The 115,343-nt window shown below is 67.9% G+C and carries 88 protein-coding genes and 2 tRNA genes (1 of these 90 only partly in view); 56 read left to right on the top strand and 34 right to left on the bottom strand.

Annotated elements, in window-relative coordinates; translation table 11 throughout:
* The 6 genes in view from J2W14_RS06535 to hemL are tightly spaced (at most 20 nt apart) and all read left to right on the top strand, a layout consistent with a single transcriptional unit that may run on beyond the window.
* A protein-coding gene (locus J2W14_RS06535; protein ID WP_307460076.1) for a ferrochelatase crosses the window boundary here: on the top strand, positions 1 to 642 show its 3' portion. The gene continues 639 nt to the left of window position 1, outside the view; the window shows 642 of its 1,281 coding nt (coding positions 640-1,281); its start codon lies beyond the left edge, outside the window; it ends in the stop codon at positions 640 to 642.
* On the top strand, positions 639 to 1,637 hold the full coding sequence (hemC, locus tag J2W14_RS06530; RefSeq protein ID WP_307460073.1) for a hydroxymethylbilane synthase: 999 nt from the start codon (positions 639 to 641) through the stop codon (positions 1,635 to 1,637). Before J2W14_RS06535 ends, hemC begins: the two co-directional genes overlap by 4 nt.
* 20 nt (positions 1,638 to 1,657) lie before the next feature.
* Positions 1,658 to 2,617, top strand: coding sequence for a uroporphyrinogen-III synthase (locus J2W14_RS06525; RefSeq protein ID WP_307460070.1), 960 nt, complete (start codon positions 1,658 to 1,660; stop codon positions 2,615 to 2,617).
* Positions 2,614 to 3,594 carry a porphobilinogen synthase gene (gene hemB, locus J2W14_RS06520; protein WP_307460067.1) on the top strand — a complete coding sequence of 327 codons (981 nt, stop codon included), beginning with the start codon at positions 2,614 to 2,616 and terminating at the stop codon, positions 3,592 to 3,594. The genes J2W14_RS06525 and hemB overlap by 4 nt, the downstream gene beginning before the upstream one ends.
* On the top strand, positions 3,594 to 4,697 hold the full coding sequence (locus J2W14_RS06515) for an LLM class flavin-dependent oxidoreductase (RefSeq protein WP_307460064.1): 1,104 nt from the start codon (positions 3,594 to 3,596) through the stop codon (positions 4,695 to 4,697). The genes hemB and J2W14_RS06515 overlap by 1 nt, the downstream gene beginning before the upstream one ends.
* 18 nt (positions 4,698 to 4,715) lie before the next feature.
* The gene (gene hemL, locus J2W14_RS06510; protein ID WP_307460060.1) at positions 4,716 to 6,047 is read left to right on the top strand and encodes a glutamate-1-semialdehyde 2,1-aminomutase; all 1,332 of its coding nucleotides are present in this window, start codon (positions 4,716 to 4,718) and stop codon (positions 6,045 to 6,047) included.
* 105 nt (positions 6,048 to 6,152) lie between these two features.
* On the opposite strand, the gene J2W14_RS06505 is transcribed toward hemL, so the two are convergent.
* The 4 genes from J2W14_RS06505 to J2W14_RS06490 form a co-directional block, all read right to left on the bottom strand.
* On the bottom strand, positions 6,153 to 6,890 hold the full coding sequence (locus J2W14_RS06505; RefSeq protein WP_307460057.1) for an amino acid ABC transporter ATP-binding protein: 738 nt from the start codon (positions 6,888 to 6,890) through the stop codon (positions 6,153 to 6,155).
* Positions 6,887 to 7,651 carry an amino acid ABC transporter permease gene (locus J2W14_RS06500; RefSeq protein WP_307460055.1) on the bottom strand — a complete coding sequence of 255 codons (765 nt, stop codon included), beginning with the start codon at positions 7,649 to 7,651 and terminating at the stop codon, positions 6,887 to 6,889. The genes J2W14_RS06505 and J2W14_RS06500 overlap by 4 nt, the downstream gene beginning before the upstream one ends.
* A 3-nt stretch (positions 7,652 to 7,654) precedes the next feature.
* On the bottom strand, positions 7,655 to 8,590 hold the full coding sequence (locus J2W14_RS06495; protein ID WP_307460606.1) for a substrate-binding periplasmic protein: 936 nt from the start codon (positions 8,588 to 8,590) through the stop codon (positions 7,655 to 7,657).
* A gap of 372 nt (positions 8,591 to 8,962) precedes the next feature.
* The gene (locus J2W14_RS06490; RefSeq protein ID WP_307460052.1) at positions 8,963 to 9,673 is read right to left on the bottom strand and encodes a 3'-5' exonuclease; all 711 of its coding nucleotides are present in this window, start codon (positions 9,671 to 9,673) and stop codon (positions 8,963 to 8,965) included.
* A 163-nt stretch (positions 9,674 to 9,836) separates the two neighbouring features.
* On the opposite strand from J2W14_RS06490, the gene J2W14_RS06485 reads away from it, so the two are divergent.
* From J2W14_RS06485 to J2W14_RS06475, 3 genes are all read left to right on the top strand, one after another.
* Positions 9,837 to 10,253 (top strand): MGMT family protein, encoded by a 417-nt coding sequence (locus tag J2W14_RS06485; RefSeq protein ID WP_307460049.1) that lies wholly within the window; start codon positions 9,837 to 9,839, stop codon positions 10,251 to 10,253.
* 149 nt (positions 10,254 to 10,402) lie between these two features.
* Positions 10,403 to 13,660 (top strand): ATP-dependent helicase, encoded by a 3,258-nt coding sequence (locus J2W14_RS06480; RefSeq protein WP_307460603.1) that lies wholly within the window; start codon positions 10,403 to 10,405, stop codon positions 13,658 to 13,660.
* A complete protein-coding gene (locus J2W14_RS06475; protein ID WP_307460046.1) occupies positions 13,657 to 17,316 on the top strand; it encodes an ATP-dependent helicase in 3,660 nt (1,219 codons plus the stop codon). Before J2W14_RS06480 ends, J2W14_RS06475 begins: the two co-directional genes overlap by 4 nt.
* Here the strand turns inward: J2W14_RS06475 and J2W14_RS06470 are convergent.
* Entirely contained in the window at positions 17,313 to 18,764 is a 1,452-nt protein-coding gene (locus tag J2W14_RS06470) for a phosphotransferase (RefSeq protein ID WP_370871206.1), read from the bottom strand. The two genes, J2W14_RS06475 and J2W14_RS06470, sit on opposite strands and share 4 nt — an antisense overlap.
* Before the next feature lie 189 nt (positions 18,765 to 18,953).
* Here J2W14_RS06470 and nudC point away from each other — a divergent pair, with 189 nt between their 5' ends.
* From nudC to J2W14_RS06455, 3 genes are all read left to right on the top strand, one after another.
* Positions 18,954 to 20,021, top strand: a complete 1,068-nt coding sequence (gene nudC / locus J2W14_RS06465) for an NAD(+) diphosphatase (RefSeq protein WP_307460043.1) — start codon at positions 18,954 to 18,956, stop codon at positions 20,019 to 20,021.
* A gap of 156 nt (positions 20,022 to 20,177) precedes the next feature.
* The gene (locus J2W14_RS06460) at positions 20,178 to 22,322 is read left to right on the top strand and encodes an ATP-dependent DNA helicase UvrD2 (protein ID WP_307460601.1); all 2,145 of its coding nucleotides are present in this window, start codon (positions 20,178 to 20,180) and stop codon (positions 22,320 to 22,322) included.
* A complete protein-coding gene (locus tag J2W14_RS06455; protein ID WP_307460041.1) occupies positions 22,322 to 22,954 on the top strand; it encodes a M48 metallopeptidase family protein in 633 nt (210 codons plus the stop codon). Before J2W14_RS06460 ends, J2W14_RS06455 begins: the two co-directional genes overlap by 1 nt.
* Before the next feature lie 138 nt (positions 22,955 to 23,092).
* Here J2W14_RS06455 and J2W14_RS06450 read toward each other — a convergent pair whose 3' ends face one another.
* The gene (locus tag J2W14_RS06450) at positions 23,093 to 24,616 is read right to left on the bottom strand and encodes a zinc-dependent metalloprotease (RefSeq protein ID WP_307460038.1); all 1,524 of its coding nucleotides are present in this window, start codon (positions 24,614 to 24,616) and stop codon (positions 23,093 to 23,095) included.
* Positions 24,617 to 24,852: 236 nt separating this feature from the next.
* Here J2W14_RS06450 and J2W14_RS06445 point away from each other — a divergent pair, with 236 nt between their 5' ends.
* The 4 genes from J2W14_RS06445 to J2W14_RS06430 all read left to right on the top strand — a co-directional run bounded on the left by J2W14_RS06445 (position 24,853) and on the right by J2W14_RS06430 (position 29,710).
* The gene (locus J2W14_RS06445; RefSeq protein ID WP_307460035.1) at positions 24,853 to 26,001 is read left to right on the top strand and encodes a YlbL family protein; all 1,149 of its coding nucleotides are present in this window, start codon (positions 24,853 to 24,855) and stop codon (positions 25,999 to 26,001) included.
* Positions 26,002 to 26,173: 172 nt separating this feature from the next.
* On the top strand, positions 26,174 to 29,194 hold the full coding sequence (locus J2W14_RS06440) for a UPF0182 family membrane protein (protein WP_307460033.1): 3,021 nt from the start codon (positions 26,174 to 26,176) through the stop codon (positions 29,192 to 29,194).
* A 187-nt stretch (positions 29,195 to 29,381) separates the two neighbouring features.
* Positions 29,382 to 29,455 (top strand) — tRNA-Met (locus J2W14_RS06435).
* Positions 29,456 to 29,636: 181 nt separating this feature from the next.
* Positions 29,637 to 29,710 (top strand) — tRNA-Met (locus tag J2W14_RS06430).
* A 155-nt stretch (positions 29,711 to 29,865) separates the two neighbouring features.
* On the opposite strand, the gene J2W14_RS06425 is transcribed toward J2W14_RS06430, so the two are convergent.
* From J2W14_RS06425 to J2W14_RS06415, 3 genes are all read right to left on the bottom strand, one after another.
* Positions 29,866 to 31,305 (bottom strand): cryptochrome/photolyase family protein, encoded by a 1,440-nt coding sequence (locus J2W14_RS06425; protein WP_307460031.1) that lies wholly within the window; start codon positions 31,303 to 31,305, stop codon positions 29,866 to 29,868.
* A gap of 221 nt (positions 31,306 to 31,526) precedes the next feature.
* The gene (locus J2W14_RS06420; RefSeq protein WP_307460029.1) at positions 31,527 to 32,312 is read right to left on the bottom strand and encodes a PspA/IM30 family protein; all 786 of its coding nucleotides are present in this window, start codon (positions 32,310 to 32,312) and stop codon (positions 31,527 to 31,529) included.
* Positions 32,313 to 32,462: 150 nt separating this feature from the next.
* Complete coding sequence (locus tag J2W14_RS06415; RefSeq protein ID WP_307460026.1) at positions 32,463 to 34,502, bottom strand: TPM domain-containing protein; 2,040 nt, start codon at positions 34,500 to 34,502, stop codon at positions 32,463 to 32,465.
* Between the two features lie 295 nt (positions 34,503 to 34,797).
* On the opposite strand from J2W14_RS06415, the gene J2W14_RS06410 reads away from it, so the two are divergent.
* The 5 genes from J2W14_RS06410 (at position 34,798) to J2W14_RS06390 (ending at position 39,908) form a co-directional block, all read left to right on the top strand.
* Positions 34,798 to 36,462 (top strand): S1C family serine protease, encoded by a 1,665-nt coding sequence (locus J2W14_RS06410; protein WP_307460023.1) that lies wholly within the window; start codon positions 34,798 to 34,800, stop codon positions 36,460 to 36,462.
* 245 nt (positions 36,463 to 36,707) lie between these two features.
* Positions 36,708 to 37,508 (top strand): electron transfer flavoprotein subunit beta/FixA family protein, encoded by an 801-nt coding sequence (locus J2W14_RS06405; RefSeq protein WP_307460598.1) that lies wholly within the window; start codon positions 36,708 to 36,710, stop codon positions 37,506 to 37,508.
* Positions 37,509 to 37,522: 14 nt separating this feature from the next.
* Positions 37,523 to 38,476, top strand: a complete 954-nt coding sequence (locus J2W14_RS06400; protein ID WP_307460021.1) for an electron transfer flavoprotein subunit alpha/FixB family protein — start codon at positions 37,523 to 37,525, stop codon at positions 38,474 to 38,476.
* A 4-nt stretch (positions 38,477 to 38,480) separates the two neighbouring features.
* The gene (locus tag J2W14_RS06395; protein WP_307460017.1) at positions 38,481 to 39,260 is read left to right on the top strand and encodes a PIG-L deacetylase family protein; all 780 of its coding nucleotides are present in this window, start codon (positions 38,481 to 38,483) and stop codon (positions 39,258 to 39,260) included.
* A gap of 72 nt (positions 39,261 to 39,332) precedes the next feature.
* On the top strand, positions 39,333 to 39,908 hold the full coding sequence (locus tag J2W14_RS06390; RefSeq protein ID WP_307460014.1) for a gluconokinase: 576 nt from the start codon (positions 39,333 to 39,335) through the stop codon (positions 39,906 to 39,908).
* A gap of 112 nt (positions 39,909 to 40,020) precedes the next feature.
* On the opposite strand, the gene J2W14_RS06385 is transcribed toward J2W14_RS06390, so the two are convergent.
* The 4 genes from J2W14_RS06385 to J2W14_RS06370 all read right to left on the bottom strand — a co-directional run bounded on the left by J2W14_RS06385 (position 40,021) and on the right by J2W14_RS06370 (position 43,194).
* Positions 40,021 to 40,911: an anti-sigma factor gene (locus J2W14_RS06385; RefSeq protein ID WP_307460011.1), complete on the bottom strand. Its 891-nt coding sequence runs from the start codon at positions 40,909 to 40,911 to the stop codon at positions 40,021 to 40,023.
* Position 40,912: 1 nt separating this feature from the next.
* A complete protein-coding gene (sigK, locus tag J2W14_RS06380) occupies positions 40,913 to 41,518 on the bottom strand; it encodes an ECF RNA polymerase sigma factor SigK (RefSeq protein WP_307460007.1) in 606 nt (201 codons plus the stop codon).
* Between the two features lie 230 nt (positions 41,519 to 41,748).
* Positions 41,749 to 42,216, bottom strand: coding sequence for a tRNA (cytidine(34)-2'-O)-methyltransferase (locus J2W14_RS06375; protein ID WP_307460005.1), 468 nt, complete (start codon positions 42,214 to 42,216; stop codon positions 41,749 to 41,751).
* 21 nt (positions 42,217 to 42,237) lie between these two features.
* Positions 42,238 to 43,194: a J domain-containing protein gene (locus tag J2W14_RS06370; RefSeq protein ID WP_307460002.1), complete on the bottom strand. Its 957-nt coding sequence runs from the start codon at positions 43,192 to 43,194 to the stop codon at positions 42,238 to 42,240.
* Between the two features lie 125 nt (positions 43,195 to 43,319).
* Here J2W14_RS06370 and J2W14_RS06365 point away from each other — a divergent pair, with 125 nt between their 5' ends.
* Both J2W14_RS06365 and J2W14_RS06360 read left to right on the top strand, forming a co-directional pair.
* Complete coding sequence (locus J2W14_RS06365) at positions 43,320 to 44,222, top strand: diacylglycerol/lipid kinase family protein (RefSeq protein WP_307459999.1); 903 nt, start codon at positions 43,320 to 43,322, stop codon at positions 44,220 to 44,222.
* Positions 44,223 to 44,350: 128 nt separating this feature from the next.
* A complete protein-coding gene (locus J2W14_RS06360) occupies positions 44,351 to 45,085 on the top strand; it encodes a hypothetical protein (RefSeq protein ID WP_307459996.1) in 735 nt (244 codons plus the stop codon).
* Positions 45,086 to 45,096: 11 nt separating this feature from the next.
* Here J2W14_RS06360 and J2W14_RS06355 read toward each other — a convergent pair whose 3' ends face one another.
* Positions 45,097 to 45,510: a hypothetical protein gene (locus tag J2W14_RS06355; RefSeq protein WP_307459994.1), complete on the bottom strand. Its 414-nt coding sequence runs from the start codon at positions 45,508 to 45,510 to the stop codon at positions 45,097 to 45,099.
* Between the two features lie 90 nt (positions 45,511 to 45,600).
* Here J2W14_RS06355 and J2W14_RS06350 point away from each other — a divergent pair, with 90 nt between their 5' ends.
* Positions 45,601 to 46,344 (top strand): transcriptional regulator, encoded by a 744-nt coding sequence (locus J2W14_RS06350; protein ID WP_307459992.1) that lies wholly within the window; start codon positions 45,601 to 45,603, stop codon positions 46,342 to 46,344.
* Here the strand turns inward: J2W14_RS06350 and J2W14_RS06345 are convergent.
* On the bottom strand, positions 46,341 to 47,237 hold the full coding sequence (locus J2W14_RS06345; RefSeq protein WP_307459991.1) for a DMT family transporter: 897 nt from the start codon (positions 47,235 to 47,237) through the stop codon (positions 46,341 to 46,343). The genes J2W14_RS06350 and J2W14_RS06345 overlap by 4 nt on opposite strands.
* A 50-nt stretch (positions 47,238 to 47,287) precedes the next feature.
* On the opposite strand from J2W14_RS06345, the gene J2W14_RS06340 reads away from it, so the two are divergent.
* Entirely contained in the window at positions 47,288 to 48,535 is a 1,248-nt protein-coding gene (locus J2W14_RS06340; RefSeq protein ID WP_307459987.1) for a cysteine desulfurase family protein, read from the top strand.
* Between the two features lie 29 nt (positions 48,536 to 48,564).
* Here J2W14_RS06340 and J2W14_RS06335 read toward each other — a convergent pair whose 3' ends face one another.
* Positions 48,565 to 49,809, bottom strand: coding sequence for an NAD(P)/FAD-dependent oxidoreductase (locus tag J2W14_RS06335; RefSeq protein ID WP_370871220.1), 1,245 nt, complete (start codon positions 49,807 to 49,809; stop codon positions 48,565 to 48,567).
* 279 nt (positions 49,810 to 50,088) lie between these two features.
* On the opposite strand from J2W14_RS06335, the gene mnmA reads away from it, so the two are divergent.
* The 7 genes from mnmA to J2W14_RS06300 all read left to right on the top strand — a co-directional run bounded on the left by mnmA (position 50,089) and on the right by J2W14_RS06300 (position 58,936).
* On the top strand, positions 50,089 to 51,258 hold the full coding sequence (gene mnmA, locus J2W14_RS06330; protein WP_370871219.1) for a tRNA 2-thiouridine(34) synthase MnmA: 1,170 nt from the start codon (positions 50,089 to 50,091) through the stop codon (positions 51,256 to 51,258).
* Between the two features lie 370 nt (positions 51,259 to 51,628).
* Positions 51,629 to 53,263, top strand: coding sequence for an ABC transporter substrate-binding protein (locus tag J2W14_RS06325; RefSeq protein WP_307459978.1), 1,635 nt, complete (start codon positions 51,629 to 51,631; stop codon positions 53,261 to 53,263).
* Positions 53,264 to 53,394: 131 nt separating this feature from the next.
* Complete coding sequence (locus J2W14_RS06320; RefSeq protein ID WP_307459975.1) at positions 53,395 to 54,486, top strand: ABC transporter permease; 1,092 nt, start codon at positions 53,395 to 53,397, stop codon at positions 54,484 to 54,486.
* Position 54,487: 1 nt separating this feature from the next.
* A complete protein-coding gene (locus J2W14_RS06315; RefSeq protein ID WP_307459973.1) occupies positions 54,488 to 55,513 on the top strand; it encodes an ABC transporter permease in 1,026 nt (341 codons plus the stop codon).
* Positions 55,510 to 57,237: an ABC transporter ATP-binding protein gene (locus J2W14_RS06310; protein ID WP_307459970.1), complete on the top strand. Its 1,728-nt coding sequence runs from the start codon at positions 55,510 to 55,512 to the stop codon at positions 57,235 to 57,237. The genes J2W14_RS06315 and J2W14_RS06310 overlap by 4 nt, the downstream gene beginning before the upstream one ends.
* Positions 57,238 to 57,413: 176 nt before the next feature.
* Complete coding sequence (locus J2W14_RS06305) at positions 57,414 to 57,896, top strand: chorismate mutase (protein ID WP_307459967.1); 483 nt, start codon at positions 57,414 to 57,416, stop codon at positions 57,894 to 57,896.
* A 2-nt stretch (positions 57,897 to 57,898) separates the two neighbouring features.
* Positions 57,899 to 58,936: a hypothetical protein gene (locus J2W14_RS06300; protein WP_307459964.1), complete on the top strand. Its 1,038-nt coding sequence runs from the start codon at positions 57,899 to 57,901 to the stop codon at positions 58,934 to 58,936.
* 77 nt (positions 58,937 to 59,013) lie between these two features.
* On the opposite strand, the gene J2W14_RS06295 is transcribed toward J2W14_RS06300, so the two are convergent.
* Positions 59,014 to 59,727, bottom strand: coding sequence for a DUF4166 domain-containing protein (locus J2W14_RS06295; RefSeq protein WP_307459962.1), 714 nt, complete (start codon positions 59,725 to 59,727; stop codon positions 59,014 to 59,016).
* A 242-nt stretch (positions 59,728 to 59,969) separates the two neighbouring features.
* Between J2W14_RS06295 and mtrA the strand changes: the two genes are divergently transcribed.
* The 7 genes from mtrA to secA all read left to right on the top strand — a co-directional run bounded on the left by mtrA (position 59,970) and on the right by secA (position 70,618).
* Positions 59,970 to 60,644, top strand: coding sequence for an MtrAB system response regulator MtrA (gene mtrA, locus J2W14_RS06290; RefSeq protein WP_024365603.1), 675 nt, complete (start codon positions 59,970 to 59,972; stop codon positions 60,642 to 60,644).
* Between the two features lie 340 nt (positions 60,645 to 60,984).
* Positions 60,985 to 62,787 (top strand): MtrAB system histidine kinase MtrB, encoded by a 1,803-nt coding sequence (mtrB, locus tag J2W14_RS06285; RefSeq protein WP_370871218.1) that lies wholly within the window; start codon positions 60,985 to 60,987, stop codon positions 62,785 to 62,787.
* On the top strand, positions 62,784 to 64,505 hold the full coding sequence (locus J2W14_RS06280) for an LpqB family beta-propeller domain-containing protein (protein WP_307459959.1): 1,722 nt from the start codon (positions 62,784 to 62,786) through the stop codon (positions 64,503 to 64,505). Before mtrB ends, J2W14_RS06280 begins: the two co-directional genes overlap by 4 nt.
* Positions 64,506 to 64,630: 125 nt before the next feature.
* Positions 64,631 to 65,623, top strand: coding sequence for a ComF family protein (locus J2W14_RS06275; RefSeq protein WP_307459955.1), 993 nt, complete (start codon positions 64,631 to 64,633; stop codon positions 65,621 to 65,623).
* A 162-nt stretch (positions 65,624 to 65,785) separates the two neighbouring features.
* Complete coding sequence (hpf, locus tag J2W14_RS06270) at positions 65,786 to 66,511, top strand: ribosome hibernation-promoting factor, HPF/YfiA family (protein ID WP_307459952.1); 726 nt, start codon at positions 65,786 to 65,788, stop codon at positions 66,509 to 66,511.
* 32 nt (positions 66,512 to 66,543) lie between these two features.
* Positions 66,544 to 67,812 carry a winged helix-turn-helix domain-containing protein gene (locus J2W14_RS06265; protein WP_307459949.1) on the top strand — a complete coding sequence of 423 codons (1,269 nt, stop codon included), beginning with the start codon at positions 66,544 to 66,546 and terminating at the stop codon, positions 67,810 to 67,812.
* 70 nt (positions 67,813 to 67,882) lie between these two features.
* Complete coding sequence (gene secA, locus J2W14_RS06260; protein WP_307459946.1) at positions 67,883 to 70,618, top strand: preprotein translocase subunit SecA; 2,736 nt, start codon at positions 67,883 to 67,885, stop codon at positions 70,616 to 70,618.
* 162 nt (positions 70,619 to 70,780) lie between these two features.
* Here the strand turns inward: secA and J2W14_RS06255 are convergent, their stop codons facing one another.
* Positions 70,781 to 71,284, bottom strand: coding sequence for an Rv3235 family protein (locus J2W14_RS06255; protein ID WP_307459941.1), 504 nt, complete (start codon positions 71,282 to 71,284; stop codon positions 70,781 to 70,783).
* A gap of 104 nt (positions 71,285 to 71,388) precedes the next feature.
* On the bottom strand, positions 71,389 to 72,198 hold the full coding sequence (locus J2W14_RS06250) for a LysM peptidoglycan-binding domain-containing protein (RefSeq protein WP_307459938.1): 810 nt from the start codon (positions 72,196 to 72,198) through the stop codon (positions 71,389 to 71,391).
* A gap of 132 nt (positions 72,199 to 72,330) precedes the next feature.
* Here J2W14_RS06250 and J2W14_RS06245 point away from each other — a divergent pair, with 132 nt between their 5' ends.
* Entirely contained in the window at positions 72,331 to 72,936 is a 606-nt protein-coding gene (locus J2W14_RS06245; protein ID WP_307459935.1) for a hypothetical protein, read from the top strand.
* Positions 72,937 to 73,004: 68 nt separating this feature from the next.
* Here the strand turns inward: J2W14_RS06245 and J2W14_RS06240 are convergent, their stop codons facing one another.
* Positions 73,005 to 73,220, bottom strand: a complete 216-nt coding sequence (locus J2W14_RS06240; protein ID WP_307459933.1) for a helix-turn-helix domain-containing protein — start codon at positions 73,218 to 73,220, stop codon at positions 73,005 to 73,007.
* Positions 73,221 to 73,368: 148 nt separating this feature from the next.
* Between J2W14_RS06240 and J2W14_RS06235 the strand changes: the two genes are divergently transcribed.
* The 4 genes from J2W14_RS06235 to J2W14_RS06220 are packed head-to-tail and all read left to right on the top strand — an operon-like array spanning position 73,369 to position 81,804.
* A complete protein-coding gene (locus tag J2W14_RS06235; protein WP_307459931.1) occupies positions 73,369 to 74,013 on the top strand; it encodes a hypothetical protein in 645 nt (214 codons plus the stop codon).
* On the top strand, positions 74,010 to 75,365 hold the full coding sequence (locus J2W14_RS06230) for an AAA family ATPase (protein WP_307459928.1): 1,356 nt from the start codon (positions 74,010 to 74,012) through the stop codon (positions 75,363 to 75,365). The genes J2W14_RS06235 and J2W14_RS06230 overlap by 4 nt, the downstream gene beginning before the upstream one ends.
* A gap of 59 nt (positions 75,366 to 75,424) precedes the next feature.
* On the top strand, positions 75,425 to 80,299 hold the full coding sequence (locus tag J2W14_RS06225) for an NAD-glutamate dehydrogenase (RefSeq protein ID WP_307459926.1): 4,875 nt from the start codon (positions 75,425 to 75,427) through the stop codon (positions 80,297 to 80,299).
* Positions 80,300 to 80,334: 35 nt separating this feature from the next.
* Complete coding sequence (locus J2W14_RS06220; protein ID WP_307459923.1) at positions 80,335 to 81,804, top strand: sensor histidine kinase; 1,470 nt, start codon at positions 80,335 to 80,337, stop codon at positions 81,802 to 81,804.
* Positions 81,805 to 81,947: 143 nt separating this feature from the next.
* Here the strand turns inward: J2W14_RS06220 and J2W14_RS06215 are convergent, their stop codons facing one another.
* Positions 81,948 to 82,196, bottom strand: a complete 249-nt coding sequence (locus J2W14_RS06215) for a WhiB family transcriptional regulator (RefSeq protein WP_003804966.1) — start codon at positions 82,194 to 82,196, stop codon at positions 81,948 to 81,950.
* A 241-nt stretch (positions 82,197 to 82,437) separates the two neighbouring features.
* Here J2W14_RS06215 and J2W14_RS06210 point away from each other — a divergent pair, with 241 nt between their 5' ends.
* Positions 82,438 to 82,929, top strand: a complete 492-nt coding sequence (locus tag J2W14_RS06210) for a hypothetical protein (RefSeq protein WP_370871205.1) — start codon at positions 82,438 to 82,440, stop codon at positions 82,927 to 82,929.
* Between the two features lie 67 nt (positions 82,930 to 82,996).
* Here the strand turns inward: J2W14_RS06210 and J2W14_RS06205 are convergent, their stop codons facing one another.
* Positions 82,997 to 86,929 (bottom strand): FtsK/SpoIIIE domain-containing protein, encoded by a 3,933-nt coding sequence (locus J2W14_RS06205; protein WP_307459921.1) that lies wholly within the window; start codon positions 86,927 to 86,929, stop codon positions 82,997 to 82,999.
* Between the two features lie 187 nt (positions 86,930 to 87,116).
* Between J2W14_RS06205 and glf the strand changes: the two genes are divergently transcribed.
* From glf to J2W14_RS06185, 4 genes are read left to right on the top strand one after another with little or no spacing between them, the layout of a single operon-like run.
* Positions 87,117 to 88,304 (top strand): UDP-galactopyranose mutase, encoded by a 1,188-nt coding sequence (gene glf / locus J2W14_RS06200; RefSeq protein ID WP_307459918.1) that lies wholly within the window; start codon positions 87,117 to 87,119, stop codon positions 88,302 to 88,304.
* On the top strand, positions 88,301 to 90,292 hold the full coding sequence (locus J2W14_RS06195) for a glycosyltransferase (protein WP_307459916.1): 1,992 nt from the start codon (positions 88,301 to 88,303) through the stop codon (positions 90,290 to 90,292). Before glf ends, J2W14_RS06195 begins: the two co-directional genes overlap by 4 nt.
* Entirely contained in the window at positions 90,293 to 91,162 is an 870-nt protein-coding gene (locus J2W14_RS06190; RefSeq protein WP_307459914.1) for an ABC transporter permease, read from the top strand.
* 1 nt (position 91,163) lies between these two features.
* Positions 91,164 to 91,922 (top strand): ABC transporter ATP-binding protein, encoded by a 759-nt coding sequence (locus J2W14_RS06185; RefSeq protein WP_307459912.1) that lies wholly within the window; start codon positions 91,164 to 91,166, stop codon positions 91,920 to 91,922.
* Between the two features lie 54 nt (positions 91,923 to 91,976).
* On the opposite strand, the gene J2W14_RS06180 is transcribed toward J2W14_RS06185, so the two are convergent.
* The 8 genes from J2W14_RS06180 to J2W14_RS06145 form a co-directional block, all read right to left on the bottom strand.
* Complete coding sequence (locus tag J2W14_RS06180; protein WP_307459909.1) at positions 91,977 to 93,968, bottom strand: DUF6541 family protein; 1,992 nt, start codon at positions 93,966 to 93,968, stop codon at positions 91,977 to 91,979.
* 7 nt (positions 93,969 to 93,975) lie between these two features.
* Entirely contained in the window at positions 93,976 to 94,839 is an 864-nt protein-coding gene (gene rfbA, locus J2W14_RS06175; protein ID WP_307459907.1) for a glucose-1-phosphate thymidylyltransferase RfbA, read from the bottom strand.
* A gap of 74 nt (positions 94,840 to 94,913) precedes the next feature.
* Positions 94,914 to 95,828 (bottom strand): glycosyltransferase, encoded by a 915-nt coding sequence (locus tag J2W14_RS06170; protein WP_307459904.1) that lies wholly within the window; start codon positions 95,826 to 95,828, stop codon positions 94,914 to 94,916.
* An 11-nt stretch (positions 95,829 to 95,839) separates the two neighbouring features.
* On the bottom strand, positions 95,840 to 96,727 hold the full coding sequence (locus tag J2W14_RS06165; protein ID WP_307459901.1) for a glycosyltransferase family 2 protein: 888 nt from the start codon (positions 96,725 to 96,727) through the stop codon (positions 95,840 to 95,842).
* 20 nt (positions 96,728 to 96,747) lie between these two features.
* Positions 96,748 to 97,128, bottom strand: coding sequence for a DUF2304 domain-containing protein (locus J2W14_RS06160; RefSeq protein ID WP_307459898.1), 381 nt, complete (start codon positions 97,126 to 97,128; stop codon positions 96,748 to 96,750).
* A complete protein-coding gene (locus J2W14_RS06155; RefSeq protein WP_307459894.1) occupies positions 97,128 to 97,880 on the bottom strand; it encodes a glycosyltransferase family 2 protein in 753 nt (250 codons plus the stop codon). Before J2W14_RS06155 ends, J2W14_RS06160 begins: the two co-directional genes overlap by 1 nt.
* Before the next feature lie 14 nt (positions 97,881 to 97,894).
* Positions 97,895 to 98,827, bottom strand: coding sequence for a glycosyltransferase (locus J2W14_RS06150; protein WP_307459892.1), 933 nt, complete (start codon positions 98,825 to 98,827; stop codon positions 97,895 to 97,897).
* Between the two features lie 10 nt (positions 98,828 to 98,837).
* Positions 98,838 to 100,079: a polysaccharide biosynthesis protein gene (locus tag J2W14_RS06145; RefSeq protein WP_307459890.1), complete on the bottom strand. Its 1,242-nt coding sequence runs from the start codon at positions 100,077 to 100,079 to the stop codon at positions 98,838 to 98,840.
* 96 nt (positions 100,080 to 100,175) lie between these two features.
* Here J2W14_RS06145 and J2W14_RS06140 point away from each other — a divergent pair, with 96 nt between their 5' ends.
* From J2W14_RS06140 to J2W14_RS06130, 3 genes are read left to right on the top strand one after another with little or no spacing between them, the layout of a single operon-like run.
* Positions 100,176 to 100,949 (top strand): glycosyltransferase, encoded by a 774-nt coding sequence (locus J2W14_RS06140; RefSeq protein ID WP_307459887.1) that lies wholly within the window; start codon positions 100,176 to 100,178, stop codon positions 100,947 to 100,949.
* 26 nt (positions 100,950 to 100,975) lie between these two features.
* Positions 100,976 to 101,974 (top strand): dTDP-glucose 4,6-dehydratase, encoded by a 999-nt coding sequence (gene rfbB / locus J2W14_RS06135; protein WP_307459884.1) that lies wholly within the window; start codon positions 100,976 to 100,978, stop codon positions 101,972 to 101,974.
* Between the two features lies 1 nt (position 101,975).
* The gene (locus tag J2W14_RS06130) at positions 101,976 to 103,400 is read left to right on the top strand and encodes a bifunctional dTDP-4-dehydrorhamnose 3,5-epimerase family protein/NAD(P)-dependent oxidoreductase (protein WP_307459882.1); all 1,425 of its coding nucleotides are present in this window, start codon (positions 101,976 to 101,978) and stop codon (positions 103,398 to 103,400) included.
* A gap of 86 nt (positions 103,401 to 103,486) precedes the next feature.
* Here the strand turns inward: J2W14_RS06130 and J2W14_RS06125 are convergent, their stop codons facing one another.
* The 3 genes from J2W14_RS06125 to J2W14_RS06115 all read right to left on the bottom strand — a co-directional run bounded on the left by J2W14_RS06125 (position 103,487) and on the right by J2W14_RS06115 (position 108,217).
* Positions 103,487 to 105,154: a DUF2142 domain-containing protein gene (locus J2W14_RS06125; protein ID WP_307459879.1), complete on the bottom strand. Its 1,668-nt coding sequence runs from the start codon at positions 105,152 to 105,154 to the stop codon at positions 103,487 to 103,489.
* Positions 105,151 to 106,212: a substrate-binding domain-containing protein gene (locus J2W14_RS06120; RefSeq protein WP_307459877.1), complete on the bottom strand. Its 1,062-nt coding sequence runs from the start codon at positions 106,210 to 106,212 to the stop codon at positions 105,151 to 105,153. Before J2W14_RS06120 ends, J2W14_RS06125 begins: the two co-directional genes overlap by 4 nt.
* 106 nt (positions 106,213 to 106,318) lie before the next feature.
* Positions 106,319 to 108,217 carry a DUF7657 domain-containing protein gene (locus tag J2W14_RS06115; RefSeq protein ID WP_442512634.1) on the bottom strand — a complete coding sequence of 633 codons (1,899 nt, stop codon included), beginning with the start codon at positions 108,215 to 108,217 and terminating at the stop codon, positions 106,319 to 106,321.
* Between the two features lie 405 nt (positions 108,218 to 108,622).
* Between J2W14_RS06115 and J2W14_RS06110 the strand changes: the two genes are divergently transcribed.
* Positions 108,623 to 109,057: a GtrA family protein gene (locus J2W14_RS06110; protein ID WP_307459872.1), complete on the top strand. Its 435-nt coding sequence runs from the start codon at positions 108,623 to 108,625 to the stop codon at positions 109,055 to 109,057.
* 269 nt (positions 109,058 to 109,326) lie between these two features.
* Here J2W14_RS06110 and J2W14_RS06105 read toward each other — a convergent pair whose 3' ends face one another.
* On the bottom strand, positions 109,327 to 111,975 hold the full coding sequence (locus J2W14_RS06105; RefSeq protein WP_307459870.1) for a GH25 family lysozyme: 2,649 nt from the start codon (positions 111,973 to 111,975) through the stop codon (positions 109,327 to 109,329).
* 290 nt (positions 111,976 to 112,265) lie between these two features.
* On the opposite strand from J2W14_RS06105, the gene J2W14_RS06100 reads away from it, so the two are divergent.
* Genes J2W14_RS06100 through J2W14_RS06090 form a run of 3 tightly spaced genes read left to right on the top strand, consistent with a single transcriptional unit; the run spans position 112,266 to position 115,281 of the window.
* The gene (locus J2W14_RS06100) at positions 112,266 to 113,489 is read left to right on the top strand and encodes a CpaF family protein (RefSeq protein ID WP_307459866.1); all 1,224 of its coding nucleotides are present in this window, start codon (positions 112,266 to 112,268) and stop codon (positions 113,487 to 113,489) included.
* Positions 113,489 to 114,343, top strand: coding sequence for a type II secretion system F family protein (locus J2W14_RS06095; RefSeq protein WP_307459863.1), 855 nt, complete (start codon positions 113,489 to 113,491; stop codon positions 114,341 to 114,343). The genes J2W14_RS06100 and J2W14_RS06095 overlap by 1 nt, the downstream gene beginning before the upstream one ends.
* Positions 114,340 to 115,281, top strand: coding sequence for a type II secretion system F family protein (locus J2W14_RS06090; RefSeq protein ID WP_307459861.1), 942 nt, complete (start codon positions 114,340 to 114,342; stop codon positions 115,279 to 115,281). The genes J2W14_RS06095 and J2W14_RS06090 overlap by 4 nt, the downstream gene beginning before the upstream one ends.
* Positions 115,282 to 115,343: the final 62 nt, after the last annotated feature.

The following is a 115,343-nucleotide window of genomic DNA, read 5'->3' as shown; positions in this document are numbered from 1 at the left end:
ACACACTCCATCCCCACCCGCGACGCCGAGGCAGCGGGCCGCTCCGATGCCGAACCGCGCCACTTCGAGGAAGACTCCGCCTACGTCGCCCAGCACCTGGCCTCCGGCACCGAGGTCATCCGCCGCGTGGAGGCCGCGACCGGCGACACCGCCCCCTGGTCCCTCGTCTACCAGTCCCGCTCCGGCGCCCCGCACGTGCCGTGGCTGGAACCGGACATCAACGACGCCATCGAGGAACTCGCCGGCCAGGGTGTCAAGGGCATCGTCATCGTCCCGCTCGGCTTCGTCAGCGACCACATGGAAGTCGTCTGGGACCTCGATACCGAGGCCCTGGAAACCTGCGCCAGGCTGGACCTGGCCGCAACGCGGGTCCCCACGCCCGGGACGCACCGCAAGTTCGTGGGCGGGCTCGTGGACCTGATCTGCGAGCGGACCGCCGCGAACAACATCGCCGAGCGCCCGCACCTGACCAACCTGGGCCCGTGGTACGACGTCTGCCGTCCGGGCTGCTGCGCCAACTTCCGCGGCGAAAAGCCGACCATCGCGGGCGCAGACACCACCACCGGCACCGGCCACGACCCCTACCCGGCCGCCGCTGCCGCCGGCACCCCCGCTCCGGCGGCGGATCGGGACGCACTGTGAGCGTCCGGATCGGAACCCGCGCCAGCAAACTGGCCCTCACCCAGACGCAGCAGACCGCGGACCAGCTGGCCGCCGTCGGCGGGTTCCCCGTCGAGCTGGTGCACATCCGCACCGACGGGGACGTCCTCACCGGGTCGCTGTCCCAGATGGGCGGCACCGGCGTCTTCGTCGCGGCCCTGCGCGATGCCCTGCTGCAGGACCGCTGCGACGTCGCGGTGCACTCGCTCAAGGATCTCCCCACCGGGGCAGCCCCCGGGCTGACGCTCGCGGCGACGCCGAAACGCGCCGACGTCCGGGATGTGCTCTGCGCCCGTGACGGGCTCAAGCTCGCGGACCTGCCCACCGGCGCCAGCGTCGGCACGGGTTCGCCTCGGCGCGCGGCCCAGCTGCGGGCCGCCCGCCCGGATCTGGACATCCGTGACATCCGCGGCAACGTGGATACCCGGCTCGGCCGCGTCCCCGGACTGCCCGGCAACAGCACCGACGCCGTGGTCGAAGGCAAAAGCTGCGATCTTGACGCCGTCGTGCTGGCCGCCGCCGGGCTGTCCCGGATCGGCCGGCTCGACGCCGTGAGCGAGTACCTCGAGACCGAGGTGATGCTGCCCGCCGCCGGACAGGGCTCCCTCGCAATCGAGTGCCGTTCCGCTGACGCGCCGCGCAAGGCGGGTTCCACCGAAGGCTCCCAGGGCGTGCTCGCGCAGGCCCTCGCCGCCCTCGACGACCCCGACACGCGGCTTGCCATCACCGCCGAACGGGCGCTCCTGGCCCGCCTCGAAGCCGGCTGTGCCGCGCCGGTGGGCGCCTACGCCTTCCGCAAGGGCAGCCTCCTCTACCTTGAGGCCGTGGTCTGCGCCGTGGACGGAACAGCCTCGGTCCGGGACAAAAAGGCCACCGACGGACTGACCGAGGTCGGGGCCACCCTGCTCGGGATTGAGCTCGCCGAAGTCCTGCTGGCCCGCGGCGCCGCTGACATCGCGGACCTGGCCGCCTCCTGAACGGCGGAAACCATCAGGTCATGGGACGGCACGGCGGCCGCAACGACACCGACGGGCAAGCGGTGATGAGGGTGCCCGAGGGCGCCCGGGTTCTCATCGCGCGCAGCCCGGACCGTGCCGGGGACCTGGTCGCGGCGTTGCGCAAGGTCGGCGCCGATCCGCTGCTGCTGCCGCTGATCGATTTCGAGCTCGCCCGTGATCAGCACTCCCTGGACGTCGCCTTCGATGCCCTCGGCGCCGGCGCCTACACGTGGCTTGTGGTCAGCAGCGTGACCACGGTCCAGGCGCTCGAGGCCAAGGCCGCCGAGCGGGGAACGACCCTCAGCCGCTGGCTGCCGGGCAGCCTCCTGGTGGCCACGATCGGTCCCGCGACCCGCCGTTTCCTCGAATCCCGGGGAGTTGCGGTCGATCTGGCGCCCTCCGGGCAGCAGTCCGGGGCCGGGCTCATCGATATCTGGCCCGAGCACCAGGGCAGCGTGCTCCTGCCGCAGGCCGACATCGCCGACCCCCGGCTCCGCCGCGGACTGGAGGCCCGGGGCGCCTTCGTGCAGGCCGTCACCGCGTACCGCACCGTGGACTACCCGGCCGACCCGCGCCGGAGCCTCGCCGCGTGCCAGCCCGCCACGCCCCTGGGGCACAATGCAGCCGCCGGCCCGGACGGGGACCATGCGGCCGCCGTACTCACCCCGGAGCAGGCGAAAGCCGAAATCGGCGCCGGCCGGCTCGCCGCCGTCGTCGCCGCGTCCCCCAGCGCGGCCCGGCGCATCCACGAGGACCTCGCCCCGCTGGGCGGCTGCCGCTTCGTCGCGATCGGACGGTCAACCGCCGCCGAGGCCGAGTCGCTCGGCCTCACGGTCGCCGCCGTTGCCGAGGCGCCCACCGCCTCCGGCCTGGTCGCCGCCGTCGTCCGGTCCCTGGCCGGCCGGGCGTCCCCACCACCTCAGCCAGCAGCAGAGCCCACCGCAAAGGACACCGTATGAGCTTCCCGACCCACCGACCCCGCCGGCTCCGCACCACTCCGGCCATGCGCCGGCTGACGGCCGAACACCGCCTCTCGGCTTCGGAACTCATCCTGCCCGCGTTCATCCGTGAAGGCCTGACCGAGCCGAACCCGATCGCCTCGATGCCCGGCGTGCAGCAGCACACCACGGACACCCTGAAGCGCGCCGCCAGTGAGGCCGTGGCGCTCGGCGTCGGCGGCATCATGCTCTTCGGCATCCCCGCCGTCCGCGACGCGGCCGGCACCGCCTCGCTGGACCCCGACGGCGTGCTGAACAAGGCCATCCGGGACGTCCGCGCTGAGGTCGGGGACGAGCTGGTCATCATGAGCGACGTCTGCCTGGACGAATTCACCGACCACGGGCACTGCGGTGTCCTCGCCGCCGACGGCTACGTGGACAACGATGCCACCCTCGAGATTTACGGCCGGATGGCCGTGGCCCAGGCGGAGGCCGGCGCCCACGTGCTCGGCCCGTCCGGGATGATGGACGGCCAGATCGGTGTGATCCGGCAGGCCCTGGAGGACGCCGGCCACACCAACACCGCGGTCGTCGCCTACGCCGCGAAATACGCCTCGGCGTTCTACGGGCCGTTCCGCGAAGCGGTTGATTCCCAGCTCAAGGGCGACCGCCGCACCTACCAGATGGACGCCGCGAACCGCCGCGAAGCGATCCTCGAAGTGGAGCTGGACCTCGCCGAGGGCGCCGACATGGTCATGGTGAAGCCCGCCATGAGCTACCTCGACATCCTCGCCGACGTCGCCGCCATGAGTTCCGTGCCGGTCGCCGCCTACCAGATATCCGGTGAGTACTCGATGATCGAGGCCGCCGCCGCCAACGGCTGGATCGACCGCCGGGCCGCGATCACCGAATCCGTGCTCGGCATCAAACGCGCCGGGGCCAACATGGTCCTGACGTACTGGGCGAACGAACTCGCCGGCTGGCTGAAGGAGTCCTGATGAGCACGGCGACCGGCCCGGCCTCCGCGTCCAACCCCACGGCGCCCGTGGGCCCGGGGCGCATCCTGCTGGGCCTGAACACCTTCGGCGACGTCGGGGTCTTTCCCGACGGGCACCCGGTCCCGCATGCCCAGGTGCTGCGCCAGCTGCTGGAACAGGCCGAACTCGCGGACGAAGTGGGCCTCCATGCCTTCGGCGTGGGGGAGCACCACCGCCGCGACTTCGCAGTGTCCGCCCCCGAGGTGTTCCTCGCCGCGGCAGCCGCCCGGACCAAAAGGATCCGGCTCGGTTCGGCCGTCACCGTCCTGAGCTCCGATGACCCCATCCGCGTCTTCCAGCGCTTCTCGACCGTGGACGCCATCTCCAACGGCCGGGCCGAGGTCATGCTGGGCCGCGGTTCCTTCGTCGAGTCCTTCCCGCTCTTCGGCCTCGACCTGGCCGACTACGAGGTCCTGTTCGAGGAGAAGCTCGAACTCTTCGACAAGGCCCGCGCCCAGAAGCCCATCCACTGGGAGGGCCGCACCCGCCCGGCCATCAACGGGCTCAGCGCCTACCCGCCGCTGGAACACCACCTGCTGCCCGCCTGGATCGGGGTGGGCGGGACGCCCGAATCGGTGCTGCGCTGCGCCGAATACGGCTACCCGATCATCTTCGCGATCATCGGCGGACAGCCGCGCTCCTTCGCCCCGCTGGCGAACCTCTACCGCGACGCGATGGCGAAATACGGCCACCCGATGCAGCAGATGGCCACGCACTCACCGGGCCACGTTGCCGAGACCGACGAGGAGGCGCGGGAGGAGTTCTTCCCGCACTGGCTCGCCCAGCGCAACCTGATCGGCGCCGAGCGCGGCTGGGGCCCGGGCAACCGGGCCGAGTTCGACGCCATGTGCACCCCCGAGGGCGCCCTCTACGTCGGCTCCCCGGACACCGTGGCCGCGAAGATCCTGCTGCTCAAGAAGAACTTGGCCGTGGACCGCTTCGACCTCAAGTACAGCAACGGCACCCTGCCGCACAAGGCGATGATGCGCTCAATCGAGCTGTTCGGCACCGAGGTGGCCCCCCGGGTGGCCGCCCGGCTGGCAGCGGCCTCCCCGCAAGACTGACCTGAAAGAATAGGAACCATGACTTCCAGCCACCCTCGCAACGAGGAACTTTTTGACCGCGCCCGCCAGCTGATGCCGGGCGGCGTCAACTCGCCGGTCCGGGCGTTCGGCTCGGTCGGCGGGACGCCGCGTTTTATGGTCTCCGCCAAGGGCCCGTACCTGACCGATGCCGACGGCGCCGAATACGTCGACCTGGTCTGCTCGTGGGGCCCGGCATTGCTGGGACATGCCCACCCGGCGGTCCTCGCCGCCGTGCACGCAGCGGTGGACCGCGGGCTGTCCTTCGGGGCATCCACCCCGGACGAGGCCAACCTCGCGGCGATCGTCCAGGAACGCGTCCCGGCCGCCGAGCGCGTCCGGATGGTCTCCACCGGCACCGAGGCGACCATGACCGCCGTCCGGCTGGCCCGCGGCTTCACCGGCAATGACCTCATCATCAAGTTTGCCGGCTGCTACCACGGCCACCTCGACGGGCTGCTCGCCGCGGCCGGCTCCGGCCTCGCCACCCTGGCGCTGCCGGGCTCCGCCGGCGTCACGGCCGCCACCGCCGCCGAGACCCTCGTGCTGCCCTACAACGACCTCGCCGCCGTCGAGGCCGCCTTCGCGAAGCACGGCGGCAACATCGCCGCCGTCATCACCGAGGCGGCCCCCGCCAACATGGGAGTTGTCACCCCGGGGGAGGGCTTCAACGCGGGACTGTCCCGCATCACCCGCGAACACGGCGCCCTACTGATCCTCGACGAGGTCCTCACCGGCTTCCGCACCGGGTATTCCGGCTACTGGGGACTCACCGGCGGCGCGGCCGACGCCGCCGAGCCGTGGACCCCGGACCTGCTCACCTTCGGGAAGGTCATCGGCGGCGGAATGCCGACGGCGGCCCTCGCCGGCCGCGCCGAGGTCATGGACTACCTCGCGCCGCTGGGCCCGGTGTACCAGGCCGGCACGCTGTCCGGTAACCCGGTGGCGATGGCCGCCGGCGTCGCGACCCTGACGCACGCCACCGCCGAGGTCTACTCCTTCGTGGACGCCCGCTCGCTGGAGCTCTCCGCGGCCCTGTCGGCGGCCCTGGACACGGCAGGGGTGGACCACTCGATCCAGCGTGCCGGGAACCTGTTCTCGGTGGCCTTCGGCACGTCCGCCCGGGGAGTGCACAATTACGACGACGCCCAGGGCCAGGAAGTGTTCCGCTACGCGCCGTTCTTCCACTCCATGCTCGACTCCGGGGTGTACCTGCCGCCGTCGGTCTTCGAAGCCTGGTTCCTGTCCGCAGCGCACGACGACGCCGCGATGAACCGGATCTTCGACGCGCTGCCCGCTGCCGCCAAGGCTGCGGCCGCCGCGCGGGCATAGTCCCGAAGGCTGCACGGCCACGGCCGGCCGTTCAGCCGTTGTCGTTAACACTTGAGGCACCCGCCGCGGCGGGTGCCTCAAGTGTTAACGCTGACGTTCTGCGCGCTAGAGGACGTCCGAAAGGAAGCCCTGGAGCCGTTCCGTCTGCGGGTTCGTGAAGAGCTGTTCCGGTGGACCGGACTCCACGACGACACCGGCGTCCATAAAGGTGACGGTGTCCGAGACGTTGCGGCAGAAGCCCATCTCGTGCGTCACCACAACCATGGTCATGCCGCCCTTGGCGAGGTCCGCCATCAGAGCCAGCACGCCCTTGACGAGCTCCGGGTCAAGTGCCGAGGTAGCCTCGTCGAAGAACATCACTTCCGGCTTCATGGCCAGCGCCCGCGCGATTGCCACGCGCTGCTGCTGCCCGCCGGAGAGGTTGGCCGGACGGGCATCCGCCTTGTGCTTGAGCCCGACGAGGTCGAGCTGTTCGAGGGCCTCGGCCCGTGCCTGCTCGGCCGGGAGTTTGCGCAGCTTGCGCAGTGCGAGGGAGACGTTGTCCACCACGGTCTTGTGCGGGAACAGGTTGAACTGCTGGAACACCATGCCGATGCGCTGGCGCAGTTCATCCGGATTGTCCTTGAGCACCGACCGCCCGTCCAGCAGGATGTCGCCCTGGTCGGGTTCGATCAGGCGGTTCATCACCCGCAGGAGCGTGGATTTTCCGGAACCGGACGGGCCGATCACCGACGCGGTGGTGCCCTTCTCGACATGGAGGTCGATGCCGCGGAGAACGTGATTGGATCCGAAGGACAGGTGCAGGTTCTTGCCGGTCAGCGAACCGGAGGCGAAGTCGCTCATGGCTGTGCTCCCTTCCCAATCAGGGCCGCGGCGTCGTCCGGCTGGGGCTTCTCCGGCCGGCCTGTGCGCAGGCGTTTGTCGATGTAATTGACCAAGTGCGTGAGGGGGACCGTCAGAACGAGGTACATCACGGCGGCAGCGATCAGCGGGGAAAGGTTGCCCGTGTTGGCTGCAGCGTCGTTGCCGATGCGGAAGATTTCCCGCTGGCTGGCGAGCAGGCCGAGCAGGTAGATCAGGGACGAATCCTTGATCAGCGAGATGAACTGGTTCACCAGGGCCGGAAGCACGCGGCGGACGCCCTGCGGGATCACGACAAGCTGCATCGAGGAGTTGTAGCTGAACCCCAGCGCCCTGGACGCCTCGAGCTGGCCCTTTTCCACGCTCTGGATGCCTGAGCGGAAGATCTCGCCGATGTAGGCCGACGCCATGAGCGTCAGCGCCAGGATGCCGAGCGGGAACGGGTTCGTGGAGCCGGTCAGTTCCCGGATCAGGGGTCCGAGCCCGATCCCGATGAGCAGGATGATCACGATCGCGGGTACGCCGCGGAAAATATCCGTGTAGATCCTGGACAGCAACCGGAGCGCGGTGCTCCGGGACGTGCCCATGATGGCCAGGATCATGCCCAGGATGCACCCGAGCACGCCCGAGGAAACCGCCAGGATCAGGGTGTTGGGCAGGCCGACCGTGAGCATGTTCGGTACGACAGCTGCCATCGCCTCCCAGTCAAAGAAGGTCTTTAGGAGTTGATCGAGTGCATCCATGGACTAGGACTTCGGGACGATGACAGCCTTGGAACCCGGGGACCACGTGGCCGGGGTTTCGCGGTCCGGGTACCATTCCTTGGTCAGCTTGGACCAGGTGCCATCGGCAATCACGGCGTCAAGACCCGAGTTGAGGGCATCAATGAGGGCCTGGTTGTCCGAGTTCACGGCGTACGCGGTGAAGTTCTGGGTGTTCACAATGGACTCGGCGATGACCGTGCCATCGCCTTCCTTGACCTGGCCGGTGGCCTGCTGGGACGGAGCGACCCAGGCGTCCACCTGGCCGTTCTTCAGGTTGGCGTAGGCCGTGTTGTAGTCCTCAAAGCGGACCGGCTCGATCTGCAGGGTGTTGGTGACGTAGTCATCCTGAACCGTGCCCTGGACGACCGCGATGCGGGTGTCCTTGGTCAGGTCCTTGAAGCCCTTGACCTTATCGTCCTCCTTGGCGACAACGGCCATGTAACCGAAGTCGTAGCCGTTGGTGAATCCGACGGTCTTGCGCCGCGCGTCCGTGGTGGAGATCGAGGAGGATCCGAGATCGAACTGCTTGTTCTGGACCTGGGAGAGCAGGGACGCGAAGCCGGTCGCCTTGAACTCGACCTCGAGGCCCAGCTTTGCCGCGATGGCGCGCAACAGTTCGTTGTCGTAGCCGGTGAACTTGCCGGACTCATCTATATAGATGTTGGGCGGGGCGTCAGAGAGCGTTCCGACGGTGAGGGTTCCCTCGCTCAGCAGGCCGAGCTGGGACTTGTCGATCTGGTCCAGGGGAGTGACGTCCGCGGTCGTGTACTTGTCCAGGGACGTCTGGTCGCTGCCGGCGAGGGCATCTGTGGGCGTTCCGCTCGGGGCGGCTGCTCCGCCGCCGCAGGCGGCGAGCGAGACGGCGAGGGCAACCGCTACGGGAACCGTCGTCAGCCACTTCATGGCTTTGTTTTTCATCACGCAATCACTTTCATCGGACGATAATTGGGGATCGGGGGCCGCACAACGCCCCCGGCTTCGGCGCCTCGGCGCAGGCAGGGGCAGGCAAAGCCTGCGAAATATAATTGTTTCACCCGACACGAAGGCTGGTTGAATCCGAATTAGTGCGCGGTGAGGGTCCTCTGCGCCGAATCTGCTTCACGCGGGAGGGCTATCGCCAGCGATCTGGGTGCCGCGGAGCGGGCGGGGCGGAATGATTGCCGGTGGCAGCCTTGCCCGCCGGAAGGGCCCGGGTGTGTGAGTTGTGTCGCAAACGCTGGAATTGCGGGCCCAGGGCGCCTATTTACGAGTGCGCCGTGCCGGAAGGTTTCGTTTTAAGAAGCCGCGGCGTTAGAAGTCCCCGCGGCTGGCGTCCTCGGGCGGCAGCACGGGCCAGTCGCCTTCGATCACGGCGGCGGGCTTGGTCTTGCGCAGGTAGCTCTGGAAATCGGAGGCCTGGGCGGAGGCCCACTCGATCTGGAGCTGGTGCAGGTGGCTGGCCGGCATCCGTAGCTTGGGGAACTTCCCGGCCATGGCGTCGAGCATGCGCACGGTGGCCAGGGCGTCGGCCGCCGAGGTGTGGGCGTTGTCCAGGTTCACCCCGTACTCCTCGCAGAGGGCGGTGAGGGTGCGCTTGCCCTTGCGGTACCGGTCCACCTGCTTGTTCATGATGTACGGATCCAGTACCGGGAAGCGGCTCAGCTGCGGAACACCGTAACGGGCCGACTCGGCGGCGAGCACGGTGAAGTCGTAGCTGGCGTTGAAGGCGATGACCGGCACGCCGGTGTCGAACAGCTCCTGGAGCGCCGCTGCGACCTCCCGCGTCACGTCCGCGGCAGGGCGGCCTTCGCTGCGGGCCCGCTCCGTCGTGACGCCGTGGATGTCGCTGGCCTCGGTGGGAATCTCGACCCCCGGATCGGCGAGCCATTCGTGTTCCTTGACGATCCCGCCGTCGGCGTCCACCACGGTGATGGAGGCGGTGACGATTCGCGCGGAGCGGGAGTTCCGCCCGGTGGTTTCGAGGTCGAAGGCTGCGCGGGGGAGGGTGTTCCAAGTGCTCATGCGTCAACGCTACCTGCTGCCACCGACAGAAATGCGCCACCACCCCGCGCCCCGGTCCGGCATCACCGCGGTCCCGCCCAGGAACGCCCGAACGCCCGACGGCGGCCCGCCCGGCGGCCCGCCCGGCGGCCCGTGACAGCGCCCCGGCCGCTAGGCTTGTGCCATGCGGATCGAGTATGTGGAGGCGGTGCTGGACGTCGTGGCACTGATCCCCGCCGGCGCCGCGGTGGCGTACGGTGACGTCGCCGAGCTCCTCGGATCCGGCGGCCCCCGGCAGATCGGCTCCGTCATGAGCCACCACGGCAGTTCCGTGCCCTGGTGGCGGGTCCTGAAGGCCAGCGGTGACGCGCCCCCGGGGCACGAACGGGAGGCCCTGACCCTGTACATCCTGGAAGGAACCCCGCTGCTGGGAAATTATGCGGACTACCTCCGCACCGGCGAGGGCCGCTGGCGCGTGGACCTGATGGCCGCCCGCTGGGCACCGAGCGACGGGGAATTCGACCGGATCGACGCCGTGGCCGAGCGGCTGGAACGGTCCTTGCGCAAACTGTCGGCCCCGGATGATGAAATGACTGTGTGAGCATCCCCAGCAAGAGCCCCCAGCCCCTCCAGCCCACACCAACAAACTCCGCACCAACACAGCCCGCACCAGTACAACCCGCGACCAGCGGGCCCGCCCGGGGCGGTCAGCGTCCCGCCAGGCCGCGCGCCTCCGGATCCGCACTCCGCCTGCTGCCACCGCGCACGCTGCACAACGCGGCTCCCGTGCTGACGGCGGACCAGCTCGCCGCCGTCGACATCCCGCACGGCTCCGGCCCGGTCCTCGTCCCCGGAGCGCCGGGGACCGGCAAATCGACCGTGCTCGTCGAAGCCGCCGTCCGGCGTGCGCTACGGGACGGCGTCGATCCCGAACGGATGCTCATCCTCGCCCCCGGACGCCTCGCCGCCGACACGCTCCGGGACCGCTTCACCGCACGGCTGGACCGCAGTTTGAGCACGACGCCGGCCCGCACCTGGGCGTCGTACGCCTTCGACGTGATCCGGCGCGCCAAGGCCGAAGGGATCCTGCCGCTGCCGCGCCCGCCGAAACTCCTGTCCGGCCCGGAACAGGACCTGATCATCAAGGAGCTCCTCGAGGGCCACGCGCAGCCCGGACTCGAGCTGCCCTGGCCGGAGGACCTGGGCGCTGCCCTGCAGACCCGCGGGTTCCGGCAGGAGGTCCGCCAGCTCTTTGACCGGATCATCGAATCCGGGCGGACCGCCGAAGACCTTGTGGGCCTTGCCCGGCGCTGCCACCGGCCGGACTGGGTGGCCGCGGCGGCGCTGTACGCGGAGTACCGCGACGTGCTGGACCTGCGGATGCCCGAATCCTTCGACCCGGCCGGCATCATCACCGCAGCCCGGCAGATCTTCCAGGACGAACCGGACTTCCTCGCCGCCGAACGCGACCGGCTGCAGCTGGTGCTGGTGGACGACATGCAGGAAGCCAACCCTGCCGTGTTCGAACTGCTCGCGGACATCGCCGCGGGCAAGGAGGTCCTCATCACCTCATCGCCGGACACCGTGGTCCAGGGGTTCCGCGGAGCCCGCCCGGACCTTGTGGCCGAGCTTCCCCGGCTGCTCGCCCCGGCCGGCGGCACCGTCCTCGAACGGCCGCTCTGGACCGCGCACCGCCACACCCCGGCGGTGGCGGACGCCTGGCTGTCCGTCGCCGGACGGATCTCCAGCCGCGCCGGCGGGCAGTCCGCGCGCCGGCTCGAACAGCCCCGGAACCCGGGCGCCTCCGCGGGCACCGTCGAGGCGCACCTGCTGCCGTCGCCGGTGCACGAACTGCGCTACGTGGCGCAACGGATCCTGGAGGCCCAGCTCAACGACGGCCGCGAGCTCGGTGACATCGCCGTGATCGTCCGCAACGGCGGCCAGCTCAGCCAGCTGCACCGCTACCTCGCAGGCCAGGGCATCCCGGTCCGGATCCCGGTGGCCGAATCCGCCGTCCGCGACGAGGTCGCCGTCCGGCCGCTGCTGGATGCCTATGCCGTGGCACTGGACCCGGCCGTACTGACCCCCGAGGCGGCCGTGGCGCTGCTGACCTCACGGATCGGCGGATCCACCGCGATCGAGCTGCGGCGCCTGCGCCAGTCCCTGCGCCGGGAGGAAATCCTGGGCGGCGGCGGCCGCACAAGTGACGTACTCCTCGTCGAGGCCTTGCTGGAGCCGGGCGCGCTGGCAACCCTGGGCATCGAAGGGCACTCCGCGCGCCGGATCGCCCGGATGATCCAGGCCGGCCGGGCCGCTGCCCAGGCTCCTGGCGGCAACGCCGAAACGGTGCTGTGGGCGCTGTGGAACTCCACCGGCCTGGCCGCGCGCTGGACCGAGGCGGCGCTGGCCGGCGGATCGGCCGGTGCCCGGGCGGACCGGGACCTCGATGCCATGATGGCCCTGTTCCACACCGCCGAGCGCTTTGTGGACCAGCTGCCCGGGTCCGGACCGGAGCAGTTCCTCGAGTACCTGCTCAGCCAGGAGCTCCCGATGGACACCCTCGCCGCGAGGGCCCAACTGGAGGACGCGGTGGAACTGATGACCCCGGCCAGCGCCGCCGGCCGGGAATGGCCCGTGGTCATCGTCCCCGGCCTGCAGGAGGGGGTGTGGCCCAACACCAGGCTCCGCGGCGAACTGCTCGGCAGCACGCTGTTCGCGGACGCCGTCGAGCACGGCGTGGCATACGCCCTGCAGCTCGATCCCCTCAGCCGGCTGCGCGAAATCCGCTATGATGAGCTGCGCAGCTTCTCCACCGCGGTGTCGCGGGCACAGCAGATGCTGATCTGCACCGCCGTGTCCTCGGAGGACGAACAGCCGTCCTCGTTCCTGGATTACGTGGCGCCGCTGGATCCGGACCAGGACCGGCGCGGCTTCACCCCGGTGGAGCGACCGCTCACCCTGCGCGCCCTCGTCGCCGAGCTGCGGCAGTACGCCCAGCTCGACGCCGGGACCCCGGAAGCCCAGGAGGCCAGCGCCGTTCTCGGCGCCCTGGCCGCCGCCGAGCCGCCCGTGCCCGGCGCGCACCCCGCGAGCTGGTGGGGCCTTGCGGCGCTGTCCACGGAGGAGCCCGTCGTCCCGCCAGGGGGCACCGTGTACGTTTCGCCGTCGAAGGTGGAGACCGTGCAGAAATCGCCGCTGGACTGGTTTGTCCAGGCCGCGGGCGGGGAGGCCGCCACCGACTTTGCGCGCAGCCTGGGCACCCTCGTCCACTCCATCGCGCAGGACCTGCCGGACGCCTCCGGCAGCGAATACGTGGCCGAACTCGTCCGCCGCTGGCCGGCGCTGGGGATGAAGGACAACTGGGAGGGAAAGCTGGACTTCCAGCGCGCGGAAACCATGGTCCGGAAGCTTGCCCAGTATGTGCTGGTGATGCGCAGCGAAGGCCGGTCCCTGGTCGGCGTCGAGCTGGACTTCGAAGTCAAACTCCCGGACGTTCTGGCGGCCGGAAGCACCGACAACGGCGCTGGAGCCGGCGCCGACGCCGACGCGGATCGCGACGCCTGGCCGGCCCGCCCGGCCGTGCTGCGCGGCCAGGTCGACCGCCTGGAGATCGACGCCGAGGGCAGGCTCGTCGTCGTGGACCTCAAAACCGGCAAGCGGCAGCCGGGGAAGGCCGACCTCGAGCGGCATCCGCAGCTGGGCGCCTACCAGGCCGCGGTGCTGGCCGGAGGCTTTGCCGGCCCCGACGACGGCCCGCCCCCCTTGCCCGGCGGCGCCGTCCTGGCCCAGCTCGGCACCAGCACCAAGAGCCCGGGCATCCAGGCCCAGGCTCCCCTGGACCCGGCGGAGAACTGGGCCCTGGGCATGGTCGGTGATGCCGCCCGGGTAATGTCCGGGAGCACCTTCGAAGCCCGACACGATCCGTCCAAGGGCGGCCACGGCGGTCACGGCTGCCGCTTGCCCGAAGTCTGCCCGCTGTGCCTGCGGGGAAAGCAGGTCACCGAATGACCCCCGAGACACCCATGGCCGCCGCGGCGCCCGCGGCTGCGCCCGCCGCGGTGCCCACACCGCTGCCCGCAGCCGCGCCCGCCGCGCTGCCCGCCGCCCTGCCCGTACCGCGGTTCACCCCCGAGGAGCTCTCGGTGCTGCTGGGCGAGAAGAACAGCCCCACCGCCGAGCAGTCGCACATCATTTCCTCGCCGCTCTCACCCCGGCTCGTCATTGCCGGCGCCGGCTCGGGCAAGACCGCCACCATGGCCGACCGTGTGGTGTGGCTGGTCGCCAACGGCTGGGTCCGGCCGGAGGAAGTGCTCGGCGTGACCTTCACGCGGAAGGCCGCCGGGGAACTGGCCACCCGCATCCGCGCGAAGCTGGCCGCGCTGCAGCGCATCGCCGCGTCCGACACGCAGAACCAGGTCTTCCCCGCCGGGCTGCTCAGCACCGACGCGCTCGAACCCAAGGTCTCCACGTACCACTCGTACGCCAGCGGCATCGTGTCCGACTACGGGCTCCGGCTCGGCGTCGAGCGTGACGTCGTGCTACTCGGCGGTGCCCAGTCCTTCCAGCTCGCCAGCGAGGTCGTGGAAGCCTTCGACGGCGAATACGAACACTTCCGTTCCGCCAAATCCACCCTGGTCAAGGCGGTCATCCAGCTCGCCGGCGAGTGCGCTGAACATCTCCAGGACCCGGCCGGGGTCCGCGGCTGGCTGCTCGATCGGGTGGCCGAGTTCGAGTCGCTGCCCTACCTCGCGACCGCCAAAAAGAACCCCAGCCAGGCCGTGGGCGAGCTCAGCGGGCTGCTGCGCACCCGGGCCAGCGTCGCGGAGATGGTGGGACGCTACACCGACGCCAAACGCGCCCGCGGCGCCCTCGACTTCGGCGACCTGGTGGCCCTCGCCGCCCGCGTCGCCAACGAGATCCCGGTCGCCGCCGAAACCGAACGCCAGCGCTACAAGGTGGTGCTGCTGGACGAGTTCCAGGACACCTCACACGCCCAGCTCGTGCTCTTTTCCCGGCTGTTCGGCGACGGCCACGCGGTCACCGCGGTGGGGGACCCCAACCAGTCCATCTACGGCTTCCGCGGCGCCTCCGCCGGCCAGCTCTTCCACTTCGTCCGCGAATTCCCGGTGCGGCTTCCCACCGAGGACTCTGACGACGGCGCTGCCGGCGGCAACACTGCCGGCCCAGCCGGCCCAGCCGACCCTGCCGACCCTGCCGACCCTGCCAACGCTGCCAACGCTGCCGAAACTGCGGCCACGGCGGGCCCTGCCGGCCCGGCGCGCTTTGCCGTCGCCCCGACGTCGTACCTCACCACGGCCTGGCGCAACGGCCGGAACATCCTCTCCGCCGCCAACGTCATTTCGGCTCCGCTCAGCAAAGCTGCCGCCCAGACCGGCCCGGCCGGCGAGCGGGACACCGCCGCCGGAGGTGTCGAGGTTCCGCCGCTGCAGCCCAGCCCGGCTGCGGTCCAGGGCCGCGTCGTGATGGGCCGCTTTGGCACCGACGAGGATGAGGCCGCGGCCATCGCGGGCGACGTGCTGAAGTTCCGGGTGACCGACTTCGATTTGTCGGCGGCGGAGCCCGAGCCGCCCGCCATGGCGGTGCTGTGCCGCCGGCGCGCCCAGATGGAATGCATCCGCCGGGAATTCGAGGTGCGCGGGATCCCGTACGAGATCGTCGGCCTCGGCGGCCTCCTGGACACCCCCGAGATCATCGACCTCGTCGCGACTCTCCGGGTGCTGGCCGATCCGGGCCGGTCCGATTCGCTGATGCGCCTGCTCGCCGGTGCCCGCTGGCGGATCGGGCCCGCGGACCTGATGGCACTGCGGGACTGGTCCAGTTTCCTTGCCCGGCGCCGCGGCCGCCCCGGTGCCCCGGACGACGACGCCGACGACGTCGCGGAGGCGGCGGTGATCGAGGGTGACCTCACGGACGCCGCCAGCCTGGTCGAAGCCCTCGACTGGCTGCCGCGCGAAGGCTGGACCTCCGCGCACGGCCGCCAGCTCAGCGCCGAGGCGCTGGAGCGGCTCCAGCGGCTCTCGGCGGAACTCCGGCAGCTGCGCGGCTACATGGGCGATGACCTCACCACCCTGCTCGGTGAGGTGGAGCGGGCCATGCTGCTGGACATTGAGGTGTCCGCGCGGCCCGGGATCAGCATTCATCAGGCCCGCCGCAACCTGGATGCGTTCCAGGATGCCGCGGCCGGGTTCCTGCACACCTCCCACCGGGTCGACGTGCTCGCCTTCCTGGCCTGGCTGGAGGCCGCGGCCGCTGAGGAGAACGGCCTGGACGCCGCCGCGCCGGAAGTGAACCACGAAGCGGTGCAGCTGCTGACCGTGCACGCCTCCAAGGGCCTGGAATGGGATGTCGTGTTCGTGCCCGGGCTCAATGCCGGGGCCTTCCCCAGCAGCCGGGACTCACGCTGGAGCAGCGGCAGCGCCGCACTGCCGTGGCCGCTGCGCGGGGACCGCGCCGACCTGCCGCAGTGGGACCTCGGACACCCGGACCAAAAAGGCTGGCTCGACGCCGAGAAGGAGTTCAAGTCCGCCGTGCAGGTTCACGGCGAGGCCGAGGAACGGAGGCTGGCCTACGTGGCCTACACCCGGGCGAAACACGTGCTCTGGGTCTCCAGCGCCGCCTGGGTGGGCTCGCGCGCCGGGATGGCGGAGATGTCGCCGTTCCTGACCGAACTCGAGGTGCTGGTTGCCGACGGGGCCGCCGCGATCCACCCGCAGTCCGTCAGTGAGGAATCATTGCCCGAGGAGAGCCCGCTGACCTCGGACCTGGAGGTCGCGGGCTGGCCGTACGACCCGCTCGAGGGGCCCATCGATCCGCGCACCGGCTCCCGGCTGCGCCTGGTTCCCGGCCGGCGGGCGGCCATGCAGTCCGCGGCGGCCCGGGTCCTGGCGTCCCTGGACTCCGGCGTGCTGCGGGATGCCGCCGCCGGGCCGGGCGCTCCCGGCCCGGACAAGCGGCGGCCCTTGCGCGGCCCCGCCGGCGGCTGGGCATCCGAGGCCGCGACCCTGCTGGAGCGCCGTTCCCGCCGGACTGCCGTCCACGACGTGCACCTGCCGGGCCACATCTCCGCGTCCACCCTGGTGGATCTGGAGGACGACGCCGGCTCGGTCGTCGCCCGGCTCCGTCGCCCGGTCCCGCGGGAACCGGGGATGTCGGCCCGCAAAGGCACAGCCTTCCACGCCTGGGTGGAGGAGTACTTCGGCGCCGCCGGCATGCTGGACCTCGGCGAAGCGGCCGGCTCCGACGAGCACATCGACGCAGCGTACGGCCTGGACAGCATGGTGGAAACGTTCCGCCGGTCCGAGTGGGCCAACCGCGCCCCGGCCCACGTTGAGGTGCCGGTGGAGACCCGGATCGGTGACGTTGTGGTCCGCGGCCGGATCGACGCCGTCTTCCGCGATGCCGACGGCGGGTGGGACCTGGTGGACTGGAAGACCGGCCGCCGGCCGTCCGCCGCGCAGCTCAAGACCAAAGCGGTCCAGCTGGCCGTGTACCGGCTGGCCTGGGCCCGACTCAAGGACCTCCCGCTGGACCAGGTCCGGGCGGCGTTCTACTACGTGGCGGACGACCAGGTGGTCCGGCCGCACGATCTGGGCTCGGCGGCACGGCTCGAACAGATCGTTGCCACGGCCCTGGGGACCGGTTAGCGGGACTTCGCCTCGACCACCGTGAGAGCGGTCGTCGAGGTGTCCTCCGCCGGGTTCGCCGGGGCCTCGGACGGATCCACGGTGTCTGGCCGGGCCTGCGCCTGCTCCTGGGCCGGGGCATCGGCCTTGACGACGGCGATCGACTGGGTTGAGGTGTCTTCCACGGAGGACTCGTCGGCGTCCGGCCCGTCGTCGGGAATCGCAGTGACGGAGACGCCACCGGACACCTTCTTGGGTGCCGGCTCGGAGGACCCGTCGGCACTGTTGTCGTCAACCGCGCCGGAATCCCCGGCCGCGCTCTCAGCCCCAGCCGCTCCGTCTTCTCCGCCGGCCGCGACGGGGATGGGCGTGACGTGCACGGCAGGCATCGCGGTGCTGGAAGGAACGGCGGGGAGGCCGGAGACCGAGTCCGGCGCCAGCAGGGTCACCTTGCTGACGGCCGGCACCGGGGCGCTGCCCGCAGCCGAGGTCTGAGGTGCCTGGTCGGATGCAGGGGTGGGCTGGGGGAGCGGTTCCACGCTGATCGGCTGCCCGCCGTGTTCGGCGACGTCCTCTGCGAGGGCGGTGAGCATTGCCTCGGCCTCGTCGATCATCTCCTGGTTCCCGGCAGCGATGCCCTTGACGAGGTACTGCGCCAGGGCGAATTCGGCGGAGAGCGCGGCACGCCGCAGCAGATGGGCGTCCGGCACGTCGCGCCGGGAGGAGGTGTAGTGCGCCAGTACGGCGTCCACGAAGTCCTGGTCGTTGGACGCGACCAGCCAGGCCATGTCGTCGGCCGGGTCCCCGATTCTCAGATCCGTCCATCCAGTCACAGCCGTCACGCGGTCGCCGTCGACCAGCAGGTTGTCTTCGTGCAGGTCCCCGTGGACCACGCACGGGTTGAAACGCCAGAGGGAGACGTCCTCGAGCGCGTGTTCCCAGCGGCGAAGCAGTAACGGCGGAATCTTGCCGGTGGTGGCGGCCTGGTCCAGTTCATTGAGGCGGCGCTGGCGGAACTCGTTGGGGGTGTAGCTCGGCAGATCGGCATTGCTGACCAGCGAGTGGGGCAAATCATGGATGGCGGCGAGGGCTGCGCCGATTTCGCGGGCCACGGCGGGGGACGCCGCGCCGAGTTCCTCAACCGACCGGGTCGAGCCTGCCAGATGCGAGTAGACGAACGTCGTCAGCGGTCCCTGCCGCACGGTGCCGGCAACGGTGGGCATCAGGAAGGGAAGTTCGGCCCGGATGCCCGGGAGGAAGGCGCGCAGCACCAGGAATTCTGTTTCCAGCCGGGCGCTGGCCTCGGCGTGGCGCGGCGAGCGGACCCGCCAGCGCTTGCCTTCGGAATCCAGCAGAAGTGCCGAGTCGAAGTCCGCCGGATCGTCGGGCGCAGAGCTGACGGCGGTCGGGGTCAGTCCGGGGACTGCCGCGGTTGCCACAGCTGCCAGTTCGATTGGTTTTCTTCTCACGCTTCCACGGTAGATTGAGCGGCGCCGAAGACGGCGATGCACCACGGCGAGTCTGAAAGATCGGGAATAAATTGCACACCGGTGCTTCATTCCGGCGCGGTGCTTTGCGGCCACCGGGGGGCACGTGCGGATGCCCACATACGCCCGGGAGAAATGTCATTTGTCAGCGGGAGTCAGTACGGTGGGTACATGAGTCTTGCGGAGTCACCGGCGTCCAATCACCAAGCCCAGGCGGGCACGTCAGTCTCCCCGCACACCGGCCCGGCCGCCAACCATCTTTTGGACACTGTCCTTCCCGTACGCCCGGCGCTGATTGACCGGGGCTCCGCCGCACGGCTCAAGCCCGGGATGCTCGAGGAACTGCTGACCTCCGGCGCCGCACGGGCCATGGTGCTGTCCGGCCGGCAGGGCCTCATCAACGGCAGCAGCCTGGTGCTGCTGGACGCCGCCGAACTCGCCCGGCACCTGCAGGACACGGCCTACGCCCCGGAACAGCTGATCTACCTGGGGTCAGCCCTGCCCGGCTCGGACCTGGCGCCGGGAACCGAACTGGTCCTCTTCCTCCTGCCGCAGCAGTTCGAGGTCCAGGCCGAGGAATTCGAAGCCCACATTGCCGGCATCCCCGAGGGCGCGCAGTGGGCGGGGTTCCGTGATGTCGCGGCCACGCTAAACCCCACGGACACCGCGATCTTCATCGAGGCCAGCGCCATCGCCAACTGGCACGCCACACACACCCACTGCCCGCGCTGCGGCACCGCCACCGCGCCGGAAGCCGGAGGCTGGGTCCGCCGCTGCCCCGCGGACGGCTCCGAGCACTACCCGCGCACCGATCCGGCCATCATCGTCACGGTGGTGGGCCCGGACGGCCGGCTGCTGCTCGGCGGCGGCGGCCCCCTGGATGCCCGGAACTATTCCACCCTCGCCGGGTTTGTCGAACCGGGGGAGTCGCTGGAACAGGCAGTGGTCCGGGAGATCGGCGAGGAAGTCGGCGTCCGGGTCACCGCCTGCCAGTACCTCGGTTCCCAGCCCTGGCCCTTCCCGGCGTCCCTGATGCTCGGCTTCACAGCCTCGACCGCGGACACCGAAGCCACGCCCGACGGCGTCGAGGTCACGCGGGCGCGCTGGTTCAGCCGGAGCGAACTGCAGGCGGCGGTACTCAGCGGCGAGATCGTCATCTCCAGCAGGCTGTCCATCGCCCGGGCCCTGATCGAGCACTGGTACGGCGGGATCATCCAGGACCGCGCGGACAACCCGTGAGGCGCTCGTGAGAACACGCAGCTGCCACCCCGCGCCTCGGATCGACCACCGCGGCGCATCCACCGCACACCTTCGAACGACTGAGCAGCAGACGTGAACACAGACATCTTCCAGTCCAGCGCCTTCCCGTCCGGCCCGTCCGGCCCATCCGAAGAGGTGGCGCCGGATACCGACGCCGCGGCGCCGGACAACCGCTCCCTGGAGGAGCGCATTCTCGGCGGCCTTGACGCCGAACAGCGCGAGGTTGCCAGCACCCTGCAGGGACCCATGTGCGTGCTCGCCGGCGCCGGCACCGGCAAGACCCGCGCCATCACGCACCGGATCGCCTACGGCGTGCACTCCGGCGTGTACAACCCGCAGCGCCTCCTGGCCGTCACCTTCACGTCGCGGGCAGCGGCCGAAATGCGCAGCCGCCTCCGCGACCTCGGCGTCGGCAACGTCCAGGCCCGCACCTTCCACGCCGCCGCCCTGCGCCAGCTCCAGTTCTTCTGGCCCCAGGCGGTCGGCGGCGTCCTGCCCAACCTGCTGGACCACAAGGCCCAGATGATTGCCGAGGCGGCCCGGCGGCTGCGCCTCAGCACCGACCGGGCCTCGATCCGGGATCTGGCCTCGGAAATCGAGTGGGCCAAGGTGTCGATGCTGACCCCGGCCAACTATCTGGAAAAAGCCCAGGGCCGCGGCGCCCCGGGCGGCTTTGACCTGACCGCCGTCGCCCGGGTCTTCCAGTCCTATGAGGACGTCAAGACGGACCGGAACGTGATCGACTTCGAGGACGTGCTGCTGATCACCGTGGGCATCCTGCAGGAGGACCCGAAGGTCGCCGCCACGGTCCGCGAGCAGTACCGCCACTTCGTCGTCGACGAGTACCAAGACGTTTCGCCGCTGCAACAGCGGCTGCTGGAACTGTGGCTCGGCGGCCGCGACGAGCTCTGCGTCGTCGGCGACGCCAGCCAGACCATCTACTCCTTCACGGGCGCCTCACCGAAGCACCTGCTCGGCTTCAAGGCCCAGTACCCCGAGGCCACCGTCGTTAAGCTGATCCGCGACTACCGCTCCACGCCGCAGGTAGTGAGGCTGGCCAACGAACTGCTGGCCGGCCGCCGCAGCGGCGGGCCCGTTGCCGACGCCGCCTGGGCGACGCCGCTGCAGCTGCTGGCGCAGCGCCCGGCCGGTCCGGTGCCGCAGTTCACCGAATGCTCCGACGACGAGGCCGAGGCCGCCACCGTGGCGGTCAAGGTCCGCGGGCTCCTTGACGCCGGCACGCCGGCCAGCCAGGTCGCCGTGCTGTTCCGCACCAACGGCCAGTCCGAGGCCTACGAGCAGGCCCTGGCCTCGGCGGGGATCGGCTACCAGCTGCGCGGCGGGGAACGGTTCTTTGCCCGCAAGGAAGTCCGGGACGCCATCCTGCAGCTGCGCGCCGCCACCCGGGCCGTCGCCGAAACCGCCAGCCCCGAGCCGCTGGGCCAGCTGGTCCGCGACATCGTCGCCTCACTGGGTTACACGGAGGCCGCCCCGCACAGCGGCGGCGCGCTCCGGGAACGCTGGGAATCCCTCGCGGCGCTGGTCGCGCTGGCCGACGAACTCGTGATCAGCCGCGGCGCGCAGTTCACCCTCGCGGACTTCGTCAACGAACTCCAGGAACGCTCCCTGGCCCAGCACGCCCCGACCGTCCAGGGCGTCACCCTGGCCTCGCTGCACGCCGCCAAGGGCCTCGAATGGGACGCCGTGTTCCTCGTCGGGCTCAGCGAGGGGCTGATGCCGATCTCCTTCGCCGACAGCCCCGAGTCCGTGGACGAGGAACGCCGTCTGCTGTACGTGGGGATCACCCGGGCCCGGGAACACCTGTTCCTGTCCTGGTCCACCGCACGGACCCCGGGCGGGCGCGCCAACCGGAAGCCCTCGCGCTTCCTGGACGGGCTGCGCCCCGACTCCGTGGCCAGCTCCTCGGTCCGCGGCAAAGGGGCGGCGCCGCGCCGCAAAGCCGCGGTGCCGGCCACATGCCGGGTCTGCGGGACCATGCTCTCGTCCGGGGCCGAACGCAAGGTGGGCCGCTGCAACCAGTGCCCGCCCAGCTACGAGGAGCAGACGTTCGACGCGCTCCGGCAGTGGCGCAAGGACATCGCGCTCGAAGCCGACGTCCCCGCCTTCGTGGTCTTTACCGACGCCACCCTGACCGCCATTGCCGAAGCCCGGCCCGGATCCCTCGAAGAGCTCGCCAAACTTCCCGGGGTGGGCCCGTCCAAACTGGAGAAATACGGCGAAGCAGTGCTGGCAGTGCTGGTCGAAAGCACCACTCTCTGATGGCCGGCAGCAGCCGCTCAGGTCCCGCAGCCATACCGCTGACCACTGCCGACGGCGCCCCGGTGGAGGTCCGGCGCTCCGCCCGGCGCCGCCGCACTGTGGCGGCGTTCTGGGAGAACGGCACCGCCGTCGTCGCCATTCCCGCCTCCTTCAGCCGCGCCCAGGAACACGAATGGGTGCACCGGATGCTCGAGAAGCTACGGCTTCAGGGCGAGCGGGGGACCCGGGGTGCCGGCCGGCGGCGTCCGCGCAGCGATGCCGCCCTCGCGGCGCACGCCGCCGAGCTGTCCGCGAAGTACTTCGGCGGCCGGGCCGTCCCGACCTCCGTGCGCTGGGTGGGCAACCAGAATTCCCGCTGGGGGTCCGCGACGCCGTCGGAGGGGACCATCCGGCTGTCGGACAAGCTGCAGCCCATGCCGCAGTGGGTCATCGACTACGTGCTGTTGCATGAACTGGCGCACCTGCTGGTGGCCGGCCACGACGCTGCGTTCTGGCGGCTGCTCGAGGCCTACCCGGACACCGCCCGGGCGAAGGCCTTCCTCGAAGGCGTTTCCTTCGCCACGTCCCGCGGCCTCACGCCGGGCGACGACGATGATGTGGACGCCGGCGGGACGGACCCCCTGACCGTCTAAAGACCCCGCCCAGGGCTGGCGCCGCCGCGGTTCCGGCCGGCGCTGTCCGGCCGGCGCCGCCGGAATCCCAGCGCCCGCGGCGCGGGCACGCAAAAACCCCGGCCGGAACCGCAGTTCCGGCCGGGGCCAGCTGCCTAACTAGGACTTGGGGTTATCGCCGTTGCCGGGGGCGTCTTCAGTCCCGGTCCCGCCGGTGTTCTCACCGGATTCCTCCACGGGCCCGCCGCTGGCTTCCCCTGCTGCGCTGGTGTCCTCCGCGGATTCGCCAGTTTCTTCCCCGCCGGTCTCTGCCCCGGCCTCCGGGGCTTCGTCCTGCTCGTCGAAGCCGCCGCTGAGCAGCTTCTGCAGGGCGTCGTCAACCTCGGAGTCGCTGGCCTCGGCCAGCTTCCGGCGTTCGCTGAACCCTTTCGGGTCTTCCAGGTCCTCGGCGGTGGGCAGCAGATCCGGGTGCTGCCAGATCGCATCGCGGCCGTCGACTCCGCGTTCGTCCTTCAGCGAGGCCCAGAGTGCTGCGGCCTCCCGGAGCCGGCGCGGCCGCAGTTCCAGTCCCACGAGGGAGGAGAACGCATGTTCGGCCGGTCCACCGGTGGCGCGGCGGCGCCGCACCGTCTCACGCAGCGCCGCTGCCGAGGGCAGCAGCTTCTCCGTGGCAGCCCAGCTCAGCTCGTCCACCCAGCCCTCCACGAGAGCGAGGGCGGTCTCCAGCTTCTCCAGCGCCTGATCCTGCGCGGGAGTGCGCTGCGGCATAAAGACACCCTGCGACAGGGCCTCCTGGATGCCCTCCGGGTTGCCCGGATCGAGTTCGCGGGCGAGCTCCTCGATCTTCGAGGTGTCGATGTGGATGCCGCGGGCGTAGGCCTCGATGGCGCCGAGGAGGTGCCCCCGCAACCAGGGGACCTGCACGAACAGCCGGGCGTGGGCCGCTTCGCGGACGGCCAGGAACAGCCGGATGTCGTTCTCCGGCAGGCTGAGGCCTTCGCCGAACTTCGCCACGTTTGAGGGCAGCAGCGCCATTTCGAGGTCCGCGAGCGGCACGCCGATGTCCGTGGAGCTGACCACCTCGGCCGACAGGGCGCCGATGGCCTGGCCCAGCTGCATGCCGAAGATCGCCCCGCCCATGTTCTGCAGCATGGAGGACGCGCCGCCCATCATGGACTTCATTTCCTCCGGCATCTGCTCGGTCATGGCCGTGGACAGCGCATTCGCGATGCTGTTGGCAACCGGCTCGGTCAGGCGCTTCCAGGTGCCGAGCGTTTCCTCGACCCACTCGGCCCGCGACCAGGCGCGGCCGATCAGGCCCGTGGACGGCAGGCCGGTGACCTGGTCAAGCCACAGTTCGGCAAGCCGCAGGGCTTCATCGACCTCGCGGGACTGCTGAGCCGTGACCGACGGGTCGGAGCCACTGGCGGCCACGCGCCGGGCGTTTTCGTGCGCCAGCTGCCAGTTCACGGGGCCTTCCGAGGGGGCGCTCATCATCGCCTGGACCTGGGAGAACATCTGGGCGAGGAGGTTCGGGTCGTCCGGGAGGCCGGCCGCCTTCGCCAGTTCCGCGGGGTCGATGTTCCCCATGCCCTGGCCACCCATCAGGTTCTTCAGCATTTCTGCCAGCGGATCCTTGGGTTCCTCGTCGCCATTGGACGGATTAAGTGGGTTGGAGGTCATGATCCCGCCGATCGTCGGTGTGGCTGCTTCTCACGTTCACGGTACCGCGCAGCCAGCGGGCTGTCTGCTGAAACCCGGCCACGTTCGCTGTAGGCAAAGAGCCCGGCCGGCAGCCGAGCGCGTAGTGTTAGAAGCTGGAATATTGGCAGGCAGCAGCCGCGGCTCAGGGCGCGGGCGCAGTGCGCTGATCAGGGGGTCCACAGGGTCCCCGGGCGCCGGCACGGAGAGGTCCTTCATTGACGATTACGCAGGGCGGGCAGCCCGGCAGCGAGCCGGCGGCCGGCCAGACCCGGGGCCGCAGGGCCTTGCTGCCCGGATCAGGTGCCGGCCGGCAGCGGGACAATCGCTCATCAGCCATGCTCGTCTCGGGACTGCTGGCGGTGGCGCTGGGCATCACGGCACTGAGCCTGCCTGTCCCGTACGTTGTGGAATCGCCGGGCCCCACTTTCAACACCCTCGGCAACGACAACGGCCAGCCGGTCATCAGCGTCACCGGCCGCGAGAGCTTTCCCGCCCAGGGCAACCTGGACCTGACCACGGTCTACGTCGACGGCGGCCCCAACGGTCCGGTGACGGTCTTCGAGGCGTTTTCCGCCTGGCTTGACGGCGCGAAAGGCGTCTATCCGGAGGAACTCGTCTTTCCCACCGGTGTGACCAAGGAACAGTCCCAGCAGGAAAGCGCCGTTGCGATGACCACCTCGCAGGAGAACGCCGTCGCCTCGGCACTCCGGGAACTGGGGATCGCGTTCGAGCAGAAGATGCAGATCGCGGGCGTCCCGGAGGGCTCCGCCTCCGCCGGGAAGCTCCAGGAAAACGACGTGGTGGTCTCCGTCAACGGCAAGCCGGCTACCGCGCTGAGCGTCGTCCAGGCTGAGCTGGCCGCCGGCAACGGCGCCCCGGTGGAGGTCGTCGTCGACCGCGACGGCAGTAACGTGGCCGCCAGCATCACACCCTCCAAAACCGAGGCCGGGCGGTTCATCCTCGGCGTTTTGCTGCAGTACCAGTTCAAGTTCCCCTTCGACGTCAAGATCTCCCTGGACAAGGTCGGCGGTCCCAGTGCAGGGATGATGTTCGCCCTGGGCATCGTGGACACCGTCACCCCCGGCGACCTGACCGGCGGCAAGCACATCGCAGGCACCGGAACCATCACCCCCGACGGCATTGTCGGGCCGATCGGCGGCATCAGCCAGAAGATGCACGGCGCACGCTCCGGAGGCGCCACCATGTTCCTGGCGCCGGCCGCCAACTGCGACGACGTCGTCGGTCATATTCCGGACGGTCTGCAGGTGGTTCGGGTCGAGAACCTGGCCGACGCGCGGAAAGCGGTGGAACTGGCCGCGTCCGGTGCCGACACATCCGGACTTCCGGTTTGCTCCAGCAACTAGACTGGCGGCGGAACTAAGATCCGCCGCCACTCGTGGCACTTATGACGGCTTCGCCGCCCTGTTGGGGCGGTGCCGGCGGTCGCTAGAATGCAGCCACTTCGTGTTCCTGCATCGAAGCGCCGCACAGAAAACTAAAAACCAGTAACTGACGACCAGCTATGAGGTACCGAGTTTGTCCCGTCCCGCCAGCACTGTCCCGCCCGGAAGACCCCAGCAACGACGAAGCGCACTGACGCCGACGTTGATTGTTGTGGCCTTGATTGTTGTGGGCTTCATCTTCTTCGCCAATGTCTGGACGGACGTCCTCTGGTACCAGCAGCTGGGCTTCTTCGAAGTCTTCCTGACCGAGAACCTGGCACGGATCGCCATCTTCCTGGCCGGCTTCGCCCTGATGTTCTCCGCCGTCTTCTTCGCCATCCGGATCGCCTACCACTCCCGCCCCGTGTACGCACCGGACGCGGACATCCGGGACAACCTGAACCGCTACCAGGTCCAGCTTGAACCGATCCGCCGCGTCGTCATGATCGGCCTGCCGGTCCTCTTCGGCCTGTTCGCCGGAAGCGCCGCAGCCAGCCAGTGGCAAAAGGTGCTCTTGTTCCTGAACCAGGAATCCTTTGGCCAGAACGACCCGCAGTTCGGGCTCGACATCAGTTTCTACCTGATGACCCTGCCATTCCTGGGCTTCGTCACCGGCTTCCTGATCAGCGTGACCATCATCGCCGGCATCGCGGGCATCCTCACGCACTACCTCTACGGCAGCATCCGGATCATGGAACGCGGGATCTTCACCAGCCGTGCGGCGCAGATCCACCTTGCCGTCTCCGGCGCAGCCTTCCTGCTGCTGATGGGCGCCAACTTCTGGCTCGACCGCTACGCTGCCGTGCAGAACAGCGGCGGCCGCTGGGCCGGTGCGCTGTACACGGACGTCAACGCCGTCATCCCCACCAAATCCATCCTGGCCGTGGCAGCGGTCCTCGTCGCCGTGCTGTTCATCGTCGCTGCCGTGATCGGCAAGTGGCGGCTGCCCGTCATCGGAACCGCCATGCTCGTCATCACTTCGATCCTGGCCGGCGGTGTCTACCCCTGGGTGATCCAGCAGTTCCAGGTCCGGCCCTCGGAGCAGACGCTCGAGAAGCAGTACATCGAACGCAACATCAACATGACCCGCTCGGCGTACGGCCTGGACAAGATCCAGGAGACCCGGTACAACGCCACCACCAACCCCACCACGGGCGCCCTGGCCCCCGACGCGCAGACCACGGCCAACATCCGGCTGCTGGACCCCAACCTGATCTCGGACGCGTTCTCCCAGCTCGAGCAGTACCGGCCCTACTACCAGTTCCCGAGCGCCCTGAACGTGGACCGCTACGAGATTGACGGGAAGATCCAGGACACCGTCATCGCGGTCCGCGAACTCAACCCGGACGGGCTGAGCGCCAACCAGCAGTCCTGGCTGAACCGCCACGTCGTCTACACCCACGGCTACGGCGTCGTCGCCGCCAAGGGCAACAAGTTCACCGTCGACGGCAAACCGGAGTTCCTGCAGGCCGGAATCCCGTCCACCGGCGTGCTCGGCGATGACTCGACCTACCAGCCGCGGATCTACTTCGGTGAAAACTCGGCAGACTACTCGGTCGTCGGCGCTCCCGAAGGCGCCCCGAACCGCGAGCAGGACCGGCCCGCCGCAAAGGAGGGCGACGGCGAAACCCAGTACACCTTCACCGGCGACGGCGGCCCGAACGTGGGCAGCTTCTTCAACAAGGTCCTCTACGCGATCAAGTTCCAGTCCTCGGACCTGCTGCTCTCTGACGGTGTGAACCCCGAGTCCCAGATCCTCTACGACCGCAATCCCCGGGAGCGCGTCGAGAAGGTTGCCCCGTACCTCACCGTAGACGGCAACGCCTACCCGGCCGTCGTCGACGGCAGGGTGAAGTGGATCGTGGACGGCTACACCACGAGCCCGTACTACCCGTACTCCCAGCAGGAACAGCTCTCCGAGGCCACCGCCGACTCGCAGACCACTGCGGGGCGGACGGCCTCCCTGCCGAACACCTCCGTCAACTACATCCGCAACTCGGTCAAGGCCACGGTGGACGCCTACGACGGCAAGGTGACGCTCTACGCCTGGGACGACCAGGACCCGGTGCTGAAGTCCTGGCAGAACATCTTCCCGTCCTCGCTGAAGCCGTTCTCGGAAATGTCCGGGGAACTCATGAGCCACGTCCGCTACCCGGAAGACCTGTTCAAAGTCCAGCGGGAACTCCTGGGCCGCTACCACGTCACCCAGCCGGACAACTTTTACACCAACAACGATGCCTGGAGCGTCCCGAACGATCCGACCGTGCAGGACGACGTCAAGCAGCCGCCGTACTACATGTCCCTGAAAATGCCTGACCAGGAAAGCCCGGCCTTCCAGCTGACGTCCTCGTTCATCCCGCAGGTGGTCAACGGAAACGCCCGCAACGTGCTCTACGGCTTCCTGGCCGCCGACTCCGACGCCGGCAAGGAGAAGGGAGTGAAGGCCGAGAGCTACGGCCAACTCAGGCTCCTGCAGATCCCGCCGGAGTCCAACATTCCCGGCCCCGGACAGGCGCAGAACAAGTTCAACTCGGACCCCACCGTCTCGCAGGCCCTGAACCTGCTGCGCCAGGGTGCATCGGCAGTGCTCAACGGCAACCTGCTGACGCTTCCGGTTGGCGGCGGCATGGCATACGTCCAGCCCGTCTACCTGCGGTCCACGGGCGAAACCTCCTACCCCACGCTGCAGCGCGTCCTCGTGGCGTTCGGTGACAAGATCGGCTTCGCGCCGACCTTGGATGAGGCGCTCAACCAGTTGTTCGGCGGTGAGTCGGGAGCCAGCGCCGGCGACTCGGCCAACAACGGGCAGACGCCCGCGACGCCCACGACGCCGGGGGAGACCCCGTCCGCTCCGGGCAGCACGGATGCCAAGGCGGAGCTGAAGGCGGCACTGGACGCGGCGAACGCCGCCATCAAGGCCGGCCAGGAGGCCCTCGCGAGGGGCGACTTCGCTGCCTACGGCGAGGAGCAGAAGAAGCTGACCGCGGCCCTGCAGCGGGCCATCGACGCCGAAGCCAAGATCGCGGCGGAAACCCCGGCTCCTGCACCGGCGGCGAGCCCGGCGCCGGATGCCACCACGCCGGCGGCCACCCCGGCCCCGACACCGAGCAGCTGACGCCCGGCCCGCCGGTGTACGGCCGGCTGATGCACGGCTGAAGGCCGGGTCCCCGCTCCCACCGGAGCGGGGACCCGGCCTTTCCGTTTCCCCGGCGGGTACTGCCCCAACCCCCGGGGGTGGAGACGCACATCACGCCGCCTCGATTTGGCCCCATGTTCACCGGCAGGTAGAGTTGATCTTGCGACGCGGGGTGGAGCAGTTCGGTAGCTCGCTGGGCTCATAACCCAGAGGTCACAGGTTCAAATCCTGTCCCCGCAACTGAAGAGTAGGTCCGGCACGCTGGGAACAGTGTGCCGGACCTACTGCTTTAAGCCGGCAACGGGTGTCCTGGGGTTAGCGTCCTGGGCGCGGGCACCGTGGTGGCTCGGGCGGCGGTCCTGGGAGTGATTCTGGTAGTGGTCCGGGCGGCGCCAAAAGTACGGTAGTGTTGATCTTGCGACGCGGGGTGGAGCAGTTCGGTAGCTCGCTGGGCTCATAACCCAGAGGTCACAGGTTCAAATCCTGTCCCCGCAACTGAAGAAGAAAAAGAAAGGCCCGGATCTGTTGATCCGGGCCTTTCTTGTTGCCCCGGTTCTCTGGTGCGCCGGGTCCTGGGGCCCGGGTTCCCAGCATCCCCAGCTAAGCGGTGTGGGCCGGCCGTGGGGATCTGTCAGTCCCCGGTGCCCGCGCTAACCGTCCTTGAGCCGCTGGTAGGTCTCCAGGGCCCGGGCACGGGACTCCGGCAGCCCGACGATCGGTTCCGGGTAGCCCGCGGCCAAACTATCGGCCTTCCAGGGTTCGTGGATCGTTTTGTCGTCCAGGCCGGACAGCTCCGGGAGGAACGCGCGCAGGTAGCGGGCGCCGGCGTCAAACTTCTTGCTCTGGGTGACCGGGTTGAAGATCCGGAAGTACGGCGAGGCGTCGGCGCCGGATCCGGCCACCCACTGCCAGTTCGCCGGGTTGCTTGCGGCGTCGGCGTCCACGAGGGTGTCCCAGAACCAGGCTTCGCCGAGCCTCCAGTCGGCCAGCAGGTTCTTGACCAGGAAACTCGCGGCGGCCATCCTGACGCGGTTGTGCATCCAGCCGGTCTGCCACAGCTGGCGCATCCCGGCGTCGACCAGGGGGTAGCCGGTGCGGCCCTGTTGCCAGGCTTCGAGTTCGGCGTCGGAGGGTGTCTGCCAGGCGAAGCGGTCAAACTCGGGCCGGTAGTTCCGGGTGGCCAGCTGCGGGTTCTCGTAAAGCAGCTGCCAGCAGAACTCCCGCCAGCCGAGTTCGGAGCGGAAGATCCCGACGTCGGCCGGCGCCGCGGGCCCGAAGTGTTCCCGCAGCGCATGCCAGATGCGGAAGGGGCTGATCTCACCGAACCGCAGATGCGCGGAGAGCCGGCTGGTTCCCTCAACCCCGGGGATGTCCCGGCCGGTGCCGTACTCCTCCGCCGGACCGTCGAGGAAGTCCTCCAGCCGCTGGTGGGCCCCGGCTTCCCCGGGCTGCCAGGTGCCGGCGAGGCCGGCGCTCCAGTCCGGCCGGCGGGGGAGCAGCCCCCAGCTGTCGAGCGGGTCGCCGGCGGGGACCCTGCCCCCGGCGTCCACGGCCGGGGCAGGGAGGCGCTCCGGGGCGTCCAGGGGGAGGCGGGGCTCCTGACCGTCGAGGCAGGCCCGCCAGAAGGGCGTGAAGACCTTGTACGGCCCGCCGGCCCCGGTCCGCACCGTCCACGGCTCAAACATCAGGTTCGCCTGGAAGCTGGCCGCTGTCAGGCCCTCGTCCGCGGCCCAGGCCTTGACGCCGGCATCCACCTCGCGTTCGGGGCCGCCGTAGCGGCGGTTCCAGAGCAGCGTCGAGGCGCCGGTCTCCCGGGCGAGGTCCCGGATGATGTCCGCGGCCGCGCCGCGGCGCAGCACCAGGCGCGAGCCCGTGGCTTCAAGTCCGCCGGCGAGATCCGCCAGCGAATGGTGCAGCCACCATTTCGTCGCCCCGCCGAGGGGCCGCACCCCGGGGGAGGCCTCGTCGAGGACATAGACCACGGTCAGCGGCTGTCCCAGCGAAGCCGCTTCGCTCAGGGCGGGGTTGTCGTCCAGCCGGAGGTCGTCGCGGAGCCAGACAAGGGTCGAAGACAGGGTTCCCGAAGACATGGGTCAACGGTACACGCGGAGCCCCGCCGCGGCGGCACCCCCTGCACCGCAGGTGCACCACAACCGCACTCCAGCCGCGCCGCGGCCGCACTACATTCGCACCAGCGGGCACCGTCCGATCAAAAACGGAGGCCGGGCCCAGCGACCGTCAGGGGACGGTCCGGGCCCGGCCTCTGCCGATCCGGTGCTAAATTCTCCGGCGGAACGTGCCGGAGGTGTGCCTACAGCTTGTCGAAGTCCGCCTCGTCGACGGTGGAACCGGCGGCGCGGTTTTCACCGGCGCCAATGGCGGCAGGGGAGCCGCCGGACTTCAGCGCGGCGAGCCGCGCCTCAATCTCGGTCTGCTCGCCGAGGTCCTCCAGCGAGTTGAACTGTGCGTCCAGGCTGGAAGCGGCGAGTTCCTGCTGGCCGCGGACCTTGGCTTCTTCGCGGCGGATCTTCTCTTCGAAGCGGCCCACCTCGGACGTGGGATCCATGAAGTCGATGCTCTTCATGGCGTCGTGCACCTGGGTCTGGGCCGCGGCGGTCTTGGAGCGGGCCACCAGCTCGTTGCGCTTGCTGGTGAGCTCGTTGAGCTTGCCCTTCATCTGCCCCAGGCCGTGCTTGAGCTTGTCCACGACCTCGGTCTGGGAAGCGATGCTCGGCTCGGCGGACTTCGCCTCGTTTTCCGCGGACATCTGGCGCTGCAGGGCCACCTTGGCGAGGTTGTCGAACTTCTCGGCGTCAACGGTGTCGCCCTTGGCCCGGTACTCGTCCGCCTTGCGGGACGCGGCGAGGGCCTTTTTGCCCCAGTCCTGGGCGTTCTTGATGTCCTCGTTGTAATCGTCCTGGAGCATCCGCAGGTTGCCGATGGTCTGGGCTACGGCCGACTCCGCCTCGGCGATGTTGTTGGTGTAGTCCCGGACCATCTGGTCCAGCATCTTCTGCGGGTCCTCGGCCTGGTCCAGCAGGGAGTTGATGTTGGCCTTCGCCAGCTGCGCCATGCGGCCGAAAATGGACTGCTTCATGGTGTTACCTTTCGTCCTGCTCAGTGGTTCCCACTGAATTTCGGTGAACAGTGAAATGTACCGCTTCTATCCGCCGGCGGGAACGTGCCCGCTGGCGCCTAGTCTGTGTGTGCCCGGCGTGGGGGCCGTGTTCTGGCCGGGGGCTCCTGCCTAGAAGTCGCCGCCGCCGCCGAAGTCGCCGCCCCAGCCTCCGCCGGAGTCACCGCCGCCGCCCCAGCCTCCGCCGGAATCGCCGCCGCCGCCCCAGCCTCCGCCGCCACCGCCGCCGTGCAGGATGGAGTTGATCAGGATGCCGCCGAGGATGGCGCCGCCCAGGCCGCCGCCTCCGCCGCCGCCAAACATGCCGCCGCGGCCGTAGCCCTGGTTGGCGTAGCCGCCGAAGTGGTCGACGTCGGACTGCGCCTGCTGCGCGGCCTGTGCCGCCAGCGAGTGCGCCTGCTGGGCGTACTGCAGGGCGGTGACCGGGTCGGTGCGCGAGATGGACAGGGCGTAGTCAAGGTTCCGCTGGGCTTCCGCCAGGCGCGTCCGGGCCTCGGTGCCCACACCGCCGCGGCGGGCGGTGATGTAGTCCGAGGTCGCGCTGATCTGCGCCTGCGCGGACATGATGCTCTGCTGCAGCGAGGCCTGCGCCCGGCGGGTCTGCTCCTGCTGGTCGCGGATGCCGGAAAGGGCTCCATCCAGCGACTGGTGCGCCGTCTCGACCCGCTCCAGGGTGGCGATCGGATCGATCTTGCCGCCCTGGATTTCGGCCTTGACCTGTGCCAGGGCGGCTTCCACCGCGGCGACCGGTCCGGCGAGTTCGGGGTGCGCCCCGGACTGGATCAGGGCCCGGGCCTGGGCCAGGTCCTGGGAGGTGTCCACGACGGCGGACTCCAGGCCGCTGCGGGCCTCGTCGAGGCTTCCGGCGACCTTCGTGATGGCGCCGATCAGCACGTTTGTCTGGTGCAGGCTTTCCTCCGCTGCGCGGACGGCGACGGCGGCCAGGCTGCCTTCGCCGGCGCTGAGCTTCTCCTGGGCCGTGACGGAAGCGTTCTGCACAAAGGCGAGGCGTTCCTTGGCCTGATTGATGTTGTCGCCCACCTGGACCAGGGCACTCTCGGCGTACTTGGCGCGCAGCTCGGCGAGGGACCGCTCGGCGCTGGCGATTTTGGCCTCCGCCTCACTCGCGCCGGCGCTGACCGCGGCCAGGGCCTGCGGGGCATTCTTCTCCAGCTCGCGCAGTGAATCGAAGTCGGCCTTCTGCTCCTGCAGGGAGGCCAGCGCCGCCTCGGAACGGCGGATGATCTCACCGAGCCAGGTCCGCTGCTGCTCTTCGGTGTCCGGGATGTGGTCATCGAGCTGCTGCTGCAGTTTGAAGGACTCCGACATGTGGCCCTTGGCGTCCTGCAGGGCCTTCGTGAAGTTCCCGACGGCGGCGTCACCGTATTGTGCCTGCGCGAAGCCAAGCTCCTGCTCGCTGGACTTGATGGCGTCGTCGGCCTCAATCAGGAGTGAGCCGCTCTTGCGGCGCAATTCCTCGACGGTGAGTCCGGCCAGCGGATCCAGCTCGGCGCCCTGCGTGCCGTATCCTGCCTGCGCCCCCGCGGCGGCTTTCTTCCGGCGGTTGCGGAGATACAGGTAGGCACCCGCTCCGCCCGCGGCAACGACGCCCACGCCCACGAGCACGGCGCTGCCGGCGCCGCCACCCTCGGACGGGACGGTGCCCTTGCCTCCGCCGGCGGCATCGCCGATGGCTGCGGCGCTGTCGATGGCGGCCTGGGCGTAGTCGCCATTGCGCAGGTTCGGGTCAACCGCACTGGTCACGATGGTGTCGCGCTGGGCGTCCGTGATCTTGCTGTTGGAGGGCTTGCTCAACAGGTACTGGCGCGTGTCCGTTGCAACCGTCAGCAGCATGGCATTCGCACCGAGGCTCGCCGTGCCGGCGACTTCCTTGGCCCACTCATACCGGTCGGTGGGGTTCTCGAACCTGTCCACATAGACGACGTGGTACGTCATCGCGTGGTCGGCGCCGAGCTGCTTGATGGCCTGTTCGACTTCGCCCCTCCGGTCGCCCAGGACCCCGGCGGAGTCAACGACCTTCGTGACAGGATCGAGCGTGACCGGACTTTCGGCGAGGGCCGGTGCGGCAGGAAGCGCCAGCAGTCCGACGACGCCAAGAACGGCGAGGAGACGTTTATAGGTAGACCGCATGTGCAACCCTTCAGCACTTCTGCGACCAGTTCGGGCCGAACCGGTCGTCACAGAATGCAGCAGCGCCCCCACGCAGATGTAAAGCCGCAGGTCGCTGTGGCGATTCCATTTGATTCTATGGTGCACCCATTAGGCAGTCCACCGGCGGGAATATGCCACCAGCGAAAAGCGCTGAACCCCCTGGAGCAACGCCGGACGCGGCGCTTTCGGTCTCCAGCAATCTCCCAGCAAACGTGCGCCCTAGTATCAGTGAGATCGTCCATAGTTAATAGAGACGAGGATGAAAGGAAGTCTTATGACTGAGAACCCAGCGCAGGGCGCGTCACCAGAGAACCGCGAGCCGGCCACGCCGAACGAGGGCGCTCCGGGGCACCCGCAGCCTGCCCCCGCGCCGGACTCAGGACACGAGAATCCGACGCTCCGGCTGGACCGGGCCGCGGATAACTCCCCGCAGCCGGTCTACCCGCAGCACCAGCCGTCCTACGGCCGTCCCCCCGCGCCGGAGACGCAACAGTTCGGTGCACCCCAGGAACACCCGCAGCAGGGCCACGCCCCGGGTCAGCCCGCGCAGCAGCCCGCTCCCGGGTACGGCCCGCCGGCCGGAAACTCCGCCTTCGGCCAGCACCAGCAAACGCGTGACCAGCACGGCAACCCGCAGTACGCCCCGGGGCCCTACGGCCAGCATCAGCAGGGCGGCTACGGGGGCAACCAGCCCGGGTCTCCGTACGCGTCCAACCCGGCCCACGCCCCGAAGCGCAAGGCTGCCTTCGGCGTCCCCACCCTCGTGGCCAGCATCCTCGCAGCAGGGCTGGTCGGCGGCGGCGTCGTCGCAGGCGCCACACAGCTGCTGGAGGACCCGGCCGTCATGTCCACGGGGTCCGGCAGCAGCAGCCAGGCCGGCCCTGTCATCGTGAACAACCGCGAAGACGTGAACGCCATCACCGCGGCCGCCGTAAAGGCGACCCCCAGTGTCGTGACCATCAAGGCCTCCAGCGGCAGCGAGGGCGGCACGGGCTCCGGCATCATCCTGGACGGCGAGGGCCATGTCCTCACCAACACCCACGTCGTCACCCTCGACGGCACGGCGGCGAACGCCGCGATCGAAGTCCGGATGAGCGACGGCAGGGTCTACAGCGCCGAGATCGTCGGCACGGATCCGCTGTCCGACCTCGCCGTGGTGAAGATCCAGAACGGCTCCGGGCTGGTCCCGGCAGTCCTGGGCGACTCCGGCAAGCTGAACGTCGGCGATACCGCCGTCGCGATCGGATCGCCCCTCGGCCTCACGGGAACCGTGACCGACGGCATCGTCTCGACCCTGAACCGCACCATCAGTGTTGCCTCCTCGGCCGCGCCCAAGGAAGGCGCCGACGACTCCCAGGGCGGCGACCAGGGCTTCCAGTTCGCCCCGCCGGACGGCGGACAGGGCCAGAGCACCGCCAACCAGGGAAGCATCTCGATCAACGTGATCCAGACCGATGCCGCCATCAACCCGGGCAACTCCGGCGGTGCCCTGGTCAACACCAAGGGTGAGATCATCGGCGTGAACGTCGCGATCGCCTCCGCCGGTGGCGACTCCGCCAGCAGCGGCAACATCGGCGTTGGCTTCAGCATCCCGATCAACCACGCCAAGCGTGTCGCCCAGGAGATCATCAGCACGGGCAAGGCAACCCACGGCCAGTTCGGCGTGAGCGTGAAGCAGAAGACCGCGAGTTCCTCGGCCTCCGGTTTCTCCATCGGGGCCGAGGTCGCCACGGTGGAGCCCGGCTCCGCCGCGGACAAGGCCGGTGTCAAGGTCGGCGACGTCGTGACGAAGTTCCAGGACCTCGCGATCAGCGACCCGAACCAGCTGACCGCCGCCGTGCGCGAGCAGCCCGCCGGGGCCTCGGTCAAGGTCACCGTCCTCCGCGACGGCAAGGAACAGCAGCTGGACGTGACCCTCGGCGCAGCCGCCGAGCAATAGGAGCAGAGCACAGCGTTACCACCCGCAGGCCGGGCGGCACCACCAGGTGCCGCCCGGCCTGCGGCGTGCCGCGCACCTGCCCGCACAGCGCGGCCCTGACACAGGCCTTAACCCAAGCCGTGCCCGTGCTCCCCGATGTGGTTAGCTAGGATCAACCCGGCACCCCGGGCGTTCCGTGGCCACGACCCCACCCGGCTGGCTGTCCACCCGCATGGAAGGCTGCTGTAAACACAGTGGAAGAGACATTGAAGATCATCGTGCTGGTCAAGCACGTCCCTGATGCCCAGTTCGACCGACACCTCACCGGCGAGGGCAACACGACGGACCGCTCCGAGAGCATCCTGTCCGAACTGGATGAGTACGCCCTCGAAGCCGCGCTCCAGCTGATCGAGGCCCGCGGCGGGGAAGCGGCCGGCAACAAGGTCATTGCCCTGAGCATGGGTCCCGCCGGTGCGGTCAACGCGGTGAAGAAGTCCCTGCAGATCGGCGCCACCGAGGGCGTCCACCTCAGCGACGAGGCGCTGGCCGGGTCCGACGCCGCGGCCACCTCGCTGGCACTGGCCGCCGCCATCCGCCACCTCGGTACGGACACGCCCGCAGACCTCGTCATCACCGGCATGGCCTCCACCGACGGCGAAACGTCCCTGGTCCCGGCCCAGCTCGCGGAGCGCCTCGACCTTCCGCAGGTCACCTTTGCGTCCTCGCTGGAGCTCGACGGCGGCAAGCTCACCGCCCGCCGCGACGGTGACTCGCACGCGGACACGGTCGAGGCCACCCTGCCCGCCCTTGTCTCGGTCACGGACCAGGTCAACGACCCGCGTTACCCGAACTTCAAGGGCATCATGGCGGCGAAGAAGAAGACCATCACCACGCTGAGCCTTGCGGACATCGGCGTTGACCCCGCGCAGGTCGGACGGTCCGGATCCTGGACCACCGTCGAATCCGCCGAGGTCCGCCCGGCGCGCACCGCCGGCACCATCATCACCGACGAGGGCGACGCCGGCATCAAGCTGGTCGAGTTCCTGGCCGCCCAGAAGCTGCTCTAAGGGGATTCCCAGACATGGCAAAAGTGCTTGTATTCATTGACAACCCCGGCCCGGCCCTGAAGAAGGCCAGCCTGGAGCTGCTCACCATTGCCCGGTCCCTGGGCGAGCCGGCAGTCGCCTTCAACGGCGAGCTGCACGACGACGTCGCGGCGACGCTGGGGGCCTACGGCGCCCAGACGCTGTACCGGCCCTCCGCGGCGGACCTCGATGACTACCTCGTCGGCCCGAAGGCCTCCTACCTGGCCGCCGCGGTGCTGACCGCCCATGCCACCGTCGTGCTGACCGAGAATTCCGCGGAGGCCAGGGAAATCGCGGCGAGACTGGGCATCAAGCTCGGTGCCGGCGTTATCACCGACGTCGTCGCCGTGGACCCGGACGGAACCGCGCACAAGTCAGTGCTGGCCGGCTCCTGGACCACCACGGCGAAGGCGACGACGCCGGTCGCGGTCCTGACCGTCAAAGCCAACAGCATCACCCCCGAACCCGCCGTCACCGGCACCGCGCCGGGAACCATCACCGTCGAGGTGCCGGAGACCGCCACCGCGGCCTCGGCCCGGATCACGGCCCGCAACGAGAAGGCCGCCAGCGGCCGCCCGGACCTCGCAGAGGCGCGGATTGTGGTGGCCGGCGGCCGCGGCGTCGACGGGAACTTCGGCCCGGTGGAAGAGCTGGCCGATGCCCTCGGTGCCGCCATCGGCGCCTCCCGCGCCGCAACGGACGCCGGCTGGATCGGCCACGACGCGCAGATCGGCCAGACCGGCAAGACCGTGTCCCCCCAGCTGTACATCTCGGCGGGCATCTCCGGGGCCGTGCAGCAGAAGGCCGGCATGCAGACCGCCAAGGTGATTGTGGCCGTGAACAAGGATGCCGAGTCGCCCGTCTTCGAGATCGCCGACTTCGGCATCATCGGGGACCTCTTCCAGGTCCTGCCGCAGGCAACCGCAGAAATCAAGAAACGCAAGGGCTGATTCCTTGAACACCTTCGCCGCACAGGCACGCAGCCCGTTCGATCCGGAACACCACCGGATCGAGCGGGTGCTTTGTTTCGCCGCGCACCCGGACGACATCGACTTCGGCGCCGCGGGCACGGTCGCGGCCTGGACCGCTGCAGGGGTGCAGGTCAGCTACTGCATCATGACCGACGGGGACGCCGGCGGTTTTGATCCGGCGCAACGGGAAGAAATCGTCCGGCTGCGGAACGAGGAACAGCAACGTGCCGCCGCGCTCGTCGGAGTGACCGACATCCACTACCTGCACGAGCGCGACGGCTACCTTGAGCCCTCGCACGCCGTGATCCGGGAGGTGGTGCGGCTGATCCGTCAGCTGCGCCCCGACGTCGTGCTCTCGATGCACCCGGAACGGAACTGGAACCGGATCCAGAAGAGCCACCCCGACCATCTGGCGGTGGGGGAGGCGGTGACCCGGGCGGTGTATCCGGCGCTGGAGAATCCGTTCGCTTATCCCGAGCTGGCCGAGGCGGGGCTGGACGCGTACAAACTGCCGTGGCTGTGGCTCTACGCCGGGCCGGAGGAACGCGAAAACCACGTCGTCGACGTCACCGAACACGTCGCGGCCAAGCTCGCCGCGATCCATATCCACGTCAGCCAGCACCCGGACATCGAGGCCATGGACCGCACAGTCCGCGGGCTGATGCTCCGGACCGCGGAACGGGGCAGCCTCCCGGCCGGGCGCAGCGCGGAGGCGTTCCACGTCGTCACGGTCAACGGGGCCGGGACCATCGCCGGGTTCTAGCCCTTGCCCCCGGGCCGCCCTCTCCCATAAGCTGGAGTTTAAATCATATTTATTTGAGGAAGACAGGCTTTAATGGCGAAGACTGCGCAACACCCCGTGCTTGTGATCATGGGCGTCTCCGGATCGGGAAAGTCAACCGTGGCGGGCCTCCTGGCCGGCCGGCTGGGCTGGGACTTCGCTGAAGGCGATGACCTGCACCCCGCGTCGAACGTGGCGAAAATGCAGGCCGGGCAGCCCCTGACCGACGCGGACCGCCAGCCCTGGCTGGAAAGCATCGCCGGCTGGATCCGGCAGCACACAGACTCCGGCATCCCCGGCGTCATCACCTGCTCGGCGCTCAAGAAGCGCTACCGGGATGTCCTGCGCGGTGACGGTGTGGTCTTCGTCTTCCTCGACGGGAGCAGGGACCGGATCTCGGACCGGCTGGCATCCCGGCACGGGCACTTTATGCCCCCGTCCCTGCTTGAGTCCCAGTTCGAGGCGCTCGAGGCCCCCACCGGGGACGAAAACTTCATCACGCTCAGCGTCAGTTCGGCACCTGCGGACGAAGCGCAGGAAATCATCGACCGGCTCGACCTCGACGCCGGATACCGCGGCGCCCGGGAGCCCTGCAGCGACGTTGCCGGTGGCGACGGTGGCAGGCCGTAGCCGAACCGGCATGTAGCCGAGACAGCACAAAGCCGGGCAGGCTGTGGACCCTTCAGGAGGTCCACAGCCTGCCCGGCTTCTTTGGTGCGTGGGTTGGGGCGTGGCCCCGGCCCTAGGCGCCCAGCGGGGCCTCGGCCACGGTCGGCGTGGTCGGCGACGCGGAGCCGCCGGTCGGTTCCACCGTGATGCCCAGGGCTGCCGCCGTGCTGATGCCCTTCACGACGGCCGGCTTGGACAGCGCCTCCGCGTCCATCAGGCCCTGGGACACCGGGGCCGAGCCGTCCTTGGGGATCAGCCACATCTGGTAGACCTTGCCGGGCGGCGGCGCCGGGACATCGTTCATCTTGACGACGATCGCGTCTTTCGACGTCGAGAGGGACACGGTAGCCGTGCCGCCGCCGGCGACGTTGACCGTCGCCTGCCGCACATCGCCGGCCTGCATGACCTGGTTCAGCGGATCGTTCTGGTTCGCCACGTAGGCGCCGACGCCGACACCGCCCAGGGCGATGATGGCTGCGGCCGCGACGCCGACGAGCCAGCCGCGCATTCCCTGCGGCCGGCGTCGTTCCTCCCGGCGCCTGCGGGCGTCGCCGAGTTCGTCGGTGACAGGGCGCCCGGAGGGCTCCCGGACGGGACGGGCGACGACCGGCGGGACCGCCGACGGCGCGTGGGACGGGTGGGCGCCCGGCGCTGCCGGGACATCCTGGCTGGGCAGGGACGCCATGATCCGGTCCAGCAGGCCCGCCGGAGGTTCTTCCTCGGCGGTGAAGCTGGTCGCAAGGGTCTCCCGGGCCTGGCGGACACGTTCGTTGAAGGCGGCGCGTTCGGCCTGCGGAGCCGAGAGAAGGTAACTCTCGATGGCCGCGCGTTCGGCGTCGTCCACGGCGTCCAGGGCATACACCTCGGCGAGGTCTGCCGCGCGTCCCGAGGCGAGGTCAGTGGCGATATCGGCTGCAAAACCGCCGGGGACACGTCCGCTGTTCTGTGCGTTGGTGTCGGTCATCTTAACTCACCCCCAGGCAGGTCTTCAGTCGGATCAGTCCGTCGCGGATGCGGGACTTGATGGTGGGGACCGCAGCGTTGAGCTTTTCTGCGACCTCCCGGTAGGTGAGGCCGCCGTAGTAGGCCAGCCGCACGGATTCCTGCTGTGTATCCGTCAGCGTCGCCAGGCAGCGGACCACAGCCTCGGCCTCCAGCCTGCTGCCGACCTCATCGGAGACCGAATCGTGGTCGATGTCCTGGCTGCTGGCGCCGTATTTCGCTTCCCGGTCGGTGGAGGACTGGGAGGAACGGACCTTGTCCACGGCCCTGCGGTGCGAGATGGTCATGAGCCAGGCGAGCGGGCTGCCGGCCTCGGGGTTGAACTTGGAGGCGTTCTGCCAGACCTGGAGGAAGACCTCCTGGGTGGTGTCCTCACTGAGTTCGACATCGATGAGTACCCGCCGGGCCATGCCGAAGACGCGCCGGGAGGTGAGTTCATAGAACTCGGCGAAGGCTGCCTGGTCGCCGGCGGCAATCTGCTCCAGCAGTGCGCCGAGGCGGCGGTTCACATCGGCCGGCGTGCCAGGGGGAGCGGCGGCCTCGGGAATCGGGGCGTTGGGAGTGTCCATCACCTTCAAGCATAAGGTGCCCGCCGCCGATCGCGGGTCAGGGCGGGCTGCTGCTGGGTCGTGGTCGCCGGCAACACGCCGGGATGGACATTTATCCACCTGCATGGTTGTCACCTGCGGCTCCTCGCTCCCTTCCCCGTGCGCTGCGCCCGTGGATGGAACTGGGCCTCAGCAGTGATTCGGGGCGGCCGGGCAACCGGATGGGCCGGGCGGGGGAAAAGTTGCGGTGCCTACAGCCTGGCGCCGGCAAATCCGTTCTGGCGCCACGCCTCGTAGACCGCGATCGAGGCCGCGTTCGCAAGGTTCAGCGAGCGCAGCGCGGGCAGCATCGGCAGCCGGACGCGGGACGTGACGTGGGGGTCGTGCTTGAGTTCCTCGGGCAGGCCCACCGATTCCCGGCCGAACAGCAGTACGTCCCCGGGCCGGTAACTGATGTCGGTGTAGGACGCCTCGCCATCGGAGGTGAACGCGAACACGCGCTCCGGAGCGAGGGCGGCCCAGGCGGCGCCGATGTCCGGGTGGACGGTCACGACGGCGAGGTCGTGGTAGTCGAGTCCGGCCCGGCGCAGCTTTGCGTCGGAGAAATCGAAGCCCAGGGGCTCGACCAGGTGCAGCTCGGCTCCGGTGATGGCGGCCAGCCGGATGGCATTGCCGGTATTGCCGGGGATTTCTGGGGCGTGGAAGAGGATGCGGAACACGGTCCCATCCTAGCGAGCCTGCTAGTGCATCCCGCGCAGCAGCCGGGCCAGCACCGGGACGATGACCGTATTGGGGGCCGGGCCGGAACTCAGGAACTGCTTGAGCCCGCGGGCGAGCCCGGCGGCATTGACCACCTGCACGGTCTCGTGCGCCCCCGAGCGGCGGTGCCGGTCGATCACCGGTTCGTGCAGGTTGCCGTCGGTGCTGTGGACCACGGTCCAGCCGGTGACGTTCAGTTCCGGGAAGATGTCCTGCATGCGGCGCACCACGTGGGCCAGCTGGGGCGGCGCGATGGACCGTCCGCCGTGGGTCAGGGCGCTGCCGTTCCAGGCATAGGCTCCCGGGGGCAGCAGCATCGAGCCGATGATTGCCATGCGGTAGCCGGAGAGCACGACATGGTCGATGTGGCTATTGTCCGCCGGGGACTGCAGCCCGTTGATGAGCCGTGCGGCCGGGACGGCGGGGAGGATCTGCCGGCTGATGAGCTGCACTGTCCGCATCTCCCGCTGGATCCGGGCCTCGGCCCCGAAGATGCCGCGCTTCCGGGGCAGCCCGTGGACCTGCTGGCTGGCGAGGCTCTCCGGGATCAGCGGCACCTCGCCCGTCCCGGCGTACTGCTCGAAGGGCGGGATGTAGACCGCGGCGTCGGAGGCCGTGTTCCGTGGCGTGTTCGGGCGCCGGACATTGGCCGAGGCGCGGCTGCCGGCCGCCGGGGCATCGAAGTGGGCCCCTTCGTCGGGGGCGGGCCCGGCGAAGGCACGGCCGCCGCTGCCGTAGGACCGGTCGTAGTCGGCCCGGCTCTTGGCATCGATCAGGGTCTCGTACGCGAGCGTGACGCGCCGGAAGGCGGCCGGGTCTCCGCCGTGGTCGGGGTGCGCGGTGCGGGCGGCCTTGCGGTAGGCCACTTTGATTTCCTTTTCCGTCGCCGTGACGGGGATCCGGAGGACCTGGTAATGCGAGCTGTTGCCCTGCGTCAAGCAAGAATCCTTTGCCTTAGTGGTGCCAGCCCATCCTGGACGTCCGGCGTGGCCAGTTTAACCGGCATGGGGAAGAACGAGCGTACCGGCACGGAAGGTTCCCGGCCACTGGCATAATTCAGCGCATGATGCTCGCCCTCGCCGTCAATCCGCGGGCCTCCTTTGGCCGCGGGCGGCACGCCGGCGACCAAGCCGCCGCGCACTTCCGGGCCGCCGGGGCGGAGGTCCTGGTCCTTTGCGAGGATTCCTATGACGCGCTGGCACGGGCCGTGGACAAGGCCCTGGCCGCCGGAGTCGACGCGCTGGTGGTGGTGGGCGGCGACGGAATGGTCCACCTCGGAGTCAATGCCCTCGCTGGATCGGGCCTGCCCTTTGGCACGGTCCCGCTCGGGATTGTCCCGACCGGCACCGGAAACGACCTGGCGCGGGCGCTCGGCGTGCCGGCGCACAACGTTCCCGGCGCCTGCACGGCGGTGCTCGCTGCCCTGGCCTCCGGCGGGCGGCTGATCGACGCCGGACGGGTGTCGTCGTCCGGGACGTCCCGCTGGTTTGCCGGTGTGGTGTCCGCGGGGTTCGACGCAGCCGTCAACGAACGGGCCAACGCCTGGCGGTGGCCCCGCGGCAAGGCCCGCTACCACCTTGCCATGCTCCGCGAACTCGCCTCGTTCCGGGCGATCACCTACACCGTGACGGCCGACGGCGAGCGCTGGCAGCAGGACGCGATGCTGATTTCGGTCGCCAACGGCCAATCGATCGGCGGCGGCATGAAGATCACGCCTGGCGCGCTGCTCGACGACGGCTACCTGGACCTCTTTATTGTCGGCCCGCTGTCCCGGCTGGGCCTGCTGACGGTTTTTCCGAGGGTCTTTTCCGGCGGCCACCTCGGGCATCCGGCCGTGCACATCCGGCGGGTCCGCACGGTGGAGCTGTCCGCGGACTCGGTGGTTGCCTATGCGGACGGCGAGCGGATCGGGCCCTTGCCTCTCACCATCGAGGTGGTTCCCGGGGCCGTGCGGGTTCTGGCCTAGCCCGCGGGCTGATGGCAGGGGGCCGTCGGCCGGGTCGCCCGGCGATGCTTTCGCGGCGGGAGTCTAGACTCGTGCGGGGGCCGGGCCGGAATGCGGAGCCGGCAGGGCGAATTGGGGCGGAGCTAGGCATGGGAACCAAGCGGGAAACCGGCGTCACGGCAATGAGTGGCGCGCGCCCCGGTTCCCGTCGTGGCCTCCGCGGACAGCGGGGGAAACGCACGTTCCTGGCGCTCGCCGCCGCGGCCGCGCTGGCCGGCTGCAGCGTCGGCGTTCCGGACCAGTCCGCACCCAAGGCGGCGCCGGCGGCCCCGACCCTGGCCACGCCCACCATCACTCCCGGCCACGACGCCGCTGCGGTCGCGGCGCGGGACATGCCCTTCGCGGCCGGCGGCACGCTGGCGGCCGGCGTGCCCGTCCGGCTGTCCGACGGGCTGCGCGATGTGCCGCGGTGGTCGCCGGGCAAGGAGAACGTGGCCGGGGCCAGCGAGTACGTCAAGGAGGACGGCTGTGTGGTCTCGGCAAAGGTCCGGAACAACCAGGCAGCCCTCGCCGTGTCCGGAGACGACAGGGCCTCCACGGAAGCGCTCTTCCGGTACCTCGACGCCAGCATTCTTCCGGCCTACCTGAAACCGGAGACCCTGCGCTGGGGCGGAGAGCCCGGCAAACCGGCTCCGCGCGTGGACGTGCTTATGTATACAGGCGGAGAGCGGTCCGGCGCCCGGGCCACGGCAATCTACGCGAGGCTGTTCAGCACCTCGGGCTCGTCCGTGTACGTGTCCGCCTCGTGCCCCGACGCCGCGACTCTGGCCGCGGCGCGGACCGACGCCGAAGCGTGGATCGCCGTCGTTCCCCCGTCCGGCTGAGTCCGGCGCGTTCACTGCTGCTTTGGCTGGGCGAGCCGATTCAGGGCCAGCGCCCCGACCAGCAGGCCGAAATCTCGCAGTGCCACGTCGTAAAAGCCGCCCAGCACGATGAGGTTGATGATGATTCCGAGGAGCCAGGCCGCGACAAGCAGCGAGCCGAACCGCGGCTTCAGCGCCACTGCCAGGCCGGCGACGATCTCCACCACGCCGACGACGTACATGATGGTCTGCGCCGGGAGCGGCACAACATCCGTGACGACGGGCGCCAGGTACATGGTCCAGTCGGTGAGCAGGTTGGTGAACTTGTCCAGGCCGAAGATTACGGGGGCGACGGTAAAGACCGTCCGCAGCAGCCGGAATGCCTGCCGCTCGGGAGCCGAAGTCAGCGGGCCGGCCGGGGTGTTCAGGGCTGCAGAGGATTTCATGCGGAACTCCTTCTAAAAGTAGATACCTTGATTTTAGAAGTGCCGGGATGATTAAGCAATGAATCTTGTTTTTAGAGTTAGGCTGAATCCATGATCCGATCCCCCTGGAACCGCAGGATCGCGGCCGTCGCATCCCTGGGCGACGAGAGCCGCCGGAAGCTGTTCGACTTCGTCGCCTCGGCGGGGTGCGCCGTCAGCCGCGACGATGCGGCCGGTGCGCTCGGGCTGCCCAGGAGCACGGCCTCCTTCCAGCTGGACCGGCTGGTGCAGGACGGGCTCCTGGCCGTTGAGTTCCGGAAACTGGGCGGCAAGGGAGGGCCCGGTTCGGGCCGCCCGGCCAAGCTGTATCTGGCAGCTGTCCGGGAGGTCGCGGCCTCAGTGCCGGACCGGAACTACGATCTTGCCGCCGAGCTGCTCGTCTCGGCCATCGAGGAGTCCGCGGCCGGCGGCGGTACCGCGCGCGACGCGCTGCTGCGCACGGCCCGCGCCCGGGGGGAGGCCGCCGCCCGGACCGCGGGCGGGGGGCCGGCGGATCCCGGGGCACCAGCCGGGGGAGCCGCGTTCGCCGGGTTCCTCGCCGCTGAGGGTTACCGTCCCGAGGACGACGGCGCGGGAGGCCTGGTGCTGCTCAACTGTCCCTTCCACCGCATCGCCGAAGGCCATACCGAGGTGGTGTGCGCCATGAACGGTGCTTTCCTGGCCGGGGCCGCGGCCGGCTGCGGCATCGACCCGGACCGGGTCCAGGCTCTTGCCATCAAAGACCTCCGCGCGCAGGGAACGGCGCGGCCGGCGCAGTGCTGCGCCCGGATCAGGCCCCAGGAACCCGGAGCCTAGGCGGCAAGGCGCGGCGGGGCGGCCAAAGCGGGTTTCGGCTGCCCGTTCCGACCGGTCAGCAACACGCCCGCAATCACCAGGATGCCGCCGACGATCTGGACCAGCGTGAGCGGCGTCCCCAGGGTCACGGTGATGACCGCCGTGAACACAACGATCAGGTTGAGGTAGTTCCCGGCGGTCCCTGGCGGGGTGGTCTTGAGCGCGATATTCCAGAACAGGTAGGCGCCGAGCGACGGGAAGACGACGATGTATGCCAGCGACCAGGCCTCGGACGGCGTCTCCGGAAGCCGCACATTCAGGGCGAGGGCAAAGGGTGCCAGCGTGATTGTCGCCGTCGCCACCTGCACGGCGGTGGCCGTGATGGCGGGGACGCCCAGCCTGCGGGCGATGATCGTGTAGAGGCCCCAGACGATGATCGCGCCGATCATCATGAGTTCACCCAGATTGAGGGAAAAACTCAGGACACGCTGCAGCTCGCCGCGGGTCAGTACGAGCAGCACGCCAAGCAGGCCAAGGCAGATGCCGAGCCAGCCCAGCCGTGTCGTCCTCTCGCCGAGCAGCACGATGGCCAGCACAACGATCAGGGCAGGGTTGGCCGCGGTGATCAGCGCGGCGTTCACGGCGGACGTGTGGCCGAGCGCCCCGTACAGCAGGAGCGTGTAACCGCTCATGCCGAGCACGCTCAGGAGCAGCAGCACCGGCCAGCGGCGCAGGACCGCGCGCCAGTCGGGTTTCTCCACGAAGTGGGCCAGGAGCAGCAGCGGCACGGCCGCCAGGGTCCAGCGCCAGAACGTGAGGTCAAGGGCGGTCATCGAGGCGACGGCGGCCTGGCCGACAATGAAGTTCCCGGACCAGAACAGCGTGGCCAGGACCAGGTACAGGGACGCTTTCACCGCTCGAATCTACACCAGTGACGTGAGGTGCCCGCAGGTAGAATTGCCCTGTGCCCGTCTACCTTGATCATGCTGCCACCACCACACTTGCCCCGGAGGCCCTGGCTGCGCTGACCCGCGAACTGGCCCGGACCGGCAACCCGTCCTCACTGCACGGATCCGGCCGCCGCGCCCGGCGCGCCGTCGAGGATGCCCGCGAGGTGCTGGCGGCCGCGGCCGGGGCGCATCCCTCCGAAGTCATCTTCACCTCGGGCGGGACCGAAGCCGACAACCTTGCCGTCAAGGGCCTGTACTGGGCCCGGCGCGCCGCGGACCCGGCCCGCACCCGGATCCTGTGCTCCGCCGTCGAGCACCACGCCGTGCTGGACACTGTCGAATGGCTTGAGCGGCACGAGGGTGCCGAGGTCTGCTGGCTGCCAGTGGATGCCGATGGCGTCGTCGACCTGGCCGTGCTGGCGGCAGAGCTCTCCCGGGACCCGGCGTCGATCGCCCTGGTGACGGTGATGTGGGCCAACAACGAAGTCGGCACGCTCCAGCCCATCGCGGAGATTGTCGAACTGGCGCACCGGGCCGGCGTCCCCGTCCACTCCGACGCGGTCCAGGCGTTCGGCTCGGTGCCCGTGGATTTCCGTGCCAGCGGACTCGATGCCATGTCCATCTCCGGGCACAAGATCGGCGGCCCGGTCGGCGTCGGGGCCCTCCTGCTGGGCCGCGCCGTGAAACTGACCCCGGTCCAGCACGGCGGGGGACAGGAACGCGACGTCCGCTCCGGAACCCTCGACACCGCCTCGATCGCTGCGTTTGCCGCGGCCGCCGAAGCCGTCACGGCCACACTGCCGGAGGAAGCGGCGCGCATCGCCGCGCTCCGGGACCGGCTGATCGACGGCGTCCGGGCAGCGGTGCCCGACGCCGTGCTGCGCGGGGCCCCCGGCGCGGGACGGCTCCCGGGTAACGCCCACTTCACCTTTCCCGGCTGCGAAGGCGACTCGCTGCTGTTCCTGCTGGACCTGGCCGGGGTGGAATCCTCCACGGGATCGGCCTGCACCGCGGGGGTCCCGCGGCCGTCCCATGTGTTGCTGGCGATGGGACTGGACGAGGACACCGCCCGGGGCGCCCAGCGCTTCAGCCTGGGGCATTCCTCCACCGGGGCCGACGTCGATGCGCTGCTGGCAGCCCTGCCCGGCGCCTTCGCCCGCGCGCGCCAGGCCGGCATGGCCGGGCACGAGTCCAGCATCCAGACCGCCGGAACCGTCGCCCGCCACGCCGCCGGCGGTACAAACGCCGGCGGCACAATCTAGGCGGGCCAAACTAGGCGGGCCAATCGCCGTCAGGCCTCCGGCAGGAGCCGGTCCAGCGGGACTCCGGGGTCAGCGAGGGCCTCAGGGCGCACGGGGATTTTTGCTGAAATGAGCTGCTTGATGGTCTTTTGGGGTTTGGCGGACCGGGGCCAGTTCACGCTCATTCCCGCGACCACCCTGCCCTCGCGCTGCCAGAAGGCCAGGAACTCCTTCTCCTCGAGCGAACCGCGGATCGTGGGCGGGCCGGCGGTGAGTGTCGGGAACCCGGAGTACTCCATGCTGACGTCGAACTGGTCGGTGTAGAAATAGGGGACCGCGTCCAGCACGGCGTCCAGGCCGAGCATTGCCCTGCCCGCCACCTTGCCGCCGTTGAGGGCATTGGACCAGTGCTCGCTGCGGTGATGCTCGCCGGTGAAGGGATGCAGGGCGTTGGCGATGTCGCCGGCCGCAAAAATTCCGGGCGCGGAGGTCCGCAGCGCCGCGTCCGTGAGGATGCCGTTCCGCACCGCGATGCCCGCCGCCTCGGCCAGCGACACCTCGGGGACGACGCCCACGGCGATGATCACCAGATCCGCGGGCAGGACCTCCCCGGCATCCGTGACCACCCCGGTGACCCGCCCCGACTCTCCCGTGATCCCGGCGGCCGAGGCGGGGAGCCGGAACCGGACGCCGTTCGCCTCATGCAGCGACCGGAAGAAGCCGCCCAGCTCGGGCCCGATCGCCGCGCCCAGCGGCACGTCCTCCAGCCCCAGCAGGGTGACGGAGTTTCCGTAGGCGCTCGCCGCCGCGGCCAGTTCCATGCCGATCCAGCCCGAGCCGATCATCACCACGTTCCGGCCGCCGCCAGCCAGGCCGGAGCGCAGTCGAAGGCTGTCATCCAGGGTCCGGAACGTCCCGACCCCCGCCAGACCGCTGCCGGGCAGCGGAAGGCTCCGCGGACGTGCCCCGGTGGCCAGCAGCAGCGAGGCGTAGCCCAGCGTCCGGCCGTCCCCGAACGCCACGGTGCGGGCAGCCGGATCGATCCCTGTGACGGGGACGCCCAGCCGCAGTTCGACCCCGTTCTCCGCGAACCAGCCTTCCGGAACCACGGGCAGGGCGTCGTCTCCTGCCTTGCCCAGCAGGAATTCCTTGGACAGCGGCGGTCGCAGGTAGGGCTGGTGCCGCTCCTCTGCCAGCAGGATCACCGGCCCGCCATGCCCTTCGGCGCGGAGGGTCTTGGCCGCGGTGGCGCCGGCGAGTCCTCCGCCCACGATCACGATGTTGTCAGTGGCCATCATGTGCTCGGTTCCTGGGGCCGCCGGCACAACCGGGGCACCGCGTTCCTGGTAGGGAGTCTGCAACCGCAGTGAATCTACAACCGCGGTAAGTCTAAAACTACTGTCTTTGACTTTAGAAGCGGCGAGCCCGGGCCGTCAAGGCCTTTTGGGTGAGAATTCGGCGTGGCGATAGACTGGGGTGGCGGGCATTGTGTTATCCGCTGCGTCCAGCAGCGGCCGGTGCCGGCACCCACCCCCGACCCCCCAAAGAAAGTCAGTATGCGAGTTCTTGCAGCCATGAGCGGCGGCGTCGATTCCGCCGTAGCCGCAGCACGCGCCGTCGAGGCGGGACACGACGTCGTCGGCGTCCACCTCGCGCTGTCCCGGATGCCGGGTACCCTGCGCACCGGCAGCCGCGGCTGCTGCACCATCGAGGACTCCCGCGACGCCTGGCGGGCCTGCGACGTGCTCGGGATTCCCTACTACGTCTGGGATTTCTCGGAGCGCTTCAAGGAGGACGTGGTCCAGGACTTCATCGACGAATACGCCGCGGGACGCACCCCCAATCCCTGCATGCGCTGCAACGAACGGATCAAGTTCGCCGCGCTGCTGGAAAAGGCGATCGCCCTGGGGTTCGATGCCGTCTGCACCGGCCACTACGCCAAGGTGATCAACGACGCCGAGGGCAATCCCGAACTGCACCGGGCCGCGGACTGGGCCAAGGACCAGAGCTACGTCCTCGGCGTGCTCACGCACGAGCAGCTCAAGCACTCCATGTTCCCGCTCGCGGACACGCCGTCCAAGGCCGAGGTCCGCGCCGAAGCGGAACGCCGCGGCCTGTCCGTGGCCAACAAGCCGGACAGTCATGACATCTGCTTCATCCCGGACGGCGACACCGCCGGCTGGCTGGCCGAGAAGATCGAGATGACCACCGGCGACATCGTGGACGAGTCCGGCGCGAAGGTCGGCGAGCACCCCGGCGCCAACGCGTTCACGGTCGGCCAGCGCCGCGGGCTGAAGCTGGGCACCCCGGCCGCCGACGGCAAACCCCGCTTCGTCCTGGAAATCCGGCCGAAGGAGAACAAGGTTGTCGTGGGTCCGGAGGCACTCCTGGCCATCGACGAGATCCGCGGCATCAAGGTCTCCTGGGCCGGGCTGCCGATCGCCGAAGTGGCCACCGGCGAGGAATTCGACTGCTACGCCCAGGTCCGCGCCCACGGCGACCCCGTGCCGGCCACGGCGCGGATGGAACGCCTGCCTGCGGAGGGCGGCGTTCCGGCCGAAGGTCCGGACGGCGGCGCCACCGTAGGACGCACCGACGGCGGACACGGCAGCCTTCTGGTCACCCTGACGGAGCCGCTGCGCGGCGTGGCCCCCGGCCAGACCGTGGTGCTGTACCAGGGCAGCCGTGTGCTTGGCCAGGCCACCATCGACGCCGCACGTTCACTGCAGCGGGCCGCACTCTAGGCCACCCCGTAAGACCACCCGGTATCGGACGACCCCGCCCGGCGGGCGTCCCGGCGCGGCCGGAAAGCCGCACACCTCCCGGTGTGCGGCTTTTTGCATGGGTTTTCGCCTCCGCGTCTCCGCGCCAACGGCCAGCTGGGCACCCTGCCGAAACCAGCCGGGCACCCTGCCGATAATCAGCCGCGATTCCTGAAGATAATGATGAGTTCTGAGCGATCGTGTAAATTTTGTGTCTCATCTCACAAGATGTAACGATTCACCTGTTGGTCGTCTGGTTGAATCAGTCCATCAGGACAGTGTTCTGCCCCGAGTCGTAACCAACATCTATCCCGGGCAGCACACTAGTACTCATCGAACAGAAAGTTCACAGATGGCAATGAACAAAAAAGCCCTGCAGAGCGCCATCGCGCTCGCCGGGGTATCCGCCTTCGCACTCACCGCCTGCACCGGCCCCTCCGGCGGCGCTACGGCCACCGGCAGCGCCGCCGGCGGAGGCACCATTACGTACGGCACCACCGACAAGGTCGTTACCCTCGACCCGGCCGGCTCCTACGACGCCGGCTCCTTCATGGTGATGAACCAGATTTATCCGTTCCTGCTCAACTCGAAGCCGGGCACCGCCGACTCCACTCCCGACATTGCCGAGTCTGCCTCTTTCACCAGCCCCACCGAGTACACCGTCAAGCTCAAGCCCGGCCTGAAGTTCGCCAACGGCCACGCACTGACGTCCTCCGACGTGAAGTTCTCGATCGACCGCGTCGTCAGCATCGCCGATGACAACGGCCCGGCGTCCCTCCTGGGCAACCTCGATTCGGTCTCTGTCACGGACGACAGCACCGTGGTCTTCACGCTGAAGGCCGCCAACGACCAGGTCTTCCCGGGCGTCCTCGCCGCCAACTCGGGCCCGATCATCGACGAAGAGGTCTTCCCGGCCGACAAGCTGATGTCCGACGACGAAATCGTCAAGGCCAAGCCGTTCGCCGGCCCCTACACGATCGAAAGCTACAAGAAGAACGAACTTGTCAGCCTCAAGCCCAACCCGGACTACCAGGGCCTGCTCGGCAAGCCGGCCAACGGCGGCGCCACGATCAAGTACTACGCCGACTCGAACAACCTCAAGCTGGATGTCCAGCAGGGCAACATCGACGTCGCCGGCCGCAGCCTGACCGCGACCGACGCCGCCGACCTGGAAAAGGATTCCAAGGTCAAGGTCTACAAGGGCCCGGGCGGCGAGCTGCGCTACATTGTCTTCAACTTCGACACCATGCCGTTCGGCGCCAAGGCCGCCGACGCCGATCCTGCGAAGGCGCTGGCCGTCCGCCAGGCCATGGCCCATGTCGTCGACCGCGACGCGATCGCCAGCCAGGTCTACAAGGGCACCTACCTGCCGGCCTACTCGGTCGTTCCCGACGGCTTCGTCGGCGCCATCCAGCCGCTGAAGGAAATGTACGGCGACGGCAGCGGCAAGCCGAGCCTCGACAAGGCGAAGAAGGCCTTCGAGGACGCAGGCGTCACCGCTCCGGTCACCATCAAGCTCCAGTACAACCCGGACCACTACGGCAAGTCCTCGGGCGACGAGTACGCCATGATCAAGGAACAGCTCGAGAAGTCCGGCCTGTTCACGGTCGAACTGCAGTCCACCGAGTGGGTCACCTACTCCAAGGACCGCACGGCGGATGCCTACCCGGTCTACCAGCTCGGCTGGTTCCCGGACTACTCCGACGCCGACAACTACCTCACGCCGTTCTTCGTCCCCGGCAACTTCCTGGGAAACCACTACGAGAACCCCACCGTCACGGAGCTGATCAACAAGCAGCTGACCACCGTTGACAAGGCGGAGCGCGAAAAGGTCATCGGCGAGGCCCAGACGGCCGTCGCCGAGGACCTGTCCACGCTGCCGTTGCTGCAGGGCGCCCAGCTGATGGTCGCCGGCAAGGACGTCAAGGGTGTCGACCAGACCCTGGACGCTTCCTTCAAGACCCGTCTTGGTGTTATTTCCAAGTAGGTCACATTTCCCCATCCGGTTCTGACCAGCCAATGAGGCGGGGCGCCCACACGGCGCCCCGCCTTTGGTGCGGATACAGGACAACCGATTCCGGAGCTCACGAGGCTCGCGGAACACACATTTAGGTACCAATGACAACACTTATCGAGGCGCCGCCGACCGACGGCGAAGGCCTTCTGCCGATAAAGAAGAAAACGTCCGGTGGGGGACTGGGCCGCTACATCCTGATCAGGTTCTTCCTGATCTTCCCGACGATCCTCATCCTGGTCACCATGGTGTTTTTCCTGATGCGGACCACCGGTGACCCCATTACCGCCGCCCTGGGAGGCCGGCTTCCGCCGGACCAGCTCCAGGAGCGGATCGCCGCCGCCGGCTACGACCGGCCCATCTTTGTGCAGTACTTCGAGTACTTGGCCCGGCTCATCACCGGCAACTTCGGGACCACACTGTCCGACAACCGCCCGGTCGCGGAGATGCTCGCCACCTACGGCGCAGCCACCCTGGAGCTGACCATCAACGCCCTGCTGGTGGCCTTGGTCGTGGGCATCCCGCTGGGCCTGGTCGCCGCGCACCGGCGCGACAAAGGCCCCGACGCCGGGCTGCGGGTCTTCGCGATCCTCTGCTACGCCACGCCGGTCTTCTTCTCCGGGCTGCTCTTCAAACTCACGTTCTCCGTCTGGCTGGGCTGGCTCCCGGTAGCCGGCCGGGCCACGCCCGCCAACGAGCTGGCCCTGACCGCGCTCGAATCGCCGACGGGCATCTACTGGCTGGACGCCATCCGCAGCGGCAATATGGCCGCACTGGCTGACGTCATGGCCCACGCCGTCCTGCCCGCCCTGGCCCTTGGCCTGCTGACCGCCGGCATCTTCCTGCGCCTGGTCCGGACCAACGTGATCGGCACCCTCGGCAAGGACTACGTCGAGGCCGGCCGCTCACGCGGTGTCAGCGAATACCGTCTCGTCACCAAGCACGCCTACAAACCGGCCCTCATTCCCATCATCACCGTGATGGGTCTCCAGATCGCCGTGCTGCTGGGCGGCGCGGTCCTGACCGAAACCACCTTCGAATGGAAGGGCCTTGGCTTCCAGCTCGCGACCTACCTGACAGCCCGCGACTTCGTGGCTGTCCAGGGCATCGTGGTCCTCCTCGCCGTGATCGTGGCCGTGACCAACTTCTTCGTGGACATTCTCGCCGCGCTGATCGACCCCCGCGTGAGGTACTGATATGAGCACCACTGCCGTTATTGAACCCATCAAAGACCCGCGGGGACCGTGGTTCCGGCGCCTGCCGGTCATCTCGCACTTCAACAAGAGCGTCGGCCTGCAGCGGGGCATGCTCGTGGCGGGTCTCGTCCTGACCGCGGCCTTCCTGCTAACCGCTATTTTCGCGCCCCTGATCGCGCCCTTCGGCTTCTCCCAGATTTCCGACGCCGACGGCAGCTTCCCCGCGCAGCAGGCGCCCGGCGGGAAACATCTCTGGGGCACGACGGTCGGCAGCTACGACGTCTTCTCCCGCGTCGTCTGGGGCGCGCAGACCGCCGTCCTCGTGATCATTGTGGCCGTGCTCATCTCGATTTTCATCGGCGTGATCCTGGGCCTGGTCAGCGGCTACATCGGCGGCTGGCTGGACCGGACCCTCGTGGTGATTGCCGACGCGATCTACGCCTTCCCGCCGCTGCTCGTCGCCATCGTCATGGCGATCGCCATCAGCGGCGGCAGGTCCAGCCTCTGGGGCGGCATCCTCGCGGCGGCGATTTCCATCACCGTGGTCTTCATCCCGCAGTACTTCCGCGTCATCCGGGCCGAGACCATCCGGCTCAAGGCGGAACCGTTCGTGGAATCGGCCAAGGTCGTCGGCGCCTCGAACATCCGGATCATGCGCCTCCACGTGTTCAAGAACGCCACCCGCACGCTGCCCCTGATCTTCACGCTCAACGCCTCCGAGGCCATCCTGACCCTCGCCGGCCTTGGCTTCCTGGGCTTCGGCATTGAGCCGACGTCGGCCGCCGAGTGGGGCTTCGACCTCAAACAGGCCCTGGCGGACACCACGTCCGGCATCTGGTGGACGGGCGTTTTCCCGGGCCTCGCGATGGTGCTCACAGTCCTGGGCCTGACACTGGTCGGCGAGAGCATCAACGACCTCAACGACCCCCGCCTGCGGGGCCGCAAGAAGGCTGCCACCGGCAAGGGCGGTCCGGACTCCACCACCGGCGGCCAGGCTGCACTCGAAGCAGAAGCGAGGATTTCATGACCATCAACATCGACAAGCCCGGCACCGGCACCGGCACCGGCACCGGCACCGGCGCCGGCCCGGTCCTCGACATCGACCACCTGAAGGTCACCTTCGCCACCGATGCCGGCGACGTGTACGCCGTCAAGGACGTCAGCCTCCAGGTCAACCCCGGCGAGGTCGTGGCGATCGTGGGCGAATCGGGCTCCGGGAAGACCGTCACCGCGAAGACCATCCTTGGCCTGCTGCCGGAGACCGCGATCAGCTCCGGGGCGGTGCTGATCAACGGCAACAACGTCATCAGCGTCAGCCCGGCGCAGCTGCGCCAAATCCGGGGCCGGGACGTGGCCATGGTCTTCCAGGAACCGTCCACCGCCCTCAACCCCGTCTTCACGGTCGGCTGGCAGATTGCCGAAGGCATCCGCTCCCATGCCGGCCACGGGGGAGGCACCCGGGTCAGCGCCAAGGAAGCCAAGACCCGCGCCATTGAGGCGCTCCGCAAGGTAGGCATTCCGGACCCGGAGAACCGGGTCAACTACTATCCGCACCAGTTCTCCGGCGGACAGAAACAGCGCGTGGTCATCGCCGCCGCGCTGGCTTTGAACCCGGGGCTCATCGTCGCCGACGAGCCCACCACCGCGCTGGATGTCACCGTGCAGGCGGAAATCCTCGAGCTCCTGCGGGACCTCCGGGACCAGTACGGCACCTCGATCGTGCTCATCACCCACAACATGGGGGTGGTGGCGGACCTCGCCGACCGCGTCGTGGTGATGTACCAGGGCGACGTCGTGGAGGAGGCGCCCGCGCGGGTGCTCTTTGCCGAGCCGAAGCAGGACTACACCAAGAAGCTCCTGGCCGCGGTCCCGCACCTGGGCCGGAACTCCGCCTCCGAAGGCATGACCCAGCGGGCGCACCAGGGCGGCAAGGTGCTCGTCGAGGCCAAGAACCTGACCATCGAGTACCCCGGCCGGCTGGGAACCCCGGCCTTTAAGGCGGTGGACGGGGTCAACTTCACCCTGTCCGAGGGCGAGGTCTTCGGCCTCGTGGGGGAGTCCGGGTCCGGCAAGACAACGATCGGGCGGGCCATCGCGGGCCTGAACCGCACCACCGGCGGCAGCCTGAAGGTGCTGGGCTATGAAATGCTCAACCTCAAGGAGCGCACCTTCAAACCGCTGCGCAAGGAGATCGGGTTCGTGTTCCAGGACCCGGCCGCATCCTTCAACCCGCAGCTGACCATCGGGGACTGCATCGCCGAACCCCTGATCATCCACACCAAACCGACCCCGGCCCAGGCCCGGCAACGGACCCGGGAGCTGCTGGAAGCCGTGCAGCTGCCGGCCGCCTACGCCGACCGGTTCCCGCATGAGCTCTCCGGCGGCCAGCGGCAGCGTGCCTCCCTGGCGCGGGCGCTGATCCTGAACCCGAAGCTGCTGATCGCCGACGAGCCCACGTCGGCCCTGGACGTGTCGGTGCAGGCCGTGGTGCTGGAACTCTTCAAGGACATCCAGGCCGAATTCGGCTTCGCCGCCCTGTTCATCAGCCACGACCTCGCCGTGGTGGACATCCTCTCCCACTGGGTGGGTGTGCTTTACAGGGGCAAGATGGTGGAGCAGGGGCTCGGGAACCAGGTCATGGGCAATCCGCAGCACGAGTACACGAAGAAGCTGATCGCCTCCCTGCCGGTTCCGGACCCGGACGAGCAGGCACGGCGCCGGGAGGAATTCCGCGCCGTGCTGCAAGCCTAGGCCGCACCGGCAACGCACCAGGGGACATGCCCACCGTTCGCAGTGAACGGCGGGCATGTCCCTTCGCGCACCCGGGGAAGTGGCATCCGACGGCGCACCGGACGCCCGTGCAGCAGGCCGTGGCGCCGTCGCTTAACAGCAGAAGTGATTAGCGCCGGTGCCCCTAGACTGGGTCAATGACCGAGCAGAACCAGACTCATCCCGACGCCGACTCCTATGACCCCGGGGCCAGCTCGCTGGCCGGTCAGGTGGATCCTGCGGTGATGGCGGAGCTGTTGTCGATCCGCTCCAGCATCGACAACATCGATGCCACCCTCGTCTACCTTCTCGCCGAGCGTTTCAAGGCCACGCAGAAGGTCGGATTCCTCAAGGCAACCCACAAGCTGCCCGCCGGCGACCCCGGCCGGGAAACGGCGCAGATCGCGCGGCTGCGGCGGCTCGCTGCGGAGGCCCACCTGGATCCGGCGTTCGCCGAGAAATTCCTCAACTTCATCATCGGCGAGGTCATCCGGCACCACGAGGCCATTGCCGAGGACCACGAAGCCTCACTGGCCGCCGATAGCCTGGCCGCCGGGAACCAGGCCGCGGATTCCGGGCGCCCCGGGCCCGCCGGTCATGTCCCCGGGGCGGCCGGCCCGGCCGTCTCCGCCACGGCCTAGCCGTGGCCGCACCATTGGAGCCGGAACAGGTCACCGCCACCGCCCTTGGCCCCTGGCCCGGCGAAGACCCGGTCGAGGCCGCGCGGATCATCCGCGGCGAGCTCGGCAGCCCGCACCTGCCCTTCCTGGCCGAGCTCCCGGACCGGGGCGTCGGCTCCGACGCGCTCGGCCGGACGGCGTCCCTGCTGGTGGACCTGGCCGTGGACGTCCAGCCCTACGGCTGGCGGATCGTGGACCGGCCCGGGAAGGATTTCAAGCGGGCGCGTTCGGCCCTCTCCACCGACATCAACATCCTCGCCGACGTGATCGGCGCCGAGGACACCCCGGCGCAGGACATCAAGGTCCAGCTCCGCGGTCCGCTCAGCCTCGCCGCGGGCCTGCACCTGCACAACGGGGAACGTGCCCTCATCGACCATGGCGCCCGGCGGGACCTGGCGGCCTCACTGGCGGCCGGTGCCGGCGGCTACCTCAGCCGGGTCGCCGCGGCGGCCCCCGGGGCTCGGATCGTCGTCCAGATCGACGAGCCGGAAATCGCCTCGGTGCTGGCCGGCACCATTCCCACCTCCAGCGGATACCGGACCCTGCGCTCGGTGCCGGGCAGGGAGGCCACCGACGCCTGGCAGCTGGTCATCGACGCCCTGCGGGCAGCCGGCGCCGTCGAGGTTGTTGTCTGTGTCCCGGAAGTCGAGGCGCCCTTTGACCGGATCCTGGCCGCCGGGGCCGACGGGATTGCCGTGCCGCTGCGGGCCCTGACGTCCCGCCAGTGGGAACAGCTCGCCGGCGCGGTGGAGGCGGGCAAACGGCTGTGGGCCGGCGCCCTGGACGTCTCCAACCCCGCCGCAGCGCTGCCCCGCGTGGCCGACGTCGTGGAAACCGTCTGGCGGCCGTGGCGCCAGCTGGGACTGCCGGCCTCGACCCTGGGTGCCCTCCGGGTGACGCCTTCGGACGGGCTGGCCCGGTATTCGCCGTCGTCCGCGACGGCGGTGTTGACCCGGCTGACCCAGGTGGCCGACGGACTCAACCAGCTCGCGCTCGGCTAGCCCCGTGCGCGGTACCGCGACGGACTCAACCAGCTCGCGCTCGGCTAGCGCGGACGCGGCACCGGCACGCGGAACCGTCAGCTGCGGGCTTCCCAGCGATCCGGCCTCGCGTGCTCCGGAAGGTAGCCCGGGGCGGCCGCGCCGCCGGGATATGGCTCCAGCCGGTAGTCGAAGTGCCCGGCGTAGACCAGGACCAGCCCGAGCTGCGGCTGGATCACCTTCACCTGGATCCGGTGCTTTCCGGCCGTGCCCTCCTCGGGCGCCCACCACTGCTCGGCGTAGGCCTTGGCATCGAAGGCGCCGGGCAGGGGAATCCGCAGCGGACCGAGGAACAGCCGTGACGCCTCCGACACCCCGCGGAGCCGGCCTCCGGCGGTGACGCTGAGGTTAAGGTCCGTGACGAGGCGCCGGTACCGCCCGACGTAATCCACCAGCCCGTGCCGGCTGCCCGATTCATCGAAGCTTGTGGTGTCGTGGAACATGCGGGTGGTGCCCGGGAAAAAGATCTCGCGCCGGGCCGTGAGGCTGGAACGGCCGAACGGGTCCAGGTGGGCGTGGTTCTCGATCCGGAACCGGATGCCCTCCCCGTATTCCGGGAAAAAGGACTCCTCCCCGCTGGCGAGGCGGAGCAGGGGACGGAGCCACTTCTGCCGGCAGCCGACCACCTCAAACACGCCCTCGCCGATGCCGTAGTGGCCGGAGCCGGGGGTGAGCGAGAAGTACTCCTGCAGCTCCGGCTGCAGCCGGGCATAGTCGGTGCCGAGGGCGCGCTGGTAAATCGGGGTGCTCAAAGAATCCTCCTGGGGTTCCTGGCCGGTGATGTATACCTGTCCACAGCATGCGGGACGGAGCGGGGTTTGTCACAGCCGGCGGGACGGAGCGGGGTTTGTCACAGCCGGCAGGATGGAGCGGGGGTTGTCACAGCCGGCAGGACGACGCGCTGCAGCGTGGATCTGCGGCCCGGGTGGCTGCGGCGCCATGCCGGGGGGCCGCCGAATACGACAAAGCCATTTCAATAGGGGAATATATACATATGAAGGCACGCATTCTGGTAGTGGACGATGACGAGGCGCTGGCCGAGATGATCGGTATTGTGCTGCGCAATGACGGGTTTGAACCCGTCTTCTGCGCTGACGGGGGGCAGGCGCTGGAAGTTTTCCGCTCCGCCAAGCCGGACCTTGTGCTGCTTGACCTGATGCTCCCGGGCATTGACGGCATCGAAGTCTGCCGCCAGATCCGGGCCGAGTCCGACGTGCCGATCGTGATGCTCACCGCGAAGGCGGACACCTCGGACGTGGTCCGCGGACTCGAATCCGGGGCCGACGACTACGTTCCGAAGCCCTTCAAACCGGCCGAGCTCGTCGCCCGCGTCCGGGCCCGGCTCCGGCCCGGCGACCAGAAGGCGCCCGAGACGCTGCGCATCGCCGACGTCACCATCGACGTGGCGGGACACCTCGTCAGCCGCGGCACCGAGCGCATCTCGCTGACGCCCCTGGAATTCGACCTGCTGGTCGCGCTGGCACGCAAGCCCTGGCAGGTCTTCACCCGGGAACTGCTCCTGGAACAGGTCTGGGGCTACCGGCACGCCGCCGACACCCGGCTGGTCAATGTCCACGTCCAGCGGCTGAGGTCCAAGATCGAACGCGACCCGGAAGCCCCCGAAGTTGTATTGACGGTCCGTGGTGTCGGCTACAAAGCAGGTTCCTGAACCGCGGGACGGCCTCCCCGGAGCCGGTCCGGTGAGCGCCCCGCTGGACCGGGGCGCTCCGGAGAACGCCGCCCGCACCTCGGTTGACCTCCACGAACCGGGCGTCACGGCGCCTGCTTCCGCCGCCGCGGACGAAAGCAGGGCCCCGGCGGGCCCGTTCGAGCCGGCCGTCCCGACTGCGCCGGCCGACGTCGAACCCGACACCGCCGGAGCCGGCACCACCGGACCCGGCAGCACGCGCCCCCCTGCGGCACCTCCCGCCCCTCGCCTTGCAGTCCTTGCCGACGGCTGGCAGTCCATACGCTTCCGCACCCGGCTCTGGGTGAAGCGCGCCCGGATCGTGGGCGTGCGGGTGGCGCGGCTGGTCAGCATCGGCGCGTCGCGCCTGCTTCCGGGCATCCGCTACCTGCTGCGCTCCCTGCACCGCAAGTGGCGGCGGTCGCTGCAGTTCCGGACCGTGCTGACGACCCTCATGCTTGCGATCGCGTCGTTCGCCGTCGTCGGCGCCTACCTGTCCAACCAGATCGCCAACAACCTCTTCCAGGAACGGCTCGTCCAGGCCGAATCGGAGACGCGCTACAACGTCAAGCAGATCCAGGACACGTTCGACGGCGCCCAGGTCACCGACCAGTCCAGCGTCATCACGCTCGTCTATGACACCCTGAACGCCGTCGAGGGCCGCGGCTCCGTGATCCAGCGGCGGTACGTCTTTGAGGCGATGCCGGAACAGACCAAACCCCGCAACCGCTGGGTCGAATCGCGGGCGTCGGACCAGCTCACCATCAGCGTCATTCCGACCGAACTGCGCAAGGCCGTGCAGGATTCCGGCAAGGAGCAGTTCTGGGCCTCCACGGAGTTCCCGGTAGGCACCGAGGACCGGCCCGGAATTGCCGTCGGCAACAAGGTCACCTTCAATGGCACGGTCTACGAGCTCTACCTGATCTATGACCTCAATACGGCCCAAAAGACCCTCGACGAGATCCAGAACGTCCTCCTGGCCGGCGGCGCGGTGCTGGCGCTGCTCATCGGCGCCGTGGCCTGGTATGTGACCCGGAACGTCGTCAGCCCCGTCAGCCATGCGGCGCTGGTCTCCGAGAAGCTCGCAGCGGGGCAGCTGCAGGAACGCATGGTGGTCAAGGGCGAGGACGAGGTGGCCCGGCTCGGAGCCTCCTTCAACCACATGGCCGCCAGCCTCCAGGAGCAGATCACCCAGCTCGCCACGCTGTCCCAGATGCAGCAGCGGTTCGTCTCCGACGTCTCGCACGAACTGCGCACCCCGCTCACCACCGTGCGGATGGCCGCCGAAGTGCTCTACGACGCGCGCGGGGACTTCGACCCCGTCAACAAGCGCTCCGCGGAGTTGCTCTACAACCAGGTGGAGCGTTTCCAGTCCCTGCTGGCAGACCTGCTCGAGATCTCCCGCTTCGACGCCGGGGTGGCCACGCTCGACGCCGAACCGGGAGACATCGTGCAGCTCGTGTCGCATGTGATGGAAGGCGTGGCCCCGGTGGCCGCCGAGTACGGCTCCGAGGTCACCCTCAACGCGCCCGCGGGCAGCATCATCGTGGACATGGATGACCGCCGGATCGACCGGATCCTGCGCAACCTCGTCCTGAACGCCCTGGAGCACGGCGAGGGACGCCCGGTGAACATCTCCGTGGCCGCCAACGACAACGCCGTGGCCGTCGCCGTCCGCGACCACGGTATCGGCATGACCCCCGCGGAAGCGGCCCGCGTGTTCGACCGGTTCTGGCGTGCCGACCCGGCCAGGGCGCGCACGACGGGAGGCAGCGGCCTTGGCCTGTCCATCGCCGCCGAAGACACGAAACTTCACAACGGCTGGCTCCAGGCCTGGGGGAGGAAAGGCGGCGGCGCCAACTTCCGCCTCACCCTCGCGCTGCGCCAGGGCGAGAAAATCACGAAGTCCCCCCTCCAGCTGGAGCCGGTCGATGTCGGACTCCAGGGTGCAGGCAGCGACCGGACCATGCTGCTGCTGGACCACTCGCCGGCGCCGCGCACCGACAACGACACCGGGACCGACGCCGCCGGCGGGTCCGGCGCCGGGACGCGGGATGCCCGTGCGGCCGGTGCCGGAGCCGGCGTCCCCGGAACGGCCGAAACCGGAACGAAGGACGGGTCATGAACGCTTCCCCCCGGACAGCCACCCGTGCGGCCGCCGCCCTACTGGCGGTCCTGCTGTTCCTGCTGACCGCCTGCGCCCAGATCCCCCGCTCGGGTCCGGTGGGAAAAAGCACCGACGAGAGCGCCGGGAACCCCAAGAACGCCCCCGTCTTCTTCCCGTCCGCGCCGCGCGAGGGCGCCGCGCCGGAGGCGGTCATCGAGGACTTCTACCTCGCCGGCAGCGGCTACGAGGACGACTACGCGGTGGCACGCCAGTACCTGACCCAGGCAGCGTCGGTCACCTGGAAGCCGGACCAGCGGGCGCTCGTCTTCCGTGCCGCACGCGTCGTGCCGACCGGCGTCGAAAACGTCTTCAACTATGAACTGGATGTGTCCTACTCCGTCGACGCCGACGGGGTGGCGACCCAGCTGCCGGAGGGCACCAAAGAGAACATCCCCGCCACCCTGACCGAGGTGGACGGTGAATGGCGGATTGCGGAACTCCCGGACGGCACGGCGATCCCGGAAGAGACGTTTAAGGTCATCTACGGCGCCTATCCGATCTATTTCTATGACCCGACGTTCACGTACGCGGTGCCCGATGTCCGGTGGTTCATCAAGAAGAAGACCGTCAAGGCGATGACCAGCGCCCTGCTCGGCGGTCCGGCCCCGTACCTGAAGGGAGCCGTTGTCAGCGCTTTCCCCTCCGGCATCAAGCTGGCCCGCGAGTCCGTCCCGGTGGTCTCCGGCGCCGCCCAGGTGGACCTCACAGCGAAGGACCTTGTGGAGGCGTCCAACGAGGACCGGCTGCGGATGCAGACCCAGCTAGCACTGACCTTCCGCAGCCAGCCTGATGTCATCAATGTTGAGCTCCGGGCCAACCAGGATCTGGTGCGCGTGGAGGACAACGGGTCCGTGCTTCCGCCGATCCGGGACAAGAACGTCCCGGCCCGTCAGATCGCGGTCAGCGACAACGACCTGGTCCGCTATGAGAACAACCGGATCTCGCCGCTTCCGGACATCCAGCCTGTCTCGGCCCTGGGCCCGCGGGCCCCGGCGGAGTCTCCCGTCTCGCAGTCCGCGGCCTTCCTCAACGCCGGCCGCGGCACGCTGTACTCCGTGGTGCCCGGGCAGCCCGCCCGGGCGCTGACCACCCGCTCCACGCTGACCCGCCCGTCCTTCGACCGGTACGACTGGGTCTGGACGGCGGGGCCGGGGGCCAACGGCGCCACGGAAGTCATCGCGCACCGGCCCGTCGGCGTGCCGGAAGGCTCAGGCGTCCCTGCGGTGACGCTGTCCCCGGCCTGGCTAGCCGGACGGTCCGTCAAGGAGCTCCGGGTCTCCCGCGAGGGCACCCGCGCCCTCGTCCTCACGGAGCAGAACGGCAAGACCAAGGTCCAGGTCGCGGGCGTTGTCCGTGCCGCCGACGGCACGCCCAAAGACCTCACCGTGCCAATGACCCTGCTGGCGACCAACGATCCGGACCAGGGCGTGTGGGTGGATGACTCCACAGTTGCCGTGATGAAGGGCTCCCCGAGCGAATCCGTCACCCCTGAGCTGCTCTCCCTCACCTCGTCCCAGCCGCTGCAGCTTGCGCCGTGGCCGGGACTGACCGCGCTCAGCGCCGGGAACGGCGGGGAGGAGATCTACGCGCAGTCCACGGAAGGGATCTTCCAGCGGCTCGGCAACGGCTGGTCGCCGCAGCTCAAGGGCCCGGTCGACCCGTCCTATCCGGGGTAGGGGCCACGGACCTCCGGGCGCGGGGGCTCAATAAATGTAACGGGCGGCTAAATGTGGGGGCGACTTTTCCACATGCCGTGCCACGGCCCTGGCGCCCTATGCCGGGCGGGCGGAACCTAGTGTCTGTGAGGACCTCCGGAGAACTCCGTGACCGCGACCGCCGGGCCCGTGCCAGCACCGACCCTGATCTGGCGCCGGCGGCAACGGCCGCGGCGAGACATCGCGGGGACTACCGCCGGCCCCTGGCGCGGCTGGCGGACGCGGCGGCGGAGGCAGCGGCCGAGGTGCTGGCCCTTGCGGCGCCGGTGGACTGCGTGTGCTGTGGCGCCGAGGATCTGGCCCTGTGCGGCGGCTGCGAACGGCAGGTCCGGCTGTTGCTGGCCCGGCCGTTCCGGGCCGAGGCCCACGCACCTGCCCTGATGGATGTGGACGGCTCCGTGCTCCTTCCGGTCGTCGCCGCCGGCGCGTACCGGGCGGAGCTGGCGCAGGCCGTCCTGTCTTTCAAGAGCCACGGCCAGGGACAGCTCGCGGAGGTGTTGTCGCACGGACTGGCCCGTGCCGTCCGGGCCGCCGCCGGGGATGCCCCGGGGCTGCTGCTCGTCCCTGTGCCCACCAGCAGCGGCGCCTACCGGAAGCGGGGCTTCAGCCCGGTCCACGTGCTGCTGGGCAGGATGCGGCGGATCCGGGCGCCGGGATCCGGGCCCCGCATCGGGTTCACGACCCTCCATGCGCTCCGGAGGACCGGGCCGCGGGCCGCCACGACGACCGCGGCAGGGAAGACGCTGTCCGGGGCCGCGTACCGCCTCCCGGGAACCCGGGGAGCACCCGGGGGACAGAAGGGGCTGGGCCGCGGCGACCGCGCGCAGCGGGTGCGGGGATCCATGCGGGTCCGCCGCGGGCTGTTCGCTCCGGAGGTGAACGGCCGGCCGTGCATCATCGTTGACGACGTGCTCACCACCGGGGCCACGGTGGCCGAGGCGGCCCGGGCGCTGCGGGCGGCCGGCGCCGTGGTGAGGGGAGCCGTCGTCGTCGCTGCGACACGCCCGCCCGGCACACTCGACATCGGCGCCGCGGACCGTGCGGTGGCAGGGGAAGGGCCACGTCAAGGAAAAAAATAAACCAAAAAAGGATGAATAAGAGGGGGCTATGAACTAACGTCGGAGATGGGTACCAAGAATAGATGTACCTGTCGATAGCGGCTCGGAAAGGGGCTCGACTGTCAGTCAGATCAGCCCCAGGAAGTGCCGCCGTCGTGTCACCGAAGTCATTTGGAGGGCACCATGGAGTTCATGATCAGCGGACGTAATTTGACGGTCTCCGACCGGTTCCGCGAGTACGCCGACGAGAAGATCTCGAAGATCGCGTCGCTGGGGGACAAGGTCCAGAGGGTGGACGCGAAGGTTTCCAAGGAGACCAAGGCCCGGCAGACCGACGAGATGCTCACGGTTGAGCTGACCGTCCTGGGACGGGGTCCCGTGATTCGTGCCGAAGCCAGCGCCGCGGACAAGTTTGCCGCGTTCGACCTCGCCTACAACAAGCTTCTTGAACGCCTGCGCCGGGCGAAGGACCGCAAAAAGGTCCACCACGGCAGGCATACCCCCAAGTCCGTCACCGAGGCGACGGCAACGCTCGCGCCGGCGAGCACCAGCGAGCCCATCTACGTCGAGGCGAACCACTGGCAAGAGCCCAAGGAAGCTCCCGCCGAGAAATCACCCTATGAGGTCGAGAACGACATCCCGGCCGGAGATTCGCCGGTACTCATCCGCCGGAAGGTTTTCCCCGCTGCATCCCTGACGCTCGACGACGCGGTCGACAACATGGAACTCGTGGGTCACGACTTCTACCTCTTCGTGGACAAGGAGACCAAGGCGCCGTCGGTTGTATACCGCCGCGACGGGTGGACGTACGGGGTGATCTCCCTCGACCAGACCTGCGAGCCGGGCGAGGCTCCGCTGGAAGAAAAGATCCTTGCGTATCGTTCCGAGGATGAGCCGGCCAGCGCATAAGCTGGTGCTGACCATCCAACGAAGGGACTGACGTGCAGGAATCGCTGAGCCTCAAGCAGGCCCGGCGGATCGCACTGGCAGCCCAGGGATTGGACAAGGTACGGCCCGCCGGACCCGTGACTTCACGGGCGGTGGGCCGTACCTTTGCCCGTCTCCAGCTGGTCCAGATTGACTCCGTCAACGTGCTGTCCCGGAGCCATTACCTGCCGTTCTTTTCCCGGCTGGGCAACTACGACCGCACCATACTGGATCGCATGGCAGGGCAGCACCCGCGCCGCATGATGGAGTACTGGGCCCACGAGGCCAGCTTTATCCGGCCCGACCATTTCCAGGACCTGCTCCTGTGGCAGAGCCGCAGATGGGTGGGGGCGCACTCCATGGATCCCGAGCTGCGGAGCGGCGTCGCCGCCCGGGTGCTTGAAGCGCTCACCGCCGGCCGACCGATGACCGCCGCCGAGCTCACCGCCCGGCTGGGCCATGTGGAGGACCGCCAACAGGAGAACTGGGGCTGGAACTGGAACGTTGTGAAGCGGGTGCTGGAACACCTCTTCGAAGCGGGCCTGATTTCGTCAGCCTCCCGCACGGACTCCTTTGAACGGCGCTACACGCTCACCGCCAAGGTCCTGCCCGGACGGCCGGCCGCGGATCCCGGCGCCTCAACCGCCCCGGACGCCGGGCCGGAGCAGGGGGCCGCGCTGGTCCGCCTGATCGACGCCGCCGCCCGGGCCCACGGGATCGGCACGCTGCGGTGCTTCGCTGATTACTTCCGGACGCCCATGCGTGCGTCCGCCGTCGCCGTCGAACAGCTCGTCGACGCCGGCACGCTGCTCCCGGTCACCGTGTCCGGCTGGAACCGGCCCGTCTACCGGCACGTCGAGGCGAAGCTCCCGCGCACTGCGACCGGCCGGGCGCTGCTGAGCCCCTTCGACTCGCTGGTCTTCGAGCGGCAGCGACTGGAGGCCCTGTTCGGTTTCCACTACCGCCTCGAGATCTACACCCCGGAGCCGAAGCGCCGTTTCGGCTATTACGTGCTGCCGTTTCTGCTGCGCGACGGGATCGTGGCCCGTGTCGACCTCAAAGCCGACCGGAGCAACGGCCTCCTGCTGGCGAGGGCCGCCCACGCGGAGCCCGGCGCTCCCGCCGACACCGCCGTCGAACTCGCCGCGGAGCTGCAGCTCATGGCAGAGTGGTTGGAACTGGACCGGGTCGTTGTCTCCCCCAAAGGGGACCTGGCGCCCGCGCTCGCGGACGCCGTGTCCGGGGCAGGAAGCGGTGTATCCGCTCAGAGGGAACAGGCGTAACCGGCCCTGCGTCTCTCCCGTAGACTAAAAACGCCAGAATTCGGCAGCTTGAGACTGGGAGCAACTTCACGTGGCATCACTTATCGAAAAACTTCTCCGCACGGGTGACAAAAAAACCCTGAGGCAACTGCGGAACTATGCCGATTCCATTAATGCCCTTGAAAGCTCCTTCCAGACCTTCACCGACGCCGAACTGCGCGAGGAGACCGACCGTCTCCGCGCACGCCACGTCGACGGTGAGCAGCTCGACGACCTCCTGCCCGAGGCGTTCGCCGCCGTCCGCGAAGCCTCCTCCCGCACCCTTGGCATGCGGCACTTCGACGTCCAGCTGATGGGCGGGGCCGCCCTGCACCTGGGCAATATCGCCGAAATGAAGACCGGTGAAGGAAAGACCCTCGTCGCGACCGCTCCGGCCTACCTCAACGCCCTCGCCGGCCAGGGTGTGCACGTGATCACCGTGAACGACTACCTGGCCGAGTACCAGTCGGACCTCATGGGCCGCGTGTACCGGTTCCTCGGCCTGAGCAGCGGCTGCATCCTGTCCAACCAGGACCCTGCCCTGCGCCGCGAGCAGTACGCCGCGGATATCACCTACGGCACCAACAACGAATTCGGCTTCGACTACCTGCGCGACAACATGGCGTGGGACAAGTCCGAGCTCGTCCAGCGCGGCCACCACTTCGCCATCGTCGATGAGGTGGACTCCATCCTCATCGATGAGGCACGGACCCCGCTCATCATCTCCGGCCCCGCCCAGGGCGACACGAACCGCTGGTACAGCGAGTTCGCCAAGGTCGTCACGCGGCTCAAGCCGGAGGAGGACTACGAGGTCGACGAAAAGAAGCGCACCGTCGGTGTGCTGGAGGCCGGCATTGAAAAGGTCGAGGACTACCTCGGCATCCACAATCTCTACGAGTCCGCCAATACGCCCCTGATCGGTTTCCTGAACAACGCCATCAAGGCCAAGGAACTCTTCAAGCGGGACAAGGACTACGTCATCCTCGACGGCGAGGTGCTGATCGTTGATGAGCACACGGGCCGTATCCTCGCCGGCCGGCGCTACAACGAGGGCATGCACCAGGCGATTGAGGCGAAGGAAGGCGTCGAGATCAAGGCAGAGAACCAGACGCTCGCCACCGTCACGCTGCAGAACTACTTCCGTATGTACGAGAAGCTCGCCGGCATGACCGGTACCGCCGAGACCGAAGCCGCCGAGTTCATGAGCACCTACAAGCTCGGCGTCGTTGCGATCCCCACCAACCGCGACATGACGCGCATCGACCAGCCGGACCTCGTGTACAAGAACGAGGCCGTCAAGTTCGACGCCGTGGTCAAGGACATCGCCGAACGGCACGCCCTGGGCCAGCCGATCCTGGTCGGCACCACGAGCGTCGAAAAGAGCGAATACCTCTCCAGGCTGCTGGCCAAGGAAGGCGTCCGGCACGAGGTCCTGAACGCGAAGAACCACGCCCGTGAGGCCGCGATCGTGGCCCAGGCGGGCCGCAAGGGCGCCGTAACCGTGGCGACCAACATGGCAGGCCGCGGTACCGACATCATGCTCGGCGGCAACGCCGAGTTCACCGCCGTCGCCGAACTGGCCAAGCGCGGCCTGGACCCGGAAGAAAACTCCGAGGAATACGAAGCGGCCTGGCCCGCAGCCTTCGAAGCGGCCAAGCAGTCGGTCAAGGATGAGCACGAGGAGGTCCTCAGCCTCGGCGGGCTGTACGTGCTGGGCACCGAACGGCACGAATCCCGCCGCATCGACAACCAGTTGCGCGGCCGCTCCGGCCGCCAGGGCGACCCCGGTGAGTCCCGGTTCTACCTCTCCCTCACCGATGACCTGATGCGCCTGTTCAACTCGGGCGCGGCTGAACGGCTGATGAACAGCTCGGTGCCCGACGACGTCGCGCTTGAATCCAAGCTCGTCTCGCGCGCCATCGCCTCGGCCCAGGGCCAGGTCGAAGGCCGCAATGCCGAGCAGCGGAGGAACGTCCTGAAATACGACGACGTCCTAAACCGCCAGCGCGAGGCCATCTACGGAGACCGACGCCGCATCCTCGAGGGCGATGACCTCCACGAGAAGGTCCAGTTCTTCCTGGAAGACACGATCAACTCGTTCATCGAGGAAGCCACCGCGGAGGGCACCGGCGACGACTGGGACTTCAACCTGCTGTGGTCCAACCTCAAAACCCTCTATCCCGTGAGCGTCACCCCGCGCGACCTCATCGACGAGGCCGGCGGAAAGTCGCGGATCACCGTGGACTTCCTCCGGGAGGAGATCCTCTCCGATGCACGCCTGGTCTACCAGGCACGCGAGGTAGCCATCGGCCATGAGAGCATGCGCGAGCTTGAGCGCCGCGTTGTCCTGTCCGTGATCGGCCGCAAATGGCAGGAACACCTCTATGAGATGGACTACCTGAAGGAAGGCATCGGCCTGCGTGCGATGGCCCAGCGCGATCCCCTGGTGGAATACCAGCGCGAGGGCTTCATCATGTTCCAGTCCATGATGGAGGCCATCCGGGAGGAAAGCGTCGGCTTCCTGTTCAATCTTGAGGTCGAGGTAACCCCCGCCGAGGACGTCGTCGTGGCGGACGCCGCGGGCCAGCACACCGAGCACCACGAGCCGCAGATCCGGGCCGCCGGGCTGGAAGCTCCCGAAAAGCCGGCCCAGCTGCAGTACACGGCACCCGGTGAGGATGGTTCGGCCCAGACTCGTGTCGAGGCCAAGGCCTCCGGCCGCTCCGGCAACCCGGCCAAGGCCGCGCAGGACTCACCGCGCCGCGCCAACAAAAAGAAGCGGCGCTAACCGGACGCCGGCCGAGCCGCGGCAGTTAGCCCGAACGGCGCAGCAACGAAAGAGGACCGGAGCATGCTCCGGTCCTCTTTCGTTGCTGCTTCCTCCTCCTCCTTTCCTCGGTTCCGTGAGTCGGACCCCCAGCGGGTTTCCACGGACGGCTTACCCTGGCTGTCAGCCGATTTCCAGCACGGTGACCCGCCAGGCAAGCCTGCTTCGCTCCAGCCTCAACGCGACCGCCCGGACCCGCAGCTCCTCGACCACGACGGCACTGGCCTCATAGACGTCATCGGAGACCCGGCAGGCCCGGACCGAGCGGACCGAGGGATTGCGGTGCAGGCGTCCGGCGGTCGGTGACGCCCCGCACGGCACCCTCCGGGTCAGGGCGGCCCGGTGCTGCAGGGCCGCAAGGCAGCGTTCGTCGAGCCGCCGGGCGAGCTGCTGCGCCGGCCGGGTGCCGGCCAGCACCTCGATGGCGGCCTGTACCGTGCTGCGGCAGATCGCACAGATCTCGCGGTCCTCATCGGTGACGCGCAGCGGCGTCGCCGGAATGCCGGGACCGGACGCGGGGGTGGCCACCGGGGTGGCCGGGTCGGCGCCCCCGGGGACCAGGCGCAGGGGCGTGGCAGGGGATGCGGGGGCTCCCGCGGCGGCGCGGGGGCTGGGCAGGGCGCTCATGTCGGATTCCTTTGCTGTTGGCTGGCGGTTTGGACTGCCGTGCGGTTCTGGTGTTGCTGGTGGTTACGGTGGAGCCGCTGATGTTTCCCGCGGCGTCTGCGGATTCAGTGCCCGGGCGGAAGCTGGAGCACCTGGCCCGGCCTCAGGAGGTTGGGGTTCCCGCCGATGATGTCCCTGTTGGCCTGATAGATCAGGGGCCAGTCCAGGGCGATGTCGACGTCGGAGGCGAAGGGCCCCAGCCGGGCAGACGACAGGCTCCACAGCGAATCTCCGGCGCGGACCGTCACCTCCGCGGACTGGGCGCCGGGCTGCTGTTGCCGCAGCGGGCGTCCCGCCAGGGGGCCGGGTTCGACGACGGGGCTGAGTGGCCGCCATTGTGGCTGGGCCACGGCCGGAGCGTCCGGCTGCGGCCCGGGGGGTGCGATGGTGGCGGGCCGCGGAGTCCCGGTTGTGGCCGGGGCCGCCGGCGGCGTCCACGCGGCGGATGCTGCCGGCGCGGACCCTGGGGTTCCGGGGCCGGCCGGCAGGGGAGAGGCGGCGGCCAGCGGTGCGGTGACCAGCTGGAGTCCGACCGCGGCCAGGGCGAGACGGCGCATGAAGGCGGGCGTGAATTTTCCGGCAGCCGAGGCGGCGCGGGCGTTTCCGCAACGGTCGAGGAGTGCCGCCGCAACAGCAATGACACAGGACATCCCCCACCAGACGATGACGATCAGGCCGGCGGTGTTGGCCGCAACGCCAAGCTGGTCCTCAAACCCGAGGGGCAGCTGCCGGCCCGGGGATGACCGCCAGCGCTGGACGTTGCTTCCGCCGATTGCGGCAAGGATGACTCCGAGCAACAGGATGACGGCGGCCATGGCCGCGTCGGCGTGAAATGCGCGCCGGCGCCCGGCTGGTGGGAATTCTGCTGCGCTCATGGTCCGACCGCCTCACCTGAAATAACACCTGAACTGATGGCGTTTGATACCGTTTGATACTGTTTGATCTTGTTACGAACAGTTTGATCCCTCAGGAATGCATTTGTCCAGAGATAATTCAAAAAGACGTTGTTGACCCTTGCGGCCCGGCGCGTCTACGCTGACGCCATGCGCTGGGATGCCCTGTTCGATGACCTGGAGACGCAGCTGGCCGCCAGCGAGCGCCTGGATCTCGACGCGGAAATCGCGGAACGGACCCGGACGGAGTCGGCGGCGGTGGAACTCGCAGACCGGCTGCGCGGCTCGCTGGGGCTGCTGATCGTCGTCGAACTTGCGTCCGGATCGACGTTCCAAGGGACCCTGAGCCACGCTGGGAGCCAGGCGCTCCTGCTGGATGAACCGACGCACCAGGTGCTGGTTCCCTATGCATCGGCCGTCCGCTATCTCGGGCTCTCGCGGCTCGCCGTGCCCGAGCCGTCCAGGGTCCGGCAAAGACTGGGCCTGGCCAGCGCCTTGCGCGGACTGGCACGGGACCGCACCGGCCTCGCCGTCCTGATCTCCGGCGGCTCGACGGGTGAAACGACGCTCCACGGCGTAATTGACCGGGTCGGTCGCGACTACCTTGAGCTGGCGGTCACCGGCGAGGGCGAGGACCGGCGGGCGGCCAACGTCCGGCAGCTGGCGACCATCCCTTTTGCCGCGCTGGCCGGCATCAGGTCGGCCCGGGCCCCGGGCTAGGAAGCACAATGAAGGGGCCGGCGCCGCAGCGCACGCGGGACGCCCGGCTCAGTGAGTCGACGCCGGGCTCAGCGAGTCTTGGACTTGGCCTCTTCGATCATCCTGCTTGCCTCGGCGTACCGCTCCTCGATGTACTGCTCGAGCATCTTTTCCTCGACACGCCACTGGCCGCGGCCGCCCACCTGAATGGCCTTGAGCTGGCCGCTGCGCACGAGCGCGTAGGCAGCCGGGGCGTTGATCTGGAGCTGCTCTGCGACGTCGGCAAGGGTCAGGAATCGGGGCATAACTTCATTTTGCCACCAATGGCTTCGTCTGAGGCCGATATCCACAGTTTGCACTTCTTTGTCCCGGCACCTTCCCGTCACGGCGCGAAGGCGTAACAATGATGAGGCCCGGCCGGTGCCGGGCGGCGACTACGGGGGGAGCAGGCGCATGAGTGGGAGCGCGGTGGCCGGCGGGGCGCGGCTGAAGAAACCATCCTGGAAAGATCCCAGGCTGCTCATCGGTATCCTGCTCGTCCTGGCCTCCGTTGCAGGAGTCGTCTCCCTCGTCGGCGCCGCGGACCAGACAGCGGAGGCCTACACCGCACGCGAGGCGATCGCCGTGGGCGAAAAGCTGACCCCGGACAAATTGAACCGCGTCAAAGTCCGTCTGGGCGATGTGGAGCAGCAGTATCTGACGCCCGCGTCCGGCGTGCCCGACGGGCTCGTTGCCGTCCAGAGAATCGGCAAGGACCAACTGGTGCCGCGGGGGAGCTTCGGGCAGGTCGATGGCCTGGACCGGAAACCGGTCGCGGTCACCATCGATGAGGCGCTGCCGCCGCAGGCGGTTGCCGGGTCACGGGTGGATGTCTGGGTTGCGCTGCCCGACGACCGGAACGGGTTCATCCAGCCGACCCTGCTGTTGCCGGGCGCAGAAATCGCCCAGATCGCCCCGGGCAGCACCGCACTGGGGTCGGACCGGTCCACCGTCGTGATGGTGCTGGTGACGGACGGGCAGATGCCCAATCTGCTGGGCGCGCAGGCTAACAAGGCGAAGATCTCCGTGGTCTGGAACCCGGGAGGCACAGGCCGATGAGCATCCCGGTCGTCACTGTCGGGGATTCGCGGGAGGACCTGGTCGGCAGGCTGGAGCGGCTTCACGGGCCGGTGTCCGTCGTCCGGCGGTGCAGCGAACTGGCGGAACTGCTGGCGGCGTGCCAGGGCGGCCTGGCCCGGGCCGCCGTCGTGGCGCAGGGCAGCGAGGAGTTGACGGCGTCGCTGGTCGACCGGCTGTCCGCCGTCGGTGTGGCCGTCCTGGCCCTGACCGACAGTCCGGAGGAAAAGGCCCGGCTGCAGGGGATCGGCGTGGACACCGACATCACCGGAGTCGACGCCGCGGCCCTCGCCAGCCGCATCGCGGGGGCGGTGGCACGCCTGGCCGGCCCTGACCCGCGGCTTCGGCGCGCAGACGGCCCCGGCTCTACCGACGCCCCGACGCCCGGCCGTTCCGGCGCTGCTGCCGCGGAGGGGCCCGGCGCGACCCCCGGCCACTCCGGACGTGCTGCCGCCGCGGGGCCGGAAGGATCCGGCGCCGGGCAGATCATTGCGGTGTGGGGCCCGGCCGGATCGCCGGGCCGGACCATGCTCGCGGCCAACATGGCGGCCGAACTCGCCGCCGAGGGTAAATCGGTGTTGCTGGTGGATGCCGACAGCTACGGTGCCAGCGTCGCAGCCATGCTGGGACTCCTGGACGAAGCCGCAGGTCTCGCGCAGGCCTGCCGTCTGGCCGATCAGGGCCTCCTCGACGCCGAAGCGCTGCTCCGGATTGCGGCGCCCGTGGTGACCAGGGCGGGAACCTTCAGAGTGCTGACCGGGATCACCCGGGCGGACCGCTGGACTGAACTTCGCGCCGCGGCGCTGTCCCTCGTCCTGGCTCGTGCCCGGCAGGTCGTGGACGTCACCGTTGTCGATACGGGATTCTGCCTCGAAAGCGACGAAGAGCTGAGTTTCGACACGATGGCGCCGCGCCGGAACGCCGCGACGCTGAGGAGCCTTGAACTGGCGGACACCGTGTTCGCCGTCGGGGCGGCTGACTCGATCGGCGTCCCGCGGCTGGTCCGGGGTCTGGCCGAACTGGAAGCGGCCGTCCCGCAGGCGTCCCCGCGGGTGGTGCTGAACAAGGTCCGTCAGTCCGCGGTGGGGCGTTCCCCGGAGCGGCAACTGCGCGACGCCTGGGAGCGGTACGGCCCGACCGCGCCGCTGTCGGCGTTCCTCCCGGCAGATCCCGTCTCGAGTGATGCGGCCCTGCTTTCCGGATCGCTGCTGCTCGAAGCTGCGCCGGATTCCCCGCTCCGGAAGGGCATCGCCGGATTGGTTTGTGCACCCGTCCAGCAAAACAGCCGATCCTCTGTATTTTCCACCACAGCGAAGCGCCTGCTTAAGGGCTAGGCTCGCCATGAGGGCCGCAAGGAAGCGGCCATGAACTTTCTTGATGGAGGCGTTTGTCGATGTCGTCTGGGTCCAGCGTGGAGGATCAACCCGTTTCGATCGGTGCCGGAGAAGGCTACCTGCGGGACTACTACGAGCACATCGCCGGGGAAGACGCCCGGGCTTATCCCGCGGAGTTGCTCGCGGCACGGGCGCAGACGCACCGCCAAACGGCGGCACAGCGCTTCCCGGGCAACGCCAACATCACCATCTCCGACGAAGCCGACCGCAGTGTCGTCTACATCGTCACCGACGATATGCCCTTCCTCGTTGACTCGGTCAACGCCGAACTGGTCCGGCAGAACGCCCCCATCCACCTGGTGATGCACCCGCTGTTCGTCGTGACCCGCAATCGTGAGACCGGGGAGCTGGTTCGGGTCGCCCGGGTTCCCTCGCACCTGGGCATCTCCAGCGGCGACACGGCGGCGATGCCCAACCTGTCGCACCTGATCGCCCAGGGCGACAACGCCTCCCACATGGAGTCCTGGATCGCCGTCGAAATCGACCGCGTCGACGACGCGAAGCGCGCGGCGCTGACCGAGGGCATCGGCCGGGTGCTCAACGATGTGCGCGCCGCCGTCGAGGACTGGCCGAAGATGCGGAACCGGGCCATCCAGATCGCGGCGGACCTGGACAAGCTCGCCAATCCGGCGCAGATCGCCGAACTCCGCCAGGCCCAGGAACTGCTGCGCTGGCTGGACGACGGGAACTACACCTTCCTCGGCTACCGCGAATACGACCTCAAGAACGAATCCGGCGAGGATGTCCTGGAACCCCGGGAGGAGAGCGGACTGGGGCTGCTGCGCGCCAGCGCCGACACACCGCACCAGATCCAGCACCTCACGGAGACCGGCCGCAAGAAGGCACGCGAAAAGCGCGCACTCGTCATCACCAAGGCCAACTCACGCTCCACCGTTCACCGCTCGGCCTACCTGGACTACATCGGCGTCAAGAGCTTCGACGCAGCCGGCAATGTCAACGGCGAACGACGCTTCATCGGACTCTTCGCCACCACCGCGTACGCCGGATCCGTGCGTGACATCCCCGTGGTCCGGGAGAAGGTCGCCGCGGTCCTGCGGGATGCCGGCTTCCCGCCGGATTCACATTCTGGCAAGGACCTGCTGGGCATCCTCGAAACCTACCCCCGCGACGAGCTCTTCCAGATCGAGATCCCCGACCTGGCCGCCATTGCCACGAGCATCCAGCGGCTGCAGGAACGCCGCCGGACCCGGCTGTTCCTGCGGCCGGACATCTACGGCCGCTTTATGTCCGCCCTCGTCTACCTTCCGCGCGACCGGTACACGACCAACGTGCGGCTGCGCATCGAGCAGGAACTGCGCGAGACCTTCAACGCCGTGTCCATCGACTACGAGGCGCGGATGACCGAATCCGCCCTGGCGCGGCTCTTCTTCCGGATCCGGCTTCCGAAGAACGCCGATGTCGGCAACGTCAACACCGACGACCTCGAAAAGCGGTTGGTCCGCGCGGCCCGCTCGTGGAGCGAAGGCATCGCCGAGGTCCTGCACGCCCGTGCCGACGGCGCCGGCGGCATCAAGGAAAACCGCGCCAAGGAGCTTGCCGCCGTATGGGCCGAGGCCTTCCCGGCGAGCTACCGCGTCGACTACGAGGTGGAGGATGCCCTTGAGGACATCGCCCGCTTCGAGAAGTACGGTGCCGCCGCCGCCCGGGCCGGGGAAGCCGTCAAGGAACATCCCGGCGTCCACGTCTACCTCCCGGACGGCGCCGGCGCGACGCTGGAAGAGGACGCCCGCGTCAAGCTCTACATGCTCGAACCCAAGAGCCTGAGCCAGATCCTGCCCTACTTCCACAACCTGGGCCTGGAAGTCCTGGACGAGCGCCCGTTCGAGATCGAAACCGCCGACCACCGGGACTTCTTCCTCTACGACCTGGGCCTGAAGTACCCGGCCGGGGTGGACCCGCTCAAGACCGGCCAACTGCTCGCGGACTCCTTCGGTGCCGCGGTGTCCGGTGCGGTGGAATCGGACAGCTTCGACCGGCTCGTCCTGCGCGAGGGAATGCACTGGCGCCAGGTCGTTGTGCTGCGCGCCTATGCCAAGTACATGCGGCAAATGGGCAACACCAACTCCTACGGCTTCCTGTCCGACACCCTGCTGGCCAACCCGGACGTCAACCGCGGGCTCAGCGCCCTGTTCGAAGCCCGCTTCGATCCCTCGCTGGACGAGGAGGCACGCCGGACCAGGCAGGACGAGGTCCTCACCGGACTGAACGCCGCCATCGAACAGGTCGCGACCCTCGACGCCGACCGGGTGCTGCGGACCTTCAAGAACCTGATCCTGGCGACGCTGCGGACCAACTACTACCAGAACAAGCCGCACCTGAGCTTCAAGCTGAACCCGTCCGCCATGGAGGGCCTGCCGTTCCCGCGGCCCATGTTCGAGATCTGGGTCTACTCGCCCCGGGTCGAAGGCGTGCACCTGCGCTTCGGCAAGGTCGCCCGCGGCGGGCTGCGCTGGTCGGACCGGCGCGAGGATTTCCGCACCGAGATCCTCGGCCTGGTCAAGGCCCAGACGGTCAAGAACGCCGTGATTGTGCCCACCGGAGCCAAGGGCGGGTTCTACGCCAAGCAGCTCCCGGACCCGGCCGCGGACCGCACCGCGTGGATGGCGGAGGGCGTCGAAAGCTACAAGACCTTCATCCGCGGACTCCTGGACGTCACCGACAACCTCGTCACGACGCCGGAGGGCGAGCAGCTGGTGCCGCCGGCCGACGTCGTACGGCACGACGACGCCGACTCCTACCTCGTCGTCGCGGCTGACAAGGGAACGGCCTCCTTCTCCGACATCGCCAACGGCCTCGCCGCCGAATACGGTTTCTGGCTCGGCGATGCCTTCGCCTCCGGCGGCTCCGTCGGCTACGACCACAAGGCCATGGGCATCACCGCCCGCGGTGCCTGGGAATCCGTCAAGCGCCACTTCAGCGAGCTGGACCTGGACACGCAGTCCGAGCCGTTCACCGTCGTCGGCGTCGGCGACATGTCCGGTGACGTGTTCGGCAACGGCATGCTGCTGTCCAAGCACATCCGGCTGCTGGCGGCCTTTGACCACCGGCACATCTTCCTCGACCCCACCCCGGACGAGACCGTCTCCTTCGCCGAGCGCCAGCGGCTCTTCGAGCTGCCCCGCTCCTCCTGGGACGACTACAACAGGTCAATGATCAGCGAGGGCGGCGGGGTGTTTGCCCGCCAGGCCAAGTCCATCCCGGTCTCGGACCAGGTCAGGGCGGCGCTCGGACTGCCCGACGGGACCACCCAGCTCAGCCCGCCCGAACTGCTGCGCGCGATCCTGCTCGCCCCGGCCGACCTGCTGTACAACGGCGGAATCGGCACCTACGTCAAGGCCAGCACCGAAACCAACGCCGAGGTCGGCGACAAGGCCAATGACTCCATCCGCGTCGACGGCCGCGACCTGCGCGTGAAGGTGGTCGGTGAAGGCGGAAACCTGGGCATGACGCAGCGCGGCCGGATTGAGGCGGCCCTCCAGGGTGTCATCCTGAACACCGATGCGATCGACAACTCCGCCGGCGTGGACTGCTCCGACCACGAGGTCAACATCAAGATCTTCGTGGACCGGATGGTTGCGGCAGGGAAGCTGGATCCCGCGGAGCGTTCGGACTTCCTGGCATCGATGACCGACGAAGTCGGCCGCCTCGTGCTGGAGGACAACATCGACCAGAACATCCTGCTGCTCAATGACCGGATGCGGGTCTCCGAATGGAGCCCCAGCTACGAGCGGCTGATGGACTGGCTGGAGAAGACCGCCGATCTCAAACGCGATCTGGAGGCGCTGCCGACCACGGAGACACTGCGCGAGCGGCTGGAGCAGGGCCAGGGCCTGACCTCGCCCGAGCTTTCGGTGCTGGCGGCCTACGCCAAGATCGAACTTGCCTCCGCGCTCCGGGACAGTGACCTGTCCGAGGACCCGTGGTTCCGGAAGACCCTGCGGGCCTACTTCCCGCAGCAGCTGCGCGACAGGTTCGACGCCGAGCTCGACACCCATCCGCTGCGGCGCGAAATCATCGCGACTGTGGTGGCGAACGACATGATCAACATGGGCGGCATCACCTTCGTGTTCCGTGCCATGGAGGAGACCTCGGCCACCGAGGCCGCCGTCGCCAAGGCCTTCGTGGCGCTCCGCGAGGTGTACGAGCTGAACATCATGGTCGCCGAACTCAACGAGCTGCCCGCATCCTTCCCCACGGAGCACTGGAGCACCGTGCACCTGGACATCCGCCGGCTCCTGGACCGGGCCGTGCGGTGGGTCCTGAGCCAGGGCAACGCCTCCCGGCCCATTGCCGAGATCGTCGGCGAGTTCAAGCCGCTGATGGATCCAATGCGGGCACGCCTGCTGGACTACCTGCGCGGCGACGACCGTGCCCGGGTGGCCGAATGGCTTGAGAAGGCGCGCGGCTGGGACCTGCCCGAGGACCTGGCCCACCGCTGGGCGGAACTGTTCGAGAGCTTCGTGCTGCTCGACATCGCCAAGATCGTCCACGTCAGCCCGGAACCCGTCGAGAACATCGCCCATGTTTACTACACGGTGTTCAACCGCTTCCACGCCGACTCGCTGCTGGAACGCATCACCAAGCTGCCCCGGAAGGACCGCTGGCAGGCGCTGGCCCGGGCGGCTCTCCGTGACGATCTTTACTCGACCGTTTCGGATATGACGACGGCGGTGCTGGAGGCCACGTCTCCGGAACTGCCGGCGGAGGAGCGGCTTCTGGCCTGGGAGAGCCAGAATGTTGAGCAGCTGGACCGGGCGAAGAGCATGTTTGACGAGGTGAACGCCCTCGAGGCCGATGACATGGCCTCGCTGTCGGTAGCATTGAGGCTCTTGAGGTCAATCGTCCGACGCTAGGCAGCTGGGCTGCCGGCGTCGCAAATGGAGGTGCTGTGGCAATCTTTACGGACCCTATCAGGGAGCATGCTGATTTCGGGCCGGGGGATGCCGAGTGGCTGCACCTCCTCGTCGGCGACTGGCAGATGGTCGCGGACCTGGCGTTCGCGGACCTGGCGCTGTGGTTTCCGCACCCTGAGTTCGGCTACGTGGCGCTGGCCCACGTCCGCCCCTCCACCACGCATACGGTGTTCCATGCCGACTTCGTGGGGGAGGGGATCAGGTCGGACCTGCAGCCCCTGGTCGACAAGGCGTGGGAGAGCCGCACCATTGAGCGCTCCAACGAGACCAACTGGAGCAGCGAGATGGCCCTGCGGGTCGAGGCCGTGCCGATGGTCCGCAACGGCCGGACCCTGGCGATCGTCACGACCCACATGGACCTCTCCAGCTCCCGGATGCCCTCACGGCTGGAGCTGACCTACCGGCAGTGCGCCTATGACCTGCTGCGGATGGGGACCCTGGGGCTGTGGCCGGACTTCGCCTCGCCCACCGGGTCGCGCCGCGGCGCGCCCCGCGTCGGTGACGGCCTGATCCGGCTCGACGCCGAGGGTATCGTCCAGTACGCGAGCCCCAACGGGGTCTCGGCGTTCCGCCGGCTCGGTGACGGCGAGTCCCTCGAGGGCCGGAGCCTGGCCGAGGTGACCGCGGGCCTGCTGAGGGACCGCCGCATGGTGGACGAGACCCTGCCCCTGGTTGTCACCGGGCGCATGCCGTGGCGCAGTGAAATCGAGTCCCGCGGGGTCAGCCTGTCGCTGCGGGCGATTCCCCTCCGCGACGAGCAGCAGCGCTTTGGCGCCCTGGTGCTTTGCCGCGACGTCTCCGAGCTGCGGCGGCGGGAGATGGAACTCGTGACCAAGGACGCCACAATCCGTGAGATCCACCACCGCGTGAAGAACAACCTGCAGACTGTCGCTGCGCTGCTGCGGATGCAATCGCGGCGGATGGTCAGCGACGAGGCCAAGCAGGGACTCGAACAGGCGATGCGGCGGGTGGCCACGATTGCCCTCGTGCATGAGACGCTGTCGCAGGGCCTGACCCAGAGCGTCGACTTCGATGAGCTCATCGGCCGGCAGTTCCGGCTCTCGGCCGAGGTGGCCTCCCCGTCACAGCAGGTGAAGACGGCCCGTTCCGGACTCTTCGGCGAGCTGCCGAGCGACTTTGCCACGCCGCTGGCCCTGGTGATCAACGAGCTCGTGACAAACGCCGTCGAACACGGCCTGGAGGGCCGGACCGGTACTGTCTGGCTGATCGCGGACCGTTCCGAAAGCGAGGACGGCGAGGAGCTGCTCACCGTGACGGTGGCGGACGACGGGGTCGGCATCCCGGCCACCCCCTATGTGGAGGGACTGGGCCTGCAGATCGTGCGGACCCTGGTGACGAGCGAACTGGGCGGCAGCATCCAGTGGAAGGCCCGGGAGGGCGGCGGCACCGCTGTCCAGATTGTCCTGAGCCTGGCGAAACGGTAGCGCGGCGGCTGAGTCCTGCGGCCTGCCGGCCGCCCGCCGGATCGGTTGGTTAACGCACAATGGCCGCAGACGAAGGTCTGCGGCCATTGTGCGTCCTGCCGCTCACAGCGGATCGCCGGCGGGCCGGCTTCAGGGACCTGCTGTCAGGAGGCGCGGCGGGCGCGGGCAGCGCGGCGCTTCAGGGCGCGGCGCTCGTCTTCGCTCATGCCGCCCCAGACACCGGCGTCCTGTCCGGACTCAAGTGCCCACTGCAGGCACGTGTCGACGACGGGGCATCGACGGCAGACACTTTTGGCTTCCTCGATCTGCAGGAGGGCTGGGCCGGTGTTTCCTACGGGGAAGAATAGCTCCGGGTCCTTGTCAAGGCACGCTGCGCGGTTACGCCAATCCATGCTGATCAGTCACTCCATTTCCTGGGCACACGTTAAAAGGCCTTTGTGAAATTATTCACTAGAGGCTTCATAAGAAAGGGGCCCTCTGGGGCCCCCTTGGTCAACTGGATTAAGCGTGTCATGTTAACGCTGCGTAAACAAGGGGTACTTGGCTGCAAAATACCTCGGGATCGTGAGCGATGCATCACATTGGCTGGCGGTGACCTCACATCTGGCCGACTATGTCCGGTACTGTGCCAGTGTGTCAAGCGCCCCTGAAGACCCCTCCGAACCTGCCGATAACCGCGGCGCCGACCCCGCCGCGACCCCGGCAGGCGGCGCCGGGACCGGCGCTCCCGCACGGCCCGCAGGAATCCTGGTGATTGCGATCGTCGTGGCCCTGGAGGCGACCGCGCTGCTGGTGGCGGCCATCTGGTACGGGAGCCAACTGCTGACCGGCGCCCCGGTGCTCTCCTTCTGGGGGGCCGTGTTCACGCTGGGGCTGCTCCTGGCCTTCTCCGCCTGGCTCTATGCGGTATCCACTTTCCTGTTCCGCGGCTACCGGTGGCCGCGCGCCGGCGCCCTGGTGGCGCAGCTCTTCACGCTCACGATCGGCTTTCCAACACTGACGGGCGGATACCCGCTGGCGGGCCTGGCCATGCTGGTGCCGGCCGTTCTTGCCATTGTCCTGCTGTTCGACAAGCGGGTTATCGCGTTCGCTTCACGCGCCGGCGGGGCACCGCCCGCCCTGTAGCCGTTCCTGCAGCCGTGCCCGCAGCCGTTCCTGTCGCCGTGCCCGCAGTCCGGCCGGCGTGCGGTGTTCACGGTCCGCTGCCCTCGGAGTCGGCAGCCGGATCAAACGCCAACTGCACCGCCCGTGCCCGCCCGTCCGAAATCAGGACGGCGCGGCCCGGCGGAGGGTTCTGCTCCAGTTCGAACCTGACTGCGAACAAGTCTCCGTCCATCAACGCCCGCGGCGCGAGCAGCACGCCCCGTCCCGGGCCCGCCGCATTCTGCACCAGCGGCACCCGCAGCCGAAGGCCCGGGCTGAATCCCGCCGTCAGGACCACCCGCCAGCCGAGGGTGTTGAGCAGGAGCAGCCGGTTGTTGGTTCCGGGTGACTGCAGATCGAGGTCGTCCGCCACGAGAATCGCCGCCGGGTCCAGGGCGCCGGCGAGCGCAGCGTCATGGGTCCCGGCCCACCATGGCTCCGGATCCCTCGCCGCCGGGCACCGAAGCCAGCCCGCGCCGGGATTGAGGCCCGGCAGGGCCGACAGCAGCGACGTCTTCCCGGACGCGTGGCCACCAAGGACGGCCAGGACAGCCCCGGCAGGCAGCGGGACGTACGCCGGCACGAGTTCGTCGCCTTCGACCCCGAGGCACAGCTGGCCCGGCGGCGCACCCGGGCCGGCCGCGGTGCCGGACCGGACGTCGGCGACCGTCACCCGCACGGGAAGCGGCTCGATGCGGAACGGCCGGGTACGGGCGGCCGGGGCAGGCCCGTCGGCGGCGGGGGAGCGGGGTTCGAAGAGCTGTCCCACGTGGCCGGACGCCGAGGACGCAGCAGACAGCGGCCCGAAGACCACCACCCGACCGGCTACCGGCGCGGTGGCAGGCAGCCGGGGCCAGGCGACCCGCCCCTCTTCCGTGGAGCCGGCGGGCAGGAAGATCCGGTTCGGGACGGCGGCAAAGAACCGTGAGGTGACCAGCTCGCGTTCACCCGCGACCAGCACGGTGATCCCCGCCCGGGCGCCGTCGCGGACGATGTCCTGGACCAGGTCCTCGGCCCACGCCAGCGGCCCGGCCCGGAACGCCGACACCCAGGACCCCCACCCGCACAGTGCGAGGACGAGGTCAGGCGCGCCGGCCGTCCGGGCGGTGCCCAGCCTCCGGGGCAGTTCTTCGGCAACGCGCTCGAGCACCCGCGCCGACCGGCGCAGCTCGTGCAGTCCCACAACCGCCCCGGCCCTGGGGTGGGCGGCCGCTGTGCCGAAGGAACCGGCGGCATCCAGAACGTACAGATGCGATTCGTGCTCGCCGTTGAGGAGCTGCTCGACGATGAGCCTCAGGGCGGCGTCGGCACCACCGGCGAACCCCGAGACCAGTCCAAGGTGGCCGTGCGCGGCCGGATCCCAGCCGAACTCGGCCACGCGCTGTTCCTCGGGAAGGTCCAGCAGCCCCAGCCTGATCCGGCTGCGGTCCCCGCCGGCGGGGTACGGCACCTCCCGGGGCAGGGGCACCGCGACAGGACGGCGCGGGTTCGGACTGCCGCTGGCCGCCCAGGCTGCCGTGACCGCTGCCGCCAGCCGGGCCACCGCCGCGGACGGCGGCGGCGGGGTCGCGCCGCCCGCACTGCCGGGGGACCGGGCGGCGGCCGGGCGGTTGAGGAGTTCCATCGCCTCCGTCACGGTCGGACCGCGGGCCGTCGTGGGAACGGGTGGCGTGAGGGTGGCCGTCTGGAACTCCTCCGGGGCCCCGTTTCCGCGGACCACGTAGGCGCGACCCGGACTCGTCACCGGGATGGCGGCCGCCACCCGGGAATTGATGATGTCGAGGGATTCGAGCTCGGATTGAACCCGCAGGGCGATGCAGCTGGTCACGTTCGCGCGGATATCCGCGGACACGGCCCCCTGCGGCCGCTGGGTAGCCATGATGAGGTGGATCCCCAATGAACGGCCGATGGCAGCGATCCGCATGAGCTCTGCCAGCGCGTCAGGCGCCTCGTCGACCAGCATCCTGAATTCATCAATGATGAGGACCAGATGGGGCAGCGGCGGACCGCGCGGATCAAGTGCCTCATAGGCCGTGAGATCGGCGGCCTGATGCGAGGCGAGGAGCACTTCCCGGCGGCGGACTTCGGCCCCCAGGGACACCAGGGTCCGCGCCACCTCATCAAGGTCGAGATCGGTGAGGAGCCCGACGCAGTGGGCCAGGCCTGCCAGCGGCCGCAGGCCGGATCCGCCCTTGAAATCGATAAACAGCAGATTGATCCGGTCAGGGGGATGAGCGGCCGCCAACGCCGCCGCGAGGGTCCGGAGGAATTCGGATTTGCCGGATCCCGTGGTGCCCGCCACCAGGAAGTGGGGACCGTCGGCCTGGAGATCCAGCCGCAGGGGGCCGGAACTTCCGATACCGACCGGGACGGGAAGCCCGCACGCGGCCGTGGACTCGGCCCAGCGCGAGGATACGTCCGCTGCGGAGACCGGCAGCAGCCGCGCCAGCGAACAGGCCCCGGGGATACCCGTCCCGGGCGCTGGCGCCGGGGCCCGTGCCCCCAGCCGGCGGCAATTCCGGTCGAAGACGCCGGAGGGCACAAGATCCGGAGTGAACTCCAGCGACGAGCCGGCCGCTGAGAGCCACGCGGTGCGCCCGGTGAGAACCAGGGCCGCGCCGGCAGCCGGGGGCGGTTCGCCGGCGCAGTCGATCACCTGCCAGCCGCGGCTGACCGCCACGGCGCGCAGCCCGGCCGTGCGGAGGGCAGCGACGATGATCAGGACCCCGCGCTCATAGTCCCGGCCCGGGCCGGCCGCCAGGGTCTCCAGCGTTGAACCCTCATGCGCGGAGAGGATTGCGGCCGGCAGGAAGCGCGCGGCAAGCAGCGACGGGCTTGGACCGTGGATGAGGATCCTGGTCCGCCGGGCCGCCGCATACCCGGCAAGCTGCACCACCAAGGACCTGACCAGCCCGGCCACAGACGGTTCCGGGCCACGCAGCGTCGTCACTGCCGTCGAGGGATCAAGGGTCACCGGCATCCTGCCGAGCAGCGGCGGGCGGAACGCGGGATCCGGCGGGTCCAGCCGGATATTCGCGCTTTGCTGTGCCTGTCCGAGCCGCAACCAGACCGGGCCGTTCCTGGCGGAAACCCTCAGCGGGCCCGGATCCGCTGAGGCAACCCCCAGCGACAGCTCACCGGCGGATGGTGCGGCACGCCGTCGTCGTTCCTTGTCCTCCCGCGCTGCGGCGGCGACCGCGGCCCGGAGTTCGCGGCGCTGCCTCCTGCCCGCGGCGACGGGCACGAGAACCGAAACCGCGGACACGGCGGTGAACGCCAGGAAGATCCACATTCCGGTCAGGACGGCCAGCCCGACACCGATGGCCAGCGGCAGCGCAGCCGCCAGCAGCAGCGCCGCCCTGTTGCTGTGCGCCGCGGGGTTGCTGACCACCAGCGGTGCCGTGACGTCGGACCCGGCAGCGGCCAGGCTGGCTGGATCCCCGGTGCCGCCGAAGACCAGGGACATCGACGAGCCTCCGCAGGAAATCAGGGAATCCGTGGAGACGACCGCCTTGTGGACCTGCTTTCCGTCGACCCGGACCCCGTTGGCACTTCCGAGATCGAGGAGGGTGACGGCGGAATCGGTCACCTCCAGCAGCGCATGTTCGCGCGACAGTTCGGCATCCGGAATAACGATCCCCGTTCCGCCGCGGCCGATCCGGAAGCGCCCCCGCCGCAACGGAAAGACCAGCCCGGCCCCCGGCCCGCTGTGCACGGCCAGTGCGAGCGGCGCCATGCCCCGGGCGGCTGCCGGGGCAGCGCCGTCCACCAGAACGGCCCCCTGGACGAGGGGGCCCTCCCCGACCTTCAAGTCGGCCACCGGCACCCGGCCCACCGACAGCGTCCCGGTGCCGTAGCGCCGGGAAAGAACCGCCTGCAGATCCGCGCCGGGACACCTGTCGGGCAGCTCGATCGCCAGTTCCACCGGTCCGGCGCGGAGGGCGGACCCCGGAGCCGCAACCAGGGTGCAGTGCAGCATCATCGAGGAACAGTCCTTTCCCGCGGCGTCGTTTGGATCCCACGGTAGGCGTGGTTTCCCGGACCCGGGGCAGGGTATTCGGCCTATGTGGACGAAGGCGTGCGTGGCCGATTCCGTTGGGCGCTCGGGTAGGCTAGAGCAGCAGACAATGCACAACATTGCGCTGCCCGCATTCGAACCAGGAGAGTTTGTGACCGCTGACCTCGTCATCGTAGGGTCGGGCTTCTTCGGCCTGACAATCGCAGAACAGGCCGCCACAGAGCTGGGCTTGAAGGTCGTTGTCATCGACCGCCGCCACCACATCGGCGGCAACGCCTACAGCGAAAAGGAAGAGCAGACCGGCATCGAGGTGCACCGCTACGGTGCGCATCTGTTCCACACCTCCAACGAGCGCGTCTGGGAGTACGTGAACCGGTTCACGACGTTCACCAACTACGTGCACAAGGTGTACGGCGTGCATAAGGGTGAGGTCTACTCCCTGCCGATCAACCTCGCCACGATCAACCAGTTCTTCCGCGCGAACCTGACGCCGGGGCAGGCGAAGGAGCTGATCCTGGAACAGGCCGGGGAGCTCGCCGGCACGGATCCGCAGAACCTGAACGACAAGGGCATCCAGCTCATCGGCCGGCCGCTGTACGAGGCGTTCATCAAGCACTACACCGGCAAGCAGTGGCAGACGGATCCGAAGGACCTGCCCGCGGGCATCATCTCCCGCCTCCCGGTGCGCTACAACTACGACAACCGGTACTTCAACGACACCTACGAGGGCCTCCCGACGAACGGCTACACCGCCTGGATCGAAAAGATGGCCGACCACCCGAACATCGAAGTCCACCTCAACACCGACTTCTTCGACGAGTCGCAGGAATACAGCAAGAACAAGGTCGTCGGGAACATCCCCGTGGTCTACACCGGACCCGTCGACCGCTACTTCGACTTCGCCGAGGGCGACCTCTCCTGGCGCACCATCGACTTCGAGGAAGAAGTGCTCGACGTCGGCGATTTCCAGGGGACGTCGGTGGTCAACTACAACGACGCCGATGTCGCCTACACCCGGATCATCGAGCCGCGCCACTTCCACCCGGAACGCGACTACCAGACGGAAAAGACCGTCATCATGCGCGAGTTCTCCCGCGCGGCCGAGAAGGGGGACGAGCCCTACTACCCGATCAACACCGCCGCGGACCGGGAGCGCCTGCTCAAGTACCGTGACCTGGCGGCGGCCGAGAAGGACGTCCTCTTCGGCGGACGGCTCGGCACGTACAAGTACCTCGACATGCACATGGCCATCGGCTCTGCCCTGGCCATGTTCGACAACAAGATCCGGCCGCATTTCGAGGCCGGCGCCACGATTGAAAGCGGAGGGGTGGACGCATGAGCGCCGCTGAAGGAACCACAGACTGGGCCACAATCCAGCGCGTCATCCTGCCCTCGGCGGACCAGCCGGACACGGTTTCCCTGTACGCGGACGCCGGGACGGCCAGCGGCATCCGGCTGCGCGAGAACGACGAGCTGGCCCGGACACCGAAGCTTCCCGAAGACAAACTGCAGATGTTCAGCTCCGGCAGCCAGCAGGCGCACTTCGAGGACCTCCTCACCCGGCATTCGATGCGCGTCCGGTCCGGTGAACAGATCTCCTTCGGCACCTATTTCAACGCCTTCGCCGCGAGCTACTGGCGGCGCTGGACGTCCGTTCGGGACATCCGGCTGGTCGTCCGGACCAGCGGCACCGGCACGGTCACCGTGTACAAGTCCAACGCCCGCGGCTCCGTCCAGCGCGTCGACGGTGTCCACGTCGACGGCGACAGCACCTCGGTGTTCGAGCTGTCGCTGAAGCCGTTTGGCGACGGCGGGTGGTACTGGTTCGACCTTGCCGCCAGCGCGGACGGACTGGTGCTCGAGAGCGCCCAGTGGGAAGCGCCGGAAACGGGCGCCCCCAAGGGGCAGGTCACCCTCGAAATCACGACCATGAACAAGCCTGACTTCTGCCTGAACAACGCCCGCATCCTGGCGGACAACCCGGACGTCCTCGAAAACGTCAAGGAAATCCTGATCGTGGACCAGGGCACGCAGAAAGTCGAGGACCAGGAGGGCTTCGCCGCCGTCCGCGATGCCCTCGGCGGCAAGCTCCGGATCATCAACCAGGCAAACCTTGGCGGCTCCGGAGGCTTCGCGCGCGGCATGTTCGAGGCCGTCGAAAACGGCAGTGACTACGCCCTGCTGCTCGACGACGACATCGTCGTCGAACCCGAAAGCATCGTGCGGCTCCTGACGTTCGCCGACCGCTGCCGCAAGCCGACGATCGTCGGCGGCCACATGTTCGACCTCTATAACCGCAGCGTCCTGCACACCTTCGGCGAGGTCGTGGACCCCTACCGGATCGTGCCGGCCCTGCCCCACGCCGACATGGAGACCCGGCACGACTTCAGCGTCGCGAACCTTCGCCAGACCCCGTGGCTGCACCGCCGCGTGGACGTGGACTACAACGGCTGGTGGATGTGCCTGATCCCCACCAAGGTGATCCGGGAAATCGGGCTGTCGCTGCCGCTGTTCATCAAGTGGGACGACGCTGAATACGGACTGCGCGCCCGGGAAGCCGGCTTCGCCACGGTCTCGATGCCGGGCGCTGCCGTCTGGCACGTGTCGTGGATCGACAAGGACGACCTGGTCGGCTGGCAGGCCTACTTCCACGCGCGTAACCGGCTGATCACCACACTGATCCACAGCCCGTACCCCAAGGGCGGCCGGGTGCTGCGCGAGTCTTTCCAGTCCGACGTCAAGCACCTCGTATCGATGCAGTACTTCACCGAGCACGGACACATCGAAGCGCTGCGCGACCTCCTGAAGGGTCCCGACGACCTCCACCAGGTGCTCGGCACCAAGCTGCCGGAAATCAACGCCCTGAAGGCCGACTACCCGGACGCCCAGCTGAAGGACGACGTCGATGACTTCCCGGCGCCCAAAATCGGCCGCGGACCGATGGGCGGGACCGTGGTGGGGCTGCCCAGCAAGAAGCAGCTCATCCCCTGGGGCATCAAGACCGTCGCGCGGCAGCTGATCAAAGCGCCCGGCCCGGAAAGTGCCGAAAGGCCGCAGGGGTATCTGGCCCACCGGGACAACCGCTGGTACAGGGTGGCCCACTATGACAGTGTCGTGGTGTCCAACGCCGAAGGCACGGGCGCGTCCTGGTACCAGCGGGACCCCAAGAAGCTGAAGTCCATGCTGACCGAAACCACGAGGCTGCACCTGCAGCTCTACCGCGAGTGGGAGACGCTTGCCCGGCAGTACCGGTCCGCCGTAGCGGAGATCAGCTCCTTCGACGCGTGGAAGAAGACGTTCGAGGCGAACTCCAAGGACGGCGACTAGATGGCGGGTCCAACCGACCAGATGCTGAAGCCCGGAAGCGGGCGGGGGCTCCTGGATGTTTACGGCGACCGGTTCCTCCTGAAGCTGCTGGTGCGCAAGGAAATCAAGGTGCGGTACCGGGGCTCCGTGCTGGGGCTCCTGTGGTCGTACGTCAAGCCACTCGTGCAGTTCCTGATCTACTTCGTGGCGCTTGGCGTCTTCCTGGACCTCCAGCGGGGTACGCCCAACTATGCGATCTATCTCTTTGCCGGGATTGTGCTGGTCAACTTCTTCACGGAGTGCCTCTCCAACGCCACCCGGTCCATCGTCGATAACCGCGATCTGATCCGGAAGATCTACCTGCCGCGGGAACTTTTCCCGGTCGCCACGGTCTGGGTGTCCGCCGCGCACTTCCTGCCACAACTCCTGGTGCTGGTCGGGGCCTGTCTCGTTGTGGGATGGACGCCGTCAATCCTGCAGATCGCCGCCGCCGTCCTGATCTTCCTCATGGTCGCGGTTCTCGCCACCGGCCTGGGCCTGATCTTCGGCGCCGTCAACGTTTACTTCCGCGATTCCGAGAACATCGTCGACATGATCGTCATGGTGGTGACGTGGGCGTCACCGGTCCTCTACGTGTGGACGATGGTCGAGAACGTGATGGGCTCCTGGTTCTGGGTCTACCAGCTCAACCCGATGACGGTCGCCGTCGAGGTCTTCCACTGGGTCTTCTGGGAACCGACGCTCAACGCCGAACAAATGGGGATCGAGACCATTCCCCCGGGCCTGCTGACGCTCTGGCTGCCGATCGCCATGATGATCTCCCTCGGCCTGCTGTTCCTCGGACAGCTGACGTTCCGCCGGCTCGCCGTCCACTTCGCACAGGAGCTCTGACATGACCTCGCACGGCCATGTGGCCATCAGCTGCATCGACCTCCGGAAGCAGTTCGTCCTGCGCCACACCCGTTCCCTCAAAGAGGCCCTTGTCTGGCTGGTGAAGGGCCGGAAGGGCGACCTGTCGAAAAAGTTCCTGGCACTCGACAACGTTTCGCTGGAGGTCAGACAGGGCGAGACCGTGGCGCTGATGGGACTCAACGGCTCGGGAAAATCAACCCTCCTGAAGCTGATCTCCGGCGTCCTGCAGCCCGACGGCGGAACGGTGCGCACGCGCGGCCGGGTGGCCGGACTCATTGAAGTCGGCGCAGGCTTCCACCATGACCTCAGCGGACGGGACAACGTCTACCTCAACGGTGCCATCCTCGGCATGACCGAGAAGCAGATCGACGAGAAGTTCGACTCGATCGTGGAGTTCTCCGAGATCGGTGAGTTCATCGACACCGAGGTGAAGTTCTACTCCTCCGGCATGTACCTGCGGCTGGCGTTTTCCATCGCCGTGCACACGGATCCGGAGGTCTTCCTGATCGACGAGATTCTCGCGGTGGGGGACGAGCCCTTCCAGCGCAAGTGCATCGCAAAGATCAAAGAACTCTCGGAAATGGGGAAGACCCTGTTCGTGGTGAGCCACGACCTGGATCTGGTCGCCACCGTCTGTGAGCGGGGCGTGCTGCTCGAGCACGGCAAGGTGGTCATGGACGGGGACGTCCATGAGGTTGTGGCAGAGCTGCGGCGGCGTTCCACCACGCACCAGAACTAGAAGCAGCGCCGCCGGGGACACGCTTTAGGGTGTCCCCGGCGGTGTGCGTGCCCGTCAGACGCCGCAGACGGTGAACTTGTAGAGCTTGGCCTTGCCCTGGCTGTCGATCAGCTGCAGGCCGGTGTTCGTGTCCAGATGCGTCAGGCCGGCGACCATGTGGTTTCCGCCGTGGACTTCCTCAGTGCCGAAGTCCAAAATATAGAATCCTCTTTCCTGCCGGACGGCGTCGCAGACGCTGGGATCCGTAGTCACCGACCCTGCCGATTCGTAGATCTTCTCGACTGCCGGGGAGACGCTGCTGAGGATGTGGAGTTGCGCCGACTTCCGGTCGCCGAGGGCGTAGGACAGCGCCGCACCCGTGTACGGGTTGCTGATCAGGACGGCGTCCGCAGGCACCGAGTATTGGAGCCGCCGGATAAGGGCCAGTTCGTCGGTGGAGACGAGGGGGGAATCAGCCTCGAGTGAGTAGCGGGAGGCCGCTTGCTGCACTTCTTTTTCCAGCCCGCCCTGCTGCCCAACGACTATGGCGGCAAGTATCAGCACGGCCCCGACGGCGGCGCGGTATGCGACCCGCGCCGGACGTTGCCAGCGGTCAGGGCCTTCAGTGGCGTATTTGAGGGCGGGATATCGGCCACGGGCCGCTGCCAGCCGCTCGGCGACCCAGTTCAATCCGACACCTACCAGCAGCACCGCCACGAGCGGCAGGAGCGCCGCGAGGCGGTAGCTGTCGTTGTACCAGACGCCCCCGACGAAGTCCCTGACGGGTGAGACGGGAAATCCAGCCACAGTGATGAACAGCGCCGAGAAGATCACGAAGACCAGGCCGATCCACCCATAGCGCGCCGGGTACCTGAAACAGACCCAGAGGCCGAGAAGCGCCAGGGGCGCCACCAGCCACGCCGGGGGCAGATCCATGGGGGCTATGGCCAGCGCTTCACCGAGGGCCTGCGGAATGGTGTGGTACGGGCCCCAAAAGGCCGCCGCCGCAGGCGGCCGGAGGAAGATCCACAGGAGGAGGAAGGCGACGCCGTAGGCTGTCACCGCGGCCAGGTACCGCGCAAGGCGGTACCTGCCGGTGTCTCTGTTCCGCCAGACGGACGGGAAGGTCTTTCCGACAAGGTAGGCCACCATGGGCAGTGTCCACGTCAGCCAGGCCATGAACGTGGTGGGGTGCGCGACGACGAGCCCGGTGAGGCTCAACAGCAGCGCCAGAAGCGTGGCAAGATCGCGCCGGGGCTGTCCGGGAGCCAGACCGGCGAGTGAGGCCGCCAGCGAAACGCCCGCCGGAAGGATGCTGATGGCCAGCAGATTCGGGTACAGGACACCGAAGTCCATCATCAGGATGGGGAACGCGCCCAGGGAGGCGCAAGCGATGGCAGCGCCCATGGTCACCGACGGTCGCGTGCCGACTATCCACCTGGTCATGAGCAGGCAGCCAAGGGGCCAGAAGACGGCAGCGAGGACGATGCTCGTGATGTTGACGGCGGCGGCCACCTCCGCTCCGGTGACGGAGGCGACGAGCGAAGCCACGGCGTTCCAGCCCGCCGGGTAGAAACCGCCGCCGGTCATGCCGCCGATGGTAAGTGAAGAGGCCTGGCCGGTATCGAGAGCGTATTTGACCGAGTTCAGATGGAAGACCGCGTCGTAGGTCTGCGAGAAGGCCTGGGGGGTGCCGATGACTTTGACCGCGCTGGCAGCTATCAGGAACGCAGCGATGCCGAAGGCGGCAAACGGCGCAGCCCGGTCCAGCGCTCCCGGCCCAGGGGAGTCCGGCTGCTGCCCGTCAGAACGGGCGGAGCGAAGCCGCGCAGCGAACATCCCCGCTGCGGCCACCGCGAGTGCCATGGCCGCTACCGGGATCAGCCCGAAGGCCACATTCACGAATGGAGTCAGTGTCGACGTTGCCACGATGAGGCCAACCGACAGCGCCGGGGCAAGGCCGAGCGCGTCGAATCCCCTGAAGCGCAGCGCCAGGGCGACGAGTAGCCCCGGCGAAATCAGGAGAACAGCTGCTCCGAGAATCTGCGGTAAGGCCGACCACCACATGCTGCCGTTACGGCTCTAGGAGACCGAGCAGGTATGACCCGTAGCCGCTTTTGATCAGCGGCGTCGCGCGCTGGCGGAGTTCGTCGTCCGTGAGGAAGCCCTGGCGCCATGCGATTTCCTCGGGCGCGCCGATCTTGAGCCCCTGGCGGTTTTCCACCGTGCGAATGAAGTTCGACGCATCGTTCAGGTCGTTGAACGTGCCGGTGTCCAGCCACGCCGTGCCCCGGGGCAGGATTTCGACGCGGAGCTTGCCCTTCTCGAGGTAGGTGCGGTTGATGTCCGTGATCTCGAGTTCGCCGCGCGGTGACGGCTGCAGGTTTTTGGCGATGTCGACGACGTCGTTGTCGTAGAAGTACAGGCCCGGCACGGCGTAGTGGGACTTGGGCTGCGCCGGCTTTTCCTCGAGGGAGATGGCCTGTCCGGCGTCGTCGAACTCGACCACGCCGTAGGCCTTGGGATCCTTGACCCAGTAGCCGAAGACAGCGCCGCCGTCGATGTCGGCGTGCTTGCGCAGCTGGGTGCCCATGCCTTGGCCGTAGAAGATGTTATCGCCCAGGACCAGGGCCACGGTCTCCCGGCCGATGTGCTCTTCGCCGAGGATGAAGGCCTGTGCGAGGCCGTCCGGCGATGGCTGCTGGACGTAGGTCAGGCTGATGCCGAACTGTGAACCGTCGCCCAGCAGGCGCTGGAACTGTTCGGCGTCATGGGGCGTGGTGATGATCAGGATGTCGCGGATCCCGGCCAGGATCAGCGTCGAGAGCGGGTAGTAGATCATCGGCTTGTCGTAAACAGGGACCAGTTGCTTGCTGATGCCGTGGGTGATGGGATGGAGACGTGAGCCGGTCCCACCGGCAAGAATAATTCCGCGCATGGACTATATCCTCCCCTACCTGTCTGCGCTCGGCCAAACCAGGGCCCTGGTGGCCCTGGGGGGCGGTGCGGAAATCAGTTAACGTGGCCGCGGCCGCTGCGCCCGCGGAGGCCGTCCGAGAGTCCCTTGAGGGCATAGCCGAGTCGCCCGGATCGTCCCGGCGCGAGCAGGGTGACGACCAGCAGATGGCGGACATCGGTCCAGACCCCGCTTGTCACCCACAGCGGATTGCGGCGGGCGTACCGCAGGCTAACGAGGAGCCGATTCCGGAAAATGTAGTAATAGCGCCAGGGCGCTGCGGTGCGGACTTTCAAGGGCGGCCGTCCGCCCACATGAACGGCCCGTCCGAACACCCGCGCGTCGACCATCGTCCCGAGTGAATGGTCGAATTCAGCCGGGGCAAGAACGGTGGGGAGGCCGGCACCGAGGGCACGGAAGTAATACTCGGTATCGACCAGATCGATGAACAGTTCCTCCCAGAAGTCGCCTATCGCATCCAGGGTGGCGACCGGGATCATCAGGCCGGACTGGATTGGCTCCTTGCCAAGGGGAATCCCGTGGCGCGAACCGGCGCGCTTGACCGGGTTCCCGTGAATGGTGGACGGCGAGATCAGGCCCGGCTCGATGCCGGCTGCCTTCGCGCCGGCGGAGGCGTCGCGAAGTGTCTGGACATAGCCGGCGGGAAGGTAGGAGTCCTGATCCACGGTCACGATGTAGTCGGGGTCACTGATGGCCCGAGCCCTGCGGATGCCTGTGTTTAAGGCGGCGCCAATGCCTGAGTTGGCTTCGAGACGGACTACTACCGCGCCGCCGTCGGCCAGGGCCGCGAAGATGTGGTCAAAACCGGGGCCCCCGCCGTCGTCCACCACCACCACCACGGCAAGCTGCCGCAGCAGCGATTCCACGTTGCCTATGAGCTCCGCAGTCGGCCGGTAGGCCGTAACGACGCCTGCGACTCCGGCGACAGGACCACCGGGTGCTTTCGGCATCTGCGTGCCCGTCATTTGCCGAACGCATGCCGGAGGAGCATGCCCAGCGGGCCGGTACCGCCTTGGCGGAGCGCGCCCGGAACGAACAAGACGGCGTGCGCCCGCGACGTCAGCCGCAGGCGTGCCGCGCGGGCAGCCCTGCTCCACCCCTTCGCCTCGCACAGTCGTTCTGCGAGTTCAAAGTAGTCACGCTCACCTTCGAACCGGGACCCGTCGATGAGCTTGGCCGCCGAGGCGCTGCTGGTGTGCCGCCGGTACTCAAAGCAGACTTCGGGCTCGATCAGCAGCTCGGCGCCGCCAGCGACCATGTCGAGGACGAGGGCGAGGTCCTGGATGACGGGGAGACCATCGCGGAAATCGTAGTTCCGGATCTTGTCCGTCCGGAATGCGAGGGAGGGCCAGTAGAGCCAGTCCCCGTGCAGCAGGCTAGCTGCCAGCGCTTCGCCGGAGAGGACACGGGCGCCTGAACCACGGGGTTTGACCACCCGCTGCTTGACGATATCCGCCAGCGGGACCGTCGCCTTGCCGGCCTCGTCGATGACCTGGACGCCCGGCTGGATGATCCAGGCGTGCGGAAATTCCGAGTGTGCGCGGAGCACAACATCGACGTAGTTGGGCAGCAGCAGGTCGTCCGACCCCATGACTACCAACACGTCCTTTGTGGCCAGCGAGACGCAGGTCCGGAAGTTCTCGGTAATGCCCTCGTTGGTGTCTTTCCGGATGTAAGTGACCCTGGGGTCGTCCTTGCCCTCGACATAGCGGCGGACCTCATCGCCCGGGTAGGCGTCGTCCACGACAGTCAGGCGCCAGCTGCCGTTGGTCTGCGCGAGGACGCTGTCGACGGCCTGCTTCATGTAGTCCGCGTCGCCCCAATAGGGGATGAAGATATCCAGTTCCATGGTTAGTTTTTCGGCGTCCTCTACTTTGACGTCGGCGACGCCGACGTATCGTCGCCGGAGTCTTGGGGTGACAATTCCTCGATCATAGTGCGCAGGATGGCAACTTCTTCAGCCAAGGTCCGGGTCTCGTCTTCCACGACTGAGATTTCCCAAGACAGGTGGAGGCAGACACCCAAAAGCAGAAGGATGCTGATGATGAACAGGAGGTTGGACGGCAGCTGGACGCCGACGGCTACGGCCACCACGGTCAACAAGCTGGGGAATGCGGCCAAAATCAGTGTTCCGACACCGACGATCAGCCACAGCGCGGCGTATTTTTCGCGGAGCTTCTTCCGTCGGAGCATCTCGAAAACGACGCCGACGATCGTGAGAGAAAGAGCAAATGCAGCCAGGTTCGTCACTATGCCCTTCCCGGAGCGTTGAGCTGAGCCGGTGAAATCCTTGACGGTTTCCGGGTCAGGGCGAGCAGCAGGGCGAACACCGATCGGCCAAGGTAGATCGCGGCCTTGAGCGGGTTGTGGCTTGGGGTCCCGCCCTGTCGGGGGCGCATCTCGACGGGGATCTGGGTCACTATGCAGCCTGAGCGGACGGCCACCACGAGTGAATCGATGGTGTCGCCCAGGTACTCCGCCGGATAGTGGTCCAGATACTGGGAGATGGCGCGCTCGTTGGCCGCGCGGAAGCCTGATGTGACGTCGGTCAGCCTTGTCTTGGCGAGGCCTGAAATGACCTTGGCCAGAAACTGCATCGCCCATTTGCGCGGGCCGCTGACCTCGTAGTCGCCGCGGTCAGCGAAGCGGGCGCCAATTGAGATATCGGCGTGTTCCAGTCCGGCAAGGACTTCGTCTATATTCCGGGGATCGTGCTGGCCATCAGCGTCCACCTGGATCACCCGGCGGTAGCCAAGCCGCTGGGCGTACTTGAAACCTGCGCGCATCGCGCCGCCGACTCCGAGGTTGAACGGCAGTGTCAGGACGGTCGCGCCGGCCTCCTTAGCGATGGCTGCGGTGGCATCCGTCGAACCGTCGTTGACGACGAGAACATCGTAGGAGCGTCCGACACCCAGCACCTCACGGACGGTGTTGCCCACGGACTCGGCTTCGTTCCATGCCGGCATGATGACCAGGACCCGCGTCGAGTCATGAATTTTCATAGTTCTCCAATATATCAACGGGCTCGGAAGCGGTTGACGAGGTCGTTGCTGATCCGGCCGTCGTGTCCGCGGCTGGAGTCGGCAACTCCATGCCACGCGGCAATCACCAGGTTGCGTCGGTCAGGGCTGAAAGCGAACCGAAGCGCCTGCGCCTTGGCTTCCTCCACGAGTCGCCGGAGGATCCAGGAAGGGTTCCGGCGCCAATACCGTCTAAGTAGGGTCGTCCCGTTGCGCATGATGTAGTACATCCGGAACGGGGAATAGTAGTTAAAGGACAAGTCCTCGCCCCTGAACCGCAGCTGCCGGCCAAACACTGTGGCAGGAAGGCGCGCCCCAAGCCGGTGTTGGACTTCACAGCCGGCGCCGATCAGGACGCTGTAGCCTGCAGCTCTGGCCCGCGCGGTGTATTCGGAGTCCACACAGTCGATGAAGAAGCCGGTCTCAAAGGTGCCGATCGCGGCGAGGGTGGAGACCGGGATGAAGAAGCCGGATTGCATGGGGTCGAAAGCCTCGCTGAAGCCGTCGTTCCGTCCGAGAACGGGGACCTGGTGTCCGCTGAACGATTCCGCGGACACGAACCCGACCCTCCGGCCCCCGGCGGTCGCCCGCTCGTAGGTCGTGAGTGCGCTGTCAACATACCCGGGCACCGGGCACGAGTCCTGGTCGAAAGTGAGGATGAATTCAGGCGAGGACGTGGCCTGGAGCTCCTCGATGCCCCGGTTGAGAGCCGCCGCGATACCTGAATTGGACGGCAGGGCCAGCACTGTAACGCCCTGGTCTTGAAGCCGGGTGAAGATGCCGGCCGCTGCCGGGGCGGAACTGCCGTCGTCGACCACGACCAGCTCATCCACCTGGGTCCGAATGGCAGCAGCATTGGCCAGCAGTTCGTCGTCGGGGTTGAACGCTGCAATTACGGCGGCAATCCGCCGCTGGCGTCTTTCGGTCACGGTGTTGATCCTACCTTCCGACTGTAGAGGGGCGGGCGACCGAGGGCATGAGCCGCACTGCGGGCACCAACAGTCCCACGAAGAGCAGCGCCTCGCTCACAGCCATTCCCAGTGCGACGGCCGGAACGTTGGACATCGTGCCGGCGACAACCATGAGGAGAACGCCCGTAACCGCGGATATTCCGGTCCACAGCAGGACCGACTTCTGGCGACGGGACGGAATCAGGATGTTTCGAATGAGCGGCGTTGACGCGGACAGGAAGAAGAAGGAGACACCGTAGTAGACACACGTCAGCGTATCGGCGCGCACGGCTTCGCCGAACATCACGCCGGAGATCCACGGCCCGAACAGGCCCAGAAAAGCTCCGCCCGCCACTCCGAGGATTGCATGCGCCGTCAGGGCGATGATGTGTCGGCGCCGCGGGTCCGCCGCGTCATGTTCGAGCGTCCAGCCCTGGAAGGTGTTGCCGAGCGCTACAACGCTGAAGAGACCCATCCGGTAGATCGCATCCGCGGAGGCCAGGCCCGCGGTCGCCGCTGCTGACGGTACGGTCGCGGTGGCGATCGGCACGGGAGTGGAGGCGTATGCGCTGCCGGTGAGGTTAATGCCTGCCGTACCCGCATGGGGAAAGATCTCCTTGCTAACAACTTTCCCCAGGTTCCTCGGCATCCACGTTTTTGCCTCGCCGAACCGTCTCTGGAAGGACACCAGCGCCAGAACGGTGGTCAGCACGGATACGACGCCGTAAGTCCAGACCTGGCCGGTGGCCACAATGAGAGGTGCGCTGATGACGGCCGCGAGGAAGCGGGGGAGGGTGTCGTAGACGGCGAGGATCCGGGGTTGCCCGGTCCCGATCCCGTACCACGCCGGCGAGAAGCCGGTGAGGGCGGTCGCCCAGGCCATGGTGACGGCGTCAAGGCGGAAGCCTTCGTGGGCCACCATGAGGACGATCACGGTCATCAGAGGCAGCACCACCGCGGCAATCACCACGCGGGTGCGCACGCTGCTGGAGTAAAGGGCTGCCCTTGCAGGGAAGGCGCCGGAACGGGCTATCTCCACCGGACCCGAAATATTCCAGCTCCAAAGGATGATGGTCGCCGCAAAAACACCCAGTGCCTGGCCGGAGGTGATGCTGGACCAGCCCGCGGCGCCAACCACCCGGGCGACTATGGGCAAGAGGAGGAACGGGAGGACCAGCGCCAGCAGCGGCAGCAGGGTAAAGCCTGCCAGCCGGAGCAATACGGGTCTCATTCGGTGTACGGTCCTATGGCTGGGGGGATTGACCTAACGATGATACGCGATCGCCCGGCCCCGACTGCTGCGCCATCGTCACCTAGAGTGGTCTGCATGAACGATGTGACGGCGCCCGGCGGGCGGAAAATCCGGGCGAGCGTGTGCATGGCCACCTACAGGGGAGCTGCCTTCGTTGAGGAGCAGATAGCCTCCATCCTCGCGGAACTGGGGGCCAACGACGAACTCGTCATCGTGGACGATGCATCCCCTGACCAGACCGCCGACATCGTTGACAAGATCGAGGACGGGCGCATCCGCCTGATCCGGGCGGCGAGCAACAGGGGCTACGTCCGGACCTTCGAGGAGGCGGTCCGGATCAGCCGTGGGGAGTACATCTTCCTGTCCGACCAGGACGACATCTGGATTCCAGGACGGCTCGAACTCATGCTCGCCGGGCTGACGAAATCCCAGGTGGTCGCCAGCAACTTCGACATGCTCGGTGGCGGTCCCCGGCCCTGGATACCGCGCCTGAGGTCATCGGACTCCCGCCGTCATCTGGCAAACCTTGCCGGCATCCTGGTGGGATACCGGGCCTACTACGGCTGCGGCATGGCGTTCCGCCGGGAGGCGGCACAATTATTCACCCCCATTCCGCCGTACGTCCGGGAGTCCCACGACCTCTGGCTGGCCATTTGCGGGAATATTGCGGGCTCCATGACGCACCTCGATCAGTCCACCATCTACCGGCGGCTCCACGAGGAAAACCAGACTCCGGCGGGCTGGCGTTCGCTCCCTAAGATACTGTCGGCCCGTGTCATGTTGCTGCGGCTGATCGTGGAAGCCTTCCGCAGGTCCCGCCGCGCTTCCAAGCCCGCAGTTCTGAGGTAGCGGCGGGCGTTCGGTAGGCTGGGAGCATGCAGAAACTCCTGGTTACCGGCGGCGCCGGCTTCATTGGTTCGAACTTTGTCCACTATGTGATGTCCCACACCGACCGTAACGTCACGGTCCTGGACAAGCTCACCTACGCGGGAAACCTCGAGTCACTCAAGGGTCTGCCGGCAGACCGGTTTGAATTTGTCCAGGGTGACATCGCCGACGCCGAGCTCGTCGACGCCCTGGTGCGCGATCACGACGTCGTGGTGCACTACGCCGCTGAGTCCCACAACGACAATTCCCTGCAGGATCCGCGCCCGTTCCTGGACACCAACATCATCGGCACGTACACCCTGATCGAGGCGGCCCGGAAGCACAACAAGCGCTTCCACCACATCTCCACCGACGAGGTGTACGGCGACCTGGAACTCGACGATCCGGAGCGGTTCACCGAGAACACCCCCTACAACCCCTCCAGCCCCTATTCGTCCACCAAGGCCGGTTCGGACCTGCTGGTGCGGGCCTGGGTCCGGTCGTTCGGGCTGCAGGCGACGATCAGCAACTGCTCGAACAACTACGGGCCCTACCAGCACGTGGAGAAATTCATTCCGCGCCAGATCACCAACGTGATCGACGGGATCCGCCCGAAGCTGTACGGGAAGGGCGAGAATGTCCGCGACTGGATCCACGCCAACGACCACTCCTCGGCCGTGCTGGCGATCATCGACAAGGGCCTGATCGGGGAGACGTACCTGATCGGCGCTGACGGGGAGAAGAACAACAAAGAAGTTGTCGAACTCATCCTGCAGCACCTGGGCCAGCCCGCCGATGCCTATGACCACGTCGTGGACCGTCCCGGGCATGACCTGCGCTACGCGATCGACTCCAGCAAATTGCGCCGTGAGCTGGGCTGGACGCCGCAGTTCTCCAATTTCGACGCCGGCATCGAGGACACGATCCGCTGGTACCGCGAGAACGAGTCCTGGTGGCGGCCGCAGAAGGCCGCGACCGAAGCGAAATACCAGGAGCAGGGCCAGTAACGTGACGATCGAATTCTCGAAGCCGCTGAAGGCCACCCCGACTCCCATCCCCGGTGTCGTCCTCTACGACCTCCCGGTCCACGGCGACAACCGCGGCTGGTTCAAGGAGAACTGGCAGCGGGAAAAGATGCTGGCCCTTGGGCTGCCCGATTTCGCGCCGGTCCAGAACAACATTTCGTTCAACGAGACGGCCGGCACCACCCGCGGCATCCATGCAGAGCCGTGGGACAAGTTCATCTCCGTGGCGACCGGGCGCATCTTCGGCGCCTGGGTCGACCTCCGCGAAGGTCCCAGCTTCGGCACTGTCTTCACCGCCGAGCTCGACGCCAGCCAGGCAATCTTCATCCCCCGGGGGGTGGGGAATGCCTTCCAGACGCTTGAGGACGACACCGCGTACACCTACCTCGTGAACGATCACTGGAGCGCGGACGCCCAGGGCCAGTACACCTTCCTGAACCTCGCGGACAGGACGGCCAACATCCCGTGGCCCGTTCCGTTGGACGAGGCCGCATTGTCCGACAAGGACAAGGCGCATCCGCACCTCGCGGACGTCGTCCCGATGCCGCCGAAGAAGATCCTGGTGCTCGGCGCCAACGGCCAGCTGGGCAGGGCCCTGCGGGAGGCATACCAAGACCGCGCCGAGGTCGAGTTCGCGGGCCGGTCAGAATTCGATATCTCCGCCGCGGACAGCTTTTCCGGGCGCAACTGGAAGAACTACTCGGCGATCATCAACGCCGCCGCATACACCGCGGTGGACGAGGCTGAGACGCCCGAAGGCCGCCGTAACGCCTGGGTCATCAACGTCCAGGCCGTGGCCGAACTGGGCAAGATCGCCACCGCCCACGGCATCACATTTGTGCAGGTCTCCAGCGACTACGTCTTCGATGGCACCGCGACCCAGCACTCTGAAGACGAGCCGCTGAGCCCCCTCGGTGTTTACGGGCAGACCAAGGCCGCAGGGGACGCCATTGTCGGCGCCGTGCCCCGGCACTACATCGTACGGACAAGTTGGGTCATCGGTGACGGCAACAATTTCGTCCGGACCATGGCGTCCCTGGCCGGCCGTGGCATCAAGCCGAGCGTTGTCGATGACCAGATCGGCCGGCTGAGTTTCACCTCGGACATCGCCGCAGCCATCCGCCACCTGCTGGACACTGCGGCGCCCTTCGGAACGTACAATTTCAGCAACGACGGCGAGCCGCAGTCCTGGGCCGCGATTGCAGCCGAGGTCTTCGGCATGACGGGCGGAAAACCGTCGGATGTTTCGGGCGTCACGACGGAGGAGTACTTCAGGGGCAAGGCAGCGGCGCCGCGGCCGCTGAACAGTGTCCTGGCGCTCGACAAGATCAGGGCCACCGGCTTCCTCCCGGCACAGTCGTCCGAACGCCTCAAGGCATACCTGAACGCTGAGGTTTCCCGGGGCTAAGGTGGCCGGCATCGGCGAAGTCCGTCATGAGAAAGGACCCGTTCAAGCGTGCAGCTTGAACGGGTCCTTTCTCATGACCGACAGAGCTAGCGGTCCGCGGTTTTTCGCCGAAGGGCCGGGCGGATCTTCCGGACGTACCGGGCCAGTTTCGGCACGAGGTCGGCGCCGGGATGCAGAAAGCGGAACAGCTTCGACGCGGCGAAGACCACCACCGCTGTGAACACGACGGTCAGGACCTCCCAGGTCAGGGGAGGCTGCCAGCCGGGCACAGTGAACATGGTCTGCCAATTTCCCCATTCCTGCAGCCCGACAACGTAGCGCCGGAGCACGTTCAGGAAGGCGTAGACGTGCGCGACACACGCTGCCAGCAGCACGATCCGGGTGACGGTCCGGTTCTGCGGACGTTGGCCGAAGGGGCGAAACCTCATGGCCAGCCCAGCGGAGATCAGAGCAATGGCAAACAGCGGGAGGCTGTAGCGTCCCTGCCAGATAAAGCCGGTTGTGTTGACCAGCGCCGCCTGGACCGCGGCCGGAACCACGGTAAGGAATCCCAGTGCGACCCAGAACGCTATCTGTAGCCGCACGGGCCGGACGAGGAACACCATGAGTACAGTCCCGATGAGCAACATGCTCCAGAAAGCGACGACACCCAGCGGCACGGGCGCATCCAGCCAGCCCGCGACACCGACGTACTGGTGCACGAAGTCAAATGACCTGTCCAGCATTGTCAGGAAAGCGTTATACGGGCGTACCTCACCGCTGACGTTGGAGATGCCCGCCGGGGCCTCACCCGCGGAAGCAGGTGCCCTGAGCATGAGGAAGTTCCACGCCAGGCCCAGGGCTATGCCAACTGCCGTCAGCGCACTGACCACCTGGACCAGCCGATTTCTGAAGATGGCGGCGATGTCGGCCCAACGGAAGAAGAGACAGGCAACGATCGCGCCACACAACAGCCAGAGCAGCGATACGTTCCGGGTGTTGGCTAAGGTCGCGGCCGCGACGCTGACGGTCAGGATGCCGGGGCGGGCCCGTTTCAGGTTCCGGGAGTTCTCCAGCACGGACACCAGCCCGCAGAACGCAGCCATGGAGGCCGCGATTTCAAGCGAGTTGGGATTGATGCCGCTCGCAAGGAACAACACCATGGGCGTCGTTGCCACACCGGCGGCGATGAGCGGCCACTTCGGGTGGCGGAGACGTGACAACGCGGTGAAGCCCGCCGCATAGAACGCCGCTGATAAGAGGCCGCTGACGATGCGCATGGCAAACAGGGCCGGGGCGCCCGACATGAAGAGGCTGGGTAGCCCCACCAGCCAGTAGTAGAACGGGTTATACAGACCCGCCGAGGTAACTCCGATGGTGAGGTAGTTGTCATCCACCGGAATGGCGGGAGCGCAGCCAGCGGTCTTCTCCATGTGGAAGGAGAAACACATCTGTGATTCCAAGTTGGCGATGTAGGACGGAACCTGAACATGCACGCCGTGACCGTAGGACTCCCCCGGGCCGGGGAAGAACTGGCCCCGCGCCACGGCGGCCGCCTTGATGGTGTGCGAGGGTTCATCCGGGTACGCCATCAACGGAGTCGCCAGGATCCAGATCGTGATTAGGACAGATAGAAGAGCGAAGACGGGAAAGAAGAACTTCAGCCCGCTGCGTGTGACCGGTGAGAGTTCGTACTGGCGTCGACCCCGCGGTGATGCATCTGTGGCAAGGGGGACCGCCGACGACGGATTATTTGTCACGGTTGTGTGGGTCATGCCTCCTCCCGTATAGCTTCAATCATGGTGTTAGAAGCCCTCAGAGCTTCCTCACTGGGCGAAACGACGTTCGCGAAATAAGTCGAGGCGACCTGGCCGTCCGGACTGAGAACGAACTTCCCCCAAGACTTCACGAGGGTGGTCAATGGGCCATTCTTGTACCTGGGGCAGAAGGCCTGGTACCCGACGACGCCAAGGGCGTAGCCTTCGGCGCTTTTTTCCGGGAGGGTGAACTCGACACCAGTGGGGATCTTCCGCGTGGCGCCCTCCTTGGCTGCGACAGCGGTGGAGTCCTTGGACATGCGCACGAAACCCTCCCCAAATGACATAAGCGCAGTGTCGAAGCGGCCTCCGTTCGCGCCGGTGGTCATGAACGCTATGGCACCGGCTGTCTGGTCGACCTTGGTTCCGATGTCGGAGAGTTTCTTTTCTTCGATTCCGTTCTTCGGTTTCGGCCAGACATCGGTGACGCCGGCTGTCCATTCAGGGACGCTGCTGAGATACCTGGTCGCCGCTGTGGTCTCGGCACTTCGCTGCGCTGCCGTGACCGGGACGATCTCCGACGACGGAAGAGTTGTGCCGGGATTCAACTCGATAATCTCGGCTGCGTCCCAGCGGGTGATTTCTCCCGAAAAGATGCCAGCCAGGACGGCAGGGCTAAGTTTGAGACTCTGGACACTGGGCATGTTGAATGCCACGCCGAGGGAGGTGATCGAAACCGGGATGGAGAACGCCCCGGTCGGCCCACACACTTGCTTCGTCTGGTCTTGCTGCGCCTGCGTTAGGGGCGTGTCGAGCGCCGCGAAGTAAGCCTGCCCCGTCGACAGGGCAGAAATCCCGACCTCGGAACCATCGGGAGAGTAGTTAACGGAAGTGGCGTTGTGCACCTTCGTCCAGGCACTGCTCCATGCTCCGATGGGGTCTTGCTGCACCGGTGTACCGATCGCTGTCAGAGAACCTCTGACATCGGTGACGGACGTCTTGCTCGAGCAACCAGCCGCTCCTATCCCAGCGAGCAGAATGCAGGCGAGAGCGCCGCCTATGGACCGTGTGCGCAACGACTTCCCTTTCCGATCTGGTGCGTGCCTTGTCGTACCTGCCTACAACCCTAGCCGCTCACGTGCTTGCGGCGGGCAATCCGGGGCCCGCTCCCGGCACGAACGGCTAGGAGAACTTGTAAATGAACATGTCCTGATCGGACCATCTCAAGGTACGATCTGGCACCAGACAGGGGACGTCCAGCGGATGAGTGGAAGCGATTCCCCGAAGATTTGGGATGCGCCGCTTCAGGTCACACGGGTCCACTCCGACCATGACTGAGTCCGAGCCATTATTGCCGAAGATGAGGGGCTGTCCGGCCAACCATTGGAAGTACACGAATCCGCCGCCGCGGTTCCACTCCTGGGAGTGGCTCTGATCCGGATCCAATTTGGCCCACTGCGACTTGTCAGGGCCCGACCGCTGCAGCCCGCTAAGTGACGGGACACCGTTGGCAATCATGGCGGTGTCGAAGGAGGGCGAGTCCGACGCCCACACGCCGTCGGCCGACCGAGTGGTCTTTCCCTCATCGTTCAGGTAGTCAGCTGTTGCGGACCCCCTCAGGTCGCCCAAGCCGAAGAGTAGCGGGTTGGAGTTGAGGACTGGTACCGCCGCCAACACGGTGATCAGGACCATGGGCCAGATCCTGTGCGGAAATCGTGTCACGCAGAAGACCGAAACGGCCACGGCGACGGCCACGAGTGCAATGAACTTATGCGAGATGACGGGAAGATGCGTCTGTTGAAGGGCGGATGCCGCGAAGGCTGTGATCATGCCGCAGACAACAGCCGAGACTGTCGGCAGCCGCCAGCCTGACCTGGCGGGTAAGCGGGACAGCAACAGGCAGACCAAGATGGTTCCGAGGATTCCGCAGACTTGGGCGGCGCGCGCGGGCTGCACGAAGTTCAACAACGGCATTGCCGCGCTTTTGTCCCCGAGGTTGATGGTGCACCAGGCGATCCAGATTAGACCGAATCCCATCAACACCAAGATGACGACGTTCTGCCGCAGCGGCCCAAACGATTTCAAGCCAACAAGTAGGAAGGCTGCCCAAACGAACGTGATGGTGAAGGCGGTTGACAGTTCACTTTCGTTGCTTCCGATGGGAGTCATTTCCTGCAGCGCACCCAGCGCCGGAGCGCCAAAGAGCATGCTGAAGGACTGGGCCGCACCGGCAGACCTGCGTGAGCCCGGATAAACGGATTCCAGCAGTGATGATATTCCGGCGCGGTTCTCCCAGAGGATGCCTGCGGCGAATACCATGGCGACCAGGCCGGCGCTGCTCAAAGCCAGGATTTTCGGCTTCCACTCTTCCTTCGACCCGAAGATCCACGCGACGGTAGCAACGAGCATAGGCAGGCCCAGCACCAGTGACCACGGAATGTAGAAACTGGGCATACCGGCGATCAGAATTCCTGCCGCCAGGCTTTGGAGTGCCGGAGTGAGGCGCTCCCGGCGAATGAACCTCTGGAACGCGGACAGGAGAAGACTGCACCCTGCTACCGTGTAGGCGATCAACTGGATCGGCATCATGGTCCACCACGAGGCGGCCGGAGAAAGCGCGATCAAGATTGCCGCCAGCCACCCCCAGCGGCGATCTGCACCCACCTGGACGAACCACTTGGGGAGAAAAAGGAAAAGCAGCAGGGACGGCAGCCACCACCGGGCGGCGAACAGCATCGCGTCGGGCAAGAAGGACGCCGTCTGGAGGAATGTGGAATCGAAAAACACGACCGATCCAAAGAACCCTCCGGAGGAGTAACGGTGGACGAGGTCCGCAGGGGCGGAAAGTACGCTGGTCGTCGGCGCGCCGCCAGTAGCCATGATCGACAGTGCTATAGGGGAGAACGCATTATATTCATCCGCGCGAATTCTCGACGCTTCACCTATTTGAAGCCCGAAAGGATCGCTGGAGTCCTCCCTGAGGGTGGATATTCCTATGGACGAGGTTGTGGCCCCGCAGGCCACTGCGACCAGATAAGCGACGACAACCGCAAGCTTGAGTCTGTTGTCATTGAGACACACCCACGTCAGAAATCTCTCCCTGGCGCCTGAAATGTGTGAAGAAAATGACGCTGTAGTTGTCAAAACTATTGGTCCTAAAAAGCTCGTCGTGGAATCGCTTTGGAATCTAAAAGCACGGCCGATAGTGCCGTGCGGCGGCTAGCCCCAGCCGGACACGGCGACCTCAGTATGCTACCGTAATGTGGAGCGTTTCACGTGCGGACCTCCCGCAGTATGGCCCCGCCGGCAGCGCGGCAGCGGGGCATCGGGTGCCGCAGCCCCTCGGGGTACTACAGGACATGCCACCTCTACGCTGGATCGGCGTTAGGCTTCAGAGCTGACAATTGCTTGGTTCATTTTCACCGGTTTGACAGCGTTGGTACTAGCGTGGATAGCGCAGGAATCCACTGGAAGCGAAGAGGATAAGTGCTTAGAAGGCATTCAAAAGTTGTGCTCAATAATGAGATTGTCAGGTTCATCATCGTTGGCGGACTTTCATTCGCCATAGATTTGGGCATGCTCATGCTGCTTCACGAGGTTTTCGGTGTTGAACTGTGGCTCGCGACTCCCATCGCATTCCTGACCAGCCTGGTTTTCAACTTCATACTGCAACGGGTCTTCACGTTCCGGGCACAGAACGGCCGTAGTGTCAGCTTGTTCAAGTACTGCTTGCTCGTAGCTTTCAACACTCTGGCGGTTGACTTGATTGTCAATGGTGCTGAATGGCTGGGGCTCGGCTATCAGATCGGTAAGGTCGTTTCCACCGCGATGATTACCGCTTGGAACTTCCTCCTGTACAAGCACTGGATCTTCCGCCCCGCCCGCCGCGCGGCGGACGACTCCGAAGAAATCTCCGCCTGACGGCGACCCGGTCCGCGGTCCCCGGTCTGCCATGGCACTACCATTGCACCCCCGACGAGCCGACAGGCCAAGGGAACCCTTAATGGCAACCCACGAATCCCGTGAAACAGAAGGCCCCGGCCTCACCGCCGGGATCAGGCCCCGCAGCGCCGCCCACCACGCAGACGGCCGCGGATTTCACCAAAACCGGCACTGCCGGGACCGCCCGGCGATCATGACCGGTCACGGACGGGCAAGGACCTGCACCCCCATCACTTCATATCGTCTGGTCAGAAACTCCCGACGGCTCTAGCGCCGTTGTACCCGTCGGTGCGCATGCCGTCGCCGGCGTAGAACCATAGGCCGCCGTCAGTGTGGCGCCCCACGACGTCGGCCAATCCGTCACCGGTGTTGTCGCCTGGCGCGACAATCTGGTTGTAGATGCCCCAACCAGTACCGATCTGGCGTCCGCTGCCATAGCCGCCGCGGCCGTCACCCGGGTAGAACCAGAGGGTGCCATTCGTGTGGCGCGCCAGAATGTCGGGGATGCCGTCGGCGTCGAAATCGCCGGGGCTCAACACCTGGTTATAAATGCCCCAGCCGGTTCCGATTAGTCGGCCGGTCTGGTACCCGCCGGTGCCGTCACCGGCGTAGCTCCAGAGGCCGCCGGCGGAGTCCCGCGCAACAACGTCGGAGATGCCGTCCCTATTGGAATCGCCAGCGCTGATCAGCTGTGAAAACACGTGCCAACCGGTGCCGACCTGGCGGGCGCCTTGGTAGTTTGCCTTGCCGTCACCGGCGTAAAACCAGAGGCTACCGTCCGGGCGGCGGGCGAGCAGATCGGCTTTACCATCGCGGTTGGCGTCAGGGATGCCTTCGATCCTGTCGTAGATGTTCCATCCGCTGCCGATAACCCTCCCGGTCCGGTATCCTCCGGTGCCTGTTCCAGCGTAGAACCAGAGGGAGCCATCGGTATGTTGCGTGAGCAGATCGGGTTTGCCATCGCTGTCGGAGTCTCCGACGCCGGTGACACGGCTGAAGATGTTCCAGCCGGTGCCGACCTTACGCGCGACAGTGTAACCGTCGCTGCGCATGCCGTCGCCCGCGTAGAACCAGAGGCTGCCATCGGCGCGGCGCCCCAGGATATCGGCCCGGCCATCGCCGTTGTTGTCTCCGGCGCCGAGGACCTGATCGTAGATGGACCACCCGGTGCCGATCTGGCGTCCGGTTCGGTAGCCGCCGCTTCCGTCACCCGGGTATATCCACAGGCTGCCACTGGTGTGGCGGGCGAGAACATCGGGGATGCCGTCGGAATTGAAGTCGCCAGTTCCCACGAGCAAGTTGAAGATGTCCCAACCCGATCCGATTTTCCGGCCGTTCTTGTAACCGCCGTTCCCGTCGCCGGAGTAGCTCCAGAGGCCGCCTCCGGCATCTCGTGCCACAACGTCCGCGATGCCGTCGCCGTCGGAGTCGCCGGCACGTGCCAGCTCGTTGAAAGCCTGCCAGCCGGTGCCAATCTGGCGGGCTCCCTGGTAGCTGCCCTTGCCATCGCCGGCGTAGAACCAGAGGGTGCCGTCGGCTCGGCGGGCGACCACATCGGGTTTGCCATCCCGGTTGGAGTCGCCTACGCCCACGATCTTGTCGTAGATGTTCCATCCACTGCCGATGTTCCGAGCCGTACGGTACCCGCCTGCTCCTGTCCCTGCCGAAAACCACAGGGACCCATCCGAATGGTGGGCTACCATGTCCGGTTTGCCGTCACTGTCGGCATCTCCTGCCCAGGACACTTTGTAGGCGTTCGAAAGTGCCACTGGCGGCGCTTGGGCGGGGGTCCCACCCCCAGCTGCAAACGTCGACAGCTGAGAGTACGAGCCGTTCCAGACGTTTGAGTCGCCGCCGTTGGCAAAGGGGCCGGACTCGCTGTACTGCCAGAAGCTGAAGTTGGCCCAGCTGGAGGGCAGGGCGCCGGGGCTGTCGCTGGGCGAGCTTGGCCAGCGGGCGATCCACAGCGGCCAGTCGCCGAAACCGGAGGGCCCGCCGGTGCAGTAGTTCCACCACGTGGTGGTGGTGTACATGACCGGCAGCCGGCCGGTCAGGGCCTGCATGGTGTTGCCGAAGTCGCGGGCCCAGGACGTCAGCTGGGCGGGGGTCATGTCGTAGCAGGTGTTGCCCTGGTAGTAGCCGCCAATGGTCTGGCCGGCGTAGGGGTTTCCCTCAAAGTCGAGCACGGGAGGGAGGGTGTACCCGTCGGCGCTCCAGCCACCGCCGTTCTGGACGAAGATCCGGGCCTGGTCGGCGCCGGAGGAGGCTGCCGGGTTGGCGAAATGGTAGGCGCCGCGGATCATGCCAACAGCCCTGGAGCCCAGGTACTGGTCGCTGAACGTGGTGCTGGTGTAGTAGTTCCCCTCGGTGGCCTTGATGTAGGCGAAGCGGGCGCCCATGTTCCACTCGGTCTGCCAGTTGATTCCGGCCTGGTACTTGCTGACGTCGAGTCCCTGGACCCCATAGCTGGGCATCCAGGTGCCTTCGGTGGCCAGGGCCTCGGTGCCCGCAGCCTTGTCCCCGTCGAGCGATGCGTCGGCAGCGCGCGTTCCCTGCCCCATCTCCGCCCCGCCGGTCTTGGTGGCCTCCGCCATGGCGCTGCGGTAGGCCTCCGTGGACTTGTCAACCGTCGCCGGGGCACTATCCGCCGCCGGCGTGGGGGCAGCCGTGGGGGCCGCCGTCGCGGTGGCCGGGGCCGGAGCAACCGACGCCGTCGGGGCGGCGGTCACCGGAGGCGCACCTGCGTCACCCGTTGCGGCAGGGGATGCCGTCGGTGACGGCTCGACGGCGGCTGCCGGCGTGGCCAGGCCGGGACCGGCGATCAGGGAGACGGCCAGCAGCGCCGCCCCGACCCGGCTGCCGAGGTGACTGTTGGGGGAAAGTAAGGTCCGCATCATTTGTCGCTCCGGAACAACACGCTCATGGCAGTGTCATAGTGATCCCGCGCCCGGTGGCTGCAGACGAGGCTGCCCGGATGTGAGAATGTCTGACTTGTCGCGCTCACCCTAACACCACCTGTTAAGCGGAACCAGAGTTTCTGTTGTTACTGGTGGGACAAATGTTGTGAACCGTGGTGTCGGTTTTTCCACATGCGACCCTGCAGGCCCTTGTCCGGCGGGCCGCCCACCCATAGCTTTAAGCCAATTGCAGCGCCCCGGGACAGGGCGGCAGTCAGATGGGGGCCATCGTGGAGGCTGTACGCATTGTCGAGGACGAAGTCCGCGAGTTGATGCGCCGGCGCGGCCTCGACCCGCTCAGGCAGGCCGGTGAAGTCCGCCGCCTCGTGGAGGCAGCGGTGCTGGATTACGACGAGCGCGCCCTGCTGGGGCCACTCCCGCCGATCGGTCCGCTGGAGACCGCAAGAAGGTTCGTCTTCGACGCCGTGGCCGGGTTCGGTGCCCTGCAGCCCTTGCTGGATGATCCTGCCATCGAGGAAATCTGGCTCAACGCTCCCAATGAGATCTTCGTGGCCAGGAACGGCGAATCCGAGCTGACCTCTGTCTCGCTCACGGACCAGCAAGTCCGGGACCTGGTGGAACGGATGCTCAAGAGTTCCGGGCGCCGCCTCGACATGTCCTCTCCGTTCGTCGACGCCGCGCTGCCCGACGGGTCCCGCCTGCACGTCGTCATCCCGGACGTGACGCGGCGACACTGGGCAGTCAACATCCGCAAGTTCGTGGTGAAGGCCAGCCGGCTCGAACACCTGGTGGAACTGGGCACGCTGACCCCGCAGGCGGCCCGGTTCCTCGGCGCTGCCGTGGCCAGCGGGTTGAACATCCTGGTCTCCGGCGCCACCCAGGCGGGCAAGACCACCATGCTCAACTGTCTGGCGGCCAGCATCGGAACCCGCGAGCGTGTCATCACCGTCGAGGAGATCTTCGAGCTGCAGTTTCCGCTGCGGGACGTAGTGGGCCTGCAGTGCCGGCAGCCGAATCTGGAGGGCGAAGGTGAAATTCCCATGCGCCGGCTGGTCAAGGAGGCCCTGCGCATGCGCCCCGGCCGGCTGGTGGTGGGCGAGGTCCGGGAAGCCGAGAGCCTGGACATGCTGATCGCCCTGAATTCCGGGTTGCCGGGGATGTGCACAGTCCATGCGAATTCGGCCCACGACGCGGTGACCAAGATCTGCACGCTCCCGCTGCTGGCCGGCGAGAATATCTCCAGTGCCTTTGTAGTTCCGACGGTTGCTTCCTGTATCGACCTCGTGGTCCACTGCGCCCGCCACGCCAGCGGGCGCAGGGAAGTGACGGAGATACTGTCGTTGGGCCGGAGGGTGGAGAACGGCATTATCGAGTCGTCCATGGTGTTCGCGCTCGCTGACGGCCGGCTGCAGCCCAGGGCCAACTCGATGCCGTCAGCCGAGAAGTTTGCCCGGGCAGGGTACGACGTCGCCGCACTGCTGGTGCAGCACTGATGGCGGCGCTGCTGGGCATGCTTGCCGGTGCCGGACTCCTGCTGATCTGGTGGTCTGCCTGGGAACAGCCGAAGGCGTCCAGCCGCCGGCCTGGCCCCGGCCGTCTGGAGGATCTGCTGCGGTCCGCTGGAATCGAAAGGGTCAGCGGACCGGGCCTGCTGGCGAGCTGCCTCGGCGTCGGAGCGTTCACGACGCTCGTCTTCTTTGCGGTGACCAGGTCGTGGCCGATCGCGGGCTGTTTTGGCCTCTTTGGGGGCTGGCTGCCCTTGGCCATCGTGAAGTGGCGCGCGCGGAAACGCTCGGCTGTCCTGCGCCAACTGTGGCCCGACGTCGTCGACCACCTCCGCTCGGCGATCCGCGCCGGCCTGTCGCTGCCGGAAGCCCTCATCCAGCTGGGCGACAAAGGTCCTGAGGAACTCCGTCATGTGTTCCGCGAGTTTGGCTCCGACTATCGTGCCGGAGGACAGTTCGATCCCTCCCTGACCCGGCTGAAGGACCGGCTGGCGGATCCGGTCGCCGACCGGATCGTGGAGGCGCTGCGGTTAACCAGGGAAGTGGGCGGCTCGGATCTCGGCCGGCTGCTGGGCACGCTGGCGGAGTTCCTGCGCGAAAGTGCCCGGACCCGGAGCGAGTTGGAGGCCCGGCAGTCCTGGACCGTCAACGCCGCACGGCTGGCGGTGGCCGCGCCCTGGATCGTCCTGATGCTGCTGGCCAGCCGGCCCGAGGCGGTGGCGGCCTACAACACGCCCCTCGGCGCCGCCGTCTTGATTGGCGGGCTGGCGGTGTCCCTGGTCTCCTATGCCGCCATGTTGCGCATTGGAGCGCTGCCGGCAGACGAGCGGGTCCTCCGATGACAGGGCTGACGGCTGCTGCCGCCGCCTGCGGCGTGGTCCTTGGCTGCGGTGCCTGGTTGTTGCTGATCAGGCTGCCGTTCCTGCGGCCAACCACCTTCGTGGAGCGCATCCGTCCGCAGCTGAAGTCCCACAACCTGGAATCCCGGCTCCTGCGCGCCGTGCCGCGAAACTTCACTCCGTTCGGTCCGCTGGAACGGATCCTGCGCCCGGTCGTTGGCGATGCCGTCTCGTGGCTGGGGCGGCTGAACCCCGGCTCCGCCGCCTTGGATCGCCGCCTGGCGCGGGCAGGGGGCGACAAGTCGCCGGCGGACTTCCGGGCAGAACAGCTTCTCTGGGGCGCCGGCGGTTTTGTCGCGGCGGTCGCTGCCGTGACGGGTTTCGGTGCGGCCGGACGGTCCAGCCCCCTGCTCGCCGTCGTGGTGGTGCTTGGCAGCGCCGCTGGTGGATTTCTGCTGCGCGACTACCTGCTGGGCGCCCAGGTCAGGAAGCGCGAGGCGCGCATGATGGCGGAGTTCCCCAGCATCGCCGAGCTTATGGCCCTCGCCGTCAGCGCGGGAGAGAGCGCCACGGGGGCACTGGATAGGGTATGCCGCAGTGCCCGGGGAGAGCTCTCCAAAGACTTCACCCGCGTCCTGGCAGAGACCCGGGCAGGGAAACCACTTGTGGAAGCCCTGCAGGAGTTCTCTTCACGGACGGAGCTTGGCCCGTTGCTGCGTTTCGTCGACGGGCTGATCGTGGCGGTCGAACGCGGGACGCCCCTTGCTGATGTGCTCACGGCCCAGGCCCAGGACGTCCGGGACACGGCAAAGCGGGAGTTGATGGAGTCGGCCGGCAAGAAGGAAATCGGAATGATGGTTCCCGTCGTTTTCGGAGTCCTGCCGCTGACGGTCGTGTTCGCAGTTTTTCCGGGGCTGGCCGCCATCAGCATGGGTCTGTAACAACCGCACAAGGAACAGCAGGGAAGGCGCAGGAAGACCAACGAAGCACCAACCAAAAGGGG

Origin of the sequence: Pseudarthrobacter oxydans, assembly GCF_030812335.1 — a bacterium.
Lineage (GTDB): Bacteria > Actinomycetota > Actinomycetes > Actinomycetales > Micrococcaceae > Arthrobacter > Arthrobacter oxydans_B.
Note: the sequence above shows the minus strand (reverse complement) of the source record. Positions and strands in the feature narration are given on the sequence as shown.

Coding starts and splice junctions, on each gene's coding strand:
- J2W14_RS06125 (WP_307459879.1), bottom strand. CDS start 105,154: ATGACCCACACAACCGTGACAAATAATCCGTCGTCGGCGGTCCCCCTT.
- J2W14_RS06280 (WP_307459959.1), top strand. CDS start 62,784: ATGAACGCTTCCCCCCGGACAGCCACCCGTGCGGCCGCCGCCCTACTG.
- J2W14_RS06155 (WP_307459894.1), bottom strand. CDS start 97,880: ATGAAAATTCATGACTCGACGCGGGTCCTGGTCATCATGCCGGCATGG.
- sigK (WP_307460007.1), bottom strand. CDS start 41,518: ATGGACACTCCCAACGCCCCGATTCCCGAGGCCGCCGCTCCCCCTGGC.
- J2W14_RS06525 (WP_307460070.1), top strand. CDS start 1,658: ATGGGACGGCACGGCGGCCGCAACGACACCGACGGGCAAGCGGTGATG.
- hemB (WP_307460067.1), top strand. CDS start 2,614: ATGAGCTTCCCGACCCACCGACCCCGCCGGCTCCGCACCACTCCGGCC.
- J2W14_RS06225 (WP_307459926.1), top strand. CDS start 75,425: ATGTCGTCTGGGTCCAGCGTGGAGGATCAACCCGTTTCGATCGGTGCC.
- J2W14_RS06195 (WP_307459916.1), top strand. CDS start 88,301: ATGAGCGCCGCTGAAGGAACCACAGACTGGGCCACAATCCAGCGCGTC.
- J2W14_RS06240 (WP_307459933.1), bottom strand. CDS start 73,220: ATGCCCCGATTCCTGACCCTTGCCGACGTCGCAGAGCAGCTCCAGATC.
- J2W14_RS06105 (WP_307459870.1), bottom strand. CDS start 111,975: ATGATGCGGACCTTACTTTCCCCCAACAGTCACCTCGGCAGCCGGGTC.
- J2W14_RS06090 (WP_307459861.1), top strand. CDS start 114,340: ATGACAGGGCTGACGGCTGCTGCCGCCGCCTGCGGCGTGGTCCTTGGC.
- J2W14_RS06140 (WP_307459887.1), top strand. CDS start 100,176: ATGAACGATGTGACGGCGCCCGGCGGGCGGAAAATCCGGGCGAGCGTG.
- J2W14_RS06415 (WP_307460026.1), bottom strand. CDS start 34,502: ATGCGGTCTACCTATAAACGTCTCCTCGCCGTTCTTGGCGTCGTCGGA.
- J2W14_RS06360 (WP_307459996.1), top strand. CDS start 44,351: ATGGGAACCAAGCGGGAAACCGGCGTCACGGCAATGAGTGGCGCGCGC.
- J2W14_RS06485 (WP_307460049.1), top strand. CDS start 9,837: ATGCGGATCGAGTATGTGGAGGCGGTGCTGGACGTCGTGGCACTGATC.
- J2W14_RS06335 (WP_370871220.1), bottom strand. CDS start 49,809: ATGGCCACTGACAACATCGTGATCGTGGGCGGAGGACTCGCCGGCGCC.
- J2W14_RS06310 (WP_307459970.1), top strand. CDS start 55,510: ATGACCATCAACATCGACAAGCCCGGCACCGGCACCGGCACCGGCACC.
- J2W14_RS06170 (WP_307459904.1), bottom strand. CDS start 95,828: ATGCCGAAAGCACCCGGTGGTCCTGTCGCCGGAGTCGCAGGCGTCGTT.
- J2W14_RS06185 (WP_307459912.1), top strand. CDS start 91,164: ATGACCTCGCACGGCCATGTGGCCATCAGCTGCATCGACCTCCGGAAG.
- J2W14_RS06475 (WP_307460046.1), top strand. CDS start 13,657: ATGACCCCCGAGACACCCATGGCCGCCGCGGCGCCCGCGGCTGCGCCC.
- J2W14_RS06505 (WP_307460057.1), bottom strand. CDS start 6,890: ATGAGCGACTTCGCCTCCGGTTCGCTGACCGGCAAGAACCTGCACCTG.
- J2W14_RS06255 (WP_307459941.1), bottom strand. CDS start 71,284: ATGAGCGCCCTGCCCAGCCCCCGCGCCGCCGCGGGAGCCCCCGCATCC.
- J2W14_RS06235 (WP_307459931.1), top strand. CDS start 73,369: ATGAGTGGGAGCGCGGTGGCCGGCGGGGCGCGGCTGAAGAAACCATCC.
- J2W14_RS06450 (WP_307460038.1), bottom strand. CDS start 24,616: ATGACCTCCAACCCACTTAATCCGTCCAATGGCGACGAGGAACCCAAG.
- J2W14_RS06500 (WP_307460055.1), bottom strand. CDS start 7,651: ATGGATGCACTCGATCAACTCCTAAAGACCTTCTTTGACTGGGAGGCG.
- J2W14_RS06385 (WP_307460011.1), bottom strand. CDS start 40,911: ATGACCGACACCAACGCACAGAACAGCGGACGTGTCCCCGGCGGTTTT.
- J2W14_RS06425 (WP_307460031.1), bottom strand. CDS start 31,305: ATGTCTTCGGGAACCCTGTCTTCGACCCTTGTCTGGCTCCGCGACGAC.
- J2W14_RS06355 (WP_307459994.1), bottom strand. CDS start 45,510: ATGAAATCCTCTGCAGCCCTGAACACCCCGGCCGGCCCGCTGACTTCG.
- J2W14_RS06320 (WP_307459975.1), top strand. CDS start 53,395: ATGACAACACTTATCGAGGCGCCGCCGACCGACGGCGAAGGCCTTCTG.
- J2W14_RS06515 (WP_307460064.1), top strand. CDS start 3,594: ATGAGCACGGCGACCGGCCCGGCCTCCGCGTCCAACCCCACGGCGCCC.
- J2W14_RS06455 (WP_307460041.1), top strand. CDS start 22,322: ATGGCCGGCAGCAGCCGCTCAGGTCCCGCAGCCATACCGCTGACCACT.
- mtrA (WP_024365603.1), top strand. CDS start 59,970: ATGAAGGCACGCATTCTGGTAGTGGACGATGACGAGGCGCTGGCCGAG.
- nudC (WP_307460043.1), top strand. CDS start 18,954: ATGAGTCTTGCGGAGTCACCGGCGTCCAATCACCAAGCCCAGGCGGGC.
- J2W14_RS06315 (WP_307459973.1), top strand. CDS start 54,488: ATGAGCACCACTGCCGTTATTGAACCCATCAAAGACCCGCGGGGACCG.
- mnmA (WP_370871219.1), top strand. CDS start 50,089: ATGAGCGGCGGCGTCGATTCCGCCGTAGCCGCAGCACGCGCCGTCGAG.
- J2W14_RS06230 (WP_307459928.1), top strand. CDS start 74,010: ATGAGCATCCCGGTCGTCACTGTCGGGGATTCGCGGGAGGACCTGGTC.
- J2W14_RS06250 (WP_307459938.1), bottom strand. CDS start 72,198: ATGAGCGCAGCAGAATTCCCACCAGCCGGGCGCCGGCGCGCATTTCAC.
- J2W14_RS06400 (WP_307460021.1), top strand. CDS start 37,523: ATGGCAAAAGTGCTTGTATTCATTGACAACCCCGGCCCGGCCCTGAAG.
- J2W14_RS06190 (WP_307459914.1), top strand. CDS start 90,293: ATGGCGGGTCCAACCGACCAGATGCTGAAGCCCGGAAGCGGGCGGGGG.
- J2W14_RS06305 (WP_307459967.1), top strand. CDS start 57,414: ATGACCGAGCAGAACCAGACTCATCCCGACGCCGACTCCTATGACCCC.
- J2W14_RS06325 (WP_307459978.1), top strand. CDS start 51,629: ATGGCAATGAACAAAAAAGCCCTGCAGAGCGCCATCGCGCTCGCCGGG.
- J2W14_RS06390 (WP_307460014.1), top strand. CDS start 39,333: ATGGCGAAGACTGCGCAACACCCCGTGCTTGTGATCATGGGCGTCTCC.
- J2W14_RS06420 (WP_307460029.1), bottom strand. CDS start 32,312: ATGAAGCAGTCCATTTTCGGCCGCATGGCGCAGCTGGCGAAGGCCAAC.
- J2W14_RS06180 (WP_307459909.1), bottom strand. CDS start 93,968: ATGTGGTGGTCGGCCTTACCGCAGATTCTCGGAGCAGCTGTTCTCCTG.
- hemL (WP_307460060.1), top strand. CDS start 4,716: ATGACTTCCAGCCACCCTCGCAACGAGGAACTTTTTGACCGCGCCCGC.
- J2W14_RS06365 (WP_307459999.1), top strand. CDS start 43,320: ATGATGCTCGCCCTCGCCGTCAATCCGCGGGCCTCCTTTGGCCGCGGG.
- J2W14_RS06490 (WP_307460052.1), bottom strand. CDS start 9,673: ATGAGCACTTGGAACACCCTCCCCCGCGCAGCCTTCGACCTCGAAACC.
- J2W14_RS06095 (WP_307459863.1), top strand. CDS start 113,489: ATGGCGGCGCTGCTGGGCATGCTTGCCGGTGCCGGACTCCTGCTGATC.
- J2W14_RS06205 (WP_307459921.1), bottom strand. CDS start 86,929: ATGATGCTGCACTGCACCCTGGTTGCGGCTCCGGGGTCCGCCCTCCGC.
- J2W14_RS06145 (WP_307459890.1), bottom strand. CDS start 100,079: ATGAGACCCGTATTGCTCCGGCTGGCAGGCTTTACCCTGCTGCCGCTG.
- J2W14_RS06215 (WP_003804966.1), bottom strand. CDS start 82,196: ATGGATTGGCGTAACCGCGCAGCGTGCCTTGACAAGGACCCGGAGCTA.
- rfbB (WP_307459884.1), top strand. CDS start 100,976: ATGCAGAAACTCCTGGTTACCGGCGGCGCCGGCTTCATTGGTTCGAAC.
- J2W14_RS06410 (WP_307460023.1), top strand. CDS start 34,798: ATGACTGAGAACCCAGCGCAGGGCGCGTCACCAGAGAACCGCGAGCCG.
- J2W14_RS06165 (WP_307459901.1), bottom strand. CDS start 96,727: ATGGAACTGGATATCTTCATCCCCTATTGGGGCGACGCGGACTACATG.
- hpf (WP_307459952.1), top strand. CDS start 65,786: ATGGAGTTCATGATCAGCGGACGTAATTTGACGGTCTCCGACCGGTTC.
- J2W14_RS06350 (WP_307459992.1), top strand. CDS start 45,601: ATGATCCGATCCCCCTGGAACCGCAGGATCGCGGCCGTCGCATCCCTG.
- rfbA (WP_307459907.1), bottom strand. CDS start 94,839: ATGCGCGGAATTATTCTTGCCGGTGGGACCGGCTCACGTCTCCATCCC.
- J2W14_RS06495 (WP_307460606.1), bottom strand. CDS start 8,590: ATGAAAAACAAAGCCATGAAGTGGCTGACGACGGTTCCCGTAGCGGTT.